The organism is Aquibium sp. ELW1220, assembly GCF_030398385.1.
GTDB lineage: Bacteria > Pseudomonadota > Alphaproteobacteria > Rhizobiales > Rhizobiaceae > Aquibium.
The window spans coordinates 1-113,621 of the sequence record NZ_JAOAOQ010000016.1 but is presented as its reverse complement, the minus strand read 5'-3'; the positions used below and the strand labels follow the sequence as shown (position 1 = coordinate 113,621).

Sequence of the window (113,621 nt, the reverse complement as noted above, 5' to 3'; positions counted from 1 at the left end):
CGAACGAGTGTCGGGTCACCGCGACGACGACCGCGTCGCCTTCGAGACCCAGAAGCGTGCGGTCCCGCTCCGAGGCGGGGCAGGCCACCAGCCGCTCCGTCGCGCTGGCGACGATAAGGCCGTGCGCTTCGAAATGACGGTAGAGCGAAAATCCCGGCTCGGATGCGATCGCCCGCGTCAGCCGCGTCTCCGCGACGATTTCCGTCGACAGGATCGAGCGGTGCCGCGCGACCCCCCGGCCGTCGACCAGGCGCAGGCGGTCGAGCAGCATCACCGGCGTCCCGGGCGCATAGGGCAGGCCATCCTCCCAGTCCGCGACCTCGAAGGCGAGAAGACGGTGGGAAGCGATGTGGCCGGCGGCCTCCACGGCCTCGGTGAAGGAGAGCAGGTAGCCGGGCGCACGGCGCAGCGGCGCTTCGGCCACGAAGGAGCCGCTGCCCTGGCGGCGCGTGACGAGCCCCTCCTCGACCAGCTGCTCCACCGCTTTGGCGACGGTGAAGCGGCTGACGCCCCAGAGCCTCGCCAGCTCCGGCTCGCTCGGGATGCGCGCGCCGGGTCCGAGGTCACCGATCTGGGCCTTCAGCCCATCGGCGATCTGCAGATAGAGCGGTCCTGAACGGGCGCCGGGCTTGATCATGCTTGTCCATGCCGTGTTGTCCAGTCAACTGAGCAGAATGCAGGGCGGCTTGCAAGTGGAAACATGCGACGACCTTGCCACCGGATGGCCCGGCCGCACCGGTCGCGGGGGCGCGCTATCTCTGGGGTGGACCATGTCGGCCATCTGCGGGGGAGAGGCGGCGCTTCGGGCAGGACTGTGCCGGTTCTGCCGGCCAGATCCCGGACATGCTCATTTGCAGAACGCTTCGTTTACCAGAACTGCCTAATATTGCTCCCATGCAGGAACCGGGCGCGAACCGACGAGCGACGACGATCTCCGCCATGGCCGTGTTCGGGCTCGTTCCCGCCGCTCTGGTCGCAAGCCTCGTGGCCGCGGTTCCGTCGCCGGCCTTCGGCCGCTCGGGTACGATCGCGGCCGTCTTTCCGCCCTGGTGGACGGCGGCGCGCGTCTTCGAGGCGGCGGCGGGCGCGGGGCCTCTGCTCGACGCGGGACGGGCGTCGTTCGTCATGGTCGTCGGCTTCACCGATCCGGGCGTCGCCGACAGGCTGCGGGCGGCCGGTGCGATCTTCCTGGTGGACGCAGCGGCCGTCGGCTGTGCGCCGTCAGGGCAAGGAGAAGGGTAAGCAGATGAAATCCACGACCGGCAACGCTCTTCAGGATCTCGGCCTGCACCGGCGCCGCATGGTGCACGCCATCGCCGTCGGGCAGTTCGGCGCGCTGCCGCTCCTCGGCCTGACGCAATACCTCAACCAGACGTTCAATGCCGGAATGATGGCGGCATCCCTCGCCCTCGCGGTGCTGGCGACGGTGCTGGCGCAGCGGCCCGCGCTCGAGGCGGCCGCGAGCGCGCTCTGCGGCGTTGCGGTGGCCGCCAACGTCTCCTTCCTGGTTGCCGCCCTGAGTGGCAGCCATCTGCAGGTCGACATGCACATGGCCTACTTCGCGGGCCTCGCCTTGATCGGCGCGACGTTCGACTGGCGCGCCATCGTCGCCGCCACGCTGACGACGGCCGTGCATCATCTCGTGCTGAACTTCGCCTTCCCGGCAGCCATCTATCCGGGAGGAACCGACATGCTGCGCTTTCTGGTTCATGCCGTGATCCTCGTCGTCGAGGCGGCGGCGCTGCTGTGGGTGACGTGGCGTGTCACCGGCATGTTCGACAGCATCGCGCATGCCGGCGAGGCGATGCGCGAGGAGCAGCGCCGGGCCGATTCCGCCGGCCGGGAAACCCTTGCCCTGCGCGAACGCCAGCAGGCGGATCGCGAGCAGCAGATGCGCCAGGAGCAGGCGCAGGCGGCCGATCTGCAACGCTTCGTCGCCGACATGGAACGCGGCTTCGACAGGATCGCCGGGGGCGATCTGACGGTGCGGCTGCAGGAGCCCGCGCCTGCCGCCTACGAGGCGATCCGGCTCAAGTTCAACGACACCATCGACCAGTTGATGCGCACGATCGGATCGGCTTTTTCCGTCGTCGCGACGATCCGCGGCGGACTGGCCGAGATCGCGTCCGCTTCCGGCGACCTGTCGATGCGCACCGAACAGCAGGCGGCGAGCCTCGAGCAGACGGTTGCCGCGCTCGGAGCCGTGACGGGCGGCGTGAACGAGACGGCCGCCGCGGCCGGTCGTGCGCAGCAGCTCGCCGGTGCGGCGCGCACGGACGCCGACAGCGGCAGCGCCGTCGTCCGGAGCGCCGTCGAAGCGATGAGCGTGATCAGGACCTCCTCGGCCGAAGTGTCGAAGATCGTCGGCGTCATCGACGAGATTGCCTTCCAGACCAATCTTCTGGCTCTCAACGCCGGAGTCGAGGCCGCCCGCGCCGGCGAAGCGGGCAGAGGCTTCGCGGTGGTGGCCCAGGAGGTTCGGGGGCTGGCGCAGCGCTCGGCTGAAGCGGCGCGGGAGATCAAGGCGCTGATCTCGACCTCCGGCGAGCAGGTCAGGACCGGCGTCGAGCTGGTCGCCGCTTCGGGGCAGTCGCTCGCCAAGATCATGGAGCAGGTCGCGTCCATGAGCGACCTCGTCGCCCACATCGCCGACGGCGCGCGCGAGCAGGCCGGCAGCCTCGGAGAAGTCTCCGCCGCCGCCGAGCAGATGGACCGCGTCACCCAGCAGAACGCCGCCATGGTCGAGGAAACCACCGCCGCGGCGCAGAAGCTGTCGATCGAGACCGAGGAACTGGCGCGGATGATCGCCCGCTTCCGCACCTCCGCCGGCCGCGAAACCGCCTGGCGCCCCGCCCGCGCGGCGTGACGCCGCAGAGGCGGCGGCGGGCGCACGCAGCGTCCCGTTCCGCTTCGATGGCAGCGACGGCCGATCACCGCCGGCAATACTCCATCGCGTCATTCCGGAAGGCGAACCGCGCGGAGCGCGGCGGAGCCTGCCCGGGCTCCATTCCGTGCCGTCGACGATTGCGCGCCTGGCCAACTCCTCCCCCGTCACGGACTGGATTCCGGATCCGGACGCCTCCGCTGCGCCCGGCCTCGGGTCCGGAATGACGCGGGTGGTGGGCCGGGTGACCGGCCGTAGCCAGCGTCGTCCGGCGCTTCCGGTCACGCCCAAGCCCCCCGGTTTCGCAAAGATCGCGCCCTTGCGCCGGAACAGCATCGACAGTTCGTCGTTTGATGCTCGGTCGGTCACGCACGTGTGATCCCCAACCCATCATTCCGCGAAAGGGACATGAAAATGGCGAAGGAAAAGACGCTGGAAGACCTCTTCCACGATACGCTCAAGGATATCTACTACGCCGAACGCAAGATCCTGAAGGCGCTGCCGAAGATGAAGCGCGCCGCGCAGTCCGACGAACTGAAGGCCGCCTTCGACAAGCATCACCAGGAGACGCAGGGCCAGATCGAGCGCCTGCAGCAGGTGTTCGAGATCATCGGCAAGCGCGCTCAGGGCAAGACCTGCGACGCCATCGAGGGCATCATCTCCGAGGGCGAGGAGATCATGGACGAGTTCAAGGGCACGGCAGCCCTCGACGCCGGCCTGATCTCGTCGGCGCAGGCCGTCGAGCACTACGAGATCACCCGCTACGGCACGCTGAAGCGCTGGGCGACGGAACTCGGCATGAAGGACGCCGCCGACCTGCTCGACCAGACGCTGCAGGAGGAATCGAAGACCGATGGCGACCTGACCAAGCTCGCGGATTCCTCGGCCAACGAGCGGGCGAAGGCAAAGAAGGCCGCCTGACGCAGGACGACACCAGCGAAGGCCTTCGGGCCTTCCGGCCGGCGACGGGAGGGCTGCTTCCTCCCGTCGCCTCGGTGCCGCCGAAACCGTTTTTTCAAAGCCGGCTCGCTGACCCTGCCGGCTGACCGCCGGCCCGACACCACGCTGCACGAGGCGCCATGGCTCCTTCCGGTCTCGTTCACGGGTCCCTTGGACCGAACTGCCTGCACGTCTGCATCGACATGCAGGCCCTCTTCATGCCTGGCGCGCCATGGGGAAACCCGTGGATGGAACGCGTCCTCCCGGCGGTCGAACACCTGTCGGCGCGGCATGCGCGGCGCACCGTCTTCACACGGTTCGTGCCTGCCGCCGATCCGGAGACGCCCCCCGGAACCTGGAAGCGATATTATCGCAAGTGGGAATCCCTGACGCTTCGACACATCAAGCCCGAACTCGTCGACCTCGTGCCGGTGCTGGCGCGCCTGGTTCCACCGGCGATGGTGCTCGACAAGCGGGTCTACTCGCCCTGGACGGAAGGGCGGCTGGACGCCTTGCTCGCCTCCGGCGAGATCGACACGCTCGTCGTGTCGGGCGGGGAGACGGATGTCTGCGTGCTTGCAACCGTGCTCGGCGCCATCGATCGTGGTTACCGCGTGGTCATCGCCGCGGATGCGGTCTGCGGCTCTGCAGACAGGACGCACGACGCGGTGATGACGCTCTATGCGTCCCGGTTCAGCGAGCAGGTCGAAATCGCCGGAACCGAGGAAATCCTCATGGGCTGGAACTGAACGCCTTCCGAAGGACGTGCGTCGTGGGCGGACGCATGTTGCGGCGGCGGAATCGTCCGACGTCGCGGGCGGCCTATCCGCCGTCCCCCGATCCATGCTAGCCGCCGCGGGACGATCGGAAAGGGGGCCGCGGTGATCGAAGACGGCGTGCGATATCTGCTCTGCCGCCCCAATGGCGGACTGAACGACTCACTGGTGCAGATGGAATTGTGCCGGCTTCATGCCGTCCGCTTCGGCCGCACGCTGATCGTCGACACGTCGCGCTGCGGGCTGCGGTTGCCCTTCGAGGAGGTCTTCGTGCCGCGGGACGATTTCGGCCCGCCCGTCCTGGGATGGAGCGCGCAACTGGCGGCGGAACTCGACCGATGCGCGTCGGTACGGCCATCTGCGCTCGCCGGTCGCATCTCCACCTATCAGTCCGTCTGGGATACCGAACTCGACAACACCGTCGAACCGGAGTCGCGGCAGCGCATCGTCTTCGATTTCGACCGCGATCATTCCGAGACCCTGCTGGTGCACGAGCAGCCCGGCGGCGGAAAGCGCGGTTTCGGCTTTCTCGAGCGCGTGGCGCTCGCCCCGTGGATCGCCGATGCGGTTGCGGCGCGGCTGCTGCCGCTCGGCGGCGACTACGACGCCATCCATGTCCGCCACACCGACCTGTCCACCGACTACGTGCGGCTGTTTCGACGCTGCCGCGGGCTCTTCGCAGGCCGGCACCTGCTCGTCTGCTCGGACTCGGTGGCGGTGAAGCGGTGCGCGCGCGAGGTCTTCGCCGACAGCACGATCCTGAGCGTCGCCGACATTCCCGACACGGCGGGGGAGGGCCTGCACTGGAGCGCCCTGTCCGATCCGCGGAGGGCTGCGGTCGACCTCTTCTGCGACCTCGTCGCCATCGCGCGCAGCCGCACCTTCGTCTTTACCGCGGTCGAGCGGCAGAGCGGCAGGCGCGCCGGCTTTTCGGGCTTCTCGGTGCTCGCCGACATGCTGCGCCAGCAACCCGCCACCCTGCCGAAACTGTTCGCCGCGGGCAGTCCCGACCTCGTCGCCGCCCTGTTCCAGGCTCCGGCCTCGCCGCGCGGCGCGCCGGCCGCCAGGCGGTCCCTCGCCCGGCTCGACCAATGGCGCTGGAACCATGCCGCTCGTCGGCTGTCCTTCCGCCTCGGCCTGAAGCTGCGGCTGAAAGCCCTCCTTTCCCGCTGACCAGGGACGAGCCTGCCGGCTGAGCCGCTGTCCGATCCCGATGTCCGGCCGGCGTCATCGGCATGTCCGCGCTGCCGCGCCGGGACCAGACAAATAATCCCGGGCCTCTGCCTTTCCGTTCCCGCGCGGTCATGCGAAGGATCGGGCGCGGCTGCCCGGCCGCTTTCCTGAGGGGGTTCTTCCGATGTCTCGCATGTCCGCGCGCCGCACCGTCGCGTCGCTCCTGTCCTTCTGCGCCGTCTGCCTGCTGCCGTCGCCCGGCCCGGCGATGGCCGCCGACGTCACCTTCGTCATCCGCAACAACCATCCCAACGCCGTGCGCGTCGAGCTCTACAGCCAGGACCGGAACTATGTCTGGCCGGGCAAGGGCAAGGATTTCTATCTCGATGACGGCGAGGCGCGCGAAATGTCGCTGGCCTGCGAGGAAGGCGAGCAGATCTGCTACGGCGCCTGGATCGACGGCGACGAGGACACCTACTGGGGCGTCGGCCCGAACAATGCAGAGACCTGCGAGGATTGCTGCTACGTCTGCGAGGGCGGCGAGACCGAGGAGATCGTGCTGGAGGAGTAGCGGCGCGCCGGCCGCCGCCGCGGCCCTATTTGGACGCCAGGACTTGGCAGCGCCCGAAGATCGGGAACTTGTACTTCTTGCGGCCGGCCAGGCAGTCCTTCAAGGCCATCTCCTCCGCTGCGGCCTTCGACGGGAAGTTCAGCCGCCAGGAACAGATGAAGTTCTCGTTGCCGTATCCGTCGGGCGTGCTGACATAGGCGGAATGGCCGGATGCCGCGATGTAGCGGTCGTATCCGCCGGCGCAGGGGCCGTGGACCATGGTTCCGAACCGCGGCTCCCGCCGCACGTCGCCCTTGCTTCCCGCGAGCGAGCCGGCATGGGCCGTGCAGAGCGACGAGGCGAGCACGACGCCCGCCGCAAAGATCATCGGTATCGTACGTCCCGAGCGCATCCTGGATTTTCCCCTGCCAAGCCCCGCTATCCAGCGTAGCAAAGAGGTTGCAGCATTCAATCCGGATTCGGATCCGTCCTCAACCTCAACCTCAACCTCAACCTTCACGAACATGGGCGTCACGTGCCCGGACCTGCCATAGCCGGGAGAGGCTCGCCGGCCTGGCCAGCCGATAGCCGCGGTGGCCACGACCGGGCGCTCGGCGACGGCGCCTGTCACTGCGCCATCTGACGCTTGTCGGTTTCGCCGGCAATGGCCGGCGCTACTTGGATGCGACGATCTCGCACGGGCCGAACACGTCGCCCTTGTACTTCCGCAGACCGGCCTGGCAATCGGCCATCGCGGCGGCTTCTGCCTTTGCCTTGATGGCCAGGTTCACGCGCCAGGAGCAGACATAGGCCTCGTTGCCGAAGCCGCTCGGCGAGGAGGCGTAGGCCGAATGCCCGCTCGCCGCGACATATTGTCGGTAGCCGTTCTTGCATGGGCCATATTCGAGGTTGTCGAAGATGTGCCTTCGCTTGACCTCGCCCTCGCTGCCGGCAAGAGAACCGGCCTGCGCGGCAGCGAGCGACGAGACAGTTGCCGCGCCCGCCAGAAAAACAGCCAGTATGAATGCTCCTGCACGCAAGACGATGCTCCCCCTTCACGGATAACTCTATCGAAGGTAGCAAATCTGTAGCAGGTTGCAATCTCCATTCTGGTTGCTCAGCTGTCGCTTCTGCAACGCAGGAGACACGCTGCAGCCTTGTCGTCGTCGACAGCACCGGGCTTGCAGCGACGGCCGGCGGCGCGGGGCCGTCGGCTCGCGAAATGGTCCCGCTTCACGGCCGCGGGTCGTTCCAGTGCACCATCGGCAGGCCGGCCACCGGGCTGCGGAAGCACGGGATCCTCGTGCCGCGCAGCGAGCCGATGTAGACCGTCTTCAGGTCCGGACCGCCGAAGGTGACGCTGGCGAACCAGGGCGCGATCGTGCCGCCGGCGGCGAGCATCAGCTCGGGCGTGGCCTCGCCACGGTCGAAGGCGTCGAGGAGGCGCCGGCTCGCCTCGGGATTGTCGTCGTCGAGGATGATCCTGAGCTCCCCCTCCGGCGTGATGGCGAAGATGCGGTCGGTCATCACATGGGTGCCCCAGAGGTTACCGAAGGCGTCGAAGGCGATGCCGTCGATGAAGGCGCCGTGGTCCTCCGGGCCGAAGGTTTGGCGGTCCGAGAGGGAGCCGTGGTCGGCGACCTTGAAGCGGGTGATCTTTCGGCCGGTGGTCTCCACCACGTAGAGCCACTCTTCCTTCGCGTCGAGCCGCACCTCGTTGGTGAAGGCGATGCCGGTGGCCACCGTGCGCACCGTGTCGCCGTCGACGAGCAGGATCGACCCGTCCTCGACGCGGCGGCTGGCCGCTTCCATCCAGTTGCGGATTTGGGTCGACACCGTCACCCACAGCCGGTCCTTGGTGTCGCGCAGCACGAAGTTGACCTTGCCGATCGGCTTCCCGTCGACCTTGTCGATCAGCACCGTCGTCTCGCCCGTCCGCGTCATCAGCTCCAGGCAGTCGGTGCCGAAATTGGAGATCAGGATCGAGCCGTCCCGGGCGAAGGCCAGACCGTTCGGCAGCGTGCCCTGCGTGAAGCGCGTCGCCTCGTCGGTCGCGCTCGCAAACGCGTCGGCGTGGCTCTGCGCGATCAGCTCCTGCGTGCCGTCCGGCCTTATGTGCATGACGCCCGAGCGCGCGTCGGCGGCCCAGAGGCTGCCGTCGCGCTCGGCCAGGATGCATTCCGGCCGCTGCAGGTCGTGGCCGACATAGGTGATGTCGGCCTTGGTCACGGTGAAGCCGTCGATCGGATTGGCCATCTCAGACCTCCTTCCAACCGTCCGCCGTCTTCATCCGGTGGCGGATCGTGTTCTGCCGGCCGAGCGTCTGCTCGATGAAGCAGCCCTTCTTGGCGGTCTCGATCAGCTCGACGACCTTGTCCTCCGGCGAGGAACTGTCGATCAGCACGTCGATCTCGAAGGCCTTCGGCGCCGTCTCGTAGACACGACCGACCGCCTGCCAGTTCCACTGCACCCGCGTCTCGACCTTCAGGTCGTCGATCTTGACGTTCAGCCGTTTCGCGAAGGCGCGGATCTGGGTCATGATGCAGCCGGTCAGCGCGCCGACGAACATCGCCAGCGGCGGCGGGGCGGAGGCATCGCCGCCGTGGAAGGAGCCCTCGTCGGTCGCCATCTCGAACGGCCCCTCGGGGAAGGGCTGCACCATGGTGACGGAGAGTTCGTTGCGCATCTTGCCGACGGCGTGTCCGGTGCAGTCGAACTGCACGATCGCCTTGTCCGTGATGGGGGCGCTCATCAGAAGGCCACCCGATCGCCGCCCTTGAGGGCGAGCATGTCGCGGGCCTCGGCGGGCGTCGCGATGCCGTGGCCGAGTTCCTCGAGGATCGTGCGGATCTTGGCGACCTGCTCGGCATTCGAGCCGGCAAGCTTGCCGCGGCCGATGTAGAGCGAATCCTCCAGTCCGACGCGCACGTGGCCGCCGAGCAGGGCGGCCTGGGTGATGAAGGGCATCTGGAAGCGGCCCGCCGCCAGCACGGACCAGACGTAGTCGTCGCCGAACAGCCGGTCGGCGGTCTGCTTCATGAAGGCGACGTTCTCGACGTCGGCACCGATGCCGCCGAGAATGCCGAAGATCGACTGGACGAGGAAGGGCGGCTTGACCAGTCCCTTGTCGACGAAATGCGCCAGGTTGTAGAGGTGGCCGATGTCGTAGCACTCGTGCTCGAAGCGCGTGCCGCAGCCTTCGCCGAGGTGCTGCAGGATGTAGGCGATGTCGCGGAAGGTGTTGCGGAAGATGAAGTCGTCCGTGCCCTCGAGGTACGGCTTCTCCCAGGAGTGCTTCCACTCCTTGTACTTGCCGGCCAGCGGGTGCAGCGCGAAGTTCATCGAGCCCATGTTGAGCGAGCAGAGTTCCGGCTCGGCCTTCAGCGGCGCGGCCAGCCGCTCCTGCACGGTCATGCCCAGTCCGCCGCCGGTGGTGATGTTCACCACCGCGTCGGTCGCCTGCTTGATGCGCGGCAGGAACTGCATGAACACCGCCGGGTCCGGCGTGGGCTTGCCGGTCTCCGGGTCGCGGGCGTGGAGATGGAGGATCGCCGCGCCGGCCTCGGCCGCATCGATCGACTGCTTGGCGATCTCGTCGGGCGTGATCGGCAGCGCGTCAGACATGGTCGGCGTGTGAACGCCGCCGGTGACGGCGCATGTGATGATGATCTTGTCGTTCTTTCGGGCCATGGGATCCTCCGTGTTTCAGTCTTCGTCTTTTCGTCGCGGCGCGGCGCCGTCAGCCGGGCTGCGGCTTCACGATGCGGTTCCTGAGCGTTCCGATGCGCTCGATGGTGAGTTCGATCACGTCGCCGGGCGACAGCTGGCGGCCGACCTCGAGCGCGCAGCCGGTGCCGACCGTGCCCGAGCCGATGACCTCGCCGGCGTAGAGCGTCTCCGACGTCGACAGGTAGGAGATGATCCGCGCGAATGAGTGGTGCATCTCGCGCGAGTTGCCGCCGCCCCAGCGCTCGCCGTTGACCCGCACCTCCATGTCGAGGGCTGCCGGATGCGCCACCTCGTCGGCGGTCAGGATGTAGGGGCCGAGAATGTTGCCGGTGTCGAAGTCCTTGCCCTTGGTGGGGCCGAGCTGGCCGGGCGTTTCCTTCAGCTGGGCGTCGCGCGCCGACATGTCGTTGAAGATCGTGTAGCCGAAGACGTGCTCCATCGCCCGCTCGGCAGGGATGTCCGCGCCGCCCTTGCCGATGATGACGGCAAGCTCCAGCTCGTAGTCCATGAAGGACGAGTAGGACGGCCACAGCGTATCCTGGCCATGGCCGATCACCGCCATGTGGTTGCACTTGTAGTAGATCGGCTGCTCGTACCAGACGGCGGGAATCTCGAAGCGCTTGCCCATCCGCTTTTCCGCCTGGTCGTAGGCGTTGCGCAGATGCGCCTCGAAGGCCAGGCAGTCGCGCATGCGCACCGGCCGGGGCAGGGGGGCGCGGAAAACCACCGACGCTTCCGCCATCAGGGCCTCGCCGGGCGGCGCGGCCAGCAGGCTGCGCGCGGCGTCGAGGCCGGCTGGTCCCGCGTCGATCACCGCCTGCATGGAGGCGAAGGCGGAGCCGTCCATCCCGGCCAGCCTTGCCGCATGGGCGAGGTCGAGCAGCCGGTCTTCCGACTGGACGGCCGCCACGAATTCGCGGCCTCCGGCGACGACGGTTGCGAGGCGCATCGACTAGTCCTCGAAGATCGCGACGGCGCGGGTGAAGCCCGCCGACGCCGCCTTGATCTTGAACGGGAAGCAGGCGATCTCGTAGCCCGTCGCCGGCAGCTGGTCGAGGTTGGCCAGCTTCTCGATGTGGCAGTAGCCGATCTCCATGCCGGCGCGGTGGCCTTCCCAGATGATCTTCGGATCGTGCGTCTCGGCGAATCTCTTCGCGGTGTGGACGAAGGGCGCGTCCCAGCTCCAGGCGTCGGTGCCGGTCACGCGCACGCCGCGCTCGAGCAGCCAGATCGTCGCCTCGCGTCCCATCCCGCAGCCGCGCGCCACGTAGTCGGGCTGGCTGTAGCGCGCGCCGGCGGCGGTGTTGACCACCACGATGTCGAGCGGCCGCAGGTCGTGGCCGATGCGCTTCAGCTCGGCCTCGACGTCGGCGGCGGTGGCGACATAGCCGTCCTCCATGTGGCGGAAGTCGAGCTTGACGCCGGGGTTGAAGCACCATTCCAGCGGCACCTCGTCGATCGTGATCGCCCGCTCGCCATTGTTCATGGTCGAGGCATAGTGGTACGGCGCGTCGAGATGCGTGCCGTTGTGGGTGGAGACACTGAGCTGCTCCACCGCCCAGCCCTCGCCGTTCGGCAGTTGGTCCTTCGTCAGGCCGGGGAAGAAGGGCAGGATCTGTCCGCCCGTCATCTGGTGGTCGAGATAGTCGATCTTCGGAAGCGCCATCGGCGGGTCGGAAGCGATCCCCATCTCGAGGGCGACGGACAGGTCGACGATGCGGCGCGGCATGGCGGACTCCTAGACTAGCGGGCCAGAAGGCCGGTGGCGATGGACGGGAAGATCAGGACGAGCACGAGCACCAATCCCATCATCAGGGCGAAAGGGGCTGCGCCGCGAAAGATCTCGCCGAGCGAGATGGAATCGTCGTTCAGCGTCGACTTGATGACGAAGACGGACAGGCCGAAGGGCGGCGTCAGCAGCCCGATCTCGACGGCGATGACGGTGACGATGCCGAACCAGACGAGGTCGACGCCCATCGGCACCACCACAGGCAGCATCAACGGCACCAGGATCAGCATGATCGAGGAGGAATCGAGGATCGTACCCATCACGATGACGAGCAGAACATAGGCGAGGATCACGCCCCAGAAGCCGATGTCGGCGGTGGCGACGAAGGCGCCGAACTCGTTGGGCAGGCCCGACAGCGACAGCATGCGCGAATACATCTGCGCGGCGATGATCAGGAAGCACACCGAAGCGGTGACGAGGCCCGTGTCGGTCAGCACCTCCCAGAAGCTCCGCCATGTCAGCGCCCGCCGGGCGAGGCCGATGATGATGGCGCCGAGGCAGCCGACAGCGCCGGCCTCGATCGGGGTGAAGAAGCCGGCATAGATGCCGCCGAGCACCAGCGCGATCAGAAGCGCGATCGGCAGTCCCTTGGCTGCAAGGTCGCGGGATGACATGTCGTGCTCGGTGTCGCCCGACAGGTTCTCGCCGATGAAGGAGGGCCAGAAATAGGCCATCAGGATGACGCCGCCGGCAAAGACCACGGCGAGCAGGATGCCCGGCAGCACGCCGGCGAGGAAGAGGTCGCCGACCGACTGTTCGGTAAGCAGGCCGTAGAGGATGAGCAGAAGGCTCGGCGGGATCAGCATGCCGAGCACCGAGGAGCCGGCGACGACGCCGACGGAGAATTTCTTGGTGTAGCCGTGACGGACCATCTCGGGCACGGCGAGCCGGGTGAACACGGCGGCCGATGCGATGGAGATGCCGGTGATCGCGGCGAAGATGGCGTTGGCGGCGACCGTCGAGACGCCGAGGCCGCCCTTGAGGCGTCGGAAGAGCTGGTTGGCGACGTCGAAGGCGTCGCGGCCGAGGCCGGTCACCGAGACCAGGAAGCCCATCAGCACGAACAGCGGCACGACGCCGAAGAAATAGGAGGAGATGGTTTCCGATGCGGCGAGCGCGAGAAGCTTGCCCGCCAGCAGCGGCGAGCCCTTCATCATCCAGACGCCGACATAGGAGCACAGCATGAGTGCGATCGGCACCCACAGGCCGGCATAGACCAGCACGATCATGGCGCCGAGGGTGGCGAGCCCGATCTCGAAGGTGCTCATCGGGCGTCTCCGCCGTTCCGGGGTGCGAAGATGCCGACGAGTGCGATCACGCCGGCGATCAGCATCTGCATGACGAGTGCCGCGCAGCCGATGAGGATCACCAGCTTCACGGGCCATTCGGGCGCGGTGAAGTCGCCCACGGTCCCGACATAGGTGCCGCGCTCCCAGGCCTTCTCGAAGAGCGGCCAGCTGGCGGAAAGGAGGAACCAGACGAGGGCGAGGGCTGCGGCCACATAGAGGAGTTCGACCGCCGCGCGCAGTCGGGGCGCGCGGCGGGCGATGGCGTCGAGCAGGGCGTCGGTGCGGGTGAAGCGGCCCATGCGGAACGCCTGCGAGACCTGCAGGAAGACGATCGCCACGATCGACATCGAGACGATCTCCGGCACGCCCGAGATCGGGGCGAGGAAGAGGTTGCGGCCGAGCACGTCGGCATTGACCAGGATGACGAGCCCGAGGATCAGCAGCGTGCCGATCACGTTGAGTCCGTTCGATATGGTGTCCGCCGTCGTGCGGATGCGCCTGCCCCAGCCGGAGCCGGTGTTCGGCTCCGGCATCGCTCCATGTGCCATGGATTGTGCCCCCTCGGGAATGCCTGCGTTCGGAGTGCCGGGTTGCTATTCCTGGTCCCAGTTGCGGGCCGGCTTGCCGCCGGCGGCGCGGATGGCGTCCATGTAGGCCTTCAGGATCTCGGTCCCGGCCTTGCCTTCGCCGTCGACCTGCTTGGCCCAGGCCTGCGCCACGTTGTCCATGCCCGAGACCCACTTCTGGCGGAACGCGTCATCCACCTCGGTGATCGTCGCCCCCTGTTCGGCGAGCGTCTTCAGCGCGGCCTGGGATGCGGCGTCGAGGTCGGCGACATAGGCGTCGCGGAAGGCCTCGCCGCCGGCTTTCAGCGCCTTCTGCACCTCCTCCGGCTGCTCGTCGAACCACTCCTTGTTGGCCGCCAGCGAGCCGGCATACTGGGCACCGAAGCCGACCTTGGTGATGTAGGGCGCGACCTCGTGAAGCTTGCCCGGCAGCGCAGCCGTCGCGAAGACGATGACGCCGTCATACACGCCGGTCTTGATCTCGTTGTAGTAGGTGGTGAGATTGCCCGCGACGCCGACCGCGCCGGTTCCGCCCAGCCAGTTGACCGCCGGTCCGGGCGCGCCGATCTTCTTCCCCTTCAGGTCGTCGATCGAGTTCACCGGGAAGGTGGTCATCAGCAGGTAGTCGTCGATGGCGGACGGCGCGCCGAGATATTCGAGGCCGTTCTCTTCCCACGTCACCTTCATGTTCGGGTTCGAGAAATGCAGCTGGTTCACCGTGTTGGAAACCAGCGCGACGTCGCTCGACACGAAGGGCGTGTAGTAGCTGACGTTCTGCAGCGACAGCTTGGCCGGATCGAAGACGGACGAGATCACGCCGATCTGCGCCAGGCCTTCCTCGGTCGCTTCCAGTTCGTCACCCACCTTGGCCAGCGAGCCGCCATACTGCTCGTCCCACTTGATCTCGTGGCCGGTACCCTCGAGCGCCTTGTTGACGGTGGAGATGAAGGTCGTGCTGGTGTGCTTGACCCAGCGGAACACCGGCGGGTGGCCGGCGACGACGGTCACGTCGATGGTCTCGGCGCGGACGCCGGCCGTCGATGCGGCGAGTGCGGCGGCGACGAGTGCGTATTTCAGAAGCGTCTTGTCGAACATGGTTTCCTCCCTGGGTTCGATCGGTTTGTCGATGGACCGTTTCGTCAGTCCCTGTGCATCAGCGCCCTCACACCCGCGCTGGAAAAGGCGACGACGGCGCGCAGGAGCTTTGCCGTGTCGGGGTGGTCGTATTGGCCGGACATGCGGCCGGCCCGGCCGGCGATGCCGACGGCTGCGATGCCGGCGCCGAGCGACAGCAGATAGGCCCGGATGGCGTCGCTCTCGGTCATCTGCGGTTCGATCTCGCGGAAGGCGTCGGTGAACCGGCGCGCGATGCCGTCGAAGTTCTCCGCGATCACCCGCTTGGCGACCTCGTCGACGGAATGGGTGAACACCGCCAGCATCTTGACGTAGGAATAGCCGCCCTGCTCCTCATCGGTGGCCAGTTCGATGAGCGGCGCCAGGAAGGCCTCGATCAGGTCGTCGACCGTCGGCTGCCCCTTCGTCCGGAGGGCTGCGAGGCGGATGTCGCGCTGGGCGTTCACGAAGGACGAGCGGCGGCGCATGATCGCGTGCAGCAGGCCTTCCTTGGACCCGAAATAATAGGCGATCATCGCCTGGTTCACGCCCGCATCCCGCGCGATGCCGCGCATCGAGGCGCCGGCATAGCCGAACTCGGCAAACGCCCGCTCGCCCGCCGACAGGATGGCGGTGCTGACGTCGCTGTCGGTGCGCGTCTGCGTAAGCATGATCAGGCAAGTCCTCCCTGTTCGTTAAACGTTTGACGAATTGGGCGGAGGAGTCAAGACGCAACCGGCGGACGGGCACGGTCCCGCACCGGTCCTGCTGTGGAAAGGTGCTGGGCCAGAAGGGCATCGGGCGGGCGGCGGAGCCGGCGGGGCCGGGGCAGGGGGCGGGCCGGGCCACTGGGTGGGCCGGAGTATTGCAGACCCGGCAACAGGCTGGCGGCGACCGTTTCGCTCCGGCCCTTGCGGGACATGCGGCGGAAAGGGAATCGGCCGGCGCCGGCGAGGGACCCCGGAGCCTCAGCGACGCATGGTCAGCGCTTGAAGCGGAGGGTCACGGCGAAGGAGAAGGTTTGGCCACCCACGCCCTCGGGCGGGCGGGGGTAGGGTGCCGCGCGCCGGGCCACCGCCAGCGCCTCCTCGTCGAGGATCGCGTGTCCGGATCCCGACGAGACGCGCGCACCGGCGAGGCCGCCGGCGCGATCGATGGTGATCGACAGCCGCGTCACGCCGGTGATGCCGGCGTTGCGAGCCGCCGCCGGGTAGCGCTTGTGGCGCTCGACATGGGAGAGCACCCGGCGGCCGTACTTCTCCTTCGCGCCGGGCGCCGCCGCGGCGCGGGCCTGGCTTCCGGCACTTGCCGCAGGGGCGGGCCTGCGGGCGGTGGTCTCGGCCGGCTTGTCGGCTGACGCCGCCGCGGCCTTTGCCTGCCGGCCCGGCTTGCTTGGCGTGGGAGGCGCGGCCGCGCTCGCGCGGTCCGGCTCCACGGCACGCGCCTGCGCGTCCTTGCGCGCGGTCCTGGCCGGCGCCGGCTTCGTCGCGTCGGCCTGCGGCTCGGGACGCGGTTGCGGCACCTGCGCCATGGTCTCCGGCAGGGAGACATCGCTGGCGATGTCCGGCACGGGCTCGACGAGTGGCGGCGTCGCCAGCAGGTCAGCCGTCGCGGCATCCGGGGCGGGCGGTGCGAAGGCCGGAGCCGCCGGCGCTGCTGCCGGGCGGGCCGGCTCGGGCGCCGCGACTGCTGGCGCCGCCGGCTGCAGTGCCCCCGCGTCGACTGCGCCCACCGGTTCGGCTGGAGCGACCGCGACCTCGGCCGGACCATCCGCAGCGAGGGGCTGGGCCTCTGCCGTTTCGGCCACGCCCGGGGCGTCCATCCCGGCCTCGACCGGTTCCGCCTCGGACGGGACGGCTTCCACGGCATCCGCCGTCGTCGGCGCCGTATCCGCGGCGGCCTCGGGCGCGACGGGCTGCGCTGCCGCCGTTTCGGACGACGGGGCAGGTTCGACGGCGGGCGCGTCCGGCACCGCTTCCGCGACGGCGGGCTCGACCGGGCCTGCGGCCTCGGGCGATTTTACGACGTCCGCAGCGACGGCGGAGGGCTCGACCGCCCCGGGCATGTCGACCGGCTCCGCGGGGTCGGCCGGTGCCACGGTCTCGGCCTTCTCCGCGCTGTCCGGCCCGACGGTCTCAGCATCCTCCACCGGCGCCGCCGCGGCGGGTTCGGCGACGTCCGGCTGCACGGCCTCGGCAAGAGCCGGTTCGGCGAGGGCCATGGTCTCAGGCTCGTCCGCGGCTGCGATGCCGGCGGACTCCGTCGGCTTGGCCGCTTCGGCCTCGTGCGGCTGCACGGCCTCCGCCACCGTCTGATCGACCGCCACCGCCGGCTCGGCATCCGCGACGGCGGCGCCGTCATTGCCCGCGATCGCGGCGCTGGCGGTCGTGGCCGGCACGTCGAACACGATCTCGACCGATATGCCCTCCGAGGCAGCTTCCATCCCCTCCACGGCCAGGTTGCCCGAAAGCCACGCGAAAGCGGCGGCATGGACCGCAGCCGAGAGGAACAGCGCGACCGCGGTGCCGAGCCGGCGGCCGCGCGACGGTGCGCCTGGCAGGAGCGCCGCCGAACGGCCGCCGGCCGACAGGCCGAAGGCGGGCAACGCGCCGGCATTGTCGTTCTCGCCGCGCCGTGCTGCATCGACGGCCGGCGCTTCGTCTCCCGATCCGGCGTCACCGTTGCCGGGCTGCAACTGTGCCGCCGCTGCTCTGCTGCGGCGCGCGAGGTCGATCCAGGCGGGGGCGTTGTGGCGGGTCATCGCATCTCTCCCGCGGCGGTCCCGCGCGCGGCCTCGCCGGACAGTCCGACCGGCGCCAGCACCGGTCGCCCGTCCTCCCGGGCGATATGGGCGCGGATGCCGAAGATTTTGGCCAGCATCGCCGCATCGAGGACGTCTGCCGGGTCGCCGTCGGCGGCCACGGCGCCGTCGCGCAGCACCACCACCCGGTCGCACCAGCGCGCCGCCAGCGTCAGGTCATGCAGCGACACCAGGATGGCGCGGCGGCGCCTGGCGATGGTGCCGAGCGCGGCCATCATCGCGATCTGGTGCGCCGGGTCGAGGCCGGACGCCGGCTCGTCGGCGATCAGCATCGGCGTGTCCTGGGCAATCGCGCGGGCGGCCAGCACCCGCGCCTGCTCGCCGCCGGAAAGCTCGGTGGCGCGGCGGCCGGCGAGGCCCTCGACGTCCATCACCGCCATCGCTTCGCGGCAGATCTCCACGTCGCGCGGCCCGGGCCTGCCGCCGAAGCCGAGCCAGGGCAGGCGGCCGAGCGCCACCGCCTTCTCGACGCTCACCGGCCAGCCGATCACCCGTGTCTGCGGCAGGTAGGCGACGAGCCGGGCGCGTTCGGACGGGGACAGGGCCGCACCGTCGCGCCCGCCGATGCGCACCGTGCCCGCATGAGCGACCTGTCCGGCGAGCGCCCGCATCAGTGTCGACTTGCCGGCGCCGTTCGGTCCGAGCAGGCCGACCACCTCGCCTGGGCGCACATCGACATCGACGCCGCGCAGCACCGCGCGGCCGGCAAGGTCGACATTCAGGCCTCGGGCGGAAAGCTCCATCAGGCGAGCCCCCGGCGCGAGCGGGTGACGAGCCACAGGAAGAAAGGCGCCCCGATCAGCGCCGTCAGCACGCCGACATTGAGCTCCTTGGCCGGAACGATGGTGCGTGCGGCGATGTCGGCGGCGAGCAGCAGCGCCGCGCCGCCGAGCCCCGACGGCAGCAGCAGCCGGCTCGGCATGCGGTCGGTCAGGGGCCGCAGCAGGTGCGGCACGACGAGGCCGACGAATCCGATCGCGCCGGTCACGGCCACGCCCGCGCCCACCGCCAGCGCGACGCCCGCCACCAGCATGATCCGGGCGCGCGGCAGGTCGATGCCGAGGCTCTGCGCCGCCTCCTCGCCGAAGGACAGCGCGTCGAGCGCCCGCGCCGAGGCGAGGATCAGCGTCCAGCCGACGATCATCGGCGGCAGCGAGATCCAGACGTGCAGCATCGACCGGTCCTTGATCGAGCCGAGCAGCCAGAAGATGATCTCGTAGCTGGCGAAGGGGTTGGGCGAGAGGTTGAGCGCCAGCGAGGTGAAGGCGCCCGCGAGGCTCGACAGCGCGATTCCGGCCAGGATCAGCGTCAGCGTCGTCGTGTTGCCGGCGGCGATTGCGAGCAACACAACCACTGCCACCAGCGCGCCCACCATCGCGCCGGCCGGCAGCGCCAGCATCGAGGCGCCGGCGAGGCCCGAATAGAACATGATGACGGCGCCCAGCGAAGCCGTGGCCGAAACGCCGATGATGCCAGGTTCGGCCAGCGGGTTGCGCAGGAAGCCCTGCAGGGCAGCGCCGGACAGGCCGAGGCCGAAGCCGACGAGGGCGGCCAGCAGCGCGCGCGGCAGGCGCACCTCGCGCATGATGATCGCCGCCGCTTCGCCGCCGCCCGACAGGAGCCCGTCGAGGCTCGCCGTCAGTCCGAGCGCCGCCGGGCCGACCAGAAGCGACGCGGCGAAGAGCAGCGCCACGGCGATCGACAACAGGAGGGCGAGGCGGGCCGGGCTCATCCCGAGGCGTCTTCCGCCGCGAGGAGTTCGTCGCGCAGGACGCGCAGCGCGCGCACGGCCTCCAGCGTGAACGGTCCGCCGCAGCTCCACGAGCCGCGCGGCACGATTCCGGTCGCCGTCATCGCGCCGCTCGATGCAATGGCGGGATGGCGCGTCACCTGGTCGGCCAATGCAGGCGCGTCCTCGACCCGGGCGGAGAGCAGCACCACGTCGGGCCGGTCCACGACCAGGAGTTCGAGCGAGTAGGGCGCCATGCCGGAGAATCCGCGCTCGGCGGCGAGATTGCGGAAGCCCGCCGCCGCAAGCACGCTGTCGGCCAGCGTGCCGGCACCGGTCGCCACCCCGTTCTGGCCGAAGATGACGGCGGTCGGCCGCGGTGCGTCCGCGGGCAGGGCGAGCGCCGCGAGATCGCGCTCGAAGGTCGCGGCCATGGCTTCGCCCGCATCGGCATGGCCGAGGATCGTGCCCATGCGGCGGATGTCGCCGGCGATCGTGTCGAGCGTCTGCGTATAACCGAACTCTTCCACCCGCAGCCCGAGATGGCGCAGGAGCTGCGTCGTGTTGTGCAGCGAATAGGTGCCGGTCACCACCAGGTCGGGACGGGCGATGAACACCTCTTCTGCCACGCCGGCATTGTTGGGAAACGCGCCGGCCTGCGCATGCAGATAGGAATAGTCCGGATCGCCCGACAGCACCGACAGCGAGACGATGCGCGAGGGCTCCGCCAGCGCCAGCACCAGCTGGTCCGTGCAGACGTTGAGCGACATGACGCGCGGAGCCTCGTCTGCCGCAGCGCGCGAAGCCGGACCGGCGAGCGCCGCCGCGACGAGCGCGACGGCGAGCGGTGAAGACCAGCCGCCCGGCAGCCGCGCACCGGCGGGCGCGAGGCCGCCGGTGTGGGCCGTCGCCGGGCGGCAGCGCATCAGAACTGCGCCTTGAAGCCCGCGAAGGCCGAGATGCCGGCCGTGCCGAAGCCCGGCGACACCTGGTACTTCTGGTCGAGCAGGTTCTCGACCCGCACATAGGCTTCGGTGTTGTCGGTCGGCTTGTAGGCCACCTTGGCGTTGAGCAGCACGTAGTCGTCGAGCTTCACGTCGCCGCGCACCGCACTGTACTGCGTGCAGGGCGTGGGGTCGAAGTTGGGCGCGGGATAGCAGGTTCCGGTGTAGGACTGGCTGCCGACGATGATGGTGTCCAGCGCGTCGAGCGGGATCTTGGCCGTGGCTGAAATGGTCCACTTTTCCGCCGGGCGCACCGTCGCTTGCAAGCCGATCGCGTGTTCGGGAATGCGGATGGCGCGGTCGCCGTCGGCATCCTTCGCGTCGGTGTAGGTGTAGTTCGCCCCGAGGTCGAGCCAGCTCGATGCTTTCCAGATGACGGAGGTCTCGACGCCGCGCGACGTCGTCGTCCCGTCCGACTGCTGGTAGGTGCCGGTCGGGCTGTCGTAGATGATGAGATCATCGACATCGAGCATGAAGACCGTCACGTCGGCCACCAGTGCCCCGTCCAGGAAGGTCTGCTCCACGCCCATGTCGAAGCTGAAGCTCGTCTCGGGCTGGAGGGCGGTGTTGCCGACGTAAGGCCCATACAGCTCGTAGAGGCTGGGTGCACGAAAGCCGGTGCCGACGGAACCATGCAGCCGCGTGCCGGTCTGGTCGAACAGGTAGGACGCGGTGCCGCGATAGGTCAGGTGCTCGCCGAATTCCGAGTGGCTGTCGTGGCGCAGGCCCGCGGTCAGCACCAGGTTCTCGACCGGCTCGAGGATCGCCTGCGTCCAGACGCCGGTCAGCGAGAAGTCCTCGTCGGTGTCGGTGCCGTAATTGTCGGTCGCTGCGGCGCCCTGCATCTCGTGGTCGGCGCCATACTGCAGCGTCAGCCAGGTCGAAGCCTCGAACGACCCCTGGTAGTCGAACTTGGTGCGGGTGCCGGTGTAGTCCGCGTCGAAGGCGCCGTAGAGCGGGTCGACGGAGCGGATGGCGCGGTCGAGCTGGAAGACCTGCACGGAGGCGGTGTTCTTCAGCCGGCCGTCGAGCAGGTCGAGGTTGAAGCCGAAGCGGGCGGCGGCCTGCTCGGTCGCGTTCCTGTTCAGAAGGTTGTCCGACGGCTCGACGATCTCGCCGGTGTCCGGATTGACGTAGCGGTCATTGTCGTAATCCGCCTCGCCCTTGATGTAGAGCGCACTGGCGAAGACGGAGAAGGCCTCGCTGAAGCGGTACTCGCCACTGATGTCGAGATTGCCGAGGTCGAAGGCATCGCCTTCCGACCCGAGCGCGGCCGACGAGATGCCGTCGGTGTGGAAGCCGGCGACGTTGAACGACAGGCTCGCCTTGTCGTTGGCGGCGCGCAGGCCGTAGGCGCCGCGCACCGTGCCGTTCGATCCGGCCTCGACGCCGACGAGATGCTTCACGCCGGGCTCGATGCCGCCGAGCGTGGAGATGGAGATGACGCCGGCGATCGCGTCCGAGCCATACAGCGTGCTCTGCGAACCCTTCAGCACCTCGATGCTGCCGACATTGTCGGCCAGCAGGTACTGGTAGGACGTCTGCACCTGCGTGCTCGTCGGGTCGGAGATGTCGATGCCGTTGTAGAGCGTCTTGACGTAGCGGCGCGGCAGGCCGCGCACGGAGAGGCTGGCCTCGGTGCCCGGTCCCCCGGGCGAGGTGATGTGGATGCCGGGCAGCTGGTTCAGGTAGTCGACGATCAGCGGCCGGGCCTGCGCCTCGATCTCCTCCTTGCTCACCGTCTCCACCTTGGAGCCGGTCTTGGCCTTGTCGGTGGGCGCGCGGTTCGGCGTGATGACGACCTCGCCGATGTCGAGTTCCTGCGCGAAGGCGGGTGCTGCGACGATCAGCGAAAAAACGGAAACGGCGGCGGAAAGCGACAGCGCTTTCTTGTTGTTCATGACGGTCCCCCAGCGCCGCGCCCCCTCGGACGCGGTCATGGTTGCAATGGTGCCGGTGGGATCGGTGTCGGAGTCCCCCAGCGATGACGAAAGCCACCACTGTGCGAGACAGCGCCGGAAGCTCCCCGCATCCGGAAACGTGACGGCCCGAGGCAGGTCTCCTGGCTTGCGGTTCAACGGCTTGACCTGCCTTCCCGAGACGGCGAATGCGTCTCAGTGGCATCAGCGGACAAGCCTCGCCGCTTACAGTTGCGGGGGCAGCTACGGTTGCGATGCCTGCGGCACCGTCCCGTATTCCCTATCTCCTCCCGGCCTGCATTGGCACGGGAACCTCGGACGGTGTCATATTAACAGTCCGTAAAGCGCCGGGTCAACGGTCCAGGCAGGCTCGATCCACGGTCGCGCCACAGGCGGCGGACGACTGCAGCGTGTTTAGCCGGACTAAAAAATCCGCTTGACTCGTTCCGGTCGGCGAGTCACGTTTTAGAAATACTAAAACGGGGTGAGGCGTGGCCGACCAGGTGGATCACGAGGGCGTTGCGGGTGCCGAGGCGGCGCCGCTGGGCGACCGCCTGCGGACGCGGCGCCAGGCGCTCGGGCTTACCCTGAAGGAGGTTGCGGACGGCGCGGGCCTCTCCGTCGGCTTCATTTCCCAGATCGAGCGCGGCATCACCACGCCGTCGCTGTCGTCACTGGTGTCGGTGTCGCGCGTGCTCGGGCTGCACGTCTCGGAGTTCCTGTCGCAGCCCAAGGTCACCGATTCCATGACCCGGCAGAACCAGCGCCAGCACTATGCGGTCGGCGGCAACTCGCTGGTCTACGAGCGTCTCTCGACCTCGTTTCCGGGAAACGTGCTGCGCAGCCTGATCATTCACGAGCCACCGGGCTATCGCTCCGAGCCGATCGCGCACGAGGGCGAGGAGATCTTCTACGTGCTGCAGGGTGCCATCACCGTCGAGCTCGAAGGGGAGACCAACATCCTCGAAGCGGGCGATTCGCTGCACTTCCAGTCCAACCGGGTCCACTCGTCGTGGAACCACACCGGCTCGCCCGCCACCATCCTGCACACCTGCACGATGGACGTGTTCGGCGACAATCCGGCGACTGAAGAACCACATCCGGTCGTCCAGCGGTCCGCCGCGCGCGGCCGCAAGACATCCACGTCCAGAATCAACAAAGGGGAATCATGATGATATCGATCGCCAGGCCGTTCGCGGCAGCGCTTCTCGCCGCAACCATTCTCACGCCGCTTGCCATCGCGCAGGCGTCCGCGCAGACCGTGCTGCGCCTCGACGAGGTCGCCGTCGGCGAGCTCGATCCGGGCAAGGCGTCGGACTATGCCGACTCCATCCTGATGTTCAACGTCTACGACACGCTCGTCCTGCCCGTGCAGGGCGGCCCGGGCTACGCGCCGCATCTCGCCCAAAGCTGGGAGGCCGACGGCAACGACTTCGTGTTCAAGCTGCGCTCCGACGTCACCTTCCAGAGCGGCAATCCGCTGACGGCCGAGGACGTCGTGTTCTCCTTCGACCGCATGAAGGCGCTCGGCGCCGGCCTCTCCTTCGTCTTCGCCAAGGTCGAAGCCGCCGAGGCCGTCGATGCGAACACCGTCCGCTTCAAGCTGACCGAACCCTACTCGCCCTTCGTCGCCTCGCTGGTGCGCCTGCCGATTCTCGACAAGACGCTCGTCATGGCAAATCTCGGCGAAGGCGAGGGAGAGATGAAGGACTGGGGCCAGGCCTTCCTGTCGGCCAATGGCGCTGGCTCGGGTGCCTACAAGGTCGTCTCGCACAATCCGCAGCAGGAAACGGTCATGGAGAAGAATCCGGACTATTTCCTCGACGTGGCGGCCAGCGCGCCCGACCAGGTGCGCCTGCGCTACGGCCTCGAGGCGGCCACCGTGCGCACGCTGATCGCCCAGGGCGAGCACGACATCTCCTCGCAGTGGCTGCCGCCGGAGGTGCTGAAGGCGCTCGCCGGCAGCGGCGCGCAGATCCTCAGGGAGACCGGCGGCGGCGCCTTCTACGTCAAGCTGAACACCGCCAAGCCGCCGCTCGACGACGTCAACTGCCGCCTGGCGCTGGCGTCCGCCTTCGACTATTCCGCCGGCATCCGGATGGTGGCGGTCGCCGATGGCATTTCGCAGGGCAGCCCGTCCACCGGCGCGATCCCGGTCGGCATGTTCGGCGCGGGCGAAACGCCGCTGGCGCGCGACCTCGAAGCGGCCAAGGCACATCTCGCCGCCTGCAAATACAAGCCCGAGGACTTCACGCTGGAGCTCTCCTGGATCGGCGAAGTGCCGATCGAGGAACGCTTCGCGCTCCTGATGCAGGCGAACTTCGCCGAGATCGGCATCAAGTCGGAAATCCGCAAGGTGCCGTGGGCGCTGTTCACCGAGCTGGTGACGAAGCCCGAGAACACGCCGAACGTCTCGCAGATCTTCGCCAACGCGGTGACCGGCGATCCCGACACGCTGCTCTTCCCGATGTACCACTCCTCGCTGAAGGGCACCTGGCAGTCGCCGGAATACCTGACCGACGCCACCGTCGACGACCTGCTCGTCAAGGGCCGCACCGTCACCGATCCGGCCGAGCGCCAGGCCACCTATGCCGCGCTCAACGACCGGCTGATGGAGATCGCTCCGACCATCTACGGCTACGACCGGCAGTCGCTCTTCGCCGCGTCGAATAGGGTCAAGGTGCCGGCGCTCAGCGATCCGGAAAAGTCCTTCGGCCTCGACGGCATGGGCTTCACCTTCCGCCTGATGGAAATGACCGGCCAGTAACCGAACCCCGCGAGCGGGACCGGCGGGCGACCGCCGGTCCCTGCGAACCGAAGAAGCGCCATGCCACCCGTCGCCCGCCTCCTCGCGAAGCGGCTCGGAACCTCCCTGCTCGTCCTGGTGGGGGTCTCGATGCTGATCTTCGCCATCGCCCGGATCATCCCGGGTGACCCCGCGCGCATTGCGCTCGGGCCGAACGCCAGCGTCGAGCAGGTGGCGCAGATGCGCGAGCGGCTGCATCTCGACGATGCGCTGGTCGTGCAATACGCCTACTTCGTCCGCGACGTGTTTCGCGGCGATCTCGGCATCTCGCTCTACACCAACCGCCCCGTCACCACCGACATCGCGCAGTTCCTGCCCGCCACGCTGGAGCTGATCCTCGTCGCCGGCCTGATGATGGTGGCGATCGGCCTGCCACTCGGCGTCATGGCGGCGCGCTGGCGCGGCACCTGGGCCGACCACGCGATCCGGCTGGTCACGCTGCTCGGCGTGTCGGCGCCAAGCTTTGTCTGGGCCGTCATCCTGATGCTGTGCTTTGCCTATTTCCTGCCGCTGTTCCCGATCGCCGGCCGCATCGCCGACAGCTACACGATCGCGCCGGTCACCGGCTTCCTCACCATCGACACGCTGCTGGCCGGCAATCTCTCCGCCTTCGCCAACGCTGCCTGGCACATCGTGCTGCCGGCCTTCGCGCTGGCGCTCTCGGGCATCGGCCAGGCGGCGCGGCTCACCCGCGCCAACATGGTCGAGACCTACGAGAAGCCCTACATCGAGATGGCGCAGTCCTACGGTTTCGCCGAAGGCCGCATCGCTCGGCGCTGGGCGTTCCGGCCCTCGCTCATCCCCTCGCTCACCATCATCGGCCTCGACTTCGCCGCCATGCTCGGCAACGCTTTCCTGGTCGAGGCCGTTTTCGCCTGGCCCGGCCTGTCGCGCTACGGCGTCGCCGTCATCCTGCGCAAGGACCTGAACGCCATCGTCGGCACGGTGCTGATCATCTCGGCGCTGTTCCTGATCGTCAACGTCGTCGTCGACCTCCTCATCGCGCTGATCAACCCGCGCATCCGGCTGTCGCAGAGGGCAGGGTGATGGACGACATCCGCTCTTCCCGCACCTTGCAGCGTGCCGCCTCGTCGACCTGCGCGTTTGCCGCGGAACGTCCGCGTTGCACCACGCTGCGCGAATGTCCGAAACATTTGCGCGCAACACCCCCACCCCTCACCCCTCCCCACAAGGGGGAGGGGGGCGATCCGCGTCGCGCCAGGTTCTGCCGGACGCGGCGACGCACGTCGCCGGTGTCCCCCTCCCCCTTGTGGGGAGGGGTGAGGGGTGGGGGTACCGTGCACCCGATCCGGCGGTGGTTGCGCTGCCCGCGTGCAGGCAACGCATGGGCGGGGCGTGAGGCTGCTCGTCACCATCGTCGTGCATCCGGTGGCCGCTCATGAAGCGCACGCTCTTCATCCTGCTGCGCAACCCGCTGTCGGCGCTCGGCCTGTTCCTCGTCGCCATGGTCGTCCTGTCGGCGGTCTTCGCCGATGTCATCGCCCCGTTCCCCACCCATGCCGGCGCCGTGGTCGATTTCGCCAATTTCAACAGGCCGCCGGAATGGCCCTATATCTTCGGCACCGATCTCGTCGGCCGCGACCTGTTCTCGCGCATCCTCTACGCCTACCGCATCTCGCTTCTGCTCGGCGTCGTGGTGCTGGTCATCGCCGTGCCGATCGGCGTCACCATCGGGCTCGTTGCCGGCTATCTCGGCGGCTGGACCGAATACGTCCTGATGCGCATCACCGACGTCTTCCTGTCGATCCCGCCGCTGGTGCTCGCCATGTCGATGATGGGCCTGCTCCAGCCCACGCTCACCAACGGCATGCTGGCCGTCACCGCCATGTGGTGGCCCTGGTACACGCGCCTCGTCTACAATCTCGCCCGCTCCGAGAAGGAGGAGGGCTACGTGCTCGCCGCCGAGGTGATCGGTGCGTCGAGGATGCATGTGATCTTCCGCGAGATCCTGCCCAACTGCGTCCCCTCGATCGTCACCAAGATGACGCTCGACCTCGGCTTCGTCATCCTCATCGCCTCGTCGCTCTCCTTCCTGGGGCTCGGCGTGCAGCCGCCGACGCCCGATCTCGGCTCGATGGTCGCCGACGGCGCGAAATACCTGCCGGATTCCTGGTGGCTCACCGTCTTCCCGGGCCTCGCCATCCTCGTCGCCGTCTTCGGCTTCAACCTCGTCGGCGACGCGCTGCGCGACGTGCTGGGGGGCGGCCAGTGACCGCGCCGACGCTTCTCATCCGCGATCTCACCCTCGGCTTCCGCGGCTGGGCCGGGCAGGTCGACGTGCTGCACGGCATCTCGCTGCACATCATGAAGGGCGAGCGCGTCGCGCTGGTCGGCGAAAGCGGCTCGGGCAAGTCCGTCACCGCCCGCATCGTGCTCGGCCTCTTGCAGCAGCTGAAGACCGCGCGCATCGGCGGCCGCGTGTCTTTCGAGGGGCAGGACCTGTCGACGCTGACCGAGCGCCGGCGCCACGCCCTGCGCGGCACGAGGATGTCGATGATCTTCCAGGACCCGACCTCCTCGCTCAACCCGGTCTACCGCATCGGCGCGCAGTTCCACGAGGTGCTGAAGCGCGCCGAGCCCGGCATCTCGCAGGCGGACGCGCGGAGGAAGGCCCAAGCGGCGCTGGCCGACGTCGCGATCCCCGATCCCGCCCGCGCGCTCGATTCCTATTCCTTCCAGCTGTCCGGCGGCATGAACCAGCGCGTCATGATCGCCATGGCGCTCGCCAACGAACCCTCGCTTCTGATCGCTGACGAGCCGGGCACCGCGCTCGACGTCACCGTGCAGGCGCAGACCCTGTCCTTGATGCGCGACCTGGTCGAGAAGCACCGCACCTCGGTGCTGTTCATTTCGCACAATCTCGGTGTCGTGCGCGAATTCGCCGACCGCGTCTACGTCATCTACAAGGGCCGCATCGTCGAGCAAGGCCGCTCGGCCGATCTCTTCGCCGACCCCCGCCACCCCTACACCCGCGCCCTTCTCGCCGCCGTCCCCCGCATCACCGGCGGCGGCATCCCCGAGATCGACGACGTGTCGGACAGCTACTTCGCGCCGATGGTGGTGCATGAGGGATGCGAAGAGCCGGGGGAGGCGGGGTGATGGTTGGTGGCCAGGTCTCCATCGCTTGCACTCTACGGCGCCCCCCTCTGGCCTGCCGGCCCTCTCCCCCACGAGGGGGGAGATCAAGCTCGCCGCCGACGCGCGTGATCTCCCCCCTCGTGGGGGAGAGGGCCGGCAGGCCAGAGGGGGGCGCGACAGAACGCGGCCTCACCGCCGAAGCCAAAAGCGGCCACCGCCAATGACCGCGCTGCTGTCCCTCGACCGCGTCTCCAAGACCTTCACCCAGGGCCGCCACGAAGTGCGAGCCGTCGACGACGTGTCCTTCGACGTGCGTCAGGGCGAATGCCTGGCGATCGTCGGCGAAAGCGGCTCGGGCAAGTCGACCATCGCCAACATGATCCTCGGCATCTACCCGCCGACCGCCGGCACCATCGCCTTCAAGGGCGAGATGCTGCCGGCCGCCCGCACGCTCGCCCATCGCCGCGCGATCCAGCTCGTCCAGCAGAACCCGCTCTCCTCGCTCAACCCGAAGCGAACGGTCGGCGCGTCACTGCGCCTGCCGCTCGACGTGCACGGGCTCGGGGAACGGTCCGCCCGCGCGGCCCGCGTCGGCGAACTCCTCGAAGAGGTCGGCCTGCCGGCGGATTATGCCTCCCGCGCCCCCGACGCGCTCTCGGGCGGCCAGCGCCAGCGGGTTGCCATCGCGCGTGCGCTGGCCTGCCAGTCCGATCTCGTCGTGCTCGACGAACCGACCTCCGCACTCGACGTGCTGGTGCAGGCACGCGTCCTCAAGCTGCTGAACGATCTGAGGAAAGACCGCGGGCTCACCTATGTCTTCATCACCCACGACCTGTCGGTCGTGCGCAACATCGCCGACCGCGTCGCCGTCTTCGAGCGCGGGCGGCTGGTCGAGCTGAACCCGACGGAGACGATCTTCTCCGACCCCCACCATCCCTACACGCGACGCCTGATCGGCGCCGTTCCGGTCGTCACCGCCGACGAGGTGCGGCTGCGCGACCGTCTCATGGAGAACGAAAATGAACGTGCCTGACTATACGCCCTTCCTCGAAGCCGCCGGCGGCGCCGGCCAGCCGCAGGCTGCCCTGGATGCGCTTTGCGCGCTCACCCAGCAGGTCGTCGGCGCAAAGCTCTTCACCGTCATGACCAGCGACCGGGCGCAGCGCGTCAATGCGCGCGTCTATTCCAACATGCCGGACGCCTATCCCGTCTCCGGCACCAAGCCTGCCAACGAGACCGACTGGTCGCGCCAGGTCATCGACGAGAAGAAGACCTTCGTCGCCAACGACATCGAGGCCATCGCCGAGGTCTTCGGCGACTGGGAGCAGATCCGTTCGCTCGGCTGCGAGAGCGTCATGAACGTGCCGATCCTGATCGATGGCGAGGTCGCCGGCACCATCAACTGCCTCGACGTCGCGGGATACTACACGCCGGAACGGGTGGCGGCGGCCGAGGCGCTGAAGCTGCCCGGCCTCGTCTGCCTGCTTCTCCTCCAGCGCATGAACAAGGGAGCCTGACCATGGGCGAGACCATCATCCGCGTCGCTACCGACGTCGGCGGCACCTTCACCGACCTCGTCTGCTTCGAGACCGACGTCGCCACCGGGGCGGCGCGCATCGTCACCGCCAAGTCCGACACCACGCCGCCGAATTTCGAGCAGGGCGTGCTCAACGTGCTCGCCAAGGCCGGCGTCGATCCGGCCTCGGTCGACTTCCTGGCGCATGGCACGACCGTCGTGATCAACGCGCTGACCGAGCGCAAGGGCGTCAAGGTCGGGCTCATCACCACCGAGGGTTTTCGCGACACGCTCGAGATCGCGCGCGGCAACCGGCCCGACTTCTTCAACCTGCACTACCAGAAGCCGAAGCCCTTCGTGCCGCGCTATCTGCGCCGCGAACTGCCCGGCCGCATTTCCTACAAGGGCGAAGAGCTGAAGCCGCTCGACCTGTCGGCCCTGCCGGGCATCGTCGCCGACTTCCAGGCCGACGGCGTCCAGGCGGTCGCCATCTCCTTCCTGCACTCCTATGCCGATCCCGCGCACGAGGAGGCCGCGATGGCCGAGTTGCGCCGGCTCTGGCCCGACGTCTCGGCGGTCGCCTCGCACCAGATCACCCGCGAATGGCGCGAATACGAGCGCACCAACACGGCCGTGCTCTCGGCCTACGTCCAGCCGATCGCCGAGCGCTATCTGTCGCGGCTTGCCGGCGGCCTGAAGGAGAAGGGGTTGAAGGGCAGCCCCTACATCATGCAGTCGAACTGCGGCGTCGACTCGCTCGACTCCGTTTCGAAGATCCCGATCACCATGGTCGAATCCGGCCCGGCCTCCGGCTTCTGGGGCGCGGCCGAACTCGGCAAGCTGATCGGCGAGCCCAACGTGCTGGCGCTCGACATCGGCGGCACCACGGCCAAGTGCTCGCTGATCGAGGACGGCGAGGTCAAGATCAAGACCGATTACTGGATCGAGCGCGACCGCACCTCGGCCGGCTATCCGATCATGGTGCCCGTCGTCGACCTGGTCGAGATCGGCAATGGCGGCGGCTCGATCGCCTGGGTCGACGATTTCGGCAAGCTTCACGTCGGCCCGCAGTCGGCCGGCGCCATGCCGGGTCCGGCGGCCTACGGGCGCGGCGGTACCAACGCCACCACCACCGACGCCAATCTCCGGCTCGGCCGCATCAACCGCGACTATTTCTGCGGCGGCGAGGTGGTGGCCGACATGGCGGCGGCGGAGACGGCGCTTGCGGGCGTGGCCGAAAAGCTCGGCGTCGACACCACGGAAGCGGCGCGCGGCATCATCCGCATCGCCAACAACAACATGGTCAACGCGCTGAAGCTCGTCTCGCTCAACCGCGGCCACGACCCGCGCGACTTCACGCTGGTGGCCTTCGGCGGCGGTGGCGCCATGCACGGCGTCGCGCTCGGGCAGGAACTCGGCGTGAAGAAGGTCGTGGTGCCGGCCGGCGCCTCGGTCTTCTCGGCCTGGGGCATGATGATGTCGGACCTGCGCCGCGACTATTTCGTCACCCGCCTCGCCGAGCTGGCGCCCGGCTCCGCCGCCGGCATCGAGGCGATCTTTACCGAGACGGAAGAGCGCGCCCGTGGGCAGTTCGCCGCCGAGGGCATCGCTGCCGACAAGGTGCGGATGCTGCGCTACGGCAAGTTCCGCTACCAGAACCAGGAGCACACCACCGAGGTGCTGATCGCCGAGGGCGCGATCACCGACGAACGCCTGGCCGAAATCCAGGCCGCCTTCCACGAGACCTATGAGCGCGAATACACCTACCGGCTCTCCGCGCCGGTGGAGATGGTGGGCATCCACCTCGTCGCCTCGGCCGAGGTCGGCAAGCTGACCATGGCGCAGCGCGAGGCCACCGGCACGCCGGCCGACGCCGCGCTCAAGGGCCACCGCGACGTCGACTACGCGCTCGAAGGCATCCACCGCGCGGCGATCTACGACGGCACGAAGCTCGAGCCCGGTATGGCCTTCGCAGGCCCCGCCATCGTCGAGGATCCCGGCACCACCGTCGTCATCCATCCCGGCAACCGGGTCGAGATCGACGGCTACGGCAACATCCACATTCATCTCTGATTTGGAGACGGCGATGCCCTACGTTGCCCCCCTCTGGCCTGCCGGCCATCTCCCCCACGAGGGGGGAGATCGTCCTGCCGCTTTCGCTCCGCGCTTCTTGCGAGGTCGGCGATTGGCGGCGGCGGCGATGACAGCCGATCTCCCCCCGCGTGGGGGAGATGGCCGGCAGGCCAGAGGGGGGCGCGAAGGAACGCCAGGCAACGCAAATGGAGCGCGCCATGACTAAGCTCGCCAACGACCCCATCACGCTCGAAATCATCCAGAACTCGCTGCAGGCCGCCGCCGACGAGATGTTCGCGGTCATGAAGAAGACCGCGATGAGCTCGATCATCTACGAGGTGCTCGACATGGGCACCGGCATCACCGACGCAAAGGGCGCGCTGGCCTCGTCGGGCGCGGGCATCCCGGCCTTCATCGGCGTGCTCGACAAGGCGGTGAAGGTGATCGTGGCCAAGTACGACAGGCCGGGCGACATCCAGCCCGGCGACGTCTTCGCCACCAACGACCCCTATTACGGCGGCGTCACGCATTTGAACGACATCGTCGTCGCCATGCCGGTGTTCGTGGGCGACACCATCATCGCCTGGACCACCAACATTGCCCACAATTCCGACGTCGGCGGCATGGCGCCCGGCTCGCTCACCGGCGAGGCGACCGAGATCTTCCAGGAGGGGCTGCGCCTGCCCGCCATCAAGATCATCTCGAAGGGCGAGCCGATCCGCTCCGTCATGGAGATCATCAAGGTCAATTCGCGCATGCCCGACGTGCTCGAAGGCGACGTCTGGGCCGCCATCGCCTCGGTGCGCATCGGGGCGAAGCGCCTCGTCGAGATCGCCGAGAAATACGGCACCGCCACCTTCCAGAACGCCATGGCCTCCTTCCTCGACTTCGGCGAGCAGGTGTCGCTGAAGGCGCTGAAGGATCTGCCCAAGGGCATTTTCGAGCTGTCGGAAGAGCAGGACGACGGCCGCATCTTCAACGTGAAGATCACCATCTCCGACGACGCCTTCGAGGTGGATCTCCTCGACAATCCCGACCAGTCGCCCAACCCGGTCAACACCAGCCGCGACGGCGTGATGGTCGCCGCGCAGATGATCTTCAAGTCGCTGACCGATCCCTATTCGCCCGCAAACGAGGGCTCGTTCCGGCCGATCCGGCTCCTCACCCGCGAGGGCTCCGTCTTCCACGCCAGGGAACCGGCGCCGATCGGCTTTTACTACGAGATCGAGCTGCGCGTGTATGACATCATGTGGCGGTGCCTCGCCCCGCATATGCCCGAGCGGCTGGCGTCGGGCCATTTCGCCTCGGTCTGCGGCACCTTCATCGGCGGCATCCATCCCGATACCGGGCGCCAGTACACCATCATCGAGCCGCAGCTCGGCGGCTGGGGTGCCTCGCGCGGCGGCGACGGCAATTCGGCGATCTTCTGCGGCTTCCACGGCGAGACCTACAACTGCCCGGCCGAGATCAACGAGGCGCGCAACGGGCTCTATGTCGACCGCATGGAGCTCAACGTCGCGCCGGGCGGCGAGGGGCGCTATCGCGGTGGTCGCGGCATCGTCATGGATTACCGCGTGCGCGCCGACAACGGCTTCCTCACCGCCGGCTACACCCGCTCGAAATTCCCGCCCTGGGCGCTCGACGGCGGCAACGAGGGCTCGCCCAACTATGTCGAGGTGATCCGCAAGGACGGGTCGCGCGAAACCTTCTCCTTCGTCTCGGGCCTCGTCACCCACACCGACGACGTCATCCGCGTCGTCACCGGCAATGGCGGCGGCATCGGCGACCCGAAGGAGCGCGACCGCTCAGCCGTCGCCGACGACATCCGCAACGGGCTGATCACACCGGACCTCGCCCGCGAAGTCTACGGCTTCACCGGCTAGCGCCAGCCAGCCGTCCGCCTTTGCGCGGAGGCCGGCGCGGGAGGCGGGGACGGAGGGGCATCCGTCTCCGCCTCCTTCCCGCAGCCACGCTCCCGGCAAGCGGTACGGTCACGGCCGCGCCGCACCGCACCACCGACAACCGCACGAGGACAGCATGACCCACCCCACCGCCGACCGTCTTTCGCGCCTGCGCGCATCCATGGCCGCCGAGGGCGTCGATCTCGTCGCCGTGGCACCCGGTTCGCACATGGACTGGCTGATCGGTTTCCACCCCCATCCCGACGAGCGGCCCTGCCTGCTCCTCGTCGGGTCGGCGCGCGAAGCCTTCCTGATGCCGGTGCTGAACGCGCAGGGCACGCGCGAATCCACCGACATCGCCTTCCACACCTGGAGCGACGAGACCGGCCCGGCCGAAGCGCTCGCCGCCGCGCTCGACGACATCGGCGCCGCGCAGGCCAGAAGCGTCGTGCTCGACGAGACCATGCGCGCCGACTTCGCGCTTCTCGTGCTCGGCGCGCTGCCGCAGGCCAGCCATGCCTTCACCGAGCGCACGCTCGGGCGTCTGCGGATGGTCAAGGACGAGCGCGAATTCGCCAGGCTGAAGATGAACGCCGCCATCGCCGACCGCGCCATGCAGACGGCGTTTGCCGCCATCAGGCCCGGCCTGACCGAGAAGCAGATCGCCCAGATCGTTCGCGACCACTTCGCCTCGGAGGGTGCGACGCCCGCCTTCTGGATCGTCGGCGCCGGCTCCAACGGCGCCTTTCCGCACCACCAGACCGGTGACCGGACACTCGCCGAGGGCGATGCCATCGTCATCGACATCGGCGGCCGCAAGGAAGGCTTCCCCTCCGACATCACCCGGATGGCCGTCGTCGGCGAACCGCCGGAAGGCTACGGCCAGATCCATTCGATCGTCGAGAAGGCCGTGCAGGCGGCGCTGAAGGCGTCGCGGCCGGGCGTGATGGCCAGGGAGGTCGACGCCGCCGCGCGGCGCGTCATCGCCGATGCCGGCTACGGCGAATACTTCGTCCATCGCACCGGCCATGGGCTTGGCATCGACGGCCACGAGCCGCCCTATGTCACGGCCACGTCGGAGACGGTGCTGGAGGAGGGCATGGTCTTCTCCATCGAACCCGGCATCTACATCCCCGGCCGCTTCGGCATCCGGCTGGAAGAAATCGTCATCCTGCGCGCCGACGGGCCTGAGATCCTGTCCACGCTGCCGCGCGACCTGTTCGTGGCGCGGTAGGGGCGGGCGTCGGTCGCGACGGGGCGTGAATCGTGGCGATCTATGGCGCCCCCCTCTGCCTGCCGGCATCTCCCCACACGGGGGGAGATCACGCGCGTCACCGCCTTCGGCAATCCCCGGACGTCGCATAAGAAGCGCCAAAGCCGAAGCTGCCGATCTCCCCCCGCGTGGGGGAGATGTCCGGCAGGACAGAGGGGGGCGCGACGGAGCGCTGCCCGAACAGAATTAATGACATGATCAGACCATGACGAGGCAGACATGACCACCAACTTCCCCACCACCGACCCCATCACCGCCTCCGTCATCCAGGCCTCGCTCATCGCCGCCGCCGACGAGATGTTCGCCGTGCTGCGCAAGACCGCCATGAGCCCGATCATCTACGAGGTGCTCGACGTCGGCACCGGCATCACCGATCCGGCGGGCGAACTCGTCTCGTCGGGCGCCGGCATCCCCACCTTCGTCGGCGTGCTCGACAAGGCGGTGCGCCGCATCGTCGAGATCCACGGCCCGGGCGGCATCCGCCCCGGCGACTGCTTCGTCACCAACGATCCCTATTTCGGCGGCGTCACGCATCTGAACGACGTCGTCATCGCCCTGCCGGTCTTTGCCGGCAGCCACCTCGTCGCCTGGGCAGCTTCCATCGCGCACTGGAACGACGTCGGCGGCAAGACGCCGGGCTCGATGGCGGTCGACGTGTCGGAGATCTTCCAGGAGGGCCTGCGCCTGCCGGCCGTCAGGCTGTTCGAGGACGGCGCGCCGATAACCTCCGTCTTCGACATCATCGCCGCCAACTCCCGCCTGCCGGATTTCGTCCAGGGCGATCTCTGGGCGCAGGTGGCGGCCGGCCGCAAGGCCGAGACCCGCATCCGCCAGCTCGTCGAGACCTACGGGTTCGAAGCCTGGCACGCCGCTCTCGCCTCGCTGTTCGAGGAAGGCGAGCGACGCGGCCGCGCCGGCCTCGCCACCCTGCCGCAGGGCACGTTCCACATCGAGGAGCGCCAGGACGACGGCGCGCTGTGGCATGCGTCGATCACCATCACGCGGGACCGCTTCACCGTCGATCTCACCGGCAACCCGAAGCAGCGCGCCGCGCCCTACAACACCAGCCGCGACGGCGCCGTCATCTCGGCGCAGATGATCTTCAAGGCGCTCACCGACCCGACGCTTTTTGCCAATTCCGGCTCGTTTCGCGCGCTGGAGGTGATCACCGAGCCCGGCACGATCTTCCACGCCACCGGCACCGCGCCGCACGGCTACTATTTCGAGACCCGCATCCGGCTGGCCGACATGCTGTGGCAGTGCATGGCGCGCGCCTTGCCCGAGCGGCTGCCGGCCGGCTCCTTCGCCTCGATCTGCGGCACGGTCATCGCCGGCAATCACCCCGACACCGCCCGCCGCTTCACCATGGTCGAGCCGCAGATGGGCGGCTGGGGCGCAACGTCGACGCGCGACGGGCTCGACGCGATGTACTCGGCCAACCACGGCGAGACCTTCAACTGCCCGGTCGAGATCTGCGAGGCGCGCTACGGCCTCGACGTCGCCTTCAAACGCCTCAACGACGGCGATGCGGGTGCCGGCCTGCATGCGGGCGGCAAGGGCCTGCAGACCCTCTACCGCCTGCGCGCGCCCGCCGTGCTCTCGGCCGGCTACAGCCGCGCGAAAGAGCCCGTCTGGGGGCTGGAGGGCGGCGCGTCCGGCGGCGTCAACGGCCTCTCCGTCCTCCACCCCGACGGCCGCCACGACCGCCTCACCTTCACCAGCGGCGTCAGGCTCGAACCCGGCGACGAACTGCTGATCGAAACCGCCAATGGCGGCGGCTGGGGCAGGGTGGCGTGAAAACACGGGGCCGATTCACTTAAGTCGGGGACGGCGACGAGTATGAACGAGGTGCACGAGAGCCCGATTTAAGTAGTATTACGTAAATCGGGTGGCCCCGCAGCGCCGACCGAAAGACTGCGATCCCGGATTAAGTAAACTGTCCCCGCATTTCCCTCGCCTGTTCGAGCCGGTTCTGCGACCTCCGGTCTCAACGAAATCAACCTCTTGACGAAAATCTATCCACGCTTTCTCCGCCGCGCCGATACTGCCGGCGTCAAAAACGGAGGACGAAGACCATGAGCTGTAGGGAGGAGGTGCTGGAAGAGATCCTGGCGCTGCTCGTCCTGCTCGCCGGTCTCGCCGACCGTGCCGCCGGCCGGTCGCTCGCGATCGCGCTCCCCATGCTCGCCGGCCTGGCACACGCCGAGTCGGTCGCGCGGAACTATCTCATCGGCCTGCCGGCCGGCGCGCCCGCCCTGATCTCCACCTCGCGCTCGGGTGATCGCGCCGAGAGGCTCGCCGCCGACTTCCGGATGCTAGCGCGGATACTGCGGGCCTATCTGGCACAGGCGAGGTGCCGGGCGCGGTTTGCCATACGCGACATCGCAGAGGAGGTCGGCTCGGCCCCCGCACCCCGCCGGCTCGTCCGGCAAGGACGTCCCGTGCCGGCGCCGGTCGCGCCCGACACGTCCTGACGATCGCTTGTACTGACGGTCCCGCATCGCGAGGACCACGATCCGCCCTGGTCCTGCCGCGCCGCCGCCCGCCTCCCCGCATCCCTTGCGGACGGAGGTCGCCCGCGCAGGAAATACGGGGACAGTTTACCGAATTCGAACTGGCAACGACTGCCGCAGGACGCGGAACACGGTGGAATTCGGTATATTGTCCTCGCATTTCCGGTCCATCCCGCGGTCGAACCGCGACGGATGCGCGCCGCTCCGTGCCTCCCGCCATCGCCTCGCCGCCAAACCATTTGGCGAATGGCCGGCCTGCTGTTACATTGGCTTCAACTCAAGATGATCGCGCCTGCAGCATCCGGGATGGAAGCGCGGCGCCGGAAGGATGAAAGCGTGAACGACCTCGAATTCGACGGGCAACCGTCGGGCGGCGAGGCTTCCCGCGGCGGACGGGCCAGGAAAAGGCGCGGTCGCCGCAGGACGGGGCAGAAGCAGGCGGCGCCGGTGCCGGGCGTTTCCGCTTCCCGTCCTGGAAAGCCCGAAACCCCGCAGCCGAATCTCCAGCAGAAGAAGAAGCGCAAGCGGCGGCGCGGCCGCAAGGTCTTCGCGCGCGACGGCGCAGACGGCGCCGTGGCAGCTCCGCTTGCCGTCGAGGCGCCGGCGAAAGCGCTGCCGGCGCAGCCGGTTCCCGGCAATGGGGGCGGCGCGACGCGCGGCGAGGCCGTCAGCGCCGAGATGCGCCCGCACGCCTATGCGGCGCTCGACCTCGGCACCAACAACTGCCGGCTGCTCGTCGCCGTTCCGACGCGGCCGGGCCAGTTCCGCGTCATCGACGCCTTCTCGCGCATCGTGCGGCTGGGCGAGGGGCTGTCGGGGTCCGGCCGGCTCGGCGATCAGGCGATGCACCGCGCCGTCGAGGCGCTGAAGCACTGCGCCGACAAGCTCGCCGGGCGCGAGATCCGCAAGGCGCGGCTGATCGCCACCGAAGCCTGCCGCTCGGCCGAGAACGGCGTGGAGTTCCTCGCCCGCGTCACGGAGGAGACGGGCCTCGTCCTTGAGATCATCGACCGCGAGACCGAGGCGCGGCTCGCGGTGTCGGGCTGCGGCTCGCTGGTCGAGCGCGACACCGACGGCGTGGTGCTGTTCGACATCGGCGGCGGCTCCTCCGAGATCGCGCTGATCGACATGTCCGCGCGGCGGACCGGGCGTCTTGCCGACCACATCGTCTCGTGGACGTCGCTGCCGGTTGGCGTCGTCTCCCTGTCGGAGCGTTTCGGCGGCCGCCACGTGACGCCGGAAATCTACGCCGCCATGGTCGAGGACGTCGCGCGCATGCTCGATGCCTTCGAAGGGCGCGAAAAACTCGGTGCGATCGCCCACAGCGACCGCTTCCACCTGCTCGGCACGTCGGGCACCGTGACCACGCTCGCCGGCATCCACCTCGACCTGCCGCGCTACGACCGGCGCCGGGTCGACGGGCTGTGGATGCAGTCGCGCGACATCGACCGGATGATCGAGAGGCTGGTCGGCTGGGAGTTCCACGAGCGCGTGGCCAATCCCTGCATCGGGCCGGACCGCGCCGATCTCGTGCTCGCCGGCTGCGCCATTCTCGAGGCGATCCGGCGGGTCTGGCCGTCGCAGCGCCTGCGCGTCGCCGACCGCGGCCTGCGCGAAGGCATCCTGGCCGAGCTCATGGCCGAAGACGGGGCATGGCGGCGCAGCCGCGAGCGGGAGCGGGCACGGACATGAAGAAACCCACCGGCGGCGCCGGGCCGCGCGCGCTCAAGACCCGCATCAAGAAGAAGAGCGGGCTGAAGAACTCGTCGCGCCGCTGGCTCGAACGGCACATGAACGATCCCTACGTCCACCGCTCCAAGGCGGAGGGCTTCCGCTCGCGCGCGGCCTTCAAGCTGATCGAGATCGACGACCGCTACAAGATCCTGAAGCCGGGCACGAAGGTGATCGACCTCGGGGCCGCGCCCGGCGGCTGGAGCCAGGTGGCGGCCAAGCGCATCGGCTCCAACAACGAGGCGCCGACGGTCGTCGCCATCGACTATCTCCACATGGACGCCATCCCCGGCGTCGCGTTTCTGAAGCTCGATTTCCTGGAGCCCGACGCGCCGGAGCGGCTGGTGGCGATGCTCGGCGGCGCGCCGGACGTCGTCATCTCGGACATGGCCGCGCCCACCACCGGCCATCGCCGCACCGACCACATCCGCACCATGTACCTGTGCGAGGTGGCGGCCGATTTTGCCGTCAGCGTGCTGAAGCCCGGCGGACATTTCCTCGCCAAGACCTTCCAGGGCGGCGCCGAGAACACGGTCCTCGACATGCTCAAGAAGAACTTCACCTCGGTCCATCACGTCAAGCCGCCGGCCTCGCGCACCGAATCCGTGGAGCTCTACCTGTTTGCGAAGGGGTTCAAGGGCCGGGCCGAGGAGCCGGTCCAACCGGCCGACGAATAAGTCTATTTCGGCGGCAGGACCTGGCTTCGCGCATTGTCGCCGCCGATCCGGTGTCCCGAGACGGAGGCGCCCGCGTCGGGCGGCAGCCGAAGGAAAGGCAGCGCCGCCGTCGCGGTGACGATCGCCACCGTGACGAAGGCGACCGCGAAAGCGTCGACGTCGAGCCCGCTGCCGGTCGCCACCGTCACGCCCTCGAGGATGCCGCCGGCCAGCGCCACGCCGAGCGCGATCGAGATCTGCTGGAACACCGACGCGATGGCCGTCGCCTGTCCGGCGCGCTCGTCGCCGATGTCGGCGAAGATGAGCGCGTTGGCCGAGGTGAAGAACAGCGACCGCATGAAGCCGCCCGCGATCAGCGTGGCGATGATCGCCCAGGCCGGCGTCTGCGGCGTGAAGACGGCGGCGAGCCCGATCGACAGCGCGCCGAAGACCGCGGCGCCCATCAGCACGCGGCGGAAGCCGCCGCGGCGCAGCGCGGTCGTGGCGAGGAACTTCATCCCGATCGCGCCGAAGGCGGACGAGAAGGTGAGCATGCCCGATTCGAAGGGCGTCATGCCGAAGCCGAGCTGGAACATCAGCGGCAGCAGGAAGGGCGTCGCGCCGGCCCCGATCCTGAACAGCGTGCCGCCGACGATCGCCGCGCTGAAGATCCGGTTCGAGAACAGGCTGAGGTCGAGAAGCGGCCGCACCGTGCGGCGGGCGTGGCGGACATAGGCGAACCCGGCGGCGATACCGGCCAGCAGCGTGGCCAGTCCGACGACCGGCGGCAGGGCCGGCAGGCTGACCACCGACAGGCCGAAGACGATGCCGGAGGCGGCGGCGGCCGACAGGGCGAAGCCCTTGACGTCGATGCGCCCCGGCTGCCCGCGCTCCAGCTCCGGCAGGAACAGCCAGGCCGCCGCGATGCCGAGGATGCCGATCGGAACGTTGATGAGGAAGATCCAGTGCCAGCTCAGGAAGGTCGTGAAGAAACCGCCGACGGGCGGGCCGACCAGCGGGCCGAGCAGGCCGGGGATCGTCAGCCAGGCCATGGCCGAGACGAGGTTCTGCCGCGGCGTCGCCCGCACCAGGAGGAGCCGCGCGACCGGCGTCATCATCGAGCCGCCCATCCCCTGCAGGAAACGCGCCATCACGAAGGCTTCGAGCGAACCGGCCGTCGCGCAGGCGATCGACCCGATGACGAACACGCCGATGGCGGTGCAGAACAGGCGCTTGGCGCCGAAGCGGTCGGCCATCCAGGCGCTGATCGGGATGAAGATCGCCAGCGAGACGAGGTAGGCCGTCAGGGCGAGCTTCAGAGCGATCGGATTGGTGCCGATGTCGGTGGCGATCGCCGGCAGCGACGTCGCGATGACGGTCGAATCCATCTGCTCCATGAAGAGCGCGACCGCGAGGACGAGCGGGATGGTCCGGTTCAACTCTCGATCCAATTCATCTTGTCTTCGAGGGCGTTAGCATGCGGCGCGCTGGATTGTCCCCGTCCTTTCCGATCTGTCCCACAATGAAATCGGCAGTGGACCGCTCGGCTGCGGGGCCGGAGGGCGCAACCGGGACGGAGCGGCGCAAATCGCCCGAGACATGCAGAACCGCCTTCCCATTGTCACGGACGCATGGTACCAGCCAGCGCCATTCCCAACGGGAAACTGTCGAACCGGCGCGGCCTTCCTGACCGCAGCCGCTCCTGGAACATCGAAGGAATGGCCATGGCGAAAATCATCGTATCCGCGACGGGAGCCGAGGCGCTCACCTTCGACGACGTCCTCCTCCAGCCCGGCCACTCCGAAGTGATGCCGGGGCAGACCGACGTGCGGACGGTGATCGCGCGCGACATCGAGCTCAACGTGCCGATCCTGTCGGCGGCGATGGACACGGTGACGGAATCGCGGCTGGCCATCGCCATGGCGCAGTCGGGCGGCATCGGCGTCATCCATCGGAACCTGACGCCCGAGCAGCAGGCCGAGGAGGTTCGGCAGGTCAAGAAGTTCGAGTCGGGCATGGTGGTCAATCCGGTGACGATCGGTCCGGACGCCACGCTGGGCGATGCGCAGGCGCTGATGCGGGCGCACGGCATTTCCGGCATCCCGGTGGTCGAGAACGGCGGCTCCGGCGGGCAGCGGAACGGCAAGCTCGTCGGCATCCTGACCAACCGCGACGTCCGCTTCGCCTCCGACCCATCTCAGAAGGTGTCGGAGCTGATGACGAAGGAAAACCTCGTCACCGTCAGCGAGAGCGTCGACCAGGACGAGGCCAAGCGGCTCCTGCACCAGCGCCGCATCGAGAAGCTGCTGGTCGTCGATCATCGCGGCCATTGCGTCGGTCTGATCACGGTCAAGGACATCGAGAAGACGCAGCTCAACCCCAACGCCGCAAAGGACGCCCAGGGCCGGCTGCGGGTCGCGGCCGCCACCAGCGTCGGCGACGACGGCTTCGAACGTGCCGAACGGCTGATTGCGGCCGGCGTCGACCTGCTCGTCATCGATACGGCACACGGCCACTCGCAGCGCGTTCTCGACGCGGTGGCGCGGGCCAAGAAGCTGTCCAACTCGGTCCGCATCCTGGCTGGCAACGTCGCTACGGCCGCGGGCACGCAGGCGCTGATCGACGCGGGCGCGGACGCCGTCAAGGTCGGTATCGGGCCTGGATCCATCTGCACCACCCGCATCGTCGCCGGCGTCGGCGTGCCGCAGCTGACCGCCATCATGTCGGCCGTGGAAGTGGCCGAGCGGCAGGGCATCAGCATCATCGCCGACGGCGGCATCAAGTATTCGGGCGATCTCGCCAAGGCGCTCGCCGCCGGCGCGGGCGCGGCGATGATCGGCTCCCTGCTCGCCGGCACCGAAGAGAGCCCGGGCGAGGTCTACCTGCACCAGGGCCGCTCCTTCAAGGCCTATCGCGGCATGGGCTCGGTGGGCGCCATGGCGCGGGGCTCGGCCGATCGCTATTTCCAGGCGGAAGTGCGCGACACGCTGAAGCTGGTGCCGGAAGGCATCGAGGGCCAGGTTCCGTACAAGGGGCCGGTGAGCGGCGTTCTGCACCAGCTCGCCGGCGGGCTCCGGGCATCGATGGGCTATGTCGGCGCGCAGAACCTCGAGGAGTTCAGAAACAAGGCCACCTTCGTGCGCATCTCCGGCGCCGGCCTGCGCGAGAGCCACGCGCACGACGTGACGATCACCCGCGAAAGCCCGAATTATCCCGGCATGAGCTGACCTGCGGTCCTCCCTCGGCGAACCGCCGAGGGTGCCGTGGCGGCGTGTCCGCCGTCACGCGGCCTTCGATATCTGCGGCGGGAAGATGAGGGAGCGGTGGACGGCGGCGCCTGCCATTGCGCCGTGGCCCACAGCGATGGCCACCGACGCCATGGGGCTCGCCACGTCGCCGCAGGCAAAGACGCCCGGCACGGACGTCGCCTTCATCGCGTCCGTCGCCACGAAGGAGCCTTGCGGTCCGTCCTCCATCCTGCAGCCGAGCATTGCGGGGAGGGGCGTTGCGATCCGTGTCCGGGTAGCGACGAAGAGGCCGTCGATTTCGATGCGTTGACCGTCGGACAGGACGACGACCGGCGCGCCCGGATCGCCGTCGATCCTGGTCACGGGCATCGACTCGATCGATACCCCTCTTTGCACGAGGTCGGCGAACTGGGTCTCGCCAGGCTCGAAGACGCCGTTGGCGAAAAGCGTCGTCTGGCCCCATTCGGGCAGCATCGCCGCCTGGTGGAGGGAGGCGGGGCCGGTGGCCAGCACGCCGATCCGGCCGCGGTTCAGCTCGTAGCCATGGCAATAGGGGCAGGCCATGGCGCCGACGCCCCATTGCGACGCGAGGCCCGGGACGTCGGGCAGGACATCTTCCACGCCGGTGGCAAGCACGATGCGCCGCCCTTCGACGTGCTGCCCGTTGGCGATCGCCACATTGAACGCGTCGATGCCGCCCGTCGCCGAGGACGCTTGGCCCGAAATGAAGCTGACGGACGGATAGGCGAGGAGCTGTTCGCGGGCCTCCGCCGCGATCGCCCCCGGCGTGTGCCCGTCGCGCCCGAGGAAGCCGTGGGAGGTGCTCGAATAGCGGTTGCGGCGATTGCCGGCGTCAATGACGAGCACCCTTCGCCGGGCGCGGGCAACCTGAATGGCGGCGGACAGACCGGCATAGCTGCCGCCGATGACGATGACGTCAAACATGACGAGGTTCCTTCGGTGCGTTGGGATGCTGCGCCATGCGGGCGCGGAAATCGGCATCGATCGATGCCAGGGTGACGGAGCGCAGCCGCGCCTGGACGAGGCGTTCGGCCTCGCCCAGCGTCTCCTGCATCGAAGCGTTGACGGCCTGCTCGACGAGGCAGGTCGGTTGGGCATTGCGGCTGCCGATGGCGAAGAGGCCGGGGGCGCCGAGCGCGGCGTGGACGTCGGCGAGCGTGATTTCGGCCAGGGGCCGGCCCAGCGTCCATCCGCCGCCATGGCCCTTGCCGGACCGGACGATGCCGGCACCCCGCAGGCCGGCCATGGTGCGGCGGACCGCCGCCGGATTGCCGTGCATGTAGCGGGCGAGTTCCTCCGACGTCACCGGATCCTGCCGGCCGGCCATGTGGAGGAGCAGATGCAGCATGGCGGAGAGGCGCGTGTCGGTTTTCATGTAACTTCATATGTTACATGAAGAGACCTGCGTCAAGCCTGACCGGACCGTTACCGTCTCGGCCAGACGTGCTACTGCCGAACGAACGTGTTGCGAGAGGAGTAGCCCCATGGAAGCCACTGCCATCTTCTGGCCGATGATCGCGCATGTGGCGCTGGTCTACGGCGTCTACGGGCTCATGGCGCTTCGCCGGAAGCGGGCCGTAGAGAGCGGCAGCGCGAAGGTCTCGCAGTTCCGCGAGAACCGGGACGAGCCGGCCGAGAGCCTTTTCGTCCGCAACAACCTGGCCAACCAGTTCGAACTGCCGGTGCTGTTCCACCTCTGCTGCCTTGCGCTCCATGCCAGCGGCGGCGTCGGCACGGTCGTGGTGATGCTGGCGTGGGTCTTCGTGGCGTCGCGCTACGTGCACGCGGCCATTCACGTGACCAAGAACCGGATTCGACACCGGCAGCCGGCCTTCATCGCCGGCTTCCTGTCCCTTGGCGCGATGTGGGCGGCGCTTGCGATCCACATCGCCTGATCGCGGGCGCCGCCCTCGGTCGATGGTTCAGCCTTCGCCGGCCGGGACGATGCGGAGCAGCCGCCCGCCGGCACGGTCCTCGAGCGCCCAGATCGCGCCGTCGGGACCCTGCTCGACTTCACGGATGCGCGCATCCATGGGGAAACGCCGCGTTTCGCTGGCCAGCGTCCCGTCGCTCTGCTCGCCCAGATCGACCTGCACGATCGCCCGCGCCGACAATCCGCCGATGATGGCGTCGCCCTGCCAGTCCGGGAACAGATCGCCCGAGTAGATCACCAGCCCGGCCGGCGAGATCACCGGGGTCCAGTGCGCCTCCGGCTCCTCGAATTCGGGGCGTGTCGGATGGTCGGGGATGTCGGCGCCCGAATAGTTCACGCCATAGGAGACGACCGGCCAGCCGTAGTTCCTGCCAGGCTCGACCAGGTTGATCTCGTCGCCGCCGCGCGGACCCATCTCGTGCGTCCACAGCCGTCCACCGCCGTCGAAGGCGATGCCGAGCAGGTTGCGGTGGCCGACGCTCCAGAAGCTCTGCGCCAGTTCACCCTCGTCCTGGAAGGGATTGTCGTCCGGCACCGAGCCGTCGACGTTGAGGCGGATGACCTTGCCGAGGGCGCTTTCCATGTCCTGGGCGGGCGTCTGTTTCTGACGGTCGCCCGACGTGATGAACAGATGCTCTCCATCGGGCGAGAAGGCCATGCGGTGGGAGTAGTGCCCGTTGCCGCTGACTTTCGGCTCCTGGCGCCAGATCACCTCGAGGTTCTCCAGGGCAGGATCGCCATCGCCGCGCGACAGCGTCGCCCGGGCGACGGCCGCGCCCTGCAGGCCATCCTCGCCCCGTTCCGCATAGGAAATGTAGACGTGGCGGCTCTCGGCGAAGTCGGGGCCGATTACCACGTCGCCCAGCCCGCCCTGGCCGGCATAGGCCACTTCGGGAACGCCGGAGACCTCGGTCCTTGTCCCGTCCTGCGTTACCAGCAGGAGATTGCCGGGCTTCTCCGTGACCAGCAACTCCCCGTCCGGCAGGAAGGTCATGGCCCAGGGCTCGTTGAACTCGGCGATCGGGGTCGCCTCTATCGTTACGCCGTCCTGCGAGGTGATGTCGAAACTCTGGGCGAAAGCCGACGCCGGAACGAGCAGGGCGGTGATGGCGAAAGTCGTGCGCATGGAAGCCTCCTTTGTCGTGGATCTCGACCCGGCAGATAGGGTCGACGACGCAGACTTCCGATCACGCCTGCGTGACGACGTGCGTATCGGAGGTCGATGGCGGAGCGGCTCGGAGGCTATGCGCGTCCGTGATGAGGCGGCCGATGGTGCGGTATTCCTCGGGGCGGGGGCCGTTGCGGCGCCAGGCAAGACAGATGCGGCGCGATGGCTGCGGGTTGGCGAAGGGGACGACCTTCATGTCCCGCATGGCACCGACGGTCTCCAGCGCGATCTCGGGGATCAGCGTCAGGCCGAGCCCGTGCGAGACCATCTGCAGCAGCGTCGTCAGGCTGGTTGCGCCATAGCTCGACAGCGCGAGCGGCTTGACGGAGCGGCAGACCGCGAGTGCCTGGTCGCGCAGGCAATGACCCTCCTCCAGCAGCATGAGCCTGTCGAGTGAAGGGCTCTCGGGGGGGACGGGCGGAGAAAGAAACTCCGGGTCGTCGCGGGGGACGGCGAGATAGAAGCGGTCCTCGAACAGCGCCTCGGCGACGAGGCCGGCCTCTTCGATCGGAAGCGCGGCGACGAAGGCGTCGAGCCGACCCGACAGGGTTTCCTCCACCAGCGTGCCCGTCACCGCCTCGCGCAGTTCGAGCTGGAGGTCGGGAAAGCTGCGTCTAGCGAGCGGCAGGACCGCGGGCAGCAGGTATGGCGCGACCGTCGGGATCATGCCCAGCCGGAACCGTCCCTCCATCGGCCGGCGGCCACGCCGGGCAATCGCTTCGACGTCGCGGATGTCGGCCAGGATCCGCTCGATGCGCGGGCGAAGCTGGCGCGCATCCTCGGTGATGCGGATCCCGCTGCGGCTGCGCTCGAAAAGCTTGCAGTCGAGCTTCTCCTCCATCTCGGCGATCTGCGACGACAGCGCCGGCTGGGAGACGCCGACGAGTTCGGCCGCGCGCCCGAAATGGAGGGTTTCGGCCAGCGCGTCGAAGTATTCCATCTGTCGAACGGAAAGGCGGATCATAAGCATTGGCTATCACGAATCGGAAAGAGCGCAAATCAGTCTTATGGAAGACGCCTTGCCGTCCGCGCGAGCGGCCCGATCCGCCACGCAATCCTGCTTGCCGCCATCAATGGGAGCCGCTACCAGTCGGCCGATCGGGTAGCCGACAACGGGGAAGACCGGACATGCGAACAGGCGGACGGCTGGCTGCGGCCATCGAAGTGCTCTCGGACATCCAGACACGGCACAGGCCGGCGGCCGACGCGCTGAAGGACTGGGGCCTGTCGCATCGGTTCGCCGGCGCGGGCGATCGCGGGGCGATCGGCAACATCGTCTACGACGCGCTTCGCCGCCGTCGGTCGGCGGCCCATCTGCTCGGAGCGGATACGCCGCGCGCTCTGGCTTTCGGAGCGCTGTTCCTGGAATGGGGCGAAACGCCCGAGGGCCTGAACGCGTCGCTCGCGGGCGATCGCTTCGCGCCCGCCCCGCTTGACGAGGCCGAAATCGCTGCCATCGCCGCCAACCCGCTCGACACGGCACCCGATGCCGTGCGCGCCGACGTTCCGGACTGGTGCGCGCCGCTGCTCGAGCGGACTTTCGGCGCCGACTGGGTGGAGGAGGGCAGGGTGCTCTCGGCCCGGCCGCCGCTCGATCTTCGCGTCAACGCGCTGCGGGCCGATCGCGAGCGCATCCTGCGCGAACTCACCGGCATGAAGGCCGCGCCGACCCGGCTCGCGCCGCACGGCATCCGCATCCCGCCCATCGAAGGCAGCGGACGTCATCCGAACGTCCAGGCGGAGCCCGCCTACGCCAAGGGCTGGATGGAGGTGCAGGACGAGGGCTCGCAGATCGCCGCGCGGCTGGCTTGCGCCGAGCCCGGCATGCAGGTGCTCGACTATTGCGCCGGTGCCGGCGGAAAGACGCTGGCGCTGTCGGCCGACATGGACAATCGCGGCCAGCTGTTCGCCCATGATTCCGAAAAGCAGCGCCTGGCGCCGATCTTCGACCGCCTGCGCCGTTCCGAGACGCGCAACGTCCAGGTCGTGGCGCGTCCGGACGAACTGGCGCCGCTCGAGGGACGGATGGACCTGGTCCTCGTCGATGCCCCCTGCACCGGCTCGGGCACCTGGCGCCGCCGGCCCGATGCGAAATGGCGGCTGACCGAACGCCAGCTCGAGGTGCGCATGGCCGAGCAGGAGGCCATTCTCGCCGCCGCCAGCCGTTTCGTCAGGCCGGGCGGCCGGCTCGTCTATGTCACCTGCTCGCTCTTTGCGCAGGAGAACGCCGAGCGCCTGCAGCGTTTCCTCGGTGCCAATCCCGACTTCAGACCGGTCGATCATGCCTCGCTGTTCGAGACCTGCTTTCCGGGGGCGAGCGCCTCGGTCCGCATCGATCCTGCTGACGGCATATCGCTTTCGCCCGCGCGCAGCGGTACGGACGGTTTCTATATCGGTGTGACAACACGCCAAGAGTGATGCTTCTTCCAGGGCGCCCCAATGGATGAGTTTCTCGAGCAGTTCACTGATCCAAGCAAGTTCGTCGGCCACATAAACTACATCCTCGTCATCCTCTCCGTCTCGATGAGCAGCATGCGGTGGCTGCGCATCTTCGCCATCGCGTCCGGCATCACCGGCGTGGCCTATTACGGTTTCCTGGTCTCGGATCTGATAAGCGCCACGTGGGAGTTCATTTTCACCACCGTGAACGCGATCCAGCTGGCGCTGGTCCTGCTCGCCAACCGGAGCCGTCGGGTGACCGATGACGAGAAGCTGTTCATGGAAACGGTCATGCCGTCGCTCGAAGGCAATCAGCGGACCCGCATGCTGAAGCTCGGAAAGTGGGAGACGAAGCAGCCGGGCGAGGTGCTGATCGAGGAAGGACAGGCGGCGCCGCAGCTCGTCTTCATCGCCCGCGGCGCCGCGAGCGTCGAGAAGGGCGAAAGGCTGATCGGCGTGTGCGGGCCGGGCGACTTTCTGGGCGAGATGAGCTTCCTGTCGGGCAATCCCGCTTCGGCCACCGTGCGCGTCTCCAACGAGATCCGTTGCTGCGTCTACGATCCCGCCGAACTGCGGGCCTTGCTGTTGCGCAACCCGCCGATCCGTCAGGCGTTGGAGCTGAGCTTCAACCGGAACCTCGTCGGCAAGCTCGACCGGATGAACGAAACCAGGCACGCCTCCGTCTGACGACGAGCGACGGCCCGCGCGAACCGAAAGACATGTCATGAACCGCCACCGGCTCGCGATCCATCTCGCCTTCCTCGCGCTCGTCGTCGGGGGAGGGCTCGCCGTCGGCGCGTCCAACACGCCCGACGGATGGTATGCGTCCCTCGCCAAGCCAGCCTTCAACCCGCCCAACTGGATCTTCGGGCCGGTCTGGACGATCCTCTACGTCGCGATCGCCGTGGCGGGCGCGCGGACCTGGCTGCGCGATCGGCGCGGACCGGCCATGATCGCGTGGTGGGTACAGCTCGTGTTCAACTTTCTCTGGTCGCCAACCTTCTTCACGCTGCAGTCGATCGGCGGCGCGCTGGTCGTCGTCACCGGCATGGCGGTCGCGGTCGCCGCGTTCATCGCGCTGACCTGGCGCGCGGATCGTCCGGCGGCACTGCTTTTCGTGCCGTATCTCGCCTGGGTGTGCTTCGCCGGGCTGCTCAACGCATCCATCCTTTGGCTCAATGCTTCGTCTGTTGCAGTGCAACAATGACGGATTGTCACTGCACCACCGCTTTGCGATAACGAACCGGCACGGAGGATAACCGAATGCCTGAAATTTCCGACGAGGCCACCGACTACGAGCGACGTGTCCGGTCGAGTTTCGACCGCCAGGCGGCGATGAAGACCATCGGGGCCGAACTGACGCAGGTCACGCCAGGCATGGTCGAGATCGAGATGCCGTTCTCCGAGCCGCTCACGCAGCAACACGGGTTCCTCCACGCCGGCATCATTTCCGCCGCGCTGGATTCGGCTTGCGGATATGCGGCCTTCTCGCTGATGCCGGCCGATGCTGCCGTGCTCACCATCGAGTTCAAGGTCAATCTTCTCGCGCCTGGCAAGGGCGAACGCTTCCTGTTCAGGGGGTCGGTCACCAAGCCGGGCCGCACGATCATCGTCGCGGACGGCCAGGCCTATGCCTTTAGCGCCAGCGGCGAGGCCAAGCTCGTCGCGACCATGACCGGCACCATGATGGTGGTGCAGGGCCGCGAAGGCATCGCGGGATGACCGGCCGTTCCGGCCAGCCGCTGCTCAAGGAGGTCGCGGGCCGGCGCATTCTCTACGTCATGGCGGCGGTTGCCGAGTACGGGGCGCATCTGCGGGCCCGGTTCGAACCGCTGATGACCGGGGTCGGGCCCGTGGAGGCAGCGGTCGAACTGACCCGCGCGCTGGCCCTGATCGACAGGACCGACCGGACGCCGGATCTCGTCGTCTCGCTCGGATCGGCCGGCAGCCGCGTGCTGGAGCAGACCGAGGTCTACCAGGCCATCTCGGTCACCTATCGCGACATGGATGCTTCCCCGCTCGGCTTTCCGCGTGGCGCCACGCCCTTCCTCGACCTGCCGGCTATAGTCCCGCTTCCCCTGCGGATCGCGGATGTGCGGGAAGCGACGCTGTCGACGGGAGCGAACATCGTCTCCGGCGACGCCTATGACGCGATCGCGGAGGACATGGTCGACATGGAGACCTTCGCCGTACTGCGCGCCTGCCAGCGCTTCGACGTGCCGCTGATCGCGCTGCGCGGCATTTCTGACGGCGCGGCCGACCTGCGCCACGTCGGCGACTGGACCGAATATCTCCACGTCATCGACGAGAAGCTGGCAGTGGTGGTGGATCAGTTGGAGATGGAAATCGCCCGGGGCCACGTCCTGGGCTGAACTGGCGGGCGCGGTTGCTGCTCGAGCAGCAGGCCGCGGCCGCTTCGCCCGGCCGCGCATCCGGCCTTGCCGTCCAACCGCCTGGCCTGGCGAAATCCGCCGCAATGCAACATGCGGGATTGCTGGAAAGGCACGATTCGTCTACTGGCTCGCCATGAGCACGATCCCCCATCCCGACAGCATCCTCATCATCGATTTCGGCAGCCAGGTCACCCAGCTGATCGCCAGGCGCGTGCGCGAAACCGGGGTCTACTGCGAGATCTGGCCGTTCCAGAAGGCGCAGGAGGGCTTCGACAAGCTCGCGCCGAAGGGCGTGATCTTCTCCGGCGGGCCGGACTCGGTCACCCGCGATGGATCGCCCCGTGCGCCGCAGGCGGTGTTTGCGGCCGGCGTGCCGATCCTCGCCATCTGCTACGGCCAGCAGACCATGGCCGTGCAGCTCGGCGGTACGGTCGAGGGCGGGCATGCCGCCGAGTTCGGCCGCGCCGACGTCGAGATCCTGAAAGCCTCGCCGCTCTTCGAAGGCGTCTGGGAAGTCGGCGGGCGCTATCCTGTCTGGATGAGCCACGGCGACCGCGTCACGGAGGCTCCCGAGGGCTTCGAGATCATCGGCACGTCCGAGAACGCGCCGTTCGCGATCTGCGTCGACGAGGAGAGGCGCTACTACACCACCATGTTCCACCCGGAAGTCGTGCATACGCCCGACGGCGGCAAGCTGCTGGCCAACTTCGTGCACCGGATCGTCGGCCTCAAGTCCGACTGGACCATGGCCGCCTACCGCGCCGAGATGGTGCAGAAGATCCGCGACCAGGTCGGCTCCGGCCGCGTGCTCTGCGCGCTGTCGGGCGGCGTCGATTCCTCCGTCGCGGCGGTGCTGATCCACGAGGCGATCGGCGACCAGCTGACATGCGTCTATGTCGACCACGGGCTGATGCGGCAGGGCGAGAGCGAGCAGGTGGTCGGCATGTTCCGCGACCATTTCAACATCCCGCTGATCAATGTCGATGCGTCCGACCTGTTCATCGGCCAGCTCGAGGGCGAGGCGGATCCGGAGACGAAGCGCAAGACCATCGGCCGGCTGTTCATCGAGGTCTTCGAGGCGCAGGCGAAGACGATCGCCGAGGACGGGCGCGGCGCGCCGACCTTCCTCGCCCAGGGCACGCTCTATCCAGACGTGATCGAGAGCGTCTCCTTCTCCGGCGGACCGTCGGTCACCATCAAGAGCCACCACAATGTCGGCGGGCTGCCCGCGCGCATGAACATGACGCTGGTGGAGCCGTTGCGCGAACTCTTCAAGGACGAGGTCCGCGCGCTCGGCCGCGAGCTCGGCCTGCCCGAGAGCTTCATCGGCCGGCACCCGTTCCCCGGCCCGGGCCTCGCCATCCGCCTGCCCGGCGGGGTGACGCGCGAGAAGCTCGACATCCTGCGAAAGGCCGACGCGATCTACATCGAGGAGATCCGCAAGGCCGGGCTCTATGACAAGATCTGGCAGGCCTTCTCCGTGCTGTTGCCGGTGCAGACCGTGGGCGTCATGGGCGACGGCCGCACCTACGACCGCGTGCTGGCGCTACGCGCGGTTACGTCGGTCGACGGCATGACGGCCGACTTCTTTCCTTTCGACATGAATTTCCTCGGCCGCGCCGCCACCCGCATCATCAACGAGGTCAAGGGCGTCAACCGCGTCGTCTACGACGTGACGAGCAAGCCGCCGGGCACGATCGAGTGGGAGTGAGGGGAGCCGCGCACGGGCGAGCCGGCTGCCCCTCTGCACCTGGTCCTGGAACACACGGACCGCGTATCAGCTGAGGCGATCGATAAGGCCGTCCCGGTGGAAGGGGCGTGCGAGGACAGTGCCGGGTTTTCGAACGTCTGCGCGGTCGGTTCGGCTGGTGCGACCGCGGATTCGGGAATGGGCTGCACCACACGGCTATAGGCGACCCATCGAGTTCGAGCAGGATATGGGCCACTCTCGAACCAAATGAAACGATTGAATGCGGCCTCTCCCTCATTTACCGTGTCTCACCCGATGCGTTCAGTCTAGGCGCCGCAGCCGGGCCGGTTCCGGCCGACGGGCGTCACACGGTGAGGGACTGCTCGGGCTTCTTCAGCGTGATGGCGTCCTCCAGCATCAGTTCGCGGCGCTGGAGGAGCGCCGTGCCGACCTCGACACCCTTGCCGACCGTGATTGGATCGGCCCTGAGGATGATAGCGTCGGTGAACAGCCTCATGCCCTCCTTCCAGCGGTCCTTCAGGATCGCACCCTCTTCCAGCAGGTCCGGATGGATCTCGCGCGCGCCGCCCTTGTCCCGCGGCAGGCCGACACCGTTGGCCAGCGACTGCATGGCCTTGGATACCTGCCTGACGGTCGCATCCACCTGCCCGTCGTTACCCCTCGTCACGACCATCTGCGGTGCGAGGCTTCGCAGGACCAGGAGGTTCGTCGCGGCCGAGAACTTCATCTCCGCCTTGCGTTCCATCGGTGCGTCGCTGTCGTCGATGGCCTTGAACTGGATGGCGAGGTGATCGCAGAGCACCTGCGGGTAGCGTCCTGCTGCGTCCGTCACGCTCGCCGGATCCTCGGGGTTTCCGAAGACCATGACCATCAGGTGGTCGATGAATTCGACCTGCCCCTTCGCCACCTCCTTCGGCGTGACGCCGTGCTCGCGCGCCAGATCGTCGATCTCGTCGCCGTTGACCGAGAAGCGCCGGTAGGCATTGCATTCCTCGACGAGCGAGACGGCGAGCCCCTTGATCTCGGGCGTCTTCGCGATGCCGCCCATCAGCTGGCTGTTCGTTTCGTTGTTGCGGAGGTAGGTGTTCTCGTTCGGGTATCTGCGCGCATGCTCCTCGGTGTAGACCTTCACGCCGGCATAGGCGCCGCCGGCGAGCGTGTCCGCGTCGTGCCGGCCGACGTCCAAAGACCGCTTCGGCCCGACATGCGTCTCGGGGAACAGATCCTTGACCATGGACTTGCGCTCGTTCTCGAGCCGCGCGAACGCCAGCGCGCCACCCAGCGACACCGCCTGTTCGACGACCTTCGCATCACCCCGCCTGACGACGGCCTCCGCGAATTCGCGGAAACCCTCGGCCCACTTCTCCTTCAGTCCCGTGCTCTGCTCGGCGATCTCGGGGTGGAAGTCCCCGCCGTCGAAGCCGACGCCGTTGACCAGCGACTGCATGCCCTTGCTCAACTGGATCGCGCTCTGCCTCTGTGTCGGCGAGAGGGACGTGTCGCCCGAGGCGATGAGCGGGTTGAGGCTGCGCAGGAACAGGGTGTTGCGCGCGATGTTCAGCTTGAGCTCCGCCTTGTTCTCCTCGGGCGCGTCGCTGTCGTCGATGGCCTGGAACTCGATGGCGAGCTGGTCGCACAGTTCCTGGGGGTAGCGGCCCGCCGCCGTCTCCACGCTCTGCCGGTTGCCGGGCTCGCCGAAAGCCCGGACCATCGCTGCATCGACTAGATCGACGGATTTCTTCGCCAACCGGGAGATCTCTTCCTGCCGCTTGACCGGATCCTCTTCGACGATCCCCGCCTCCACCTTGCCGAAGGCGCCCATGTTGACCGCGACGCCCTCGTCCTTCACCAGATCACTGATGACCTTCGCCTCGCCGCGCAGTTCCCGACCGGCGAAGCCGGACAGTCTCGACGAGTGCGAGTCGATGCGCTGGAACGTGTTTTTGCCTGTGCTGAGACTGCCGAGCTGATCGGACCCCTCCTTGATCAGCAGGTAGCTGCCGCCCTGGCGGAACTCCTTGCCGTATGCGGAGGGTTCGAATTTCGAAAGCGGCCCGTCGAGACTGTCGATGAAGGGCTTGAGCATGGTCTTGACGGCTTCGCCGATTCGCCGCTGGTCGGTCGCCGTCAGCTTCTCCGACTTCGGCTCCGCGACCGTCTCTCCCCGCGTCTCCTTCAGCGGATCGAGGTCGATCTTCAGCCCGATGCCGACAGAGGACCGCGAAAGCGTCTGTTTCGGGGTTTCGGGGACGTCGTCGCTGACGTCGCCTCCGTCTTCGTCGAGGACCAGGTCGAGGCCGTGACCGGAAAGCCTGTCGCGCGTGAACTCGATGTCGGACTTCGACGCGCGGGGCCGCATCGGTTCCACCTGCTCGACCGTCGACTTGTGGAACAGGTTCTTGATGTCCTGCCAGAGCTCCTTGAAGAAGGTCCGGACGGACTCGCCGCGCGAGCTCCTCGGGGTCGGCTTCTCGGCGTCGACCAGCTTGATCGGGATGTCGCCGAACATAGGCTTCTGACCGGTTCCCTCGGTCCGCGGGGGCTGGAAATGCTTCGGCGCAACTTCGTAGCTTGCCATCGTCCTGCTCCGTGTCTCGTGTTGCCGCTCAGGCGCGGATGAGGACGCTGTCGCCGTTGACTTCGCCCGGGGCCTCGTCCGCCGGCCCGCCCGCCGCGTCCGACTGCCAGACGGCGAGGTTCTGGACGAAGGCGAGAATGCGACGCTCGAGGGCTTCGGCCGTCATGCCGGCGACGGCGACCCGCTCGCAAAGCACGAAGCGGCTGCCGCCGGGCTGCAGCGCGATGCGTCCGGCGCCGGTCCCCTCGCCGAGATGGTTGCCTTCCAGCGCCCGGCGCATGATCCCGGCGTCGTGGGCGGGACCGAAGCCTTCGACGGGTGCCCAGATCTCGAGGGTCTCGGGGTCGAGGCGGTGGAAGCTGATCCGCAGGACGCCGTCGAACTGCAGCGTCGCGTCGCCTTCGCGATCGAACTGGAGGTTGGGGAGGCCGACGCGGCCTCCGAGGTCCTTCAGGGCAGTCGCGACGGGTTCCATCAGGCGCTCCTTCGAAAGAGATCGATGTCCGTAGAGTACCGGCTGCGGCGCGCGGGGAGGTGACGGACGGCACGCAGGGGGCGTGACGGACGGCACGCCAGGCCGGAGGCGGATGCGGGTTTCCGATGCATCTGCGGGCAGCGTCCGGGGGACCTGTGTCGTCTGATAAGCGGTCGCCGACCCCGCCCGTGTAGGTCTCGTTTCCGGAGCGCACCGGGCACACGGCGGCTGTTCGCAGGCCCGATCCGTGCCGGGGGCAAACCGAGGCTTTGGGAAAGGTGGATCGCCATGGAACCGATAGCGCAGCTCGCCCAACTGGGCGGTTCGGATCTCTCCGGCGTCGGGCCGGATGCGGGCGCGGCGACGCCGGACGCATCGCGAATCGAGCGCTTCCAGCAGATATTCCAGGAGAGCCGCGATGCCCGGCCGGAGGCCGTCCAGCCCGCGGACCAGGCGTCGCGCGGAGACGCGCTTCGCACGCTCGAGCTGGACCGCGTCCCCGCGCCGTTGAGCGCGACCGGCGATGCGATCCTCGGCGGATTGTCGCGCCTGCGCGAGGCCTTCGACATGCAGCAGAGCAGGCTCGGCCAGTTGGCCGATGCGAGCACGGGCTCCGAACTGATCGCCGTGCAGCTCGAGGTCGTGCAGTACAGCATGCTGGTCGACGTCACGTCGAAGCTCACCGGGAAGGCCACCCAGTCCTTCGACACGCTCATGAAGGGTCAGTGAGACAGACAACCCGGAACGGCTGATCGTGGTGCTTACCAAGACAATTGCGAACCTTCCATACCGCTCGCAGGCGGCGGCTCGTCCATGCGGGCGGCGCCGGTTCCCGTCGCTTCGGCTGGCGGCCGCCGGACTGCTGCTCCTTCTCGCAGGGTGCCAGGCCGACCTCTATTCGAACCTGACGGAGACCGAAGCCAACGAGATGCTCGGCGTGCTGCTCGCCAACGACGTCAGTGCCGACAAGAAGGCGCTGGGCGAGGGCGTCTTCACGCTCGTGGTGGGCAAGGACGACATCCTGCGGTCGCTGGATATCTTGAAGAACAGCGGCCTTCCGCGCATCGAGGGCGCCTCCATGGGGCAGGTCTTCGCCAAGTCCGGCATCGTGTCCTCGCCGTTCGAGGAACGCATCCGCTACGTGTATGCGCTGGGCGAAGACGTGGCGAAGACCATCCAGCAGATCGACGGCGTGCTGACCGCCCGCGTTCACATCGTCCTTCCGGAGAAGGCGGAGTTCGGCCAGGAGGTGAAGCCGTCGTCGGCCGCCGTCTTCATCAAGCAGCGGCCGAAGGTCGACCTCGACTTCCTGGTGCCGCAGATCCGGCGGCTGGTGTCCAACTCGATCGAGGGTGTCTCGTTCGACAACGTCGCGGTCGTTCTGGTCGAGGCGCAGGAGGTGCCGCTGATGCCGGTCGAGCGCGATGCTCCGCAGGTGCGGGACGTGCTGCCGGGCGTCAAGGTGGCGGTCGCGTCGATGGGCACGATGTGGATGTGGGTCGGCGGTTTTGCGGCCGTCCTCGCCCTTTCGCTCATCGCCAACGTGATCCTGATGGTCACGCGGGGGCGGTCGGGCAAGTCCGCTCCGGCCCGGGAAGCGGATGCATGATGGCTCCCGCGATCCCCCGCTCGTTGCGATTGCAGTGCAGCCTCGCGGCGGCGATCAGCAATCCGGCGTCCCTGGTGGCGCCGGATCTCCAGGGCCTTTCGCCGTGGGGTCCGGACCGCCTGGAGCCGTTCCGCGGCGGTCCGCACGGCCGGTTCCTCGCGACCGCCCTTGCGACCGATCTCGGCCTGTCCCAGCTCGTGGCAGGGGAGAGCCTTGGCGTCGGGCTGCGCACCAGGGAGGACGTCCGGCTGGCGCTCCAGATCTCGATCGCCCCGTTTGCCGAACTGCGGGCCGGCGTGCGGCAGCTCGCGGCGGCGACGTTTCGCAAGACGATCGGGAACGCGGTGCGCAAGGCCGACCGCCTGATGCTGTCCGAGTTCATCGGCGAGGAGGCGCTGCTGACCGCCACGCGGCAGGCGGAAACGTTCTGGCCGTCGCTGTCGGTGTTCGACACGCTCGATCCCGGCCTGCTGGCGAGGCCGCCGGAGCCGTCGCAGCCGGACGGGGAGGCCGCAGCCGGTGACCTCGGGCCATGGTCGCGCCCCGTCCTTTCGCGCGAGATCGCAGCGCTGCCCGCGATCCTGCGCCAGACCTGGGGCATCCTGCATGGCTGCGTGGACGCCACCGACAAGACGTCGGGGGCGATCCTTCGCGCCCGCTTCGGCGCCGGGATCGCCGACCTGCTTCCCGCAGCCGGCCTGCTCGGACCATCCGTCGCTGCACGGCCGGTTCCCGCACCCCAGTGCGCGGCCGCCTTCAACCTGCTCCAGCGAAAGGTCCCGGCGTGGTCGACGTCTATCGACTAAGGGAGATCCGGCTGGCGCTCGGATCGGGCAACCGCGTCATCAAGCGACGCGACATGCAGGCGATCGCGGACGCGACGGCGATCGTCGCGGCGGCGCATGAGCGGGCCCGCGAAATCCTCGCGGAGGCCGAGCTGCAGCGCGAGGAGGAGCGCCGGCGCGGCCATGCCGAGGGCACGGCAGCGGCGGAGCGCGACGCCTTCGAACGTCTCCTGCGCGAGCACGCGCAGTTCGACGCAAGCCTCGAAAGGTCGCGCGGCGAACTGACGGACCTTGTGGTGGCCTGCACGCGCGCCATCATCCAGGACGTGAACCCCGTCGACGCCGCCATGTCGCTCACCCGTTCGGCGCTCGGGCGCATGCGGCGGGAGCGGCGATGCCAGCTCTTCGTTCCGAGCGCGCTGCTCGAGCCAGTGCAGGCGCGGATCGCAGACGTTCTGGCGGAGTTTCCCGAGGTCGAACTCATCGACGTGGTGGGCGATCCGGCGCTGTCGCCGCCGACGGTCGTCCTCGCTTCCGCTCTGGGCCGCGTCAAGTGTTCGCTGGACGAAACGGTCGACGCGCTCGCAGACATGCTTCGCGGGGTCCTGATCCCGGTCCGTCCTGCCGCCGAGGCGGCCGTTCCGCATTTCGGCGGTGCCTCATGAACGCCTTCGTCCGACCTGTGCCGGACATGCCGTCGGAAGAGGCGCGGCGGCTCGGCGCGATCCGGGCGATGCCTGCCGAGAGGCTCGGCATCCTGCGCGAAAGGCTTCGCGAGCTGCGGCCCTATCCGCTTCTGGGCCTCGTCCGCAAGGTGGTCGGGACGATCATCCATGCTTCCGCGCCGAGCGTGCAGGTGGGCGAACTCGTCGAACTGCGCACCCCAGCGACGGGCCACAAGCTGATGGCCGAGGTGGTGGGGTTCCTCGGCGACGAGGCGTTGCTGTCGCCGATCGGCGAGACGCACGGCGTGGCTCCGCATACGGAGGTCCGGCCGACCGGTCGCGTGCAGTCGGTCGCGGTCGGGGACGGGCTGCTTGGCCGCGTCATCGACGGGCTCGGCAACTTCATCGACGGCTCGGATCGTCCGTTCGAGCCCGAGACCTACTATCCCGTCTATCAGCTGCCGCCCGATCCGATGAAGCGGCGCGTCATCACCACGCCGCTGTCGCTCGGCGTGCGGGCGCTCGACGGCCTGCTCACCTGCGGCGAAGGCCAGCGCATGGGCATCTTCGCGGCGGCCGGCGGCGGCAAGTCGACGCTTCTGTCCATGCTGGTGAAGGGCGCCGATGTTGACGTGACCGTGCTCGCGCTGATCGGCGAACGCGGCCGGGAAGTCCGCGAGTTCATCGAGCACGACCTCGGTCCGGACGGTCTCGCCAAGTCGGTCATCGTCTGCGCCACCTCCGACAAGTCGTCGATGGAGCGCGCCAAGGCGGCCTTCGTGGCTACGTCCATCGCCGAGTTCCATCGCGACAAGGGGCGCCGCGTGCTGTTCCTGATGGATTCGGTGACGCGCTTCGCCCGCGCCCTGCGCGAGATCGGACTTGCGGCCGGCGAGCCGCCGACGCGCCGCGGTTTCCCACCCTCGGTCTTCGCCAATCTGCCGAAACTGATGGAGCGGGTCGGCATGAATGAGACCGGATCCATCACGGCGCTCTACACGGTGCTGGTCGAGGGCGACGACATGAACGAGCCGGTGGCGGACGAGACGCGGTCGATCCTCGACGGGCACATCATCCTGTCGGCCCGGCTGGCGCAGCAGAACCACTACCCGGCGATCGACGTGCTGGCCTCCAAGAGCCGCGTGATGACCAAGGTCACGTCGCCCGAACACCTTCAGGCGGCGGGCGCGATCAACGAGCTGATGGCGACCTACAACGAGGTCGAGCTGCTGGTGAAGATCGGCGAGTACAAGCCGGGCTCCGACCCGCGCGCAGACCGCGCCATCGCCAAGGTCGAGGAAATCCGCCAGTTCCTGCGCCAACGCACGACGGAGCTGACACCCTTCGACGAGACCGTCTCCCGGCTGCGGAAGGTGGCGTCATGAGCGCGCTTCGACAGTACAAAACCCTGGCCAAGGTCAAGTCGCTGCGGGAGCAGAAGGCGCTCGAGGCGCTGCAGAAGGCGCGGCGCGCCGAACTGGAGGGCGAGCAGAAGGTGGAGCGGCTGACGCGGGAACTCGCCGAGAGCGCCGCCACGCTTCCCGACCGGATCGACGCGCTCTACCGTGCCGTGATCGGCAAGACGATCGACCTCCAGGAGATCGATCTCGTCAAGCACCGGGCCAAGCAGCTCGAGGCCGACCACCAGAAGATCGGCGATCGCAAGGCGCGCGCCGAGCACGCGCTGGTCGCGCTGCGCAAGCAGACGCAGGAGGCTTCGGAAGCCTATCGCGAAGCCCAGATGGACCGCGAGAAATATGACGGTCTCCTCGACGACCTGAAGCGCGAGATTCTCGTCGCGGCGACCACCAAGGAAGAGGCCGAGGTGGAGGATCTCTTCGCGCGCCCGCGCAACCGCATAGCCGGAGAGGAGAGCCGCGATGGCCGGCATTGAGCGAACCGATCATCTGCCGCCCAGCCGGCAGGGCCGGCCGTCGGACCACGAGCCGGCGCGGGAGGAAAATCGCAAGGGAAGCGATCTGTCGGGACGTTTCGGGACCGGCGGAACGCCGTTCCGCGACGGGTCGGGCAAGGGCAGGGATCACCTCCAGGCCCGGGAAAAGGCCTTCGCGCAGGCCCTCCGCGCGAGCGAGGCGCGCGGCGAGCCGGAGGCGAAACCGGGTGTCGCCGCCATGGGCGACATCCTGTCCGGCGGCCGCGATCCGATCACCGACACCAGCCGGGGGGACGGCCGGCCGCACCGGGGCCATGCAGAGGAGGAGGCCGGTTCGATGGTGCTTCTGGCGCGGGCCGGTCCGGAACAGGGCTTTGCCGGCGGTCGTGCCGTCGAAGCTGGGCAGACGCTGTCAACCGACCTCGCCCACCGCCTCGATGCCCTTGCGCGGAAGGTCGGCGATCAGATCGACGCGCAGCTGCGGGTCAACCTGATCGGCACTGGAGACGGCGGTTTTCGCCTCCGCGTCGCGATCGACGATCCTGCGATGGCGTTGAAGTCCATCACCGTCCAGGGGGAGGGCGACGTCCTTTCGGTCAACCTGCATTTCGCGGAAGACATGCTGGACCGCGAGACGCTCGCTACCCTGGCGGGGCAGCTGGCGACCACGCTTGCGGCGCGTTTTCCGCGCCGCACGATCGAGATATCCGGGCTCGCGGTCGATCGCGACAGCGAAGGAGACCGCCAGACGGTCGCCGCCGACACAGCCCCCGCAGGCCTCAGCGCCCTGTTCGCAAGACGATGAACGAGCGCACGACCATCGCTGCAGGATCCTCGCCGCTGGGCGTACCCGTGGCAGCCGTCCTGCCGCGCATCGGCCTGCGCGCCAACCAGATCGAGACCTGGAACAGCCTGGTTTCCGTCGAGGGAACGGAGCTGACGGTTGCCGGACTGGCGGTGGTGTTTCGCCGCCAGCCCTCGTCACCGGCCCGCCGCTTCCGCCATACGCTGAAGTGGATCGACGCCGGCGGCACCCGAACCCTGCTGGCCGCCCTCCAGGCATTCCCGTTCCCGGAGACGCACGGCGCCGACCTGCGCGCCGAAGCCCTGGACGACCTGCCTGGCCATCTCGCCGCCGCCCTGGAATCGAGTGCCCTGTCGCTGGTCGCCGACCGCCTGTCGAAGGCCGGGCTGAAGGTGCCTGCGGTGGAGGCCGGTACCGATGTTCCGCCGGCCGATGCGATCGACGTCGTGGTGCGCATTGGCGGACTGTTCGCGGGGGAGGTGGCGCTTCGGCTCTGCGGTACACCCGGTGCGCTCGCCGGCCTCGCCGGGATCGACGGCATCCTGGCGTTCGCGCGGGTGTCGCCGCTGGCGGATGTGGTGCGCGTGCCGCTGGCGGTGCGTCTCGACGACGTCGTGCTGACGGCCGCCGAGGTGGCGGGTCTCGAGAGCGGCGACGCCATACTGCTGGACGGGGCGCCGCACCGCAGCCTCGTGCTGACCGCCATGCGGCGACGCTTCGACGTGGAACGCACGCAGGACGGCTGGATGATCATGGAGATCGGAATGGAAGGCGACCAGAGCCACTCGCGGGCGAACGAGGGAGCCGTGGAGGCGAGGCCGGGCGAAGCGGCGATGCCGGACCCGTCCCGCATGCCCGTCGTCGTGGCCTTCGAACTCGCGACGATGGATATCCCGATCGGACAGCTGGCCACCTGGACGCCGGGGGCGCTGGTCGACATCGGCCTTGCGGACGTCACGGCAGGGCTGCCGGTGACGGTGAGGGTCGGCGGGCGTCAGCTGGCGCGGGGGGACCTCGTGCGGATCGACGACCGCTTCGCGGTGCGGCTTTCGGCCGTGGGGCCTTGGGCGGACGCCAGGGGCGACGGCACCTGACGAGATCGAGCAGCGGGTTCCGCCAGGCGCCCGCGACGCAATGATGGCGGCGAGCCGCGCAACCTGACCCGGTCCGAAGATGATCGATCCGCTCAATCTCATACTCATCCTGGCGATCGCCGCACTGGTTCCCTTCATCGCGATCGTGGCGACGGCCTACATCAAGCTTTCGGTGGTCTTCCTGCTGCTGCGCAACGCGCTGGGCGTGCAGCAGATTCCGCCGAACTCGGCGCTCAACGCGCTGGCGATCATCCTGTCGGGCTACATCATGACGCCGGTCTTCTACGAGACCCTGCAGATCCTGTCGAACGGGGACTACCGCTTCGACACGGTGGAGAACATCACCACCACCTTCAATGCCGCGAAGGGGCCGCTGATCGAATTCCTGAACAAGCATGCCGACATGCGCGAGAAGACGTTCTTCCTCGAAGCGGCATCGCAGCTCTGGCCGCCGGACGTGCGGGCGACGCTGACACCCGATTCGCTCGCCGTGGTGCTGCCGGCCTTCACCGTCAGCCAGCTGCGCGAGGCCTTCGAGATCGGCTTCCTGCTCTACCTGCCGTTCATCGCGATCGACCTGATCGTCTCCAACATCCTGCTCGCCATGGGCATGATGATGGTGTCGCCCCTCACCATCTCGCTGCCCTTCAAGCTGTTTCTCTTCGTCATGGTCGACGGATGGTCCCGCCTGATCCTCGGACTGGTGGCATCCTATGCGTGAGGCGATTTCCAACCGGCGCGGCCGGCAAGCAGGACGGTGCGGACATGAGTGCTGAAGACGCCCTTCACTACGTGACGCAGAGCATGATGCTGGTCATGCTCCTGTCGATGCCGCCCATCATCGTCGCGTCGATCGTCGGCATCGTGGTCTCGCTGCTGCAGGCGCTGACCCAGATCCAGGAGCAGACGCTGCCTTTCGCCATCAAGCTCATCGCGGTGGCGATCACGATCTCGGCCATGGCGGGGATTCTGGGCTCGGAGATGCTGAACTATACGGAAGGCATCTTCAACGACTTCCCGCGGCTGGTTCGATGAAGCCGCGATGAACACGGTCGTCCTCACGGAGTTGCTGGCGCAGTACAAGCCGCTGCTCCTGGCGCTGCTGCTCAGCATGGGGCGGACCTACGCATTCCTCGCCGCGTCGCAGATCCTTTCGCCATCGGCCGTGCCGCGGCTGGCGCGGACGGCAGCCGTTCTGGTCCTCGTCGCGCCGCTCGTTCCGCTCAATGCAGCCTTCGCGCGGGGCTTCGATCCCGGTGTCGCGACGTTCGCGGCGCTCTTCGCCAAGGAATATGCCGTCGGGTTCCTGATCGGCTTTCTCATCGCCTGGCTGTTCTGGGCGGTGCAGGCGGCGGGCGCCTTCATCGACAACCAGCGCGGTGCCGCGATCGCGTCCTCCATCGATCCTCTCCAGGGGCACGAGACGTCGCCGCTCGGAATTCTCTTCAGCCAGGCCTTCCTGACCTATTTCTTCACCATCGGCGGCTTCCTGCTGGTCATCGATTTGCTCTACTCGTCGTTTCAGGTCTGGCCGGTGACGCGCGGCCTGCCCATCGTCTCGGAGGCGGTCCCGTCGTTCTTCCTCGGCGTGATGGACAGCGGCATGCGGCTGATGTTCGTCCTCGCCGCGCCGATCATCGCCCTGATGTTCCTGGCGGAGTTCGGGCTGGCGATCGTCAGCCGCTTCGCGCCGCAGATCCAGGTCTTCATCCTGGCGATGCCGATCAAGAGCGCGATCGCTGTCCTGATCCTGATCTTCTATTTCTCGACCATGTTCGACGTCGCGGGACGCGAGTCGGCAAGCTTCCGGTCGCTGCTCGACCGCTTCTACGCCATGCTCGAATTCGGCTCTGGCGCGATCGACAGCCTGCCGCCGCCTTCGCCCGGAGGACCACGGCCATGAGCCAGTCATCCGGAGAAAAGACGGAACAACCGACGCTCAAGAAGCTCCGCGACGCCCGCCAGAAGGGCCAGGTGGCGCGGTCGCAGGAACTGGTGACGACGCTGTCGCTGTTCGGCGTGATCGCCGTCCTGTGGATGCTCGGAACGTGGATCTATGCGAGCCTGGTGGAGATGATCGACCTCGCCGCGCTGTTCGCCAGCCAGACCGGCTCCGGCGACAAGACGACCATGATCTCCAGCATGGCCGTGATCTACGACATCGGCGTGGCGATCCACCTTCCGGTGCTCGGGGTCTGCATCCTGATGGGCATCGCCGCCAACTACATCCAGTTCGGCACCGTTTTCTCGCTCGAGAACCTGATGCCGAAACTGGACAAGATATCGCCCGGCAGCGGCTTCAAGCGTATCTTCTCGATGAAGCAGGTTATCGAGATCCTGAAGTCGATCATCAAGATCGTGTTCCTGAGCGTGCTTCTCTACATCGTCATGGAACGGGCGATCGGCGCCTTCATCACGTCGGTCTATTGCGGCATGAACTGCCTGCTCCAGGTGACGGTGAGCATGCTGATGCTGACCTTCGCGCTGAGCGGGCTCGCTTTCGTGATCGTGGCGGTGGCCGACTTCGCCTACCAGAGGCACAGCTTCATCAAGGGGCTGATGATGACGAAGGACGAGGTCAAGCGGGAGTACAAGGAGAGCGAAGGCGACCCGGTGGTCAAGGGACAGCGCAAGCAGTTCGCCTTCGAACTGATCATGTCCGACCAGGTCGGCCAGGCGCGGAAGTCGACGGCCGTCGTCATCAACCCGACGCATCTTGCGGTGGCCATCCGATTCTCGGAGGATACGATGCCCCTGCCGATGGTCGTCGCCAAGGGGCGGGATCTCAACGCGGTCGCGATCCGCGCTGCGGCCGAGGAAGAGGGGGTTCCGATCTTCCGCAACGTTCCGCTCGCGCGCAATCTGTTCGCCGATACCGAACCCGGCCAGTACATTCCCGACGAGACGTTCGAGGTGGTCGCCGAAATCCTCGCCTGGGTGGCCAGCAACCGCGATGTCCTGTATCGCGGGCGGCTGCAGCACGGTGTCATCGACATGGAAGCCGGCGACCACGTCGCCTCGTAGCTCAGCGGCGTCTGCCATCCGCCGAGCCGCGCCGAAACGGCCGGCCGTTCACGGCTGCCTGCCTTTTTCTCCCTGACGCAGTCTCGATACGAGCCTGATGAAGTCGAGGAGGACTCGGTCGAGGTCTCCTGGCCCGGTCGAGGTCACGTCGACACGCTGGCAGAGGAACGGCGCGCCGGCGATGTCGAGCGCGAAGCGGGCATCGCTGTCCCCGCAATCCGCGTTTGCGCGGAGCAGATGGCGCAACTCGTCGTCCGTCGGCTGCCGCCGGTCGCCCGCGACGTGCGCGGCGATCTCCATCACGGTGTCCGAGACACGGACCAGGTACACCGCCAGGGCCTCCTGGGCGACGATCTCGGCCCGGCCCTTGGCATCGAACGAGAGCTGCGGCAGGCCCGTGAGGTCCTTCAGTGCTTCGAGTGCCTCCCGGACGTCTCTCACGGCCGTTGCTTCCGCATGTCTCTGCCCACTTGCGACGCGGGAACGGCTGGCGCGCGCGGGCTCGGCCGGTTCCCTTCGTCGAGGACCGCAAAGGCACGAGGAAACGGACGATCGGTCCGGAAGCCGGCTCTCCGCACGGGAACGGTCACTCGCGTTCCGGTGCGTTCGGCGTGACGCCGAACTGGATGCCGATCAGGAGGCGCTGGGCAGTGTGCTGGTCCTCGCGGAATTTCGGGTTGCCGCGTGCCCGCCGGGCCACGGTGGTCAAGGCGCGGCGCGCTTCGCCCACCTCGCCTCCATTCAGCGCGCAGGTGCCGATCAGGAGGGAGACACGCGGATGGTCGAAGCCCTGGCCGATGAGCCAGTACCCGAGCTCGGTGGCGAGTTCCGGCCGGTTCTCGTGCGCGGCGATGACTGCCAGCCCGAAGACGGAGGGCAAGTGCGGTCGTTCGGGCGGCCTCGCCTGGCCGCCGCTGTAGCATGTGAGGAAGCCGAAAGCCGCGGCAGGACGCAGCCCCAGGCCGAAATGCCGGCACGCGCCGGCATAGATGTGCTCGATGGATGGCTGGTCGCCGTCGATAGGCTCGATCGGCAGATCGTGCCTGCCTGCGCCGCCCGGATGGATCGACCTGATGAGTTCGGCCATCGCCTCGGCGCACGTGCCGAGCGGCGTCCAGAAGGCTGTCGTGAGCGCGGCGTGTCCGATCCGTTCGATGTCGCTGTCGCGGAGCAGCAATGCATGTCGCTCCCATCTGCCCTCGCCGTCATCAAGCCGCGACCGGGATATCGGCTCCACGACAGCAAGCATGTGTACTCCGTTCCTCGGTTGTGGTGCCGGCCGCGATCGGGAGGCGTCCCGGTCAGGCGGCTCGCCCGTGTCGTTTGCCGCACCGGTTATTTCAAGTGCCATGGCATGCCATCTGGATAAACGCGGGCCATGTAGCCCTTCGGGACGCGAACCAGCACGCCCAGTTCGCCAATGCTCGAGATGCGGCTTTCGATGGAGGGGGATGCGCCTTCCTCGAGCGTCTCGCCGCCCTCGATCTGCAGGTAGCGCTCGCCGCTGGTCTTCGCTCCGATGATGGCGAGGTCGTAGCTCTCGTCTTCGCGCAGCAGGAACTGGATGAACTTCGGGTTGCGCTGCGCCTCGCCCAGATAGATGGAGCCTTCCGCCAGTGCCCGCATCGCCGGGCTGCCGGTCCGCATCAGGCAGTCGCGCACACGTGTGGGCGAAAGTCCGGCCTCGAGCACCAGACCGCGCTTGGCGTCGACGAGGTCGTTCATCGCGATCTGGTTGGAGACGCTGAGAAGGTCGAGCCAGAACACCAGTGTCGGCAGCATGTCGATCGAAAGGCGGGAGCCCGGCCAGCAGGCCTGCGCACCCAGCTCGACCGAACGCTCGGCGGGGAGGGGAATTGCCGCAACCTCGGAGACGCGACGGTTGATGCGGCGGAACGCCTGTTCGAGGTCGGCGCCGCGCTCTTCGCCGAGCGCTTCCTGGAGGCGGTCCGTGTCCTTCATGTCGAGCATGGCGCCGGTCGCCTCGTTGAGCTCCTGAAACGCCTGCTGTGTCTCGCCCTGATCGAAATGCGTCGTCGTCGGCGCGTCGCCACCGGGCGGGGCCTCCGCGGCATCCGTATCCGATGCGCCCGGATCCGCTTCGTCGACGAGGACGTCCTGAATCTGTTCCTCCGGTTCCGGAGCCGGAACGATGGAGACTGCCGGCATGGCGCTCGCAACCTGCCGCAGGTCCCCCGCCCGCCTGAGAGCGACGTCGAGCGAGAGCGTCTCGGGCGCGGGGCGCTCGTCCGCGGCGACCGCACGCTCCTCGCCGCCAGGCCGGGCGACATCGTCCTGGCCGGGCGCCTCATCCGCCGCAGCGGAGGCGTCGGAAGTTGCAGGTGGGGCTTCTGCCGTCGCCCCGGCCTCTTCCCCTGCCGTGTCGCCGGGCGACGCTTCGGCCGCAGCCTGGCCCACGGGTTCCGCTCGCGGCCCGGTCTCTCCGGGGTCGGGCTCGGCGCGTGCGCCCGGAGCGACCGCGTCGACGAGCGCCTCGTAGCTGGTCTGGTTGCTGAGCAGGAGGTCGAGCGGGATGGACCGGCCCGGCGTCTCGGCCGCGAGTTCGCCGCTCGCCACGATGATGGGCGTCCGGTCCGCTGCGGCGGAGCCGCTCTGCGGTTCGCGGTCGCTGCCGCCGATGACGACCGTGCGCCCTTCGATCTCGACATAGGACCGGAGCGCCATCATATCCGCGATGCCCGCGGCGTAGGACTTCAGGAAACCCAGCCACGCATCCACCTGGTCGTTGCGGACGGCGCCGGTGGCCTCGATGAGCTGACCTCCGCCGGGCGCGGACGTCAGCCGGAACAGCACGCCGTCGACGATCTTGGACCGCGTCGCCAGCGCGAGAGTTTCTTCGAGGAAGGTCTCGGCGGTGCGGACCTCGGAGCGGACGGCGGAAACGCCAAGCACCTGCTCGGCAATCAGCGTCGACACCTCGTCGACCTTCTCCTTGTCGAGAACCGTGCCCTTCAGGACGACGGTGCCGTCACGCTCGATCGCCACGGTCAGGGGGAGGCCCCGCGCCGCGACCAGCGCGGAAAGCTCGTTTTCGAGAACGTCGCGCGCCCAGAGGCGAAGACGGACGGGAACCTCCGTCTCGCGCACGGCCTCGCTGATCGCCCGGCGTTCCACGAGCGTGTCCACATAGCCCCGCGCGTTGATCGTGCCGTCGACCTCCTCGTCCACCGTCACGTCGGCGGCGAAGGGAAAGCGGCCGACTGCCGCGCGCACGACGTCGAGGTCCGGCGGTCCGGATTTCGAGACGAGGCCGGACAGCGTTGAGCCGCCGCCGGACAGCGCCACTGCGCCGAAGCCGAGGAGCAGGACGAGAACGGCAACGGGAACGCCGTAGCGGATGGCGCTTCTCTCGGTCTTTCCCGGCGACCGCTGCGGTGCGGAAACGGGCTTGTCCACGGAAGCGGACGACAGGAGCTGGTTCCAGTTGGCGCTGGCCTTGGCGACCGCGAAGCGCGTGGTCGCGACGGTGATCACTTCGAGCTGGTCGATGTCGTGCCAGGTCGCGCCGCCGGCGTCGATCGCCAGTCCGGTCGAGGTCGTCACGGCGCCCGCAGCGGCCGCGATGGAGATGGTGCCGCCGGCGATTCGCAGCCTGGCATGCGCCGGCTTGAGGGCGACGTCCGTGATCTGCAGGTCGTCGTCGGCGCCGGAGCCGATGACATACTCGCCGTCCTCGAGCGCGACCTCGACGCCGTTCTGCACGCCGTTGAGGATCTTCAGGATGACCATCTGTCCGTGATTGCTCATCGATCAAGTCCAAGGTGCCTGAACGGCTGCTGTCGTCTCCGCCGTCGCCGGCGCAACTGCCCGGTGGAAGCCGGGCAGTCTCTTTGGTGTCCGGCGACGATCATAGGGCCTTGCAGCCTTGCCACTGTGACCGAAAGCACACGGGACCGTCCGCAGCTTCCCTACCGCGAGGGTGAATCGTTCCGACAGGTCGTATGGAGTGTCGGACGACACAGTGCGGGCCATGGCTCGACGCTCATATCTCGCAGCAGAGCGCTTCAGGAGATTCACTCGATGACGGGAATGGTCTGAGAGGTTCTGGGATTTCTCGCGCCGGCTCCGAGGACGTCGGTGGCGGGATTGTTCGATTGCGGCAGGAATTAGATGCGGAACGAGATGCAATGTCCTGACCTCGCCGAAAGGACGAGTTGCATCGCGCGGGCCGGCATCCTCATCCTGCTTCTTGCCAGCCTGTCCGGCTGCATGAGCATCTTCGAAGGCGTCGACGAACGGAAGCCCGAAGGCGTAGGGGAGTTTCTCTCCAGGGATTTCCAGCGCGAAGCCGTGTTCAGCAATTCGAACGGACCCCGGCTGGTGGGACCGCGCCGCGGCGACGACGGCTACATCGATACAGCAGCGGTCAACTCGACGGAACGCGCGGGAAGAGAACGGCGCAATGCCCCCTACGAGGGGATAGCGTCGCGCAGGGGCGAACCGACCGTCCTCGGGGGGACCGACCAGCGCTGGGACTCGCGACGCGAGGACGGCGGGTCGTTCCCGGGGACCAGCGGCGCGCCGGCCGGCCGGCAGTTCACCGCGGGCGAGCGCGTGACGCTGCGGTTCGAGGACGAGCCGCTGCCGAGCGTCATCCGCCAGGTTCTCGGCGGCGTCCTGCGCGTCAACTACGTCGTTCCGCCGGGGCTCTCCGGCAACGTCACCTTCAGGACGGAACGGCCGATCCCGGTCGACGACGTGCTCCTGGTGCTGCGCGACATCCTCGCGCGCTACAACCTCGCCATCCGGCGCATCAACGACGTCTACCAGATCGGGACCCCCGATGAGCTGGAACTGCTCGAAGCCAACAGCGAGGCAAGCCGGCTCGAAGATCCGACGACGCGGATCGTCAAGCTGCAGCGCGGCAATGCCGTCGAATTCGCACGCGTGCTGAACGCGCTCGTGCCCGCCGGCACGTCGGTATCGGCGATCGAAAGCTCCAACTCGCTCGTCGTCCGCGGCCGCTCCGCAGACTTCGGCTCCGTCATGGGCCTCCTCGACACCCTCGTCGCGACCGGCATGACCGACCAGCGGATCGCCATCATTCCGCTGAACGAAGCGCCGCCGGAACAGGTCGCCGCCCAGGTCCTCGCGGCCTATTCGGCGCCGGGGCTGCCGGCGATCAACGTCGTCCCCCTCGAAAACCGCCAGGCCCTCCTCGTCTCCTCCGCCAGCGAGCGGACGATGGACGAAGTCAAGCGCCTCGTGCGCGAACTGGACACGGACCTCACCGAGCGGGCCGAACTGCGGATCATCCAGCTGACCCATCTCAACGCGGAGGAGATGTCCAAGCAGCTGATCGAGGTCTTCGGAGGTGAAGCCGCCAGCACCGAGGCGTCGCAGGCAGCCGACACCAGATCCAACATCGTCGCGGCCGCCAGGGAACGCGCGAGCGCGGGCGTCGATGCGCGCAGCGGCAGTGCCGATCCGGCATCGAACGACGGGACCGAGGGCGGAGATGGCGCCGAGGGCGAGCCAGTGGAGGACGGCGCCGCCGTTCTCGTTCCCGGCTCGGAAGCCTTGTCGATCACCGCCAACGCCCGCTCCAACTCGCTGTTGATCCGTTCGAGCTACAAGCAGTTCAAGAAGATCAAGGAGGTCGTATCGGCGCTCGATGTCCCGGAGGGCCAGGTCGTCATTGAGGCCACCATCCTCGAGGTCGACATCAACGACCGGCTGAAGCTCGGCGTCCAGTTCTTCCTGGAAGGTGCCGGCATCTCGGCGCGCTCGTCCGAACTTCTCGGCGCGGTGGATCCCGGCGGCAAAGGCTTCACCGGCGTGTTCAGCAAGGCCGTCGGCAACGTTCAGGTCGAGGTCGTCCTAGAAGCGCTCCAGTCCGTGACGAACGTGAAGATCGTCTCGTCTCCCTACCTGACGGTCGCCAACAACCAGACGGCGCGGCTGTCGGTGGGCGACCAGATCCCGTTCACGACCGCGTCCCAGACGTCCAACTCCGGCGGGTCGGTCACCGTGACGCAGGAGGTGGAAACCCGCGATACCGGCGTGATCCTCGAGGTCACGCCGCAGATCCGGCCCGACAATTCGGTCTCGCTGGTCATCTCGCAGGAGGTCTCGGCCGCGCGTGCGGTCGCCACGGGCGGCGAGGAGGGCGTCAACCCCGTCATCTCGCAGCGTTCGATCAATTCCCAGATCATCGTCGATTCGGGAGCGACCGCGCTGCTTGGCGGTCTGATCCAGGAGCGCGCCAGCCTCACGGAGAACGGTGTCCCGGTGCTGCGGAAGATCCCCATCGTCGGCAACCTCTTCCGCCAGCGCGACGGTACGACGCAGCGCTCCGAACTCGTCGTGCTGATCACCCCGCGCGTCGCGCGCCGGTCCGGTCAACTCGAACAGCTGACGGACCAGTTGCGCTGGCAAAGCTCGATCCGTCCCCATACCTCGCCGAAGCCGTGACGCCAGGCATGCGCGGTACTCCGCCGCCGGGAGCCGGTTGGTAAACAGATGCTGAACGCGCGGATCGTTGCGAGTTGTAACGGCGAAGCTGTGCGCTTATTCTCTCCCTGGCCATCGTACGCAGGGCAGTCGATGTCAGGGCAGGGGTGATCCGTTGGAGAGTTGCGCTGAAGCGCTCGACGTCATTCGACGCAGGACCGGTCAGGATGCCGGCTCCCGTCATTCGGGTGCCGTGGACGTGGAGATCGAGCACGTCGTGCAGGTCCAGGTCGTCGCCGTCGACGAAGAGCGCCTTCTCCTGCGCGCTCCGCTGCACGATTTCTCCGTGCGGCTGAGCCGCGACATCATGACGGAGATGCTGAAGGCCAATGCCTATGGCCAGGCGACCGGCGCGGCGCGGCTGGCGCTCGATCCGGAGGATGACCGACCGGTGCTGCTCATGACGCTCGCCGTGAAATCCCTCGACGAAGCGTCGCTCATCGGCAGCGTCATCGATTTCATGAACCACGCGGCCTATTGGCAGACCGTCGGGACCGACGATCTGGAGGCCCTGCGCGAGAACGCACGAATGCCGGCGATGGCGCTGGACCGGTGGAACGACGTGGTCCTCGTACGGGTCTGATCGCGCGGGCCGTGCGAAAAAGTGCCGCCTGATACAGACGGAGGCGATTGCACCATCCTAGTGTCGGCTTGAACCGGGGCAGTCCCGGCGCGCAGTCATCGTGCGGCTGCGCGGTTCCCGAAGCGGCGACGCTCGGACACCGCGCGCTTCGACCGGCAGGAGCAAGGCCATGACCGAGATCGTCAACGCGCCCGTTTCGATCCAGTCTCTTCTGTACCAGGAACCTTCGACGACGCCTCCCGATACGACGGTGCAGGGGACGCAGACACAGTCTTCCCCCGTCGTCGGTCTGCAGCAGATAACGGCCGACCAGACGACGGCGACGACCGGCCGCGGCCTATCGGCGGCAACGCTCGGGCTCACCCGGCCGCGCGGCTCGGGCAATGCGGAGGCCGACCTCGTCCTTGTGCGCCAGTTGCTCGACGACCTGCGCAGCGACCTGAAGACCAACGAACTCTTCGCCAATGCCGAACGCCGCACCACCGCGCTGGGCGACGCGCTCGCGGTGCTGCAGTCGCTCGAGGAGAATCTCGCGCGCGCGGTCTTCCTGGAGGCCGACACCGAGGCGGCGAAAGTCCGCACCGAGACCGCGAAGGAGAATTACGACCAGGCCAGCCTCGTGACCCAGGCGGCGAGGAGCGAGTTCAACACCTACGTCGGCGACGTCTACGATCCGCTGGTCAAGCAGATCGCCGACACCAGGGCGGAGAACGTGACGCTGCAGCAGCGCGTCGACGACATCAACAACACGCTCCTGCCGGGAGAGCAGCAGAAGAAGATCGCCGCGGAAAACCAGCTCGGCGCGGCCGTCAACCCGGCGCCCGGGACGATTCGCTACGATCTCGCCTCCCAGCGTAACGAAAAGGCGCGCATCGATGCCCTCGTCAACGCGGAGCCCGATCCGGTCAAGAAGGAGGCCATCAGGACGCAGAACAACTATACCGGCGTCCTGTCGGAGATCAGCCGGCTGGAAGGGCTCGAGACGGAGAAGAAAGGGATCATCGACGACGCTGCCAAGGCGATTTCGGACTACCAGCAGGAGGTTCTGTCGAAGTCCGCCACGATCGAAACGAACGAGGGCAACATCGCGACCTGGGAGGGCACGCTGCGGACCGTGGTCGCGCCGGAGAAGGCTCGGCTCGAAGGAATCCTCGAAGAGGCGGCCGCCGTGGAACAGGTGATGAAGGGTCGCTACGACGCTGCCGACAGCTACGAGAAGTCGATCCCCGAACAGCTCGCGATCGCGCTCGGCAACTTCAATGCCGCTCTGGCGGTGATCGGCGTCTTCATCGCGCGCCTTTCGACCGGGTCCGGCAGCCTGGAGATCGGGCTCGCGGCCGAACTGCTCAATCTCAAGGAGGGCAATCTCGGCACCATCCGCCAGCTCGCCGACTTCCTCGACAAGGCGCGCGACGCGCTCATCGCCGACAGCACGATCAAGAATGCGATCCGCAACGAGACCAACGACCTCGGCGAGGTCCGCAAGACCAAGGTGAGCCTGGCCTTCTCGGCGATCTTCACCTCCCTGCAGGAGGCGCTGAACAATCTCGCCAACGGGATCGAGGCCTCGACCGGCGCGCAGGAGAAGTCGAAGGGCCGCGTCCGGTTCGCGATCGGCGGCTCCGCATGAGCTTCTCGCCCTTTGATCCCGCGGTGATGCGCCGGCTGCTCGGTCGTGCAGCACCGCGCCCCGACCTCCGCGTGTCGAACGAGGGACCCGCCGAGCGGCTCGAACGGGGCTCCGATTTCGAGACCGCGCGGATGAACGACGCCTATCGCCAGATGGAGCAGGCGCTGCGGGACCTGCTGGCGCATCCGTTCATCCGCGAGGATGCCGAGACCCTGGGTCACATCGAGAACCTTCTGTTCTGTGTCGACATGGACGATTTCGTCTTCCGGTTCGACGTCGCGGCGCGGCACATCGAGGCGAGGCTCGCCGCGCTTGCCGCCGGGGGCGTGGCTGCGGGCGTCGCGCAGAGCCGGCCTGCCCCGCGGGCGCAGTCCTTCGAAGGTACGGGCGCCGCAGCGGCCTTCCGCGCGACCGTTCCGCTGGCTCCTCCGGTCCCGGCTGCCGCCCGTGAAGGCGACGCTCCGCCGCGGCCGGCCGGCCCGCGGATGCGGCTGAACCTCTGAGGCGGCCGAAGATGGCGACGCAATCCGCAATGCCGGACGCGAGAAGGGAGACGATGTCGTGACGACCGCAGTGGCCGGTGCAATCGGCGGAAGCTTCGTTCCGTCTCCCCTCAACCCGCTGTTCTCGGGCACCCCGCCGACCCCGCTCGCGGTGGTCTCGCTGTCGCAGTTTCTGGCCGCGAGCGCCGATTTCCAGGCCGAGTATCTCCGGGCTGCGGGCGTTGCACTCGGCACCACCGCCGACGGCCGCAGCGCCTACGGGCGGCAGTTCGCCGACGGGGGCGCCACCCGTACCTTCATCCTCGCCACCGACAACCGGACGGTGCTGGCCGTCGACCAGCTGACGCAGACCGCCTACGAACGGCTCGGTGGAAGCGACCGCCAGCTGGCGCTGTCGACGGGCGCTGCTGCAGTGCTGCCCTTCGCCGACGATTTCGCCGCGCAGACGGAAGCGTTCCGGGTGGCGTACCTGCTCGCGAACGGGGCACCGATCGGCAGTTCGGTTCCGGCGCCGCGCGGCCTGATCTTCGCCGAGGCGGGCGGCCAGCGGATCTTCGTCCTCGACACGGCGTCGACGGGCACCATCGACGTCGGCCGTCTGACGGTGGCCGGCTATTTCGCGCTCTCGGCCGACGACCGCGCGCTCGCCCGCGCGTCGGGCGGGCTGCTGCTCCGGCCGACCGCCTACGAGATGCGCGGGCTGACGACGGCGCAGCAGATCGAGTTCGTGCGCGACTTCGGGGCGACGCTCGGCTCGGCGGGCGGTGTGCCGGTGCGTGGCGTGCTCGTTCCGGACGGAGGGCAGACCGCCTTTATCGAAAGCGCCGCGGGCGGCGTCATCGACGTCGGGGCGCTGCGGACCGGAAGCTTCCATGCGCTGAGTGCCGACGACCGGGCGCGCGTCCTGGCGACCGGCCTTCTGAAGCTCAATCCATCGGCGGCGGAGTTCCGTGCCCTGACGCCCGAAGCGCAGGCGCGCCATCTCGACCTGTTCGGCGCGGTCCTGGGCAGGACACTCGACGGCTCGGACGTCATCGGCCTGCTGCTGCGCGACGGCGGCACGTCCAGCGGCTTCGTCCGGACCGCGACCGGGGTTCTCGACGTCAGCGGCGCCGCCCCCACCGCTGCGGCTTTCCAGGGGCTGCCTGCCACGGATGCGGCACTCGCGATGGCGAGCGGCGCGCTGCCCTTCCTGCCCAGTGCCGAGGCCGTCGCCGCATGGCCCCCATCGGAGCAACTGGCCTTCCTGCAGGCGAACGCGCTCACGCTGGGCATTCCCGCCGGAGGAACCGGCGCGGTGGAGGGCTTGACGTTCGGAAGCCCGCGCGGCTCCAAGACCTACATCCTGTCCGGGCTCGATCGTCTGATCGATCCGGCCAAGGTGAGCTTCAGCGCGTATCACGCGGTCACGCTCGGCGTGCCCGACCTGACGGTCGACGAGCGCGCGGCGATCCGTGTGCTGGCGGGTGGCATTCCCGATCCCGTCCGGGCCGGCGAACTGTCTGATCCCGCGGTGCCGCTCCAGGTGCGCCTCGACTGGCTGGCGGCCAACGGGCAGACGCTCGCGACGCTGCCGGATGGCCGCAAGGCGATCGGCGTCGTCCTGCCGGACGCCGACGGGACGAGGGTCACCACCCTCCTGTCGGCGAGCGGCACGAGCCTCATCGCCTTCGACACGCTCACGCCCTCCGGTTTCCTGGCGCTCTCGGCGATCGACCAGGCCCTGGTGGTGGCGACCGGCACCTACCGGCCGAGCCTCGCCGACTTCAATGCGCTCAGCCTCGCCGACAAGCTTCTGTTCGTGGCGACCGCCGGCACCCTGCGTTTCGTCGCCCCCGACGGCTCGACCCGAAGCGGGCTCATCGTCACGGACGGCACGGCCGACCGGCTGCTGATCGCCAATGTCAGCAACACCGGAATCATCGACACGGGGGCGCTCACGTTCGCGAGCTTCTACCAGCTGTCGGAGACGGCCCAGTCGCTGGTGCTCGCATCGGGCGGCTATGTGCCGAGGCCGACGCTGGCGGAATTCGTGGCGGCGCCGTCCGCGGTGAAGGCGCGCCACATCGAGGTCGCCGGCAACGTCGTCGGCACCCTGTCCGACGGTTCGGCGGTGCGGGGAATCGAGATTTCGGACGGCATCTCGCGCAGCTTCTACATTTCTAACGCGGCCGGAACCGGGGCGATCGACATCCTGGCGCTGTCGCTGTCGCAGATCAGCGCGACCTCCATGCTGCAGGCCGATCGCGACCGCGTCTTCGCCAGCGGCGTGTTCACGGGCTGGCCGACCGCCGCGCAGTTTCGCGCCGACACCAATCTCGTCAAGACGTTCCAGGTGACGCTCGGGATCGACGATGCCGGCCTGCCCATCTACGGCCTCGCGGTACCCGACGGCAGCGGCACGCCGGCCGTCTTCATCGTGGAGTCCGGCGGGGCGGTCCGCGAAGTGAGCGCGCTGACCTCGGCGCAGTTCGATGCCCTGACGCCCGCCCAGCGGGACCGCATCCGGGCGATCGACCGCTACGTGACCGTGCCGCAGCTGCAGCCCTACCTGCGGAACGCGAACGAGCGCGACCCCTACGACACGGTCAATGACGAGCCGGGAGACCTGATCCGGATCCGCGAGGCGGGCGAGCTCTACGAGCTGATGTTCCTCGACGGCGATACGCGGAAGCTGCCCGACAACCCGCTGACCGGCCTGTCGACCACCGACGCGGCCTTCCTGTCGACCTTCCTGACGGCCCATTCGGCGCATCAGCTGGAGTACATCAAGGCCAATGGCGAGACCCTGACCGCGACCGATCCCGACAGCGGTTCGCCGCGGACGACGAAGGTCCTCGAACTCGTGGTCGGCGTCGACAAGCTCAGCTACATGGTTTCGGCCGACGGCACGAGCGTCGTCACCGTCGCCACGCTGTCGCTCGGCGACATCTCGAAGCTGTCCCAGCTCGACCAGCGTTTCCTGGCGCAGACCGATGCCTATGCCCAGGTCGCGGCGGCGCTCGGGCTCAGCACCGACAAGTCGCTTCTGCTTTCCTATGTGGCGACCCTGCGCAGCCAGGTTCCCACCCTGCCGGGCGACGACGCCAGCGTCTTCACCAGCCAGCTCGACAACATCGTCGAGCGGCTGAACGCCAGTTCGATCTTCTCACCCGCGGCCCTGCAGACCGCCCTGTCGGCGATCCAGGCGCGGATGAACAGGGTGACGGAGTTCAACAAGGTGCTCAGCCTGTATGCCGGCCTCGGCTCCGACAGTGAACGAATAGCCGCAGCCTACAAGGTGGGGCTGGACTGGGAGAAGCTGAAGGAGGGCTATGACGACTTCATGCGCGAGGAACGGCGCATCATGGTCAACGACAACCGGATCACGCGGCTGGCGCGCCTGGCGAAGCTCGGCATCCCGACCATGGACATGCCGCGCATGATCGTGGAGGCGCAGACGCTCTACGAGATCAGCGCGCGCGCCAGGGCCGACTCCGACACGGCCGAGATCAAGCAGCAGAACGCGATGCTCTCGGACTACACCGAATACCAGCGCATCATCTCGCAGACCGCGGCGAGCTTCCCCGACACCGACCAGAAGACCGCGATCAAGATCCAGGACGACGACATCGACCCGCGCGTCGCCAACATGTTCGAGAAGCGCGTGGGAATCGTGCGGCATCCGATCGAGGTGCTGACGAACACGACCCGGCCGTCGCAGTACACGCAGACGCTCGACCTGAACTTCACCGAGCATCCGGCGGGCGACAACCAGCAGATCGACTACAACTTCTACTACGGGATCATTCTCGGCACCTTCGGGGTGACGGAGCCGAAGACGACCGATCCGAACGTCCCCGAGGGCTTCAGGAGCATCTCCGAGATCGACAATCTGATCTCGACCTATGGCGAGGGCGGTCTTGTCGCGATCAACAACTACCTGCGGTTTCTCGCCAACCGCTACAACGATATCCAGCGCGTCGATCCCGACGATTATACCGGCGGCGGCCAGGAGATCGTGAACCGCATCAATGCGTGGATCGACGCTCGCGTGACGGACACCGACAAGAACGCCAGCAACGAGGAGCGCGCAGCGTTCCACACCGGCGTCCTGGGAATCCAGGGGGAATTCAACCAGAACGAGTTCAGGGCTCTCCAGTCGTACTGGAACGGTGAAGTCAATGATTTCTACAATTTCAACGTGAGATGGTACTTCAGTCAAACCTACATGCGCTGGCTGGAGAAGAACGACAAGAACAAGGACGACTGGAATGGTACGCCGACCTTTTATCCGGACTGGGTCGAGAAGAACTATTTCGAGAACAACGATGCCAAGAACGTGGGTATCACCTTCGTCTACCTCGCCAACAATGCCAACACCTATGATGCGCTGAAGCGGAAGGTGGACTGGGACAATTTCGGCACCCAGCTGACGAATCAGATCACCAACATCAACCAGTCGAACCAGATCCGACAGAACGCCATCAGCCAGACGACCAGCCAGGCCGGCCGGCATTTCGACCTGGTCAACAACACGCTGCGGCGGATGAACGACATCCTGAGCACGATCGCGCGTGGTGTCGTATGAGCACGATCTCCGGTACTCCGCTCTATCTGAGAACCCCCGACATCGACGGCCGCATCCTCAACGACGCGATGCGGGAGGAGGCTAGCACGCTTTCGGCAAGCTCTCCGTTCGACGGAGAGACGAAACTGCTCACCGGGCGGCCGGACGATTTCGGCGACCCGACGACCGCGACCCACCTGCCCGCCGGCTTCCGCTACTGGCACACGGCGCACCAGCTCGAATGGCTGAAGGCCTATCAGGGGCCAGGGGCCAGCACGCTGACGGTGACGGATGGCGGCGAGACCGCGTCGACGCTCGCCGTCTCGCTGCCCTATGGCTCCGACGGCGGCGAGACGATGCATGTGCTGCTGACGTCGGGCCTCAACGGCGCGGTTCCGGGCGAGAAGCTCGGCGTGACGATCCTCAACGACCTGATGCCCGACCGGCTGCAGCGCATGTCGCTGGAGGATCAGCGCCTGATCGCCTCGCACCCGGCATTCGGCAGCCTGCTGGCCGAGCCCTTCGCGCTGCGTCCCGCCGTCGGAGAGACGGTGGCGCAGGCGCGCGCTGCCATGGCCGCGACGCTGCAGGAGCTGCGCGACCTGATCGCCGGTTCGCCCGCCCTGCCGCCCTCGGACGATTCCGCGCAGCCGGCCAATCCGGCAGAACTCGTCCTCGACCAGATCGACCTCGCGCTCGCCAATCTCGACCGGATGGGCGTCTTCTACCCGCCGACGATCGCAGACCTTCGCGCGCAGCTCGCGGCGCAGTACGAAAGGCTTGAGCACTACGGCGCGGCGCTGCGCGGCTTCACGCCGCCGGAAACCGCCGCCACGGGCTACATGAGCGCCGACGATCGGGCCGGGCTGCGCGGTGCCTACGAGATCTTCGTCCAGTCGTCGGCGCGCATGCTCGACGTCGCGCGGGCGACCGCCGAGGTGGTGGCGACGGGACGCTTCAACGGCAAGATCCTGGACGTTGCGGGCATGACCTTCACCTTCCAGGTGCTGGCGAATTATCAGGGGGAAGCCGAGATGCAGGCGCGGACCGAGGAAATCCGCGTCCGCAACGCCCTGCTTGCCAACTACTCGGTGATGCAACAAATCGCCAACCGGACCTCGGCTGCCATTCCCCCGCCGGACAAGGCCGACGAAGGGATCGTCGAGCCGAAGGACGGCATCATCGTCTACGACGCCGACAACAGGCTGCTGGAGGAGAAGGTGGCGGCGATGTTCCTCGTCGGCGCCTCGGTGACCGCCGCTCCCCATCCCTCGGAACTGCAGCTCGGTGTCACCCGCCCGCCTCTTGAATCGACCTCCATGAACAAGGGCGAGTGGGATACGTTCGGCAGCGTGCTGTCGGGCGCCGTGCGCGTCCTCGACCGCGACGTGCAGAGCCTCTCTGACCAGGTCAACGCGATCAGCCGCGAGCGCAACCGGCACTTCGACATGGCGACGGAGGTGATGCAGAAGATGGCGTCGATCGTCTCGGAAATCTCGGCGGGGATCAACTGAGCGCGCGATGAAGGGAACCGCATCATGAAGGCCGCCCGCCCGGGCGCAGGGCCTGCCCCCCGGCATCCGAGGATTCAGGCGCTCGACGTCGGCGTCGAGACGATCGCGCGGTGGCGGGTCGACGACGAGCAGCATCTCCCGAAGGACAAGAAGGCGCCGCCGGTGTTCCTGCCGGAGACGCGGGCGCTCGACGAGATCCTGCATCGCCCGTCGCTCGACGAACGACTGCCGAACCTGCTCAAGCCCGAACGGCTCGATCCCGACCTGCTGCGGCCGGCGCGCGTCAGCGACATCCGCCGCAGCCTTGCGCAGCGGTTCCGCGACCTGGAGCAGTCGGCTGCCGGAGAGGTGCGCCGCACGGCCTTCGCGGCCGCCGCGACGGTGCTCGAGGAGGACATCGTCCTCGACGACGAGGTGCGCACCGCCCTCGCGCTGCTGCTGCGGGGCTGACCGGCGCCGATGTCCGACCGCTCCGACAGTTCCACGACGTCCGACGGAAACGCTGGCCGCAAGGCGCTCGTGCGCCGAAACGACCAGGTCGCCAATCGCTGGGTCTCGCCCGTCGAAGGCGACGAGCGCGATTTCCTCCTGCTCGTGATCTATATCTATCTGCAGCACCAGATGAACGATCGGGCGCAGATCCTGGTCGAAGCGATGGCGGAGGCGGGCGACGGCAGCCGCGAGGTGGTGCTGGCGCAGGCGATCCTCGCCTTCATGCGGAAGGACTACGAACGGACGCTGGAGGTGCTCGCCCGGCTCGACCGGATCGACCCGATCGAGCGATATGCCCGCAACACTCTGAGCGAGCGCCAGCGGATGCGTTCCTATCTGCGCGCCCGCTCGCTGCACGAGCTCGGCGACGACGCCGCCGCCACCGTCGACCTCTACATCCGCCATCAGGAACGGCCGTCCGGTTCCGGCGGGGACGAGTGAAGCGCACGGTGAGAAGCATGCGAAGGCCCACGACCGGGATGGCACCGGAGACGGTGCGCGCGTCGCGGATCGGTCTGCGGAAGAGAAGGTGGCGCAGAGATGCCGTCGCCGGAGCGTCAGTGCGGCACGACCGGCCCAGTCTTCCCCGGGCATGATCGAAAACATGTCTCCCGAAGGTGGGCACCGGTCTCGGGTGAAAGACATGCGCGAAAACAACGACCTGAAGCGTGCGGAGCGAATCTGAAAGATCGCGACACGCTTCAGTCCGCCCTCGTCCGCACGCGTCGGCCCGGTTCGTGACCATCGCCCTGCCGGCGGGCGCGGCGTGGCCATATGCCGACGGACGGCGTGGCCATTGGCGCCGACACAGCCGCTTCCGCGTGCTGGCGGGGAGAGATGTCCTGCAGCCATGCGATGCACAGCGGCGTCCGGCGCGGCAACGGAGGCTGCCGGGACGCAGGCAGATGATTGCAGCCTCGCCAAGCGACTGCCGCAAGAGGACCATTGTCGCGCGGCTGGGCGGCGGCGGGTCGCTTCCAACACATCGCCGTCGGGGGGAATCAGGCGGAGATCCTGCCTGCGCGGCGACAGGTGTCCTGCGGGCTGGCGCTCCGGGCAGCCGGAGCGCGGGCCGTGGCGGCGATCAGGCGACGTTGCGGACGACGGTCTTCAGCGTGTCGGAGATCGACTTCATCATGTTGGTGCGCAGGTTGGTGATGGTCGACCAGGTGTTCATCAGCATCTGCATCTCGAACATGCGCTCGGTGTCCGAGAGGTTCTCGTTCGCCTGAACCGCGCGGAGCTGGTCTTCGAGCTTCTGGCCCTGGCCCTGCAGCTGCGCCTGGAAATAGGCGAGGTCGAAGCCCTGCGTCCGGCGATAGGCGGTGTTGTCGATGCTGACGCCGGTCTGCGTCGCGCTCTGGGCGGTGGCGGTCTCGATTCCGTTCGCGGCGGTGATGGCCATGGGTCGGTTCCTCTTCGGTTCAACGGGTCCGGGTGTCGCGCGGCGCAGCAACGATCTGGCCCGCGGCCTTCACGGCTTTCCTGAGGGCGACGACGGCCTGATAGTCGTCCGCAGTCAGGCCAGCCGCCTGAAGTTCTCCAAGTCTGCCTTCCAGGACGACAAGCGCACGGATGGTTTCCTCCGCCGCGCGGCGTCCGTCCGGGCCGAGAAGCTCGGCTTCGAGATCGGTGAAGCCCAGGAACTCGAGTCCCTGACCTGACTGTGTAGCCCCACCGGCGGAGGCAGGGTGTGTCGTTTGGCTCATCGGCGGGCTCACTGGTGTTGGCTGTACGGGCGACCTCTAGCCCTTGAAGGCGATGCTCTCGAGCTTGGCGCGGTTGGTCAGGATGATGTGGCGATCCTCCACCACGACGATGCCTTCCGAAATCCAGACGCGCAGGATCTTGTTGACGTTCTCGCGCGTTCCGCGCGCCATCGCGCCGAGGTCGCGCTGGGTCACCACCGGTCCCAGCACCGGAACGATCCGGCTCTGGTAGCGCAGGCTGTTTCCCAGCGTGTCGAGCAGCCGCAGGATGGCGAGCGCCAGCCGTGACGTCAGATTGGGCAGATAGAGGGCGCGCGTGACTTCGATGTGCGCGCGGTGGCGGGCGGAGATCAGGCGCGTGAGCAGCCGGCGCAACTCGTCGTACACGCGGCCCTCGCGGTCGATCCAGTTCATCTCGACGACGAGCAGGTCGGCCGCGTCGATCGTGGTGGCGGTGTCGCAGTAGCCGGCCGGATCGAAGGAGCCTGCCTCGCCGAAGGACGCGCCGGCCGGAATGATGGCATAGAGCGCGACCGAGCCATCCTCCATGATGTGGGTCAGGCGCACGTGGCCGCGCTCGATGAAGTAGAAGGTGGAGGCCGGGTCGTCCTGGAAGTAGACGATGGTGTTGGCAGCCAGGCTGCGGCGTCGCATGTGGCCGCGCAGCACCGTGCGCGCCTCCTCGCTCAGACCCTCGACGGCGCGCGGGAGGGGGAAGGGCTTCCGGTCGTCGCCAGGAAAATGCGTCTCGAGCGCCGCGGGACCATGCGGCATCTCGACGGCAGGGTAGCTCTCCTGCATGGCGAACGGCGCGGACATGCTAGGTCGGCTGACTCTCGCCCGGGTTGCCATAACCCTGCAGGACCGAATTGTTCGTGATGTCCTGGACGGGGTCAAAGATCGGGTTGTTGTTCTTCTGGTTCGTCAGCACCGTTATGGTCTGGCTGGAATTCAGGTACTGCTCAAAGTTCGTGGCGTCGTTCTGGCGGTTGTCGACGCCCCTGCGGACGTTGACTTCGACGTCCTGGACGCCGGACTGGTTCTGAGGCTGATCGGTCCGGCCGAGGTTCTGCAACTCGGTCGAGGGTCGGGGAACCGACACGGGAAGACTGTTGTTGACCACAGGACGTACTCCTCATCATCGAGCGCCGGACCCGGCGCCTGCCCATGCCCCCGGCCGGTGCCGCAGGCCCGTTTCCGGACGGCCGTTCCGGCAGAGGCCGGAAGGCGGAGGTCCCGACGTCACCGCCGACGGGGGCGCAGGTCTTCGCTTCACGAAGACTTAACGAACCCGGTTCCGCCTTCCATAGGTCCATGACCTAGAAACGCCGCCGAGGCGTCCCGAGCGCTGCCGAAAATCCACTGTCGACGGCGCATGGCCACGAACCCGCGCCCCAAGAGCCGCCCGCTCGACTGTCGCTGGTCTTACCCGCCGCGTCCCCCGCCGCCGTTTTCCGTCCTGTCGACTTGTGACGTGCCGCGCGCCGCGTGTGTGTGCCGAAAGACACAAGGGTCGCCCTTCAAGCAGTGGAAGCTTTGCGCAGGACGATCAGAGGAGCGCGGTTCCGCCGCGCTGCGGCAGCCGGTCCGCGGCGATGCCTGCGCCCATACGGTCCTGGTCTTCAAGGAGGTATCATGTCGGACATCAACTCGTCCCGTGCCCCGCTCGAGATGGTGCGGACGCAGATCGCCACCCACAATGCCGCTTCCGAGATCGGCACGAGGATGCTCGGCCAGTCGTCGGTGACCCAGGAACGCGTGTCCATGGGCGGCGTCGACCAGTCCGATATCTCGGACGCGATGGAGGAACTCGGCGGCGCGGTGGCGCACCGCGAGAAGCCGAAGCTCGAGCAGACCAAGCTGCGCAAGGGGGCCGGCACCGGATTCGATGCGCTCACCCGCATCGCGCAGTACGAGGACAAGCTGCCCGACCAGCCGCGCGACCAGCGCCTGCGCGACCTCAAGGACCGCATGGACGAATTCCAGCGCCTGACGGACCGCGGTGGCAGCGGCGCCAACCGGCCGACCGCCGAGGACATCCTGAAGGCGCTGGCCGAGTATGACAAGGATCCGAGCCACCAGTTCGCCGCGCTCGAGCAACTGCGCAAGCAGATGGTCCAGCTCGGCGCGAGCGATGCCTTCCTGTCGGTGCTCGACCAGGCGCGCGGCCGCTTCCATCAGGGGCAGACCGCAAGGGACGTCACCGCCGGCTTCGCGGTCGGCCAGGTGTCGCACGACATGTCGGAGGTCTTCGATGCCGACCCGTCCAGCATCCGCGACGCCTATCGCACGATCGTGCGCGAGAATCTCAATCTCGGCCAGATCTTCGACCAGCTGAAGGGTTTCAACCTCGCCGGCTCCTACGACGAGATCATCGAATCCTTCACCAGGGTGGCGGCGCGCGAACTCGAGGGCTTGCCGGGCGATTCGGACGTCGTGACCGTGGGCGAGACGCGGCAGATCCTGGGCGGCCTCCTCGACGAGCTCTCGAAGCTCAAGCGGCTGAAGACGGTCCTGTCGGAATCGGAGATCGCGGTCCAGACGATCCTGCGGGTGCACCCGGAGCTCCGGTCGCAGCCCGACCTGCCCGACGGCAAGGAGATGGCGAGCCGTCTCCTGCATTTCGCGGCGAACCCGTCGGTCTCCGTCGGCGACGTGGAGCGGCTGATCAGCGGGCTGAACACCGACGATCCGGCGACCTCGGTGACGGCGGTGAACACGATCCGCAACACCCACTCGACGCTGCCCGATTCGGTGATGCCCTCGATGATCGCGCGCGAGCAGCAGAGCAGGGCGATCCTCGACCTCTCCACGCGGCTCGTGGCGCGGGAAGAGGCCCATTTCGATTCCCAGTCGCATTGAGCGACGAACCGGCAGGAAAAAGCCATGGCAAGCCTCCCCAATTCCATTCTCGCCACCGTCCAGCGCTTCGCGGAATCGATGAATCTCGTGGCGGCGCCGGCGCGGGACGGGTCCTACATCTTCGAGTTCGAGACGACGGGCACCCTCTCGTTCACGCCTTCGGCCGGGGGGACGGGACCAGCAGTCATGAGCCTCTCGCGCGAGCTGCGGTCGCCGCGCTATGCGGCGCTGCCCGCTCTGCTGCGCCAGGCAGGCTACGATGCCGCGCTCGACCGGACCATCCATGTCGGCCTGTCGCGCAAGGGCAGAGCCGTGGTCTGGACGCCTCTCGGCGCCGAGCGGTTCGAACTCTCGGACCTGATGGCCGCGTGGAACCGCCTGCGCGCCGTCGCTGCGGCGGCATGACGGGCGCGCCCGCGAAGCCCTGTGCCTTTCGACACCGCCCCGGCCGAGAAGCCGGTCTAGCTTAAGGCTCAGTCATTCGGGAACAATACGATGTCCATCCTCGACGACCACCCGCTGCGCCACCTCGACCCAGAGATGCTGGCGACGAAGGGGCCCGAGATCATCGACACCGTGATGCGCGAGCTCGGCCTCCAGGACAACGCGATCTACTCCGCGATCCGGGCTGGCGCGACGCCGGCGGCAGCCCTCGGGCTCGACAAGAAGCACACCGAGGCGCTGTACGAGAAAGGATACGATCTCCTGCAGGTGGGCGACACGACCCGTGCGCGCACGGTGCTGACCACGCTGATGACGCTCGATCCCAGCGAGGAGCGCGGCATCTATGCGATGGCCGCGAGCTACCAGATGGATGGCCGTTTCGAGACCGCCGCACAGCTCTATACCACCTTCATCACGATGGATGCGACCAATCCCGAGGGATACCTGCGGCTGGGCGAATGCCTGATGGCGGTCGGCGAGCTGGACAATGCCGAGGGATGCTTCGATCTGGCGCGCGAGGAGGCCCGCCGCGGCCACGGCTCGCCCGGCTCGGCCGCGGTGGCCGACCAGAGGCTCGCGGAAGTCCGGGCGCTGAAGAGCATGCCCGGAAAGGGCTGACGAAATTCCAGGCGAACCCTGCACGGGAACGGAGAGGACGAGGCTATGGCCGACCTGACGATACCAAAGGGGACCAACGTCCCGCCGACGATCACGCCCGATTCCTTCACGACTTCCCTGATGAAGGACGTCGAGACGATCCTGACCGGAATGGGCGTGAACGGCGTCAACGGTCTCACGCCCGACGTCATGCAGACCGTCGCAAAGACGATGAAGCAGGGCTTCGCCTCGATCTTCGCCTCGTCCGGCTTCGCCCCGAAGCGCTCAGGCGACGTCGAACTGGTCCTTGCCCAGGTGTCGGCGGCCCTCAGCGATACGCGGGAGGACACGAGCCTCGAAAGCGTCAAGGCCAACCAGGAGAAGATCCGCACGTCGCAGCAGGAGCAGCAGTCGAAGCTGGAGGAGCGCAAGGAGAAGATCGAGGAAGCCGTCGCCAACGATCGCAAGTCCGGCATCGGGGCCATCTTCGCCAAGATCTTCCAGGCCATCGCGCTGCTGTTCACCTACATCGCGGCGGCATTCGCCGCGGTTTCGGCGGTAACGGGCGCTGGCGTCGCCCTGGCCGCGGCGCTCATTGCAGCCGCCGTCATGATGACGATCCAGTTTGCCGATTCCATCGCCAAGGACGCGAGCGGCGGACTGGGCATCGCCGGCCTCGTGGCCAAGTCCCTCGGCAAGACCGATGAGGAAATCGCCAAGGCCGACGAGACTTTCGGCAAGGTGCTGACCGGTCTTACGATAGCGCTGTCCGTGGCGACTGTCGTGGTGTCGCTCGGACCGGCGCTGGTCAGTGCCGTGGCGAAGGCCATCGCCAAGATCGCCAGCGCAGCACTGACGACCTCCATCAACACGGGCAGCCAGACTGCATCGGCCATCGGCAACACGCTCGCCCGGGTCGCCCTCGATCTGGGTGCCAAGGCCAGTTCGATGACTTCGGCCCTGCAGGGGACGGCGCAAATCACTTCCTCGACGGTCAATACGGTCAAGACGATCTCCACGGTCGGCAACGCCACGGCGCAGATCGGCGCCGGCACGACCGGCATCATCACGACCACGCTCGTCGCAGACAGCCAGAAGGCGCAGGCCGAAGCCAAGCGCCTGGAGGCCGAGGGCCAGGAGATGGACGCCATCCAGAAGACGCTGGAGAGCCTGATCGACCAGGCGCTCGAGATGCTCATGACTGCCAACCAGATCTCGAACCAGATCCTGGATTCCGCGATCCAGGGCATCACCGACCGCACCGACAGCCTCATGCGCATGCGCTTCTCCGGCTGAGGACGAAGGCGGCAAACCGACAGGACCGAACGATGAACACGATCAACACCACCAATGTCGGCCAGCCGACGACCGTCATTCCAGGCCAGACCGGCGAGACCAAGCAGCCTCCGAAGACGACCTCCGGCGGGATGACGGGGATCACCTTCACCCCGGACATGCTGAAGGAGATCATCGGCGGAACCAGCGGCAAGTCGAACGGCAAGTCCATGACCGGGCCCGAAACCTTCAAGCTGCCGCCCGGCGTGACTCCGGAAGCGCTGACCGCCAAGCTGAAGGAATTCATCGCCGGAGCCAGCGACCGAACCGCGCTGTTCGCCGCGCTGATCGAGCTCATGAACTCGCAGCGCCAGAATGCGGTGGAGCAGCGCGCCAATGCGCGCGAGATGGCGAAGACGCAGATGCTGGAAGGCGCGCAGCTGAGCCGCGACGCGGCCGACAAGCAGGAAGACGCGGCGATTTCCTCCCTCGTCGGCGGCATCATCAGCGGCGCCATGCAGATCCTCGGCGGTAGCTTGTCGCTCGGCATGCAGGTGAAGTTCTCGAACATGAAGTTCGGATCGGACGCCGTGATGAACAAGGCGAGCACGATCCACACCGCCCAGCAGCAGGCCATCAACGCCTTCACCGGCGCGGGCAGCTCGATCGCCGGCAGCGGCGGCCAGCAGGCGGGGGCGATGCAGCAGGCCGACGCCAGCAATCTCCAGGCCGACAGCCAGGAAATGCAGGCCGGCTCGCAGGACTCGCTGAACCAGCAGGACATCGAGAAGAAGTTCTCGGAGGATCTCACCCAGGTCATCCAGTCGGTGATCCAGTTCATGAAGGAGATCCGCAACGCCGAGATCGAGCGCATGTCCTCGATCACGCGCGGCTGACGGGCGCGGGCCGGAGGAAAAGCGATGGAGACGAGCTTCGCGCAGGCGCTCGACGCGCTCTACGTGCTTCTCGACCTGCCGGCGCCGCTGCGCGACGAGATCGCCGGCGGACGGCACGAGATCTCGGTCGATGCGCGGACGGGAGAGGTCGCGCTCAGGCTGAGCCTCTCGCCGAACGAGCGCTCGGTGCTGATCGAGACGACCGATGGTCCGCGGTTCGGAGCCGATGCCGCCCTGCGCGAGCGCCAGATCGCTTCCGTGCTGCAGACGGCGCTGGGCCTCGCTGCGTCGAACGGCGCCAGCGCCGGAATGGAGCCCGTGCCTGGCGAGGCCGATGCAATGCGGCTGCACCTTCAGGCGCGCGTGACGCTCTCGATGCCGCGCAACCAGGTCGGTGCTGCGCTGAAGACCGCCATCGAGGATCTGATCGAGCAGGCGGACTGGCAGGGCGCGCATCTCGACGCCTCGGGGGTTCCGGGAGCGATGGCGGGCCTTCGCGGCCAACCGGCCCCGGCGGCCGACGAATTCATCTTCCGTCCCTGAAGCGGTGGCGGAAACAAGGAAAGGAATGCAAGACATGGACGCGGCGATAGGGGAGGCGGGGGACCTGGAGAGGCTCGGCAAGGCCTTGCGCGACAGCTACGGCCTGCAGACGAGCGAACTTCGTGCTCTGGCGCATGTCGGCCACCTGAAGCTGATGGCTGGCGATTTCGCCGGCGCGCAGCGCATCTACTGCCTGCTCGTGGTGATGGCGCCCGACGACGTCGGTTTCCAGATCGGCCTGGCGGACGCCTCCATCGCGCTCGGCCATTTCGACCTGGCGCTCCAGGCGGCGGCGGCGGTGATTGCCGCGCTGCCGACGGACCCGCGCGGCTATTTCATCTCGGGACGGGCCTGTCTCGGCCTCGGCCTCGCGGAGGAGGCGCGCGAAGACCTCGCCGATGCGATCCGGCTCTCCCGCGTGCCGGACGATGCCGGCATCCGACAGCGCGCCGAGCGGATTCTCGCGCTCTCCGACCGCGGCTAGGCGTCCGGCGGTGGCGACCGAAGCGGCGAGCGATGCCGACCGACCGGCCGAGGGGGGCGTGCTGCAGCGACTCTTCGGCCTCGGCCCCGAGGACATCGGCGTCCTGCAGGCGCTGTTCGACACGTTGGGCGGGCGGGCCTTCGGTGGGCTGGCGCAGGCGCTGGACGCCGGAACGCCGCCCGCCGACGCGCTCGGCCTCTCGCCGCAGCTGATCGAAAATCTCTATGCCCGCGCCTTCGCGCTGTTCGATGCCGGCCATGTCGACCGCTCCGAGGCGCTGTTCCGGACGCTTTGCACCCTCGACGGCAAGCGCGCCGACCACTGGATGGGCCTTGGCATCTGCGCCAGGGTCCGCGAGGACTTCAACGGCGCCATGGTGGCGTTCTCGACGGCCAGCAGCCTGCGGGAGGACTGGGCGGTTCCCCTGTTCCACCTGCTCGAGGCGCATATGCGGCGCGGCGAGTTTCAGGCTGCTGCGGCGCTTCTCCCGCGCGTCGAGGCGGGGATCGAACAGCTGACGCCGCCCATCCAGGACGAGACGGCGCGCTTCAAGCGCGCGCTCGAGGTCAGGCGAGGCGCCTGACCGTGGGAGGGGATTTCAGCGCCGTCTATGTCAGGCTGATGCAGGGCGCGCTGATCGCCCAGCTCAGCAAGGACATCCTGGGCGAAGCGCCGCCGACAGCCGCTCCGCACGGTGGCGCTGCTTTGCCGGAGGCGTCCCGGGCGGGCTTCTCCGACCGCCCGGCGGATCCGCGACAGGCGGAGGGCGCAGCATCCGCGCGTGCGCGCAGCGGGGAGGCCTTTCAGCCGCAGCAGGCGCTTCCGGTTTCCTCCTCTCCTGCGGCAGGGACGCTGCCTGGCAGGCTCGCGAGCGACGTGGTGCCGGACCAACTCGAGCCCGCCATGCGCGCGGCAGCGGACGAGCGGCCTGCGACCGCCGCGGCGGCGGACACGGTCCAGCGCCTGCGGATGACCCCCGCCGCTTCCCTGACGCTCGCCGGACTTCCGCGGCCGCTCGGTCCCTCCGGCGAAAGGACCGAACCGCCGCAGACCAGCGCCGCAGCGGCCGGGACCGCCGATCTGCAGACCATGGAGGAGGCCGGACAACCGCCGCTGCGACAGCCGCCCCGAATACCCGGCCAGACGGCGGCGATCGCCGCCGCCGCGGGCGGCCAACAGGGCGATGCGGCGGAGGGTGGCACAAGCAGGGACGACGGTCCCGCACCGGCCGATCCGAGGCGGGCGGCCCCCACCGGCGCGCCGCTTCCGGCGGGCGCCGCGGCGGCCTTGGTCGCCAGTCAGCAGGGACAGGCGGCAACGCCGGCCGGCGTCCCGATCCTTCCGGCGCTGCTTGCCGGGGAGGGCGCCCAGGCAGGGCCTGCCGCCAGCGCCGTGGCGGATGCAGCAGCACTGCACGGTCTCCCGGTCGCCGATCCGGGTCTGCCGCAGGCGGCCGGCGTGCCGGCCGCGGCGCGGGCACCGGCACCGTCCCTGCTCTCGCCTGCGGAAGCCGCAGCCTTCCTTGCCGCCGTCACGGTCCCCGGCGCCGCCGAGGGCATCGATACCATCCGCACGTCGTCGATCGCCGGGCCGGCGGCGGCGGCGGGCAGCATGCCTGCGGTCGCGGCAGAAGCGTTCCTCGCCGCCATCGCGGCGCTCGGCAACCGCCCGGATCAGGCGGTCTCGCGCGACATGCTGGCCGCGGTGATCCTCAATGCCGCGATGATTCCGGGCTGGCCCTTTCCGCGCGCGCTCGAGAACCCGGCCCATGCGGCGGATGCCCGTCGGGCGGGAGCGCAACTCGCAGCAGCGGGCGCCGAAGAGTTCAAGCTGACGCCGGAAGAGATGATCGCCTACCTGACGTCGATCGGTGCCAATGCACGCCTGCTGAAGGCGCTGCAGGACCTGTTCGCCCGTGTGGAGAAGAAGGAGGCCGTGAAACTCATGGCCTGGCTCGTCGCGCTGACGTCCGCCTTGCGCGAGGTCGAGAAGTCCGTCGAGGATCTCCTGCGCAAGGGCACCCGCCTGCCGGAATGGGCCGAGGACATGGCCGACCAGATCAAGAAAAGCCTTTCGCGGCGGCATCGCTTCCAGATCTGACCGGGCCGGGCCTGTGGCCGAACCTCAGAGAACGACGACCGTGGCGCCCTGGGGGACGCGGCGGTAGAGATCGATGACGTCGATGTTCAGCATCCGCACGCAGCCGGACGTGACGTCCGAACCGATCGATCCCGCGTCGGTCGTGCCGTGGATACGGTAGAGCGTGTCGCGCCCGTCGCGGTGGAGATAGAGGGCGCGGGCTCCGAGCGGATTGTCGGTGCCTCCCGCCATCCCGCCGGCTGCGCCACCGAGGGCTCCCAGACGCGGATCGCGTGCGATCATCTCCGGCGGAGGCGTCCAGGTCGGCCACTCGCGCTTTGCGCCGACGATGGCCCGCCCCTTCCACAGGAAGCCGTCGCGGCCGATGCCGATCCCATAGCGGATCGCGCGGCCGCCGGGGTGGACGAGGTAGAGGAAGCGCGTGCCCGTATCCACCACCACGGTTCCCTGCTGCTCGGCGGTCGGGTAGGCGACGATCTGCCGCCGGTGCTTCCGGCGCAGGACGCCGGACGGCACGCCGGGCACGAAATGTGCCTCCTCGAAGACCGGCCGTGGATAATCGACCTCCAGCAGTTCGCCGTCGGCGCCATCACTCGCGCATCCGGCTGCGGCGAAGGAGAGGAGCATTGCCACGAAGGCGCGCCGGTCGACGCCCGATGGACGAGCGGCCGGACAGCCGGTGCGCTCAGGCCGGGCGGGTGGCATCGACGCACCTCCTTCGCAGATCGACGAGGAGGACGTCCATCGCGAGACCGTGGCGGGCGCGAAGCCGTTCCAGGGCGGGTCGGCGCGGATCCTGCAACGGCAGAGACGGTTCGGGGGCGATCAGTTTTTCAAGCCAGTCCGCGAGCCGGCGCCCGAGCTCGACGACCGTCGCAAACCCGTCCGCGTCCCGGCCGTCGAAGTCGAGCTGGTCGAGCCGGTCGAGCGCCGGAACGACGATCGCGGATCCGACGGAACGCAGCAGCCCGTCGTCGCCGCCCTCGCCGAATGCGCGTCCGAGAAAGCCGAGAGCCTCCTGGGGAATGGCTGCGAACAGGGTCCAGTAGCGCGAATCCCGGAACCAGCGCTCTCCCAGATAGGCGGAGACGAGTTCCTCGAGGAGGTCGATCTCGCGGACGAGCATCTCCTCGTAGGGCGTGCGCGCGAGGGTCGACAGCGGCAGCTTCGGAGCTTGCGCCGCGATCCACTGCGAGGCGTCGAGCGCCAGCTCGAGCCGCAACGCAGGCGCGGCGACGGAGAAGAGGCGACGAAGGGCGGCTTTCGTCTCGCGACCGGCGACGGAGGAAGGCGCGGAGGCGGAGCCGCTCTCCCGCGACCGGGACAAGGCGGTCAGGACGGCTTCCCGTGCATTTCCGACCGCTTTCCAGCGCGCTTCGGCGGCCAGTCGTTCCGTTCCGATCCCGGCGAGCAGATTCGCCAGTTCGGCCAGATCCGTCTCGCCGGCGCCGCGATAGATCGGCGCAAGACCGGCGACCGGCGCCAGCGTGGTGCCCACGAACGCCATGGCGTGTTGCTCGCCGAGGGCGCGTTCTTCCAGCAGTGCGCCTGCGGCCATCCGGTGGAGGTGGCGTCGCGCCACGGACTGCCAGTCTCCGTCGGGTCCGGCTTCGCGCAGGAAAGCCGCCAGGAGGATTCGCGCGAGCCTGTTGATGGCGGCAGGCTGCGATTCGAGGATCGCCCGCCGGATATCGAGCAGCGACATCATCGATCGCTTCTTCCGACGATCGACGACACGATCTCGTCGAGAATCGCCATCTCATCCCTGGACAGGACGGTCCGGTCGAGCGCCTCGAGCCGCAGGCGCGCGCCGACCGACGCTTTTTCCTGTTGCGTCTCTCCGGGTGACAGCGCGTCGGAGCCGAGTGAAAGCAGGCGCATGAAATCGGCGGTTCTGCCGCCGGTCGCGCCGTCCTGGACCGGAACCTCGCGCATGTCGCCGGCGGTGAAGCGCAGTTGCGTGAGCGACGTCGCCGTCCTTATCGCGTCTGCGGCCGATCCCTTTTCCGAGCCGCTGGTGCGCGGCTGGATCTGCGGGCCGCTCCCGTTGTTTATCGAATTCACCATGGCAGTCGCATGGAAGGCGCGCCCGACGGTCCGGAGTGACCGGCCCGGCTCGGGGCGCCCGCCCGCTCCATGCTCTGGCCCGACTTCACATGCCGCTCCATCCGCGGAAGCCTGACTGCCGGGTGCTGCGGGAATCGGGCCGCTGCCCGTCGTGCGGCGGCTCCCGATGCGCGTGCGACACGGCGACGGCGGCGCAGCCGCCGGAGCACTGCGTTATCCGGTCGTGAAGGGAGGATGGGCGCCGCCCGGACGTTGAGCCCCGTTCGTCACCCGATGTTCGCACCGTCAGACAAGCCTCCCACCGGTTCTTCTGCATCTCGCGCCAGCGCGAATGCCTGGCCGACGGGAACCAGCGGCACGATAGCACGGGCCTGCGCGACCGCTGTGCCGGACATCACGGCGGAAGATCGCTGCGTGTGGTTGAGACCGGGAAAGCAGCTTTCTGCCGAGGCGGTTTTTCCCTTTTCTTGCCCGGTCGGTCTGGAGGAACCCGCAAAAATTGCGTTCTTCCGCTTTCCGGGGATAGCGCGGGCGAGGGACTGGAGGCAGTATCGATGGTTAACGGGAACAGACTGGTGTGATGCAGACCATCCGATCCATTCCTGCGGGGGGCCAAGGCTGCCGGTCGTGCATCGGCTCCGCAATCGTGGCGAAGTACGGGTCCGCGGGAGGTCTCCGGTCTTGAACGAGGGTGCGGACAAGATCAGGCTTCTCGGCTACGCCCTCGTCTACGTGCTGCTCGGCGCGTTGTCGCTGTCGACCGCTTCGGTGCAGTGGAACGCGGCCGCGGTCTGGGTGCCGTCGGGCTTCGCAACCGGCCTGATCCTGGCGAAGGGGCGGGCCTACTGGCCAAGCGTCACCGTCGGATCCTTCGCGGTGAACCTCGCCATCAACATCGGGGTCGGGCTGCCCCTGGACGTCGCGGCTCTGCTGGCGATCCTGATCGCCGTGGCCAATACGGGCGAAGCGCTGCTGACGGCCTTCTTCATCGAACGCCATGCCTTTGGCCAGTCGTTCCTCTTCCACACCAAGGGCGTCATCCGTTTCCTGCTGCTCGCGCCGGTGTTTCCGCCCCTGATCAGCGTCATCTGCGGGGTGACGGCAAGCTCCTTCCTCGTCGACACGCGGAGCGACGGCTTCTTCGAAGTGGGCCTCACCTGGTATGTCGCGAACGCGGCCGGCATCCTCATCTTCACCGGGCTGACCGTTCTGGCCCTGTCGAACCGCGTCCGTACGCCGGTTGCGGGCCGCCCGCTGGAGGCCGTCGCGCTGTTCCTGGCCCTTTGCCTCGCCATCCAGGCCTTGTGCGGCCTCTATCTCACCGAGCGGATATCGGAGTGGCCGACGCCCTACATGATCGCGCCGCTCCTCGTCTGGGCGGCATTCCGCTTCGGCGCCGGCGGAGCGCTGGCGGCGATCGCCCTGGTGACGGCCGGGGCGTCGATCGGGACGCTGAACGGTTTCGTGGTGTTTCCGTCCGAACTGCCCTGGCGTTCGCTGGTCTATCTCCAGATCTACCTCGCGGTGCTCGCCATCGTGACGCTCTGCGTCTCGGCGGCGGTGGCCGAAGCGGAGCGGATCAAAGCCGAACTGGAGCAGCGCGTGCTGGCCCGCACGAGAACCGTCGAGCAACTGCTCGACCAGCGCGAAACCCTGATGGTGCTCGTCGCGCATGATCTCAGGAGCCCGCTTGCGGGAGTGAGCAACACCATCGAGGCGCTGGAGACTTCGGCTTCCCGCGGCGAACTCGACATGAGCACGCTCACCGCCACGCTCGCGGTGATCCGTGAGACCTGCAAGGCGCTGATGGTCCGCATCAGCGGCCTGATCTCGACGGACGGCGATCAACGCTCGCCGTCCGGCACCCAGACCGACGACCTGGCGGCGATCGTGCGGCGTGTCCTCGTCGCCCACCGGCTGCCCCTGCTGCACAACACGCTGGCGCTGGACATGAACATTGCCGAAGGCCTGCGCGCGTCCTATCCGACCGAAATCGAGCACATCCTCGACACCGTGATCGACAACGCGATCCGCCATTCGCCCCCGGCGGGGACGATCCGGATCGGTGCCCGACGGGAGGATGCACGCATCGTCATCGATGTCTCTGACGAAGGCCCCGGAATCCCTGCCGAACGCCTCGCCCAGTTCATGACCAGCGACAGCCCGGTCCCGGGGGCTTCGCAGGAGCGGTCGGGGCTGGGACTGCGTCTGGCCCGTCGATACACGGACTGGCTCGGTGGACGGTTGACGGCGCAGAACCTCGTTCCGCGCGGAGCCCGCTTCGAATTCGTCTTCCCGGCGCCCGAGGCGACAGCGGCGAAGATCGGCGAGCGCAAGGCTGCCTGACCCGGTGCGGCCGGCTATCGGGCGAGCGGTCGCAAGCGCCCGACGAGGATCACCGCGCAGACGCACAGCATGAGCAGCGTCAGACGCCAGGCGGCCTGGAGCGCGGTCCAGAGCAGTCCTTGAGTCCCGGCCGCCGCATCGCTGCGCGACGCCGGGCCGGTTGCCTGCCCGTCTGCGCCAAGGCCTCCGGAGATGATGCGCGCCAGCCGCTCGGGAAAAGTCGCGGGAGCGATCTCGCGGCCGAAGAGCGCGCGAAACGCTCCGGACCAGCCGCCTTCCGGATCCGCGGCACGCAGCGCGACCGGCACGTCGGTTTCGGTCACGGAGGTCGCGAATTCGTCGAGCGACCGTCGCAGTGCCGCGTGGCCCTCCTGCGAAAACACGAAGACGAGGACCTTGCCGGGCGCCGGCGCGAGCGACCCGCGCAGGGAGGAGGCGAAATCCGCGGCGTCGAGCGGCAGCCGGAATGTGTTCAGCGGCGAGGCTCCCGCCGGTTTCACGTCGACATGGTCGCGCCGCAGATCGATCGTGGCGACGCCCTCGCTGCGCACCGTCCGGAGCCTGAAGGCCTCGACCAGCCCGGCCGGGGCCAGGGCCTCGCCGGCACGGATCGGGAAGCCGACTTCGGCCGTCTGCGCCCGACGCGATTGCGCCGCAGCCGAGATCGTCAGCAGCAGCACCACCACGCAAAGCAGGTTGGCAGACACGTCGAGCATGATGGTGAAGAACGGCACCCCGGCCGGCCCGTGCGCCACGATCGCGCCACGGGGCCGCCCGGGCGCCTTCTTCGGCGGGGCGCTCACCGACCCTGGCAGACCAGCACGAGAGCCGGTCCCTGTCGTTCGACCCGGCGCATGCCGGCGCAGGTCCGGTCGATGCGGACGCGATCGACTGCGGCCATCCCGCCAGCCGCCAGCCGCGCGCTGGCATGGAAGGCGGCCTCGAGGCCATCGGGCTCGATGATCAGCAGCGGTGTTGCGGGTCCGAGCGCGGCCAAGTGAGGACTGGTGGCGATTTCGGAGACCGGGATCAGGATCCCTCGCGATGCGACGAGGAGCCCTTCGGCGCGGGCGATCAGGACGGGTCCCGCGTAACCTTTCTCCACGCTGCCTGCGGGCGGCGCGAGGATGTTCGGAGCGTCTGCGGGACCCTGCCGCGACAACGCGGCAGGGCCGAGCGTCAGGAGGACGACGAGAAGGATTCCGGTCGTGCCGAGAATGAGGTCCGCCATGGCGCCGGCGCCGTCCAGGCCGTCTTCCGTCCAGCGGCGATCCGGCGGCCGCGGGCTCATGGCCCGGCCTCCGGGGCGCTGGACGACGCATCCGCCTGAAGCATGTCCTCCGCGCGTTCGATCGAGGCGAGCACCAGTGTCGCGGCCACCGATCCCACCAGCCCGAGGAGCGTCGTCTCGAAGGCGGTCGCAATGCCGCGAAGGCTTTCGGCGAGACCGGCATCCTGTGCCGCCGGCTGATCGGTCAATGCGACCGGAAGACTGGCCAGGGCCTGCATGATGCCGAGCACGGTGCCGAGGAATCCGAGCACCGGCAGGAGACCGATCAGCGTCCGAAGCAGCCGGCGCTGCGCCGCCGCGCGAAGCGCTGCCGCGTCGCCGGTTGCATCCCCGGCGCCGGGCGAGCCGGATCGCAGGTGATCGAGCCAGGATTGGGCAAGGAGGATGCAGATCGCGCAGAACAGCATGAGGATGGCGACGTGGACCGGCGTCGAGATCAGCCATTCGAGCGAGGCCGGTCGCCGCAGGATTGTCGCCGCGAAGAAGAGCAGCGACAGGAGCGCGATCGTCGCAGCGAGGGCGTAGAGCGCCAGGGCGCCCGCCGACCGGACGAGGCTCCCGTCCAGGGGCGCGGCAGCCGTGCGCGCCGGACGTCGCAGCGATGCCATGACGGCCGAGCGGAGCGCGAGATCGTCGAGCGCACGTCCGGCGGACAGGCAGAGCGCGATGACCGGCCAGAAGGCGAGGCCGGCGAGGGAGGCGGAGAGTATCTGCGGCGTCATGCCGCCGGGATCGTCGCCTGGCACGAAGGAAAGCACGACCGCGGCGGTGGCGACCGAAGAGAAAAAAATGCCGGCGGAAGCGAGCGGCCGCAGGACCGGGGCAAACGACAGGCAAGCCGCCAGCAGCGGCGCGGCGGCGATGAGCACGCCTATCGCGAGGCGCGGCGTTCCGGCGAAGTCCGGTGCGACGAGAAGCAGGGCGAGCACCTGCGCGATCGCGGCGATGAGGGCAAAGAGCGCTGCGCGGAAGCCGAGGAGGCGCGCGGCCTCGCGGGTGGTCGGTTCGGTCGTCGCGCCCGCTGACGTCACGTCGCGCTCCAGCGGTCAGGTGATCCGGATGCGGTCGAGCGGCTGGATGCTGACGTCGGGCGCCAGTTCCTGGAAGGACAGGATCGCGAGTTCGGGGAAGTCCCGCTCGACGATCTTGCGCATGAAGCGGCGGATATCCATCGGCGCCAGCAGCACGGGCGTCAGCGCATGGCCGTTGAGGTCGCCGATGGAGGCCTTGAGCGCCTCCATCAGGCGGCGATGGAAGTCCGGCGACAGCGCGAGGTAGGACGCGGCCGAGGTCTGGCGCACGGCGCCGCGGACCTCGTCCTCCACTTCCTTGCCGAGCAGATAGGCGGGGATGACGTTCTGGCCGCCCGAATATTTGTAGGTGATGTAGCGCGAGAGCGCGCCGCGAACATGCTCGGACAGGAGGATCGGATCCTTCTCGCGCTGGCCCCATTCCACCAGCGCCTCGAGAATGGTGCGCATGTCGCGGATCGAGATGCCTTCGCCGACGAGGCGCTTGAGCACGTCGGTGATGGTGATGATGGGAAGCGCGCGCGTCGCCTCGCGGACGAGTTCGGCGAAGTTCTTCTCCATCTGGTTCATGAGGAACATCGCCTCCTGCACGCCGAGGAACTGCCCCGCATGGTCCTTGAGGACATGGGCCAGGTGGTAGGTCAGCATGCTGGGCAGCGTCATCCGCTGGATGCCCGACTGATCGACGAGGCCGAGGTGGCGGGTGTGGACCCACAGGCTCGGCGTGTTGGGGAGGAAGTCGTCGCCGCGCTCGTAGGGAATGTCGAACATCTTCAGGTTCGCCTCGCTCTCGCGCACGATAAAGTGCTCCGCCCGCGCCGCACCGGCGGCGACGGGGATCTCGTTGACCATGATGCGGTAGTGGCCGGCGGCGAGGTTCTCGTTGAGCCGCAGGTGGATGCCGGGGAAGGGGACGCCGAGATCGAAGTAGAGCGCGCGCCGGACCCGGGCGACCTCGCGGTCGAGCCGCTCGGGCTTGATCGCGGAACGGACCGAGGCGGCGATGTCGACCATCAGCGGCACCGTCAGCGCGAAGGTCACCGGCTCGACCGGGCGCGTGTCCTCCTCCTCGTCGGGGAAGCGCGGAGCCTGTCCGACCGGACCTGCCGCCGCCGACAGGGCCGGCATGCGGGTTCCCTCGCGCTCGCGGGTATCGGTCTTGCGGCGGCGGATGATCATGTAGCCGCCGCCGCCCACAAGCGCGGCGAGCAGCAGGAAGGTGACGGTCGGAAAGCCGGGGATCATCGCGAAGCCGACGCAGATGCCGCCCGCAATCAGCAGCGCCTTGGGCTCGTTGATGAGCTGGCCGGCGATGTCGGAGCCGAGGTTCTCGTTCTTCTCGGACGCGACGCGGGTGACGATGAAGCCCGCGGTGATGGAGATGAACAGCGCCGGGATCTGCGACACCAGCCCGTCGCCGATGGTCAGGATGGCGTAGAGGTTCAGCGCCTCGCCGATATCCATGCCGCGCTGGGTGGTGCCGATCAGGATGCCGCCGATGATGTTGACCGCGATGATGATCAGGCCGGCGATGGCGTCGCCCTTCACGAATTTCATGGCGCCGTCCATGGCGCCGTACAGTTGCGATTCCTTTTCCAGCTTGCCGCGGCGGCCCTTGGCCTCGTTCATGTCGATCTGGCCCGCGCGCATGTCGGAATCGATCGACATCTGCTTGCCGGGCATCGCGTCCAGAGAGAACCGCGCCGAGACTTCCGCGACGCGCTCCGCACCCTTCGTGATGACCATGAAGTTCACGATCGTCAGGATGAGGAAGATGACCGCGCCGACGACGAGATTGCCGGAAACCACGAACTTGCCGAAGGTCTCGACGATCTGGCCGGCATCGGCGTCGAGCAGGATCAGGCGCGTGGTGGTGATCGACAGCGCGAGCCGGAACAGCGTGGTCAGCAGCAGGATCGCCGGGAAGGCGGAGAAGGCCACCACGTCCGAGAGATAGATCGCCACCATCAGGAGGATCGCGGAGATGGTGAGATTGATGCCGATCAGGATGTCCACCAGGAAGGTGGGCAGCGGCAGGATCATCATGAAAACGATGCAGATCAGAAGGAAGGCGAGGATGACGTCGTTGCGTTGCGACACCACACGCAGGAATTTGGTGAGCACGATCCGAAGCCTCCCGCCGCCTGGCCGCGCGGCGCCCCTCCTTGTGCCCTCTGGCGCGGCGTGAAGGATGTATCCTTTGACACCATCGCGACCGGCCGGGGCGCTAGGCTCCGTTCCATCGCATCCTGCCGCTTCGGCGGCGCAACGAGGCTGGATCAGACTGGTGGCGGAACTGCTGTCGAGCGACGAGACGCGTCTTCTCGCGTCGATCGGAATGCTGGGTCTCTCGCGCGGCGCGCTGGAAGCCTCGGAAACCGTTTTTGCGGCGCTGGCACTGGCGCGGCCGGGTGCGGAGATCGGTCCGCTGGGGCAGGCGCTCGTGAAGATGGCGAAGGGCGACGCGCGCGCCGCAGCCGCCATCCTGAACGCCGCCGCGCCGAGCGACGCGATCTACTTCTTCCTGGCCGTCGCGCTGCGCGGCATGGGCGAGGAGGCGGAGGCGCGGGACATCCTCGAAAACCTCGCCGCGGTGGCGGCGGACCCGATCAGGGAAATGGCCCGCCAGATGATCGAGCAGGTCGACGCATAGGCAGCGCTTCGGAGACCGGCCTCGCCGTCTCCGCAATGCAGGATGGCCGCGCAGCGGAACCCGGGATCCAGAGGGCTGCCATCGCAGGGTCAGGCGCGAAACGTTGCGCCTTTCCGCCTCGGTCGCCACTCCGGGTTCCGCCGCGCGGCCCCGGAATGACGGTGCGCGGGGTGGCCACATCGAGACGATGGCCGAGGCCTCAAGGGCTGGAGGTCGCCCCCCCCCCACCTTCGTCATCCCGGAACGGCGTCCGAGCGCAGCGAAGGACGACGTGTCCGGGATCCATGCCTCGGCGTCGGTGGCAGGGAAACTCGGGGACAGTATACTTAATTCGGCAGCAATCGACGCCGTCTTCAGTCGTCCTCGATCCGAGTTAAGTGAACTGTCCCCGCATTTCCGGCGCCGGAGCCCCCGAACACCGCCGCCTTCGTCGTCGCCCCGCTTCTCGATATCGACCGAGGCATGGATCCCGGGTCTGCGCCTCCGCTTCGCTCCGGCTTCGCCCGGGATGACGAAGGTGAAGGGGCGCGGTCCGGCGAGCACTGTGCTGGCCCCGCACCGATGCCGGCCGCCGTCCCCGCGCCGCGCCGGTGTCAGCCGTCGAGGGACAGCGCCGACAGGCGCGCGATCAGTTCGTTGCTGTCGCGGCAGTTCAGCTTGCGCCTGATGTTGTCGCGGTGGACGGCAACCGTCTTCTTGCTGATGCCGATCGTCCGGCCGATCTCGGTGATCGAAACGCCCTTGCCGATCATGCCGGCAACCAGCCGTTCGCGGCGCGTCAGGTGGACGTCGCCGATCACGATCGCGTCCATGCCGGCGTTTGCCGCCGCGTCTTTTGCCGGCGATGCGGCTTGTGTGTCGCGGTTCCGGCGCCGGACCACGATCTCGCGGATCGTCGAGACGAGGGTGGCCAGGCTCGAATCCTTGCTGACGAACTCGTCGGCTCCCGCGGCGGCGACGACCGCGCGGTACTGCCTGTTCGGGAGCGAGGAATAGACCACGATGATGCTGTCGGGTGCGAGTTTCCGGATGCCGCGGATGGCATCGACGTTGACCGTGCCCCGATAGACGAGATCGAGGATGAAGACGTCGGCGATCCGGTCGAGGCTGTCGCCGGCGAGGCTGTCCGGATTGGGGCAGCTGCCGGCCAGGTGAAGGTCGGGATGGCCCCGGAGGAGAAGGCTGAGCCCCGCTTCGACGATCGGATGATCGTCGACCAGGAACAGCTTCGTGCGGTGTAGCGCGCTGCTGCCAAGTTCCAAGATCGCGGCATTGGAGTTCATCATCGCACGCCCCGGCTATCGGTCAGAGCTTAGTCAAATTCTCGCTTTAGAATCAAGCTTCAAGAGCTTGCAGCCACGGCGAATGGCGCAATCACTTCTGACCGCGGGTCGCTTTCGACATAGGCTTGATTAACGCGCAAGCAACAGCCCGCTTTTTGACCAGCCGGGCGCGGGCACCGGCGGCGTCCTATCGCGCTCGACCGGCCTGCGAGGGCGACGCATCGTCGGCGCGGCCTGCAGAAGGCCCATGCTCGCACACCGGACGGGGCCGCGACCGGTTCACTGGCCGGTGCGTTCCAGGCGATCCGCGGGGCCCGGCATGCGACGCGGCCCTCCGCGATCGGGCAGCAGGAACCGGGCCAGCCGCGCGTTCCTCGCACGAGTCCTGCGGGATTATTTTCGTCCGGAAGATTTATCTTTCCCACCAGTCGCGCGATACTTCCATCCCGAAGACGAAGATGGGCGTGTCCGGCGGTCGGGAGGATCATCCGCATGGCTTCGATCGTGGTTGCTCCGGGCGGCTATGGCGTCATCCCGTCCCGGATCGTGGCGGGCGACACGATCGGCTTCCGGTCCGGCACCTACGACGTGCCGCTGGTCATTGAGGGCGCCGCCGGAACGCAGCGACAGCCCGTCATCATCGGGCCGGGCGGCGGCAAGCGGCGCGGTCCGTCGATCTTCACCAGCGGCCTTGAGATGGACGCGGTCCGGCTGTGGGCGAATTCCCTGGCCGACCGGCGCCAGCGGGCCGGCTGTTATCCGAGCGTCGGGCAGGTCGGCGACTTCGCCATGCTGACGCTCCGCAACTGCCGCTACGTCGCCATTCACGGCCTGGACTTCGACGGCTGCTGGCCGACGGCGATCTATCTCGACAATTGCCAGCACGTCGTCATCCACGACGTCCGCTTCCGCGGCGGCACGATCGCGATCGGCGCCAACGGCATCGACACGCACGACGTCATCGTCCAGCACTGCGACTGGCAGCAGGACACCAGCGAAGGCCACGACATGTGGCACCGCATTCCCTGGGCGCGCATCCACGGCGCGAGCGACAACGAGAAGAACGCCGCCGTCGATCTCGCCTCCGACTGGCGCTGCTTTGACGGCGACTTCTTCCGCGCTTGGAACGTGTCGGGCAATTTGATCATCCGCAGGAACCGCGTCAGCGACGCCTTCAACGCCATCCATGTCTTCAACAGCCACGACACGCTGGCGCCCGGCGTGGCGCCCGACGGGCTCACCTTCAATGGCGGCAGGCAGGCCTCGGCCAACGTCCTGATCGAGGACAACGACTTCGTCCGCATCCGCGACAACGTCTTCGAACCCGAAAGCCATGCGTGGAACTGGGTGATCCGCCGCAACCGGCTGCGGGACTGCTTCCGCCCGTTCTCCTTCGAGCTCGATCGCGCCGGCTGGTTCTACGTCTACGAGAACACCGGCGCCTTCACCTCGCGTCCGTCGACCGACCTGTCGCCGGCCGACGCCAAGCGCTTCGAACCGCGCATGAACCCGACGCTGTTCAAGCTCGGCGGCGCGCAGCGCAACGAGGGGCCGATCCATGTCGTCAACAATTCCTGGTTCATGGGGGTCGGCAAGGGCGTCTTCGCCAGCGGTGCGCTGGGGCGGCTGATCCACGCCAACAATGTGGTCCAGTTCGGCCCGAAGGCCAAGGCCGGGATGTTCGGACCGGACGGCCCGGCATCGTCGCCGGCGTCCTCGAGCGACGCGGCGGCCGAGGCGACGCGCTTCACCCGGCGCTGGAGCGAACTCGGCATCCGCATGTTCGCCGACGTCAGCAACGACCCGTCCTTTCCCGACGGCTACGGGCGGGTGGGCTATCCGCTCGGTGGCGATACGGTCCATGCGACGTCGCTGTTCGTGGCTCCCGACGCTGCCGTGCCGAACTTCGCGGCGGCCTCGCCGGCGCTCATCGGCACCGCCGTCGAGGTGCCGATCGCCCTGCCGGACGGCCGCACGAAGCCGCTCGAAGGCGGTCGTCATCGCGGGGCGGTGCAGACGCGCGGCCAGCTGTCCTGTCTCGACTGCCTGCTCGGGTTCCTGCCGGACGATTCCTGGCTGCCGCCGCTTCCAGCACCGCGCGGCTTGGCGGGGCCGAACGGCGCGGCCTGAGCGCGGGCCTGGCGTCGGCGCCGCTCAGACGGCCGCCGTCTGCCTCACCCGCGCGCCGGGCGCGATGGTGGGCGGCGCGGCGTTCAGCTTCTCGATGGCGAAGCCGGCGGCCGCCTTGTAGCCGGCCATGAAGGCGGCGCGTTCCTCGGCCGGAATGACGTCGTCGATGTTGTCGAACGCGCCGCCGCAGCGCTCGTCGACGAGGTTGAGCAGGCCGAAGGGGCCGGCGCCGCGGTTGCGCAGGATGACGGAGGAGATCGGGCCGCAGAGTTTTTCGTCATAGGCGGCGAGCGCCTTTTCCGTCACGCCGTGCTCGACCATGCAGGCGCCGAGCACCCGGGCATCGACGATCGCCTGGCTCGCCCCGTTCGAGCCGGTCGGATACATGGCATGGGCGGCGTCGCCCATGAGCGCGACCGCGCCGTCGCGCCAGGTCGGCACGGGGTCGCGGTCGATCATCGGATATTCGAAGACGTCGGTCGCTCCCGACAGCATGGCGGGAACGTCGAGCCAGTCCCAGGTCCAGCCGTCGAAATGATGGACGAAATCTTCGAGCGCCACGCGCTTGTTCCAGTCGCCGCCCTGCCAGCCCTTCGATGCGTCCCAGGTCACCTCCGCGATCCAGTTGATCACCGAGAGGCCGGTTTCGGGGTCGGGATGCGAGATCGGGTAGAAGACGACGCGGTGCCGGTGGGTGCCGAGGCCGACGAAGGAGGCGCCGGAGCGGATCGGCGTGCCGAGGCTCGTGCCGCGCCACATCACCGCGCCGCCCCAGTGGATCGGCGGCTGGCCCGGATGCATCTGCGCGCGGACGGCGGAATGGATGCCGTCGGCACCGATCAGCAGGGCGCCCGTCTCCTCGCTCGTCGACCCGTTCGAATGCTGCACGACGGCCGTCACCCCGCCGCCGGCCGCGTTGCGGTAGCCGGTGACGCGGCTGTCGAGCCGCACCGCGTCGGCGCCGAGGCGTTCCAACACCTTCTCGAACAGCAGCATCTGCAGGCGGCCGCGATGCACGGCATATTGCGGCCAGGCATAGCCGGCCTCCAGGCCGCGCGGTTCGGAATAGACGTCGTTGCCGTTCAGCCCCACCAGCGCCCATTCGCGGGCCGGCAGTCCGACGCGGTCAAGCTCGGCCGTGCCGATGCCGAGGTCTTCGAGCTCGCGCACCGCGTTCGGCTGGATGTTGATGCCGACGCCGAGCGGCTTCAGCGCCTGCACGCTCTCGAAGACGATGCAGCGCACGCCGATCTGGTGCAGCGTCAGCGCGGTGGCAAGCCCGCCGATGCCGCCGCCGGCGACCAGGACGACTGGTTCGGACATTCCTTCCCCCCCATGATGTGCTGGCCGGGGCTTTAAGCAAGAAGTCGGCGCAACGCAACGGCGCGGCGGGGAGGGGAGGTGTCCTGGCGCGGGGCAGGGCGACGCGATGCCGGTGTGCGGGCCGGGCTTCAGGCAGGACATCCGCGATGCAATGGCGCGGGCCGGCCGCGCGCGCTTCGCCCTTGGCAGGGTGGCGCGATGCCGCGGAAAAGGTTCGCCGGAGAACCCCGCGCGCGGCCGGACGTCTTCGCAGCCAACCCGCTCCCGGAAGAGACCCGGCAGGACGAGCCGGCGGCGGCCGGTCGCGCCCGGCCGCCGCTCCGTCCGGATGACCCGCCGGGTGTTTCTTTTTCCACTGGCGGGCTTGATCGCGCCCGACAATGTGTTAAGTACCGCCCCATCAGCGCTGGCGCGGCGCCCGGATTACCGTCCGCACGCCCGCGCCGCACATGCGGCAGCGTCATCCTGATGGGGAATAGGTTAACGGTAGACCCACGGACTCTGACTCCGTTAGTCCTGGTTCGAATCCAGGTTCCCCAGCCATCTTCCTATACCGTTGAAAACAAACAGTTTTTCAGATCGTATTAGCAGCGTTCATTAGCACGCGAACTTAGCAGGCGTGCATTGCCGTCAGTGATGCCAGAGATGCGCCAAGGCGCCGGCTTGCGAAGATCAGAGCCCTGAGGTTTTGATGCAGATGGGCTGGTGTTCGGCATGGGAGCCAGTCCTTGTTGCTCGCTGCGGCCGCGAATCCGGTCGATCATGCGAGAGGTGCCCGCGAACTAGGCGTGTTCGAAACGCACGTTGCGCGGAGACCGTGTGACGCGGGAGTTCGTGGTCCTGGCTAGGAATAGGAGTAGCGGACCGGGTTCTGCGTGCCTGTTTCCAGGTCGGCCGGGAGCCGCTTGCCGATATAGAGGTCCCGGATCGCCTTGTCCGCGGGATGGCCATCAAAGCCGATCCGGCCGGGCAAGTCCTCCGTGATGTGAGCCGGAAAATCCGCAACAGTCGCGTCGATCCACCTCTCCGGCACGAATACCCCGACGACGACCCCTTCGGTAACGGGCATAACGAGTTCTGCCCGCTCAGCCCGGCTGCGGCTCATACGCCATACCCCACGGCAGCCTTCGTAGGGACCGCGGTCTGCCAGAAAGTTGCGACGGATCGTAAGGAACACGATCCGATGGTGAGGCTCGAGGCGCTGCGCTGCGTATTTCCTGATGATCGCGTCTGCATGCATGGCCCCCTTGTCGCTGTTGCCATAGCCGGACTGGACGTTAGTCAGGCCGGGAAAAGCGTCGATCAACGCGCCTTCCACGTGCAATGCCTCCTTCTCGGTCAGTCCGTGCCGTTGGATGACGTGAATGACCTGCAGGCCCTCCGAAAGGATTTCGTGGACCCGCTTCATCTTGATCGTCAGCTCATCTTCCTCGTCTGCGAGTTCAGACTGCTTCAGGTTCGCGTTCACATGGTGAAACACGCGGTTCCCGCGTCCTTTCCCCACATAGAAGGTTTCGCCGTTCCGGGGATCAATCAGCCGATACACATAGTAGCCGAGTTGCTCAGTGATTTCTGACGGGAATGCTTGCACGAGTCCTCGCAGGTCCTCACGGATAGTGCCCGCACTATCCAGGCCTACAGTGCAGGCGTCAACAATGAACATCGGCCAGTAGCCGTAGGCCATGCAGTCGCCGAGGCTGTGGGATTGGGCGTCGCCATCAAGCCCGCCGTAGAGGACGGGGAACATATCTTCCGGTGTCTGCCGGCTCGCAGCGACTGACTTGGATGCTGCGACTCTCGTCGCAAACGAGAGTTTCCTTGAATAGATGTGGCGTCCTTGATGTATTGAAGGTTGTGGTCGCGGTGATTCCCTGCTTCCATTCAGGGCATTCTGGCGAAGGGGGCGCCGCGATGAGCTTTTTTGACAAGCCGATCATAAACACGCCCTACGCGCCGCCGATCAGGCATTGGGAGCTTGATCTCGAAGGCCGTCCGACGGATCACATTGTCGAGCAGCGTCGCCGCTCGGCTCTCTGGACTGCGTTGCCTGGCGCATCCTCGACGGCTGCCAATTCTCAGGCCTCAATGATCTTCGACTCGGATCTCGGAACCGACGCGACGGCTTTCAATCCTTCACCCATGATCAACGAACTGCGGCAGGAGATCGAGACCTGGCGCAACCTGCCGAACCCGACGCAATGGAAAGTGACGCCGATTACGCAACGGCTTCTGCAACACTGGCGCGCAATCCAGAAGGACCCAGCCCAGACCATCCGTCCGTTCTTCTGTCAGCTGGAGGCGGTCGAGGCCGCGATCTGGCTGGCCGAGGTCGCGCCCGAGATGGGCCGGCGCGGACGACGCTTCCTCAACTGGATCTCCACCGCCAACAATTTCGCGCTGCAGGCAGATGGTGAGAAGCCGTCCGAGACACCGCCCGACCTGATGCGGATTGCCTTCAAGCTCGCCACCGGTGCCGGCAAGACCACGGTCATGGCGATGCTGATCGCTTGGCAGACGTTGAACGCCGTGCGCACCTCGAGCAGCCGCCGTTTCTCCAAGGGCTTTCTGATCGTTACGCCCGGCATCACGATCCGGGACCGGCTGCGCGTTCTGCTGCCCAACGACGAGCAGAGCTACTACCACAAGCTCAACCTCGTGCCGCAGGACCTGTTATCTGATCTCACCCAGGCTAACGTCGTCATCACCAACTACCATGCCTTCAAGCGCAAGGAGCAGTTCGACGCGGCGAGCGGGACCCGCCAAGCGCTTGAGGGTCACGGCGACAAGCTCCAGACGCTCGAGACCGAAGGGCAGATGGTCAAGCGCGTAATGGGCGATCTCATGGGCGCCAAGAACGTCGTCGTCATCAACGACGAGGCGCACCACTGCTACCGCGAGCGCCCGATGGCCGCGCAGGTGAAGCTGACCGGCGAGGATCGCAAGGAGGCCGAGGAGAACAACGAAGCCGCGCGGCTATGGATGTCCGGGCTGGAGATGCTGAACCGCCAGCAGGGCGTCCGCGTGATCTACGACCTGTCGGCAACGCCCTTCTTCCTCAGTGGCTCCAACTGGCCGGAAGGCACGCTCTTCCCCTGGGTCATGACCGACTTCTCGCTGATGGACGCCATTGAATGCGGGATCGTGAAGCTGCCACGCGTGCCGATCGCCGACAATCGCGCCGACGGCCAGAAGGTGATGTATCGCAATCTCTGGCCCTCCATTCGCCAATCGATGCCTGACAAGCGCAAGAAGGGCGATGGCAAGCCGGATCCTCACAAGCTGCCATTGCCGGTCAAGGTGGCGCTCGACGCCCTCTACGGCCATTACGAGAAGACGTTCAGGCTGTGGGAGAAGAGCGGCGTCGGCATCCCGCCCGTGTTCATCGTGGTGTGCAACAACACCACGAACTCCGAGATGGTGCGGGACTACATCGCAGGTTTCTCCTACACCGACGAAAACGACCAGGAGCGTGTTCGGCAGGGAGAGCTCGAGCTCTTTCGCAACTATGACGACCACGACCAGCGGCTCGACCGGCCGCGCACGATCCTGATCGACTCGGCCGCGCTCGAAAGCGGCGGCGAGATCGACAAGGCGTTCCGTGACGCACATGCGATCGAGATCGAGGCCTTCCGGCGCGAACGTCTTCAGCGCGACCCGGCGGCGGGCGAGATCGGCGAGGCGGAAATCCTGCGCGAGGTGATGAACACGGTCGGCCGCAAGGGTCGACTCGGCGAGCAGGTGCGCTGCGTCGTCTCGGTATCGATGCTCACCGAGGGCTGGGACGCCAACAATGTCACGCACATAATGGGCTTACGCGCCTTCGGCTCGCGGCTGATCTGCGAGCAAGTGATCGGCCGTGCCCTGCGGCGGCTCTCCTACGACGTGGATCCGGCCGACGGCATGTTCCGGACCGAGTATGCCGACATCATGGGCATCGATGGCCTGAACTTCTCCGACCAGGCGCGGCCGGCGCCGCCGCAGCCGCCGCGCGAGATCATTCACGTGCACGCCATGAGCCCGGAGCGCGATCACCTGGAAATCGTCTTCCCGCGCGTCGAGGGCTTCCGCACCGACTTCCCGAAGGAGCGGATCGACGTCGATCTCAGCCGCATGGAGCCCTACGTCCTGACGCCGGACAAGGTCGGCGCGACGGTGGTGCAGATGTCAGGGATCATCGGCGAGCGGCACCAGCTCGGGCTCGATCACCTCGACGACCGACGCTTGTCCACGATCGCCTTCGACATCGCCGTCTACTGGGTGTCCGAGAAGTTGCGCGACCCGAACGGCGCGCCGAAGACGCACCTGTTCCCACACGCCAAGCGCATCGTGCTGCAATGGCTGAACTCCGACAGGATGGTCTGCAAGGGCGACACGCGGCCGGCCCAGCTGCGCTATCGCCAGCTGGCCGACGAGGTTTGCGATCTCCTGATGGGCGCGCTGCTCGACCAGCCGGGCGGCCAGCCGATCGTGCGCGCGGTGCTTAGCCCCTTCGCGCCCGAGGGCTCGACGGCCCAGGTGAACTTCAACACCTCGGCCAAGAGCCGGCACTGGCCCGATCCGACGCGCAGCCATGTCAACTGGATCATCACCGACCAGGACTGGGAGAACAAGCTGGCCGAGCTGCTCGACCTCCATCCCGACGTCGAGGCCTACGCCAAGAACCACAACCTCCATTTCGAGGTGCCCTACACGAAGGAAGGCGAGCCGCACCGCTACCGGCCCGACTTCCTGGTGCGGCTGAGGGTTCCCGAGGGCGAGCCGCCGCTGACCCTGGTCATTGAGGTAAAGGGCTTCCGCGGACACGACGCCATGCTAAAGGCCGAGGCGATCCGCAACAAGTGGGTGCCGGCGGTCAACCGACTGGGCGCCTATGGGCGCTGGGCCTTCGAAGAGCTGCGCAGCGTCAACGACTTCCGTGTCGAACTCGATAGGGTGATAGCCGATCTTCGGGTAGAGAAGGCGCTCGCATGACCGAAGTCACTTTCGGCCGACTTACGGATCTGCTTCCCCGCGAGGCTTGGCGGCATGAGTCGCTGTCGTTCACGCCGTGGCTCGCTGCCAACATTGATCAACTATCGGACGCTGTCGGCATGACGCTGGAGCTTACCGGCACCGAGATGGCGGTCGAGACTTTCGCAGCCGATCTTTTGGCGCGCAACGCGGATGACGGCACGGTCGTGCTTGTCGAGAACCAGCTGGAGCGGACAGATCACACACATCTCGGCCAGATCATGACCTATCTTGCGGGCCTTGAGGCGCAGACAGTTGTCTGGATCGCGCCCGAGTTCCGCGAGCCGCACCTGTCCGCGATCCGGTGGTTGAACCAGCACACGGCGGACGGATTTTCATTCTTCGCCGTGCGCCTGCGGGTAGTGCGCATTGGCGACAGCCCCTATGCGCCGATCTTTGAAGTGGTGGAGAAGCCGAACGATTGGGAGCGCGAGGTCAAGCAGCGAGTCTCCCAAGAGGGAAACGCCTACTACGACATCAAGCAATCGTTCTGGCATCGTTTGCTCCAACGCTATCCAGAGCTTGCGCTCGCGGGCGTGAAGGACTGGCGCTATGCCAACAACTACATCACCCTGCGCGACGCGCCGATGGTCCAGCTCTCTATCTGGTTCGGCAAATCGAAGAGCGGTGTCTATGTTCGCTCCGGCTGGAACGAGCCGTCGGGACCTGTATCCGAACTCCTGTTGCCGCACCAAGATCTGGTCGAAGCCAGGCTCTCGACGCGGCTAGGTCCGTCAGGCCGCGACGACCACTTCTTGCCACGAACTTTCTCAAAAGGTCACGAGCACGAAGCCGACTGGCCGGCCATCATGGACTGGATCAATTCGACTGTGCGGGAATACCAGGCGGTGCTCGTCCCTGTGCTTAGAGGAGACACGTCCGATGTCGAACGATAACAAAACCCCCGTCGACATCATCACCCATGGCAACAAGCGGGCGAACATTCCGGCGGCCGAGCTGGAGCCGGTGCTGGCTGACGACGACAGGAAGCCGATCCGGACGGCCTTCGAGCGGCGCAATCGCGATCTCGATCCGCAGCTGGTCTGGCGCGGCAAGGATCCAGACCAGGCGGAACTGACGGTGGACGCGCCGCCGATCTACCTGCAGGAGCAGGTGCATCCCAAGGCGCTGATCGATGATCTGAGGAACGGCCGCGAGAAGGCCGACGACCTTTTTGGTCATTTCGGCCTGACCGAGGAGGATCGCGAGGCCGAGGTCGAGTTCTACCGCCACACGCGCAAATGGTCGAACCGGATGATCCTGGGCGACGCGCTACAGGTCATGTCGTCGCTGGCCGAACGCGAGGGGCTGAAGGGCCAGGTGCAGGCGATCTACATCGACCCGCCCTACGGCATCCGCTTCAATTCGAACTTCCAGTGGAGCACCACGTCTCGCGACGTGAAGGACGGCAAGCTCGACCATTTGACGCGCGAGCCCGAGCAGGTGAAAGCCTTTCGCGACACCTGGCGCGACGGCATCCACTCCTACCTGTCCTATCTGCGCGACAGGCTAGTCGTGGCGCGAGAGCTGCTGACTGAGAGCGGCAGCTGCTTCGTCCAGATCGGCGATGAGAATGTCCATCGCGTGCGGGCGCTGATGGATGAGGTGTTCGGAGAGAAGAACTTTGTAAGCCAAATTGCCTTTCGGAAAACAGGCACTACAAGCGCTTCGTTACTGGATGCCACTAGCGATTATATCGTCTGGTATTCGCGAAATGTAAAGAGCGTAAAATACCGCCCCCTCTATAAGAAAAAGAGGATTGGCGGTGAAGGTGCGACCGAATATTCAACGGTTCGCCTGGAGGACACAACAGAGCGTTCGGCTCACGAGGATGAGTTGTCGGGTGATCGCGCTTTGCCTGTTGGCGCAGACCTTTTTACACTTACTTCTGTGGTCTCAGATGGTGCGGCTAAGGATCCTCAACCACTTACTATATTCGGAAATATTTACTACCCTGCTAGCAATGAACATTGGAAGACTACTATTACTGGAATGTTTCGTCTGTTGAAGGCCGATCGCCTTAGCCCGTCTTATTCATGACGGCGTGTTCGCAAGGCTGGCGGATGTAGCATAAGCGGTTGATTTGGCGTAGGATTCGTTGCTTAGGCCAATCCTGCCGACAACATCGCGCGAGCCACACC

Annotated in this window: 103 protein-coding genes, 1 tRNA gene, 1 pseudogene and 1 riboswitch (1 of these 106 running past the window's edge); of the genes and pseudogenes, 65 read left to right on the top strand and 40 right to left on the bottom strand. The window is 67.7% G+C overall.

Annotated features, from left to right (window positions below; all coding sequences use genetic code 11):
- Positions 1-637, bottom strand: the 5' portion of a protein-coding gene (locus tag N1F91_RS16010; RefSeq protein ID WP_289993802.1) for a GntR family transcriptional regulator. 188 nt of this gene lie to the left of the window's left edge; only the first 637 of its 825 coding nucleotides appear in the window; it begins with the start codon at positions 635-637; its stop codon lies off the left edge, out of view.
- Between the two features lie 302 nt (positions 638-939).
- On the opposite strand from N1F91_RS16010, the gene N1F91_RS16005 reads away from it, so the two are divergent.
- From N1F91_RS16005 to N1F91_RS15980, 6 genes and pseudogenes are all read left to right on the top strand, one after another.
- Positions 940-1,242: a hypothetical protein gene (locus N1F91_RS16005; RefSeq protein WP_289993801.1), complete on the top strand. Its 303-nt coding sequence runs from the start codon at positions 940-942 to the stop codon at positions 1,240-1,242.
- Positions 1,243-1,951: 709 nt separating this feature from the next.
- A pseudogene (locus N1F91_RS31130) lies at positions 1,952-2,866 on the top strand (methyl-accepting chemotaxis protein); the annotation flags it as partial.
- Between the two features lie 432 nt (positions 2,867-3,298).
- Positions 3,299-3,805 (top strand): ferritin-like domain-containing protein, encoded by a 507-nt coding sequence (locus tag N1F91_RS15995; RefSeq protein ID WP_289993798.1) that lies wholly within the window; start codon positions 3,299-3,301, stop codon positions 3,803-3,805.
- 158 nt (positions 3,806-3,963) lie between these two features.
- Positions 3,964-4,572 carry a cysteine hydrolase gene (locus tag N1F91_RS15990; protein ID WP_289993795.1) on the top strand — a complete coding sequence of 203 codons (609 nt, stop codon included), beginning with the start codon at positions 3,964-3,966 and terminating at the stop codon, positions 4,570-4,572.
- Between the two features lie 132 nt (positions 4,573-4,704).
- Entirely contained in the window at positions 4,705-5,772 is a 1,068-nt protein-coding gene (locus tag N1F91_RS15985; protein WP_289993794.1) for a hypothetical protein, read from the top strand.
- A gap of 184 nt (positions 5,773-5,956) precedes the next feature.
- Entirely contained in the window at positions 5,957-6,343 is a 387-nt protein-coding gene (locus N1F91_RS15980; protein ID WP_289993792.1) for a hypothetical protein, read from the top strand.
- A gap of 25 nt (positions 6,344-6,368) precedes the next feature.
- Here N1F91_RS15980 and N1F91_RS15975 read toward each other — a convergent pair whose 3' ends face one another.
- The 16 genes from N1F91_RS15975 to N1F91_RS15900 form a co-directional block, all read right to left on the bottom strand.
- Entirely contained in the window at positions 6,369-6,734 is a 366-nt protein-coding gene (locus N1F91_RS15975) for a hypothetical protein (RefSeq protein ID WP_289993790.1), read from the bottom strand.
- Positions 6,735-6,996: 262 nt separating this feature from the next.
- Complete coding sequence (locus N1F91_RS15970) at positions 6,997-7,362, bottom strand: hypothetical protein (protein WP_289993788.1); 366 nt, start codon at positions 7,360-7,362, stop codon at positions 6,997-6,999.
- Positions 7,363-7,555: 193 nt separating this feature from the next.
- The gene (locus N1F91_RS15965) at positions 7,556-8,578 is read right to left on the bottom strand and encodes an SMP-30/gluconolactonase/LRE family protein (protein ID WP_289993787.1); all 1,023 of its coding nucleotides are present in this window, start codon (positions 8,576-8,578) and stop codon (positions 7,556-7,558) included.
- Position 8,579: 1 nt separating this feature from the next.
- A complete protein-coding gene (locus N1F91_RS15960; RefSeq protein WP_289993786.1) occupies positions 8,580-9,074 on the bottom strand; it encodes an OsmC family protein in 495 nt (164 codons plus the stop codon).
- Complete coding sequence (locus N1F91_RS15955; protein ID WP_289993784.1) at positions 9,074-10,012, bottom strand: 3-keto-5-aminohexanoate cleavage protein; 939 nt, start codon at positions 10,010-10,012, stop codon at positions 9,074-9,076. Before N1F91_RS15955 ends, N1F91_RS15960 begins: the two co-directional genes overlap by 1 nt.
- Before the next feature lie 49 nt (positions 10,013-10,061).
- Positions 10,062-11,000: a fumarylacetoacetate hydrolase family protein gene (locus N1F91_RS15950; protein ID WP_289993782.1), complete on the bottom strand. Its 939-nt coding sequence runs from the start codon at positions 10,998-11,000 to the stop codon at positions 10,062-10,064.
- A gap of 3 nt (positions 11,001-11,003) precedes the next feature.
- Positions 11,004-11,780, bottom strand: a complete 777-nt coding sequence (locus N1F91_RS15945) for a cyclase family protein (RefSeq protein ID WP_289993781.1) — start codon at positions 11,778-11,780, stop codon at positions 11,004-11,006.
- A 14-nt stretch (positions 11,781-11,794) separates the two neighbouring features.
- A complete protein-coding gene (locus N1F91_RS15940) occupies positions 11,795-13,108 on the bottom strand; it encodes a TRAP transporter large permease (protein WP_289993780.1) in 1,314 nt (437 codons plus the stop codon).
- On the bottom strand, positions 13,105-13,677 hold the full coding sequence (locus N1F91_RS15935) for a TRAP transporter small permease subunit (protein ID WP_289993779.1): 573 nt from the start codon (positions 13,675-13,677) through the stop codon (positions 13,105-13,107). The genes N1F91_RS15940 and N1F91_RS15935 overlap by 4 nt, the downstream gene beginning before the upstream one ends.
- A gap of 45 nt (positions 13,678-13,722) precedes the next feature.
- Positions 13,723-14,790: a C4-dicarboxylate TRAP transporter substrate-binding protein gene (locus tag N1F91_RS15930; protein WP_289993777.1), complete on the bottom strand. Its 1,068-nt coding sequence runs from the start codon at positions 14,788-14,790 to the stop codon at positions 13,723-13,725.
- 44 nt (positions 14,791-14,834) lie between these two features.
- A complete protein-coding gene (locus N1F91_RS15925; protein ID WP_289993775.1) occupies positions 14,835-15,479 on the bottom strand; it encodes a TetR/AcrR family transcriptional regulator in 645 nt (214 codons plus the stop codon).
- Positions 15,480-15,790: 311 nt separating this feature from the next.
- Positions 15,791-17,569, bottom strand: coding sequence for a TonB family protein (locus tag N1F91_RS15920; protein ID WP_289993773.1), 1,779 nt, complete (start codon positions 17,567-17,569; stop codon positions 15,791-15,793).
- Positions 17,566-18,372 (bottom strand): ABC transporter ATP-binding protein, encoded by an 807-nt coding sequence (locus tag N1F91_RS15915; RefSeq protein ID WP_289993771.1) that lies wholly within the window; start codon positions 18,370-18,372, stop codon positions 17,566-17,568. Before N1F91_RS15915 ends, N1F91_RS15920 begins: the two co-directional genes overlap by 4 nt.
- Positions 18,372-19,361, bottom strand: a complete 990-nt coding sequence (locus N1F91_RS15910) for an iron ABC transporter permease (protein ID WP_289993770.1) — start codon at positions 19,359-19,361, stop codon at positions 18,372-18,374. The genes N1F91_RS15915 and N1F91_RS15910 overlap by 1 nt, the downstream gene beginning before the upstream one ends.
- Positions 19,358-20,284, bottom strand: a complete 927-nt coding sequence (locus N1F91_RS15905; RefSeq protein ID WP_289993768.1) for an ABC transporter substrate-binding protein — start codon at positions 20,282-20,284, stop codon at positions 19,358-19,360. The genes N1F91_RS15910 and N1F91_RS15905 overlap by 4 nt, the downstream gene beginning before the upstream one ends.
- On the bottom strand, positions 20,284-22,263 hold the full coding sequence (locus N1F91_RS15900) for a TonB-dependent receptor (RefSeq protein ID WP_289993766.1): 1,980 nt from the start codon (positions 22,261-22,263) through the stop codon (positions 20,284-20,286). The genes N1F91_RS15905 and N1F91_RS15900 overlap by 1 nt, the downstream gene beginning before the upstream one ends.
- Before the next feature lie 133 nt (positions 22,264-22,396).
- Positions 22,397-22,613, bottom strand: a riboswitch (cobalamin riboswitch).
- Between the two features lie 159 nt (positions 22,614-22,772).
- On the opposite strand from N1F91_RS15900, the gene N1F91_RS15895 reads away from it, so the two are divergent.
- The 14 genes from N1F91_RS15895 to N1F91_RS15830 all read left to right on the top strand — a co-directional run bounded on the left by N1F91_RS15895 (position 22,773) and on the right by N1F91_RS15830 (position 39,870).
- Positions 22,773-23,453: a cupin domain-containing protein gene (locus tag N1F91_RS15895; RefSeq protein WP_289993764.1), complete on the top strand. Its 681-nt coding sequence runs from the start codon at positions 22,773-22,775 to the stop codon at positions 23,451-23,453.
- Entirely contained in the window at positions 23,450-25,048 is a 1,599-nt protein-coding gene (locus tag N1F91_RS15890; protein ID WP_289993763.1) for an ABC transporter substrate-binding protein, read from the top strand. Before N1F91_RS15895 ends, N1F91_RS15890 begins: the two co-directional genes overlap by 4 nt.
- A 60-nt stretch (positions 25,049-25,108) precedes the next feature.
- Positions 25,109-26,134 carry an ABC transporter permease gene (locus N1F91_RS15885; protein WP_289993762.1) on the top strand — a complete coding sequence of 342 codons (1,026 nt, stop codon included), beginning with the start codon at positions 25,109-25,111 and terminating at the stop codon, positions 26,132-26,134.
- A gap of 352 nt (positions 26,135-26,486) precedes the next feature.
- On the top strand, positions 26,487-27,320 hold the full coding sequence (locus N1F91_RS15880; protein WP_289993757.1) for an ABC transporter permease: 834 nt from the start codon (positions 26,487-26,489) through the stop codon (positions 27,318-27,320).
- Positions 27,317-28,207, top strand: coding sequence for an ABC transporter ATP-binding protein (locus N1F91_RS15875; RefSeq protein ID WP_289993755.1), 891 nt, complete (start codon positions 27,317-27,319; stop codon positions 28,205-28,207). The genes N1F91_RS15880 and N1F91_RS15875 overlap by 4 nt, the downstream gene beginning before the upstream one ends.
- Before the next feature lie 199 nt (positions 28,208-28,406).
- A complete protein-coding gene (locus tag N1F91_RS15870; protein WP_289993753.1) occupies positions 28,407-29,219 on the top strand; it encodes an ATP-binding cassette domain-containing protein in 813 nt (270 codons plus the stop codon).
- Positions 29,206-29,703 (top strand): GAF domain-containing protein, encoded by a 498-nt coding sequence (locus N1F91_RS15865; protein WP_289993751.1) that lies wholly within the window; start codon positions 29,206-29,208, stop codon positions 29,701-29,703. Before N1F91_RS15870 ends, N1F91_RS15865 begins: the two co-directional genes overlap by 14 nt.
- 2 nt (positions 29,704-29,705) lie before the next feature.
- Positions 29,706-31,775 carry a hydantoinase/oxoprolinase family protein gene (locus N1F91_RS15860; protein ID WP_289993750.1) on the top strand — a complete coding sequence of 690 codons (2,070 nt, stop codon included), beginning with the start codon at positions 29,706-29,708 and terminating at the stop codon, positions 31,773-31,775.
- A gap of 218 nt (positions 31,776-31,993) precedes the next feature.
- A complete protein-coding gene (locus N1F91_RS15855) occupies positions 31,994-33,658 on the top strand; it encodes a hydantoinase B/oxoprolinase family protein (protein WP_289993749.1) in 1,665 nt (554 codons plus the stop codon).
- Between the two features lie 154 nt (positions 33,659-33,812).
- Complete coding sequence (locus N1F91_RS15850; protein ID WP_289993747.1) at positions 33,813-34,910, top strand: aminopeptidase P family protein; 1,098 nt, start codon at positions 33,813-33,815, stop codon at positions 34,908-34,910.
- Between the two features lie 258 nt (positions 34,911-35,168).
- Entirely contained in the window at positions 35,169-36,746 is a 1,578-nt protein-coding gene (locus N1F91_RS15845; protein WP_289993745.1) for a hydantoinase B/oxoprolinase family protein, read from the top strand.
- Between the two features lie 278 nt (positions 36,747-37,024).
- Complete coding sequence (locus N1F91_RS15840) at positions 37,025-37,423, top strand: hypothetical protein (RefSeq protein WP_289993744.1); 399 nt, start codon at positions 37,025-37,027, stop codon at positions 37,421-37,423.
- A 375-nt stretch (positions 37,424-37,798) separates the two neighbouring features.
- A complete protein-coding gene (locus tag N1F91_RS15835; protein WP_289993743.1) occupies positions 37,799-39,154 on the top strand; it encodes a Ppx/GppA phosphatase family protein in 1,356 nt (451 codons plus the stop codon).
- Positions 39,151-39,870 (top strand): RlmE family RNA methyltransferase, encoded by a 720-nt coding sequence (locus tag N1F91_RS15830; RefSeq protein WP_289993742.1) that lies wholly within the window; start codon positions 39,151-39,153, stop codon positions 39,868-39,870. The genes N1F91_RS15835 and N1F91_RS15830 overlap by 4 nt, the downstream gene beginning before the upstream one ends.
- 2 nt (positions 39,871-39,872) lie before the next feature.
- Here the strand turns inward: N1F91_RS15830 and N1F91_RS15825 are convergent, their stop codons facing one another.
- Positions 39,873-41,288 carry an MFS transporter gene (locus tag N1F91_RS15825; RefSeq protein WP_289993741.1) on the bottom strand — a complete coding sequence of 472 codons (1,416 nt, stop codon included), beginning with the start codon at positions 41,286-41,288 and terminating at the stop codon, positions 39,873-39,875.
- 285 nt (positions 41,289-41,573) lie between these two features.
- On the opposite strand from N1F91_RS15825, the gene guaB reads away from it, so the two are divergent.
- The gene (gene guaB / locus N1F91_RS15820; RefSeq protein WP_289993740.1) at positions 41,574-43,076 is read left to right on the top strand and encodes an IMP dehydrogenase; all 1,503 of its coding nucleotides are present in this window, start codon (positions 41,574-41,576) and stop codon (positions 43,074-43,076) included.
- Between the two features lie 54 nt (positions 43,077-43,130).
- Here the strand turns inward: guaB and N1F91_RS15815 are convergent, their stop codons facing one another.
- Both N1F91_RS15815 and N1F91_RS15810 read right to left on the bottom strand, forming a co-directional pair.
- Entirely contained in the window at positions 43,131-44,042 is a 912-nt protein-coding gene (locus N1F91_RS15815) for an NAD(P)/FAD-dependent oxidoreductase (RefSeq protein ID WP_289993739.1), read from the bottom strand.
- Positions 44,035-44,493, bottom strand: coding sequence for an Rrf2 family transcriptional regulator (locus N1F91_RS15810; RefSeq protein WP_289993738.1), 459 nt, complete (start codon positions 44,491-44,493; stop codon positions 44,035-44,037). The genes N1F91_RS15815 and N1F91_RS15810 overlap by 8 nt, the downstream gene beginning before the upstream one ends.
- Positions 44,494-44,602: 109 nt before the next feature.
- On the opposite strand from N1F91_RS15810, the gene N1F91_RS15805 reads away from it, so the two are divergent.
- Positions 44,603-45,013 (top strand): MAPEG family protein, encoded by a 411-nt coding sequence (locus N1F91_RS15805; protein WP_289993737.1) that lies wholly within the window; start codon positions 44,603-44,605, stop codon positions 45,011-45,013.
- A 27-nt stretch (positions 45,014-45,040) separates the two neighbouring features.
- On the opposite strand, the gene N1F91_RS15800 is transcribed toward N1F91_RS15805, so the two are convergent.
- Positions 45,041-46,177 carry a PQQ-dependent sugar dehydrogenase gene (locus N1F91_RS15800; RefSeq protein ID WP_289993736.1) on the bottom strand — a complete coding sequence of 379 codons (1,137 nt, stop codon included), beginning with the start codon at positions 46,175-46,177 and terminating at the stop codon, positions 45,041-45,043.
- Between the two features lie 61 nt (positions 46,178-46,238).
- Positions 46,239-47,183, bottom strand: coding sequence for a hydrogen peroxide-inducible genes activator (locus tag N1F91_RS15795; protein WP_289993735.1), 945 nt, complete (start codon positions 47,181-47,183; stop codon positions 46,239-46,241).
- A gap of 164 nt (positions 47,184-47,347) precedes the next feature.
- Here N1F91_RS15795 and N1F91_RS15790 point away from each other — a divergent pair, with 164 nt between their 5' ends.
- The 6 genes from N1F91_RS15790 (at position 47,348) to guaA (ending at position 52,762) form a co-directional block, all read left to right on the top strand.
- Complete coding sequence (locus tag N1F91_RS15790) at positions 47,348-48,637, top strand: RsmB/NOP family class I SAM-dependent RNA methyltransferase (protein WP_289993734.1); 1,290 nt, start codon at positions 47,348-47,350, stop codon at positions 48,635-48,637.
- 21 nt (positions 48,638-48,658) lie between these two features.
- A complete protein-coding gene (locus tag N1F91_RS15785; RefSeq protein WP_289993733.1) occupies positions 48,659-49,345 on the top strand; it encodes a cyclic nucleotide-binding domain-containing protein in 687 nt (228 codons plus the stop codon).
- A 37-nt stretch (positions 49,346-49,382) separates the two neighbouring features.
- Complete coding sequence (locus N1F91_RS15780) at positions 49,383-49,865, top strand: TspO/MBR family protein (protein ID WP_289993732.1); 483 nt, start codon at positions 49,383-49,385, stop codon at positions 49,863-49,865.
- A 56-nt stretch (positions 49,866-49,921) separates the two neighbouring features.
- A complete protein-coding gene (locus N1F91_RS15775; protein ID WP_289993731.1) occupies positions 49,922-50,380 on the top strand; it encodes a PaaI family thioesterase in 459 nt (152 codons plus the stop codon).
- On the top strand, positions 50,377-51,030 hold the full coding sequence (locus N1F91_RS15770) for a 5'-methylthioadenosine/S-adenosylhomocysteine nucleosidase (RefSeq protein WP_289993730.1): 654 nt from the start codon (positions 50,377-50,379) through the stop codon (positions 51,028-51,030). The genes N1F91_RS15775 and N1F91_RS15770 overlap by 4 nt, the downstream gene beginning before the upstream one ends.
- 154 nt (positions 51,031-51,184) lie before the next feature.
- On the top strand, positions 51,185-52,762 hold the full coding sequence (guaA, locus tag N1F91_RS15765; RefSeq protein ID WP_289993729.1) for a glutamine-hydrolyzing GMP synthase: 1,578 nt from the start codon (positions 51,185-51,187) through the stop codon (positions 52,760-52,762).
- 343 nt (positions 52,763-53,105) lie between these two features.
- Here guaA and N1F91_RS15760 read toward each other — a convergent pair whose 3' ends face one another.
- Together N1F91_RS15760 and N1F91_RS15755 are read right to left on the bottom strand one after the other, a co-directional pair.
- Positions 53,106-55,340: a hypothetical protein gene (locus N1F91_RS15760; RefSeq protein ID WP_289993728.1), complete on the bottom strand. Its 2,235-nt coding sequence runs from the start codon at positions 55,338-55,340 to the stop codon at positions 53,106-53,108.
- Between the two features lie 28 nt (positions 55,341-55,368).
- Positions 55,369-55,815, bottom strand: a complete 447-nt coding sequence (locus tag N1F91_RS15755; protein WP_289993727.1) for a type III secretion system chaperone — start codon at positions 55,813-55,815, stop codon at positions 55,369-55,371.
- A 288-nt stretch (positions 55,816-56,103) separates the two neighbouring features.
- Between N1F91_RS15755 and sctI the strand changes: the two genes are divergently transcribed.
- The 12 genes from sctI to sctU all read left to right on the top strand — a co-directional run bounded on the left by sctI (position 56,104) and on the right by sctU (position 65,691).
- Entirely contained in the window at positions 56,104-56,544 is a 441-nt protein-coding gene (sctI, locus tag N1F91_RS15750) for a type III secretion system inner rod subunit SctI (RefSeq protein WP_289993726.1), read from the top strand.
- A gap of 25 nt (positions 56,545-56,569) precedes the next feature.
- Positions 56,570-57,424, top strand: a complete 855-nt coding sequence (sctJ, locus tag N1F91_RS15745) for a type III secretion system inner membrane ring lipoprotein SctJ (protein ID WP_289993725.1) — start codon at positions 56,570-56,572, stop codon at positions 57,422-57,424.
- Complete coding sequence (locus tag N1F91_RS15740; protein WP_289993724.1) at positions 57,421-58,230, top strand: hypothetical protein; 810 nt, start codon at positions 57,421-57,423, stop codon at positions 58,228-58,230. Before sctJ ends, N1F91_RS15740 begins: the two co-directional genes overlap by 4 nt.
- Positions 58,209-58,874 carry a hypothetical protein gene (locus N1F91_RS15735; protein WP_289993723.1) on the top strand — a complete coding sequence of 222 codons (666 nt, stop codon included), beginning with the start codon at positions 58,209-58,211 and terminating at the stop codon, positions 58,872-58,874. Before N1F91_RS15740 ends, N1F91_RS15735 begins: the two co-directional genes overlap by 22 nt.
- A complete protein-coding gene (gene sctN, locus N1F91_RS15730) occupies positions 58,871-60,259 on the top strand; it encodes a type III secretion system ATPase SctN (RefSeq protein WP_289993722.1) in 1,389 nt (462 codons plus the stop codon). The genes N1F91_RS15735 and sctN overlap by 4 nt, the downstream gene beginning before the upstream one ends.
- Entirely contained in the window at positions 60,256-60,768 is a 513-nt protein-coding gene (locus N1F91_RS15725; protein WP_289993720.1) for a YscO family type III secretion system apparatus protein, read from the top strand. The genes sctN and N1F91_RS15725 overlap by 4 nt, the downstream gene beginning before the upstream one ends.
- Positions 60,755-61,573, top strand: a complete 819-nt coding sequence (locus tag N1F91_RS15720) for a hypothetical protein (RefSeq protein ID WP_289993719.1) — start codon at positions 60,755-60,757, stop codon at positions 61,571-61,573. The genes N1F91_RS15725 and N1F91_RS15720 overlap by 14 nt, the downstream gene beginning before the upstream one ends.
- The gene (locus N1F91_RS15715; RefSeq protein ID WP_289993718.1) at positions 61,570-62,667 is read left to right on the top strand and encodes a FliM/FliN family flagellar motor switch protein; all 1,098 of its coding nucleotides are present in this window, start codon (positions 61,570-61,572) and stop codon (positions 62,665-62,667) included. Before N1F91_RS15720 ends, N1F91_RS15715 begins: the two co-directional genes overlap by 4 nt.
- A 79-nt stretch (positions 62,668-62,746) precedes the next feature.
- Positions 62,747-63,388, top strand: coding sequence for a type III secretion system export apparatus subunit SctR (gene sctR / locus N1F91_RS15710; RefSeq protein ID WP_289993716.1), 642 nt, complete (start codon positions 62,747-62,749; stop codon positions 63,386-63,388).
- A 44-nt stretch (positions 63,389-63,432) separates the two neighbouring features.
- Complete coding sequence (sctS, locus tag N1F91_RS15705) at positions 63,433-63,702, top strand: type III secretion system export apparatus subunit SctS (RefSeq protein ID WP_289993715.1); 270 nt, start codon at positions 63,433-63,435, stop codon at positions 63,700-63,702.
- 7 nt (positions 63,703-63,709) lie between these two features.
- Complete coding sequence (gene sctT, locus N1F91_RS15700) at positions 63,710-64,570, top strand: type III secretion system export apparatus subunit SctT (protein WP_289993714.1); 861 nt, start codon at positions 63,710-63,712, stop codon at positions 64,568-64,570.
- Positions 64,567-65,691 (top strand): type III secretion system export apparatus subunit SctU, encoded by a 1,125-nt coding sequence (sctU, locus tag N1F91_RS15695; protein ID WP_289993713.1) that lies wholly within the window; start codon positions 64,567-64,569, stop codon positions 65,689-65,691. Before sctT ends, sctU begins: the two co-directional genes overlap by 4 nt.
- Positions 65,692-65,739: 48 nt before the next feature.
- On the opposite strand, the gene N1F91_RS15690 is transcribed toward sctU, so the two are convergent.
- The 3 genes from N1F91_RS15690 to N1F91_RS15680 form a co-directional block, all read right to left on the bottom strand.
- On the bottom strand, positions 65,740-66,132 hold the full coding sequence (locus N1F91_RS15690) for a type III secretion system chaperone (protein WP_289993712.1): 393 nt from the start codon (positions 66,130-66,132) through the stop codon (positions 65,740-65,742).
- Positions 66,133-66,277: 145 nt separating this feature from the next.
- Positions 66,278-66,868 (bottom strand): hypothetical protein, encoded by a 591-nt coding sequence (locus tag N1F91_RS15685; RefSeq protein WP_289993711.1) that lies wholly within the window; start codon positions 66,866-66,868, stop codon positions 66,278-66,280.
- Positions 66,869-67,026: 158 nt separating this feature from the next.
- Positions 67,027-69,459: an FHA domain-containing protein gene (locus N1F91_RS15680; RefSeq protein WP_289993710.1), complete on the bottom strand. Its 2,433-nt coding sequence runs from the start codon at positions 69,457-69,459 to the stop codon at positions 67,027-67,029.
- A 363-nt stretch (positions 69,460-69,822) separates the two neighbouring features.
- Here N1F91_RS15680 and gspD point away from each other — a divergent pair, with 363 nt between their 5' ends.
- From gspD to N1F91_RS15640, 8 genes are all read left to right on the top strand, one after another.
- A complete protein-coding gene (gene gspD, locus N1F91_RS15675) occupies positions 69,823-72,126 on the top strand; it encodes a type II secretion system secretin GspD (RefSeq protein ID WP_289993708.1) in 2,304 nt (767 codons plus the stop codon).
- Positions 72,127-72,358: 232 nt separating this feature from the next.
- Complete coding sequence (locus tag N1F91_RS15670) at positions 72,359-72,748, top strand: type III secretion system chaperone (protein ID WP_289993707.1); 390 nt, start codon at positions 72,359-72,361, stop codon at positions 72,746-72,748.
- Positions 72,749-72,917: 169 nt separating this feature from the next.
- Positions 72,918-74,378, top strand: a complete 1,461-nt coding sequence (locus N1F91_RS15665; RefSeq protein WP_289993706.1) for a hypothetical protein — start codon at positions 72,918-72,920, stop codon at positions 74,376-74,378.
- Positions 74,375-74,881, top strand: coding sequence for a hypothetical protein (locus tag N1F91_RS15660; RefSeq protein ID WP_289993705.1), 507 nt, complete (start codon positions 74,375-74,377; stop codon positions 74,879-74,881). The genes N1F91_RS15665 and N1F91_RS15660 overlap by 4 nt, the downstream gene beginning before the upstream one ends.
- A gap of 58 nt (positions 74,882-74,939) precedes the next feature.
- Entirely contained in the window at positions 74,940-79,451 is a 4,512-nt protein-coding gene (locus N1F91_RS15655; protein ID WP_289993703.1) for a hypothetical protein, read from the top strand.
- Positions 79,448-80,944, top strand: a complete 1,497-nt coding sequence (locus N1F91_RS15650) for a hypothetical protein (RefSeq protein WP_289993702.1) — start codon at positions 79,448-79,450, stop codon at positions 80,942-80,944. Before N1F91_RS15655 ends, N1F91_RS15650 begins: the two co-directional genes overlap by 4 nt.
- A 24-nt stretch (positions 80,945-80,968) precedes the next feature.
- Entirely contained in the window at positions 80,969-81,394 is a 426-nt protein-coding gene (locus tag N1F91_RS15645; RefSeq protein ID WP_289993701.1) for a hypothetical protein, read from the top strand.
- Between the two features lie 9 nt (positions 81,395-81,403).
- Positions 81,404-81,877, top strand: a complete 474-nt coding sequence (locus N1F91_RS15640) for a hypothetical protein (RefSeq protein WP_289993700.1) — start codon at positions 81,404-81,406, stop codon at positions 81,875-81,877.
- 643 nt (positions 81,878-82,520) lie between these two features.
- Here the strand turns inward: N1F91_RS15640 and N1F91_RS15635 are convergent.
- A complete protein-coding gene (locus N1F91_RS15635; RefSeq protein ID WP_187972877.1) occupies positions 82,521-82,841 on the bottom strand; it encodes an EscF/YscF/HrpA family type III secretion system needle major subunit in 321 nt (106 codons plus the stop codon).
- Here N1F91_RS15635 and N1F91_RS15630 point away from each other — a divergent pair.
- Complete coding sequence (locus N1F91_RS15630; RefSeq protein WP_289993699.1) at positions 82,840-83,100, top strand: hypothetical protein; 261 nt, start codon at positions 82,840-82,842, stop codon at positions 83,098-83,100. The two genes, N1F91_RS15635 and N1F91_RS15630, sit on opposite strands and share 2 nt — an antisense overlap.
- 81 nt (positions 83,101-83,181) lie before the next feature.
- Here the strand turns inward: N1F91_RS15630 and N1F91_RS15625 are convergent, their stop codons facing one another.
- A complete protein-coding gene (locus N1F91_RS15625; RefSeq protein ID WP_289993698.1) occupies positions 83,182-83,964 on the bottom strand; it encodes a Crp/Fnr family transcriptional regulator in 783 nt (260 codons plus the stop codon).
- A gap of 1 nt (position 83,965) precedes the next feature.
- Positions 83,966-84,268, bottom strand: a complete 303-nt coding sequence (locus tag N1F91_RS15620; protein WP_289993696.1) for a hypothetical protein — start codon at positions 84,266-84,268, stop codon at positions 83,966-83,968.
- Positions 84,269-84,780: 512 nt separating this feature from the next.
- On the opposite strand from N1F91_RS15620, the gene N1F91_RS15615 reads away from it, so the two are divergent.
- The 9 genes from N1F91_RS15615 (at position 84,781) to N1F91_RS15575 (ending at position 92,346) form a co-directional block, all read left to right on the top strand.
- Positions 84,781-86,007 (top strand): HrpJ domain-containing protein, encoded by a 1,227-nt coding sequence (locus N1F91_RS15615; RefSeq protein ID WP_289993694.1) that lies wholly within the window; start codon positions 84,781-84,783, stop codon positions 86,005-86,007.
- Positions 86,008-86,031: 24 nt separating this feature from the next.
- The gene (locus N1F91_RS15610; protein WP_289993692.1) at positions 86,032-86,412 is read left to right on the top strand and encodes a hypothetical protein; all 381 of its coding nucleotides are present in this window, start codon (positions 86,032-86,034) and stop codon (positions 86,410-86,412) included.
- A gap of 90 nt (positions 86,413-86,502) precedes the next feature.
- A complete protein-coding gene (locus N1F91_RS15605; RefSeq protein WP_289993691.1) occupies positions 86,503-87,069 on the top strand; it encodes a tetratricopeptide repeat protein in 567 nt (188 codons plus the stop codon).
- A gap of 45 nt (positions 87,070-87,114) precedes the next feature.
- Positions 87,115-88,344, top strand: coding sequence for a type III secretion system translocon subunit SctE (sctE, locus tag N1F91_RS15600; protein WP_289993690.1), 1,230 nt, complete (start codon positions 87,115-87,117; stop codon positions 88,342-88,344).
- 32 nt (positions 88,345-88,376) lie between these two features.
- A complete protein-coding gene (locus N1F91_RS15595) occupies positions 88,377-89,219 on the top strand; it encodes a hypothetical protein (protein ID WP_289993689.1) in 843 nt (280 codons plus the stop codon).
- 24 nt (positions 89,220-89,243) lie between these two features.
- On the top strand, positions 89,244-89,762 hold the full coding sequence (locus tag N1F91_RS15590) for a hypothetical protein (RefSeq protein WP_289993688.1): 519 nt from the start codon (positions 89,244-89,246) through the stop codon (positions 89,760-89,762).
- Between the two features lie 34 nt (positions 89,763-89,796).
- On the top strand, positions 89,797-90,246 hold the full coding sequence (locus N1F91_RS15585; RefSeq protein WP_289993687.1) for a tetratricopeptide repeat protein: 450 nt from the start codon (positions 89,797-89,799) through the stop codon (positions 90,244-90,246).
- A 10-nt stretch (positions 90,247-90,256) separates the two neighbouring features.
- Positions 90,257-90,829: a hypothetical protein gene (locus N1F91_RS15580; RefSeq protein ID WP_289993686.1), complete on the top strand. Its 573-nt coding sequence runs from the start codon at positions 90,257-90,259 to the stop codon at positions 90,827-90,829.
- Between the two features lie 2 nt (positions 90,830-90,831).
- Complete coding sequence (locus N1F91_RS15575) at positions 90,832-92,346, top strand: hypothetical protein (RefSeq protein WP_289993685.1); 1,515 nt, start codon at positions 90,832-90,834, stop codon at positions 92,344-92,346.
- Between the two features lie 24 nt (positions 92,347-92,370).
- Here the strand turns inward: N1F91_RS15575 and N1F91_RS15570 are convergent, their stop codons facing one another.
- Genes N1F91_RS15570 through N1F91_RS15560 form a run of 3 tightly spaced genes read right to left on the bottom strand, consistent with a single transcriptional unit; the run spans position 92,371 to position 94,413 of the window.
- Positions 92,371-93,051 (bottom strand): L,D-transpeptidase, encoded by a 681-nt coding sequence (locus tag N1F91_RS15570; RefSeq protein WP_289993684.1) that lies wholly within the window; start codon positions 93,049-93,051, stop codon positions 92,371-92,373.
- A complete protein-coding gene (locus N1F91_RS15565; RefSeq protein ID WP_289993683.1) occupies positions 93,032-94,054 on the bottom strand; it encodes a hypothetical protein in 1,023 nt (340 codons plus the stop codon). Before N1F91_RS15565 ends, N1F91_RS15570 begins: the two co-directional genes overlap by 20 nt.
- Complete coding sequence (locus tag N1F91_RS15560; RefSeq protein ID WP_289993682.1) at positions 94,051-94,413, bottom strand: hypothetical protein; 363 nt, start codon at positions 94,411-94,413, stop codon at positions 94,051-94,053. Before N1F91_RS15560 ends, N1F91_RS15565 begins: the two co-directional genes overlap by 4 nt.
- Positions 94,414-95,094: 681 nt before the next feature.
- On the opposite strand from N1F91_RS15560, the gene N1F91_RS15555 reads away from it, so the two are divergent.
- Positions 95,095-96,759, top strand: coding sequence for an MASE1 domain-containing protein (locus tag N1F91_RS15555; RefSeq protein ID WP_289993681.1), 1,665 nt, complete (start codon positions 95,095-95,097; stop codon positions 96,757-96,759).
- A gap of 14 nt (positions 96,760-96,773) precedes the next feature.
- Here N1F91_RS15555 and N1F91_RS15550 read toward each other — a convergent pair whose 3' ends face one another.
- The 4 genes from N1F91_RS15550 to sctV are packed head-to-tail and all read right to left on the bottom strand — an operon-like array spanning position 96,774 to position 101,205.
- Entirely contained in the window at positions 96,774-97,562 is a 789-nt protein-coding gene (locus N1F91_RS15550) for a hypothetical protein (RefSeq protein WP_289993680.1), read from the bottom strand.
- Positions 97,559-98,050, bottom strand: a complete 492-nt coding sequence (locus N1F91_RS15545) for a hypothetical protein (RefSeq protein ID WP_289993679.1) — start codon at positions 98,048-98,050, stop codon at positions 97,559-97,561. The genes N1F91_RS15550 and N1F91_RS15545 overlap by 4 nt, the downstream gene beginning before the upstream one ends.
- Positions 98,047-99,081: a MotA/TolQ/ExbB proton channel family protein gene (locus N1F91_RS15540; RefSeq protein WP_289993678.1), complete on the bottom strand. Its 1,035-nt coding sequence runs from the start codon at positions 99,079-99,081 to the stop codon at positions 98,047-98,049. Before N1F91_RS15540 ends, N1F91_RS15545 begins: the two co-directional genes overlap by 4 nt.
- A 15-nt stretch (positions 99,082-99,096) precedes the next feature.
- Complete coding sequence (gene sctV, locus N1F91_RS15535) at positions 99,097-101,205, bottom strand: type III secretion system export apparatus subunit SctV (RefSeq protein ID WP_289993677.1); 2,109 nt, start codon at positions 101,203-101,205, stop codon at positions 99,097-99,099.
- A 163-nt stretch (positions 101,206-101,368) separates the two neighbouring features.
- Between sctV and N1F91_RS15530 the strand changes: the two genes are divergently transcribed.
- A complete protein-coding gene (locus N1F91_RS15530) occupies positions 101,369-101,734 on the top strand; it encodes a hypothetical protein (RefSeq protein ID WP_289993676.1) in 366 nt (121 codons plus the stop codon).
- Between the two features lie 593 nt (positions 101,735-102,327).
- On the opposite strand, the gene N1F91_RS15525 is transcribed toward N1F91_RS15530, so the two are convergent.
- On the bottom strand, positions 102,328-103,020 hold the full coding sequence (locus tag N1F91_RS15525) for a response regulator transcription factor (protein WP_289993674.1): 693 nt from the start codon (positions 103,018-103,020) through the stop codon (positions 102,328-102,330).
- A 489-nt stretch (positions 103,021-103,509) separates the two neighbouring features.
- Between N1F91_RS15525 and N1F91_RS15520 the strand changes: the two genes are divergently transcribed.
- The gene (locus N1F91_RS15520) at positions 103,510-105,147 is read left to right on the top strand and encodes a hypothetical protein (protein WP_289993673.1); all 1,638 of its coding nucleotides are present in this window, start codon (positions 103,510-103,512) and stop codon (positions 105,145-105,147) included.
- A gap of 24 nt (positions 105,148-105,171) precedes the next feature.
- On the opposite strand, the gene N1F91_RS15515 is transcribed toward N1F91_RS15520, so the two are convergent.
- Positions 105,172-106,470 (bottom strand): flavin-dependent oxidoreductase, encoded by a 1,299-nt coding sequence (locus tag N1F91_RS15515; protein WP_289993672.1) that lies wholly within the window; start codon positions 106,468-106,470, stop codon positions 105,172-105,174.
- Positions 106,471-106,939: 469 nt separating this feature from the next.
- On the opposite strand from N1F91_RS15515, the gene N1F91_RS15510 reads away from it, so the two are divergent.
- A tRNA-Gln gene (locus tag N1F91_RS15510) sits at positions 106,940-107,013 on the top strand.
- Positions 107,014-107,314: 301 nt separating this feature from the next.
- Here N1F91_RS15510 and N1F91_RS15505 read toward each other — a convergent pair.
- On the bottom strand, positions 107,315-108,217 hold the full coding sequence (locus N1F91_RS15505) for a hypothetical protein (protein WP_289993671.1): 903 nt from the start codon (positions 108,215-108,217) through the stop codon (positions 107,315-107,317).
- A gap of 164 nt (positions 108,218-108,381) precedes the next feature.
- On the opposite strand from N1F91_RS15505, the gene N1F91_RS15500 reads away from it, so the two are divergent.
- Genes N1F91_RS15500 through N1F91_RS15490 form a run of 3 tightly spaced genes read left to right on the top strand, consistent with a single transcriptional unit; the run spans position 108,382 to position 113,520 of the window.
- Positions 108,382-111,441 (top strand): BPTD_3080 family restriction endonuclease, encoded by a 3,060-nt coding sequence (locus N1F91_RS15500; protein ID WP_354670547.1) that lies wholly within the window; start codon positions 108,382-108,384, stop codon positions 111,439-111,441.
- Positions 111,438-112,376, top strand: a complete 939-nt coding sequence (locus N1F91_RS15495) for a hypothetical protein (protein ID WP_289993669.1) — start codon at positions 111,438-111,440, stop codon at positions 112,374-112,376. Before N1F91_RS15500 ends, N1F91_RS15495 begins: the two co-directional genes overlap by 4 nt.
- Positions 112,363-113,520 (top strand): DNA methyltransferase, encoded by a 1,158-nt coding sequence (locus N1F91_RS15490; protein ID WP_289993668.1) that lies wholly within the window; start codon positions 112,363-112,365, stop codon positions 113,518-113,520. The genes N1F91_RS15495 and N1F91_RS15490 overlap by 14 nt, the downstream gene beginning before the upstream one ends.
- Positions 113,521-113,621 lie beyond the last annotated feature (101 nt).

Excerpts from the sequence above, each read along its gene's own strand:
- N1F91_RS16005 (WP_289993801.1), top strand. The coding sequence starts at position 940 with ATGGCCGTGTTCGGGCTCGTTCCCGCCGCTCTGGTCGCAAGCCTCGTG.
- N1F91_RS15995 (WP_289993798.1), top strand. The coding sequence starts at position 3,299 with ATGGCGAAGGAAAAGACGCTGGAAGACCTCTTCCACGATACGCTCAAG.
- N1F91_RS15990 (WP_289993795.1), top strand. The coding sequence starts at position 3,964 with ATGGCTCCTTCCGGTCTCGTTCACGGGTCCCTTGGACCGAACTGCCTG.
- N1F91_RS15980 (WP_289993792.1), top strand. The coding sequence starts at position 5,957 with ATGTCTCGCATGTCCGCGCGCCGCACCGTCGCGTCGCTCCTGTCCTTC.
- N1F91_RS15975 (WP_289993790.1), bottom strand. The coding sequence starts at position 6,734 with ATGCGCTCGGGACGTACGATACCGATGATCTTTGCGGCGGGCGTCGTG.
- N1F91_RS15965 (WP_289993787.1), bottom strand. The coding sequence starts at position 8,578 with ATGGCCAATCCGATCGACGGCTTCACCGTGACCAAGGCCGACATCACC.
- N1F91_RS15960 (WP_289993786.1), bottom strand. The coding sequence starts at position 9,074 with ATGAGCGCCCCCATCACGGACAAGGCGATCGTGCAGTTCGACTGCACC.
- N1F91_RS15955 (WP_289993784.1), bottom strand. The coding sequence starts at position 10,012 with ATGGCCCGAAAGAACGACAAGATCATCATCACATGCGCCGTCACCGGC.
- N1F91_RS15950 (WP_289993782.1), bottom strand. The coding sequence starts at position 11,000 with ATGCGCCTCGCAACCGTCGTCGCCGGAGGCCGCGAATTCGTGGCGGCC.
- N1F91_RS15945 (WP_289993781.1), bottom strand. The coding sequence starts at position 11,780 with ATGCCGCGCCGCATCGTCGACCTGTCCGTCGCCCTCGAGATGGGGATC.
- N1F91_RS15940 (WP_289993780.1), bottom strand. The coding sequence starts at position 13,108 with ATGAGCACCTTCGAGATCGGGCTCGCCACCCTCGGCGCCATGATCGTG.
- N1F91_RS15935 (WP_289993779.1), bottom strand. The coding sequence starts at position 13,677 with ATGGCACATGGAGCGATGCCGGAGCCGAACACCGGCTCCGGCTGGGGC.
- N1F91_RS15930 (WP_289993777.1), bottom strand. The coding sequence starts at position 14,790 with ATGTTCGACAAGACGCTTCTGAAATACGCACTCGTCGCCGCCGCACTC.
- N1F91_RS15925 (WP_289993775.1), bottom strand. The coding sequence starts at position 15,479 with ATGCTTACGCAGACGCGCACCGACAGCGACGTCAGCACCGCCATCCTG.
- N1F91_RS15920 (WP_289993773.1), bottom strand. The coding sequence starts at position 17,569 with ATGACCCGCCACAACGCCCCCGCCTGGATCGACCTCGCGCGCCGCAGC.
- N1F91_RS15915 (WP_289993771.1), bottom strand. The coding sequence starts at position 18,372 with ATGGAGCTTTCCGCCCGAGGCCTGAATGTCGACCTTGCCGGCCGCGCG.
- N1F91_RS15910 (WP_289993770.1), bottom strand. The coding sequence starts at position 19,361 with ATGAGCCCGGCCCGCCTCGCCCTCCTGTTGTCGATCGCCGTGGCGCTG.
- N1F91_RS15905 (WP_289993768.1), bottom strand. The coding sequence starts at position 20,284 with ATGCGCTGCCGCCCGGCGACGGCCCACACCGGCGGCCTCGCGCCCGCC.
- N1F91_RS15900 (WP_289993766.1), bottom strand. The coding sequence starts at position 22,263 with ATGAACAACAAGAAAGCGCTGTCGCTTTCCGCCGCCGTTTCCGTTTTT.
- N1F91_RS15890 (WP_289993763.1), top strand. The coding sequence starts at position 23,450 with ATGATGATATCGATCGCCAGGCCGTTCGCGGCAGCGCTTCTCGCCGCA.
- N1F91_RS15885 (WP_289993762.1), top strand. The coding sequence starts at position 25,109 with ATGCCACCCGTCGCCCGCCTCCTCGCGAAGCGGCTCGGAACCTCCCTG.
- N1F91_RS15880 (WP_289993757.1), top strand. The coding sequence starts at position 26,487 with ATGAAGCGCACGCTCTTCATCCTGCTGCGCAACCCGCTGTCGGCGCTC.
- N1F91_RS15870 (WP_289993753.1), top strand. The coding sequence starts at position 28,407 with ATGACCGCGCTGCTGTCCCTCGACCGCGTCTCCAAGACCTTCACCCAG.
- N1F91_RS15865 (WP_289993751.1), top strand. The coding sequence starts at position 29,206 with ATGAACGTGCCTGACTATACGCCCTTCCTCGAAGCCGCCGGCGGCGCC.
- N1F91_RS15860 (WP_289993750.1), top strand. The coding sequence starts at position 29,706 with ATGGGCGAGACCATCATCCGCGTCGCTACCGACGTCGGCGGCACCTTC.
- N1F91_RS15855 (WP_289993749.1), top strand. The coding sequence starts at position 31,994 with ATGACTAAGCTCGCCAACGACCCCATCACGCTCGAAATCATCCAGAAC.
- N1F91_RS15850 (WP_289993747.1), top strand. The coding sequence starts at position 33,813 with ATGACCCACCCCACCGCCGACCGTCTTTCGCGCCTGCGCGCATCCATG.
- N1F91_RS15845 (WP_289993745.1), top strand. The coding sequence starts at position 35,169 with ATGACCACCAACTTCCCCACCACCGACCCCATCACCGCCTCCGTCATC.
- N1F91_RS15840 (WP_289993744.1), top strand. The coding sequence starts at position 37,025 with ATGAGCTGTAGGGAGGAGGTGCTGGAAGAGATCCTGGCGCTGCTCGTC.
- N1F91_RS15830 (WP_289993742.1), top strand. The coding sequence starts at position 39,151 with ATGAAGAAACCCACCGGCGGCGCCGGGCCGCGCGCGCTCAAGACCCGC.
- guaB (WP_289993740.1), top strand. The coding sequence starts at position 41,574 with ATGGCGAAAATCATCGTATCCGCGACGGGAGCCGAGGCGCTCACCTTC.
- N1F91_RS15815 (WP_289993739.1), bottom strand. The coding sequence starts at position 44,042 with ATGTTTGACGTCATCGTCATCGGCGGCAGCTATGCCGGTCTGTCCGCC.
- N1F91_RS15810 (WP_289993738.1), bottom strand. The coding sequence starts at position 44,493 with ATGAAAACCGACACGCGCCTCTCCGCCATGCTGCATCTGCTCCTCCAC.
- N1F91_RS15805 (WP_289993737.1), top strand. The coding sequence starts at position 44,603 with ATGGAAGCCACTGCCATCTTCTGGCCGATGATCGCGCATGTGGCGCTG.
- N1F91_RS15800 (WP_289993736.1), bottom strand. The coding sequence starts at position 46,177 with ATGCGCACGACTTTCGCCATCACCGCCCTGCTCGTTCCGGCGTCGGCT.
- N1F91_RS15795 (WP_289993735.1), bottom strand. The coding sequence starts at position 47,183 with ATGATCCGCCTTTCCGTTCGACAGATGGAATACTTCGACGCGCTGGCC.
- N1F91_RS15790 (WP_289993734.1), top strand. The coding sequence starts at position 47,348 with ATGCGAACAGGCGGACGGCTGGCTGCGGCCATCGAAGTGCTCTCGGAC.
- N1F91_RS15785 (WP_289993733.1), top strand. The coding sequence starts at position 48,659 with ATGGATGAGTTTCTCGAGCAGTTCACTGATCCAAGCAAGTTCGTCGGC.
- N1F91_RS15780 (WP_289993732.1), top strand. The coding sequence starts at position 49,383 with ATGAACCGCCACCGGCTCGCGATCCATCTCGCCTTCCTCGCGCTCGTC.
- N1F91_RS15775 (WP_289993731.1), top strand. The coding sequence starts at position 49,922 with ATGCCTGAAATTTCCGACGAGGCCACCGACTACGAGCGACGTGTCCGG.
- N1F91_RS15770 (WP_289993730.1), top strand. The coding sequence starts at position 50,377 with ATGACCGGCCGTTCCGGCCAGCCGCTGCTCAAGGAGGTCGCGGGCCGG.
- guaA (WP_289993729.1), top strand. The coding sequence starts at position 51,185 with ATGAGCACGATCCCCCATCCCGACAGCATCCTCATCATCGATTTCGGC.
- N1F91_RS15760 (WP_289993728.1), bottom strand. The coding sequence starts at position 55,340 with ATGGCAAGCTACGAAGTTGCGCCGAAGCATTTCCAGCCCCCGCGGACC.
- N1F91_RS15755 (WP_289993727.1), bottom strand. The coding sequence starts at position 55,815 with ATGGAACCCGTCGCGACTGCCCTGAAGGACCTCGGAGGCCGCGTCGGC.
- sctI (WP_289993726.1), top strand. The coding sequence starts at position 56,104 with ATGGAACCGATAGCGCAGCTCGCCCAACTGGGCGGTTCGGATCTCTCC.
- N1F91_RS15740 (WP_289993724.1), top strand. The coding sequence starts at position 57,421 with ATGATGGCTCCCGCGATCCCCCGCTCGTTGCGATTGCAGTGCAGCCTC.
- sctN (WP_289993722.1), top strand. The coding sequence starts at position 58,871 with ATGAACGCCTTCGTCCGACCTGTGCCGGACATGCCGTCGGAAGAGGCG.
- N1F91_RS15725 (WP_289993720.1), top strand. The coding sequence starts at position 60,256 with ATGAGCGCGCTTCGACAGTACAAAACCCTGGCCAAGGTCAAGTCGCTG.
- N1F91_RS15720 (WP_289993719.1), top strand. The coding sequence starts at position 60,755 with ATGGCCGGCATTGAGCGAACCGATCATCTGCCGCCCAGCCGGCAGGGC.
- N1F91_RS15715 (WP_289993718.1), top strand. The coding sequence starts at position 61,570 with ATGAACGAGCGCACGACCATCGCTGCAGGATCCTCGCCGCTGGGCGTA.
- sctR (WP_289993716.1), top strand. The coding sequence starts at position 62,747 with ATGATCGATCCGCTCAATCTCATACTCATCCTGGCGATCGCCGCACTG.
- sctS (WP_289993715.1), top strand. The coding sequence starts at position 63,433 with ATGAGTGCTGAAGACGCCCTTCACTACGTGACGCAGAGCATGATGCTG.
- sctT (WP_289993714.1), top strand. The coding sequence starts at position 63,710 with ATGAACACGGTCGTCCTCACGGAGTTGCTGGCGCAGTACAAGCCGCTG.
- sctU (WP_289993713.1), top strand. The coding sequence starts at position 64,567 with ATGAGCCAGTCATCCGGAGAAAAGACGGAACAACCGACGCTCAAGAAG.
- N1F91_RS15680 (WP_289993710.1), bottom strand. The coding sequence starts at position 69,459 with ATGAGCAATCACGGACAGATGGTCATCCTGAAGATCCTCAACGGCGTG.
- gspD (WP_289993708.1), top strand. The coding sequence starts at position 69,823 with ATGCGGAACGAGATGCAATGTCCTGACCTCGCCGAAAGGACGAGTTGC.
- N1F91_RS15665 (WP_289993706.1), top strand. The coding sequence starts at position 72,918 with ATGACCGAGATCGTCAACGCGCCCGTTTCGATCCAGTCTCTTCTGTAC.
- N1F91_RS15660 (WP_289993705.1), top strand. The coding sequence starts at position 74,375 with ATGAGCTTCTCGCCCTTTGATCCCGCGGTGATGCGCCGGCTGCTCGGT.
- N1F91_RS15650 (WP_289993702.1), top strand. The coding sequence starts at position 79,448 with ATGAGCACGATCTCCGGTACTCCGCTCTATCTGAGAACCCCCGACATC.
- N1F91_RS15645 (WP_289993701.1), top strand. The coding sequence starts at position 80,969 with ATGAAGGCCGCCCGCCCGGGCGCAGGGCCTGCCCCCCGGCATCCGAGG.
- N1F91_RS15640 (WP_289993700.1), top strand. The coding sequence starts at position 81,404 with ATGTCCGACCGCTCCGACAGTTCCACGACGTCCGACGGAAACGCTGGC.
- N1F91_RS15630 (WP_289993699.1), top strand. The coding sequence starts at position 82,840 with ATGGGTCGGTTCCTCTTCGGTTCAACGGGTCCGGGTGTCGCGCGGCGC.
- N1F91_RS15635 (WP_187972877.1), bottom strand. The coding sequence starts at position 82,841 with ATGGCCATCACCGCCGCGAACGGAATCGAGACCGCCACCGCCCAGAGC.
- N1F91_RS15625 (WP_289993698.1), bottom strand. The coding sequence starts at position 83,964 with ATGTCCGCGCCGTTCGCCATGCAGGAGAGCTACCCTGCCGTCGAGATG.
- N1F91_RS15615 (WP_289993694.1), top strand. The coding sequence starts at position 84,781 with ATGTCGGACATCAACTCGTCCCGTGCCCCGCTCGAGATGGTGCGGACG.
- N1F91_RS15610 (WP_289993692.1), top strand. The coding sequence starts at position 86,032 with ATGGCAAGCCTCCCCAATTCCATTCTCGCCACCGTCCAGCGCTTCGCG.
- N1F91_RS15605 (WP_289993691.1), top strand. The coding sequence starts at position 86,503 with ATGTCCATCCTCGACGACCACCCGCTGCGCCACCTCGACCCAGAGATG.
- sctE (WP_289993690.1), top strand. The coding sequence starts at position 87,115 with ATGGCCGACCTGACGATACCAAAGGGGACCAACGTCCCGCCGACGATC.
- N1F91_RS15595 (WP_289993689.1), top strand. The coding sequence starts at position 88,377 with ATGAACACGATCAACACCACCAATGTCGGCCAGCCGACGACCGTCATT.
- N1F91_RS15590 (WP_289993688.1), top strand. The coding sequence starts at position 89,244 with ATGGAGACGAGCTTCGCGCAGGCGCTCGACGCGCTCTACGTGCTTCTC.
- N1F91_RS15585 (WP_289993687.1), top strand. The coding sequence starts at position 89,797 with ATGGACGCGGCGATAGGGGAGGCGGGGGACCTGGAGAGGCTCGGCAAG.
- N1F91_RS15570 (WP_289993684.1), bottom strand. The coding sequence starts at position 93,051 with ATGCCACCCGCCCGGCCTGAGCGCACCGGCTGTCCGGCCGCTCGTCCA.
- N1F91_RS15565 (WP_289993683.1), bottom strand. The coding sequence starts at position 94,054 with ATGATGTCGCTGCTCGATATCCGGCGGGCGATCCTCGAATCGCAGCCT.
- N1F91_RS15560 (WP_289993682.1), bottom strand. The coding sequence starts at position 94,413 with ATGGTGAATTCGATAAACAACGGGAGCGGCCCGCAGATCCAGCCGCGC.
- N1F91_RS15545 (WP_289993679.1), bottom strand. The coding sequence starts at position 98,050 with ATGAGCCCGCGGCCGCCGGATCGCCGCTGGACGGAAGACGGCCTGGAC.
- N1F91_RS15525 (WP_289993674.1), bottom strand. The coding sequence starts at position 103,020 with ATGATGAACTCCAATGCCGCGATCTTGGAACTTGGCAGCAGCGCGCTA.
- N1F91_RS15520 (WP_289993673.1), top strand. The coding sequence starts at position 103,510 with ATGGCTTCGATCGTGGTTGCTCCGGGCGGCTATGGCGTCATCCCGTCC.
- N1F91_RS15515 (WP_289993672.1), bottom strand. The coding sequence starts at position 106,470 with ATGTCCGAACCAGTCGTCCTGGTCGCCGGCGGCGGCATCGGCGGGCTT.
- N1F91_RS15505 (WP_289993671.1), bottom strand. The coding sequence starts at position 108,217 with ATGTTCCCCGTCCTCTACGGCGGGCTTGATGGCGACGCCCAATCCCAC.
- N1F91_RS15500 (WP_354670547.1), top strand. The coding sequence starts at position 108,382 with ATGAGCTTTTTTGACAAGCCGATCATAAACACGCCCTACGCGCCGCCG.
- N1F91_RS15495 (WP_289993669.1), top strand. The coding sequence starts at position 111,438 with ATGACCGAAGTCACTTTCGGCCGACTTACGGATCTGCTTCCCCGCGAG.
- N1F91_RS15490 (WP_289993668.1), top strand. The coding sequence starts at position 112,363 with ATGTCGAACGATAACAAAACCCCCGTCGACATCATCACCCATGGCAAC.